At 37.4% G+C, this 115343-nt stretch carries 103 protein-coding genes, 4 pseudogenes and 1 riboswitch (2 of these 108 cut by a window edge); of the genes and pseudogenes, 21 read left to right on the forward strand and 86 right to left on the reverse strand.

Annotated features, from left to right (window positions below; genetic code table 11):
- From STRMA_RS04925 to STRMA_RS04970, 9 genes are all read right to left on the reverse strand, one after another.
- Window positions 1-890, reverse strand: the 5' portion of a protein-coding gene (locus STRMA_RS04925) for a phosphoenolpyruvate carboxykinase (ATP) (protein ID WP_003080531.1). It extends 760 nt beyond the left edge of the window; 890 of the gene's 1650 nt are visible here — the first part of the coding sequence; it begins with the start codon at window positions 888-890; its stop codon lies off the left edge, out of view.
- 500 nt (window positions 891-1390) lie between these two features.
- Window positions 1391-2818 carry an NADP-dependent glyceraldehyde-3-phosphate dehydrogenase gene (locus STRMA_RS04935; protein WP_003081126.1) on the reverse strand — a complete coding sequence of 476 codons (1428 nt, stop codon included), beginning with the start codon at window positions 2816-2818 and terminating at the stop codon, window positions 1391-1393.
- Between the two features lie 128 nt (window positions 2819-2946).
- The gene (locus STRMA_RS04940; RefSeq protein ID WP_003082183.1) at window positions 2947-3462 is read right to left on the reverse strand and encodes an NAD(P)H-dependent oxidoreductase; all 516 of its coding nucleotides are present in this window, start codon (window positions 3460-3462) and stop codon (window positions 2947-2949) included.
- A 228-nt stretch (window positions 3463-3690) separates the two neighbouring features.
- Window positions 3691-3990 carry a YciI family protein gene (locus STRMA_RS04945; RefSeq protein ID WP_003080367.1) on the reverse strand — a complete coding sequence of 100 codons (300 nt, stop codon included), beginning with the start codon at window positions 3988-3990 and terminating at the stop codon, window positions 3691-3693.
- The gene (locus tag STRMA_RS04950) at window positions 3990-4607 is read right to left on the reverse strand and encodes a TetR family transcriptional regulator (protein ID WP_003080351.1); all 618 of its coding nucleotides are present in this window, start codon (window positions 4605-4607) and stop codon (window positions 3990-3992) included. The genes STRMA_RS04945 and STRMA_RS04950 overlap by 1 nt, the downstream gene beginning before the upstream one ends.
- A 165-nt stretch (window positions 4608-4772) precedes the next feature.
- Complete coding sequence (locus STRMA_RS04955; protein WP_003082308.1) at window positions 4773-5633, reverse strand: GRP family sugar transporter; 861 nt, start codon at window positions 5631-5633, stop codon at window positions 4773-4775.
- 15 nt (window positions 5634-5648) lie between these two features.
- The gene (locus STRMA_RS04960; RefSeq protein ID WP_003081068.1) at window positions 5649-5837 is read right to left on the reverse strand and encodes a hypothetical protein; all 189 of its coding nucleotides are present in this window, start codon (window positions 5835-5837) and stop codon (window positions 5649-5651) included.
- 312 nt (window positions 5838-6149) lie between these two features.
- Window positions 6150-7883 carry a phosphoenolpyruvate--protein phosphotransferase gene (ptsP, locus tag STRMA_RS04965; protein ID WP_003081887.1) on the reverse strand — a complete coding sequence of 578 codons (1734 nt, stop codon included), beginning with the start codon at window positions 7881-7883 and terminating at the stop codon, window positions 6150-6152.
- Window positions 7884-7886: 3 nt separating this feature from the next.
- The gene (locus STRMA_RS04970) at window positions 7887-8150 is read right to left on the reverse strand and encodes a phosphocarrier protein HPr (protein ID WP_002262984.1); all 264 of its coding nucleotides are present in this window, start codon (window positions 8148-8150) and stop codon (window positions 7887-7889) included.
- Window positions 8151-8582: 432 nt separating this feature from the next.
- On the opposite strand from STRMA_RS04970, the gene nrdH reads away from it, so the two are divergent.
- The 3 genes from nrdH to nrdF all read left to right on the forward strand — a co-directional run bounded on the left by nrdH (window position 8583) and on the right by nrdF (window position 12266).
- A complete protein-coding gene (gene nrdH / locus STRMA_RS04975; RefSeq protein ID WP_003082258.1) occupies window positions 8583-8807 on the forward strand; it encodes a glutaredoxin-like protein NrdH in 225 nt (74 codons plus the stop codon).
- Between the two features lie 104 nt (window positions 8808-8911).
- Window positions 8912-11071 (forward strand): class 1b ribonucleoside-diphosphate reductase subunit alpha, encoded by a 2160-nt coding sequence (gene nrdE, locus STRMA_RS04980; protein ID WP_003082054.1) that lies wholly within the window; start codon window positions 8912-8914, stop codon window positions 11069-11071.
- A 232-nt stretch (window positions 11072-11303) separates the two neighbouring features.
- A complete protein-coding gene (nrdF, locus tag STRMA_RS04985; protein WP_003078761.1) occupies window positions 11304-12266 on the forward strand; it encodes a class 1b ribonucleoside-diphosphate reductase subunit beta in 963 nt (320 codons plus the stop codon).
- 333 nt (window positions 12267-12599) lie between these two features.
- On the opposite strand, the gene STRMA_RS04990 is transcribed toward nrdF, so the two are convergent.
- The 10 genes from STRMA_RS04990 to STRMA_RS05035 form a co-directional block, all read right to left on the reverse strand.
- Window positions 12600-13727 carry an acetylornithine transaminase gene (locus STRMA_RS04990; protein WP_040841571.1) on the reverse strand — a complete coding sequence of 376 codons (1128 nt, stop codon included), beginning with the start codon at window positions 13725-13727 and terminating at the stop codon, window positions 12600-12602.
- Window positions 13728-13871: 144 nt separating this feature from the next.
- Window positions 13872-14609 carry an acetylglutamate kinase gene (gene argB, locus STRMA_RS04995; protein WP_003079304.1) on the reverse strand — a complete coding sequence of 246 codons (738 nt, stop codon included), beginning with the start codon at window positions 14607-14609 and terminating at the stop codon, window positions 13872-13874.
- Between the two features lie 28 nt (window positions 14610-14637).
- Window positions 14638-15831 carry a bifunctional ornithine acetyltransferase/N-acetylglutamate synthase gene (gene argJ / locus STRMA_RS05000; protein WP_003081851.1) on the reverse strand — a complete coding sequence of 398 codons (1194 nt, stop codon included), beginning with the start codon at window positions 15829-15831 and terminating at the stop codon, window positions 14638-14640.
- 41 nt (window positions 15832-15872) lie between these two features.
- The gene (gene argC, locus STRMA_RS05005; RefSeq protein ID WP_003080130.1) at window positions 15873-16895 is read right to left on the reverse strand and encodes an N-acetyl-gamma-glutamyl-phosphate reductase; all 1023 of its coding nucleotides are present in this window, start codon (window positions 16893-16895) and stop codon (window positions 15873-15875) included.
- A gap of 489 nt (window positions 16896-17384) precedes the next feature.
- Window positions 17385-18767: a sensor histidine kinase gene (locus STRMA_RS05010; RefSeq protein ID WP_003081872.1), complete on the reverse strand. Its 1383-nt coding sequence runs from the start codon at window positions 18765-18767 to the stop codon at window positions 17385-17387.
- Window positions 18758-19417 carry a response regulator transcription factor gene (locus STRMA_RS05015; protein WP_003080439.1) on the reverse strand — a complete coding sequence of 220 codons (660 nt, stop codon included), beginning with the start codon at window positions 19415-19417 and terminating at the stop codon, window positions 18758-18760. The genes STRMA_RS05010 and STRMA_RS05015 overlap by 10 nt, the downstream gene beginning before the upstream one ends.
- A gap of 38 nt (window positions 19418-19455) precedes the next feature.
- On the reverse strand, window positions 19456-20295 hold the full coding sequence (locus STRMA_RS05020; protein ID WP_003081372.1) for a TraX family protein: 840 nt from the start codon (window positions 20293-20295) through the stop codon (window positions 19456-19458).
- A gap of 120 nt (window positions 20296-20415) precedes the next feature.
- On the reverse strand, window positions 20416-21156 hold the full coding sequence (locus tag STRMA_RS05025; RefSeq protein WP_003079009.1) for a lantibiotic immunity ABC transporter MutG family permease subunit: 741 nt from the start codon (window positions 21154-21156) through the stop codon (window positions 20416-20418).
- Entirely contained in the window at window positions 21156-21905 is a 750-nt protein-coding gene (locus STRMA_RS05030; RefSeq protein WP_003082075.1) for a lantibiotic immunity ABC transporter MutE/EpiE family permease subunit, read from the reverse strand. The genes STRMA_RS05025 and STRMA_RS05030 overlap by 1 nt, the downstream gene beginning before the upstream one ends.
- A gap of 2 nt (window positions 21906-21907) precedes the next feature.
- The gene (locus STRMA_RS05035; protein WP_003080271.1) at window positions 21908-22609 is read right to left on the reverse strand and encodes a lantibiotic protection ABC transporter ATP-binding protein; all 702 of its coding nucleotides are present in this window, start codon (window positions 22607-22609) and stop codon (window positions 21908-21910) included.
- Window positions 22610-22981: 372 nt separating this feature from the next.
- Here STRMA_RS05035 and STRMA_RS05040 point away from each other — a divergent pair, with 372 nt between their 5' ends.
- Genes STRMA_RS05040 through STRMA_RS05050 form a run of 3 tightly spaced genes read left to right on the forward strand, consistent with a single transcriptional unit; the run spans window position 22982 to window position 25758 of the window.
- The gene (locus tag STRMA_RS05040; protein ID WP_115277048.1) at window positions 22982-23968 is read left to right on the forward strand and encodes an ABC transporter permease; all 987 of its coding nucleotides are present in this window, start codon (window positions 22982-22984) and stop codon (window positions 23966-23968) included.
- Window positions 23962-24711 (forward strand): ABC transporter ATP-binding protein, encoded by a 750-nt coding sequence (locus STRMA_RS05045; RefSeq protein WP_003080649.1) that lies wholly within the window; start codon window positions 23962-23964, stop codon window positions 24709-24711. The genes STRMA_RS05040 and STRMA_RS05045 overlap by 7 nt, the downstream gene beginning before the upstream one ends.
- A gap of 18 nt (window positions 24712-24729) precedes the next feature.
- Window positions 24730-25758, forward strand: coding sequence for an ABC transporter substrate-binding protein (locus STRMA_RS05050; protein ID WP_003080048.1), 1029 nt, complete (start codon window positions 24730-24732; stop codon window positions 25756-25758).
- 142 nt (window positions 25759-25900) lie between these two features.
- Here STRMA_RS05050 and alaS read toward each other — a convergent pair whose 3' ends face one another.
- From alaS to STRMA_RS05095, 9 genes are all read right to left on the reverse strand, one after another.
- Window positions 25901-28519: an alanine--tRNA ligase gene (gene alaS, locus STRMA_RS05055; RefSeq protein ID WP_003079518.1), complete on the reverse strand. Its 2619-nt coding sequence runs from the start codon at window positions 28517-28519 to the stop codon at window positions 25901-25903.
- 39 nt (window positions 28520-28558) lie between these two features.
- Entirely contained in the window at window positions 28559-29053 is a 495-nt protein-coding gene (locus STRMA_RS05060; protein WP_003079006.1) for an LURP-one-related/scramblase family protein, read from the reverse strand.
- Window positions 29054-29299: 246 nt separating this feature from the next.
- Window positions 29300-30319, reverse strand: coding sequence for a peptidyl-prolyl cis-trans isomerase (locus tag STRMA_RS05065; RefSeq protein ID WP_003081365.1), 1020 nt, complete (start codon window positions 30317-30319; stop codon window positions 29300-29302).
- A gap of 62 nt (window positions 30320-30381) precedes the next feature.
- Window positions 30382-31089, reverse strand: coding sequence for an O-methyltransferase (locus tag STRMA_RS05070; RefSeq protein WP_040841575.1), 708 nt, complete (start codon window positions 31087-31089; stop codon window positions 30382-30384).
- 61 nt (window positions 31090-31150) lie between these two features.
- A complete protein-coding gene (locus tag STRMA_RS05075; protein WP_003080942.1) occupies window positions 31151-31768 on the reverse strand; it encodes an HAD-IA family hydrolase in 618 nt (205 codons plus the stop codon).
- 19 nt (window positions 31769-31787) lie between these two features.
- Window positions 31788-33590: an oligoendopeptidase F gene (pepF, locus tag STRMA_RS05080; RefSeq protein ID WP_003081223.1), complete on the reverse strand. Its 1803-nt coding sequence runs from the start codon at window positions 33588-33590 to the stop codon at window positions 31788-31790.
- Between the two features lie 10 nt (window positions 33591-33600).
- Complete coding sequence (locus tag STRMA_RS05085; RefSeq protein WP_003079228.1) at window positions 33601-34551, reverse strand: competence protein CoiA; 951 nt, start codon at window positions 34549-34551, stop codon at window positions 33601-33603.
- Window positions 34552-34854: 303 nt separating this feature from the next.
- Window positions 34855-35748 carry an alpha/beta hydrolase gene (locus STRMA_RS05090; protein ID WP_003080591.1) on the reverse strand — a complete coding sequence of 298 codons (894 nt, stop codon included), beginning with the start codon at window positions 35746-35748 and terminating at the stop codon, window positions 34855-34857.
- Between the two features lie 38 nt (window positions 35749-35786).
- Entirely contained in the window at window positions 35787-36137 is a 351-nt protein-coding gene (locus STRMA_RS05095) for a nuclear transport factor 2 family protein (RefSeq protein WP_003078802.1), read from the reverse strand.
- A gap of 110 nt (window positions 36138-36247) precedes the next feature.
- Between STRMA_RS05095 and STRMA_RS05100 the strand changes: the two genes are divergently transcribed.
- Window positions 36248-36550 (forward strand): ArsR/SmtB family transcription factor, encoded by a 303-nt coding sequence (locus STRMA_RS05100; RefSeq protein WP_003080052.1) that lies wholly within the window; start codon window positions 36248-36250, stop codon window positions 36548-36550.
- A gap of 9 nt (window positions 36551-36559) precedes the next feature.
- Here STRMA_RS05100 and STRMA_RS05105 read toward each other — a convergent pair whose 3' ends face one another.
- Entirely contained in the window at window positions 36560-37528 is a 969-nt protein-coding gene (locus STRMA_RS05105; protein ID WP_003081111.1) for an alcohol dehydrogenase catalytic domain-containing protein, read from the reverse strand.
- Window positions 37529-37659: 131 nt separating this feature from the next.
- Between STRMA_RS05105 and STRMA_RS05110 the strand changes: the two genes are divergently transcribed.
- On the forward strand, window positions 37660-39033 hold the full coding sequence (locus STRMA_RS05110; RefSeq protein WP_003079839.1) for an aminotransferase-like domain-containing protein: 1374 nt from the start codon (window positions 37660-37662) through the stop codon (window positions 39031-39033).
- 31 nt (window positions 39034-39064) lie between these two features.
- On the opposite strand, the gene STRMA_RS05115 is transcribed toward STRMA_RS05110, so the two are convergent.
- From STRMA_RS05115 to STRMA_RS05125, 4 genes and pseudogenes are all read right to left on the reverse strand, one after another.
- On the reverse strand, window positions 39065-39496 hold the full coding sequence (locus STRMA_RS05115; RefSeq protein WP_200858147.1) for a nuclear transport factor 2 family protein: 432 nt from the start codon (window positions 39494-39496) through the stop codon (window positions 39065-39067).
- Between the two features lie 3 nt (window positions 39497-39499).
- A complete protein-coding gene (locus tag STRMA_RS05120; protein ID WP_003080392.1) occupies window positions 39500-40030 on the reverse strand; it encodes a GNAT family N-acetyltransferase in 531 nt (176 codons plus the stop codon).
- Window positions 40031-40046: 16 nt separating this feature from the next.
- Window positions 40047-40354 (reverse strand): annotated as a pseudogene (locus STRMA_RS09485) (pseudouridine synthase family protein); the annotation flags it as partial.
- 92 nt (window positions 40355-40446) lie between these two features.
- Entirely contained in the window at window positions 40447-41010 is a 564-nt protein-coding gene (locus STRMA_RS05125; RefSeq protein ID WP_003080822.1) for a TetR/AcrR family transcriptional regulator, read from the reverse strand.
- Window positions 41011-41136: 126 nt separating this feature from the next.
- Here STRMA_RS05125 and STRMA_RS05130 point away from each other — a divergent pair, with 126 nt between their 5' ends.
- Window positions 41137-42243: an alpha/beta fold hydrolase gene (locus STRMA_RS05130; protein WP_003078550.1), complete on the forward strand. Its 1107-nt coding sequence runs from the start codon at window positions 41137-41139 to the stop codon at window positions 42241-42243.
- A gap of 312 nt (window positions 42244-42555) precedes the next feature.
- Here the strand turns inward: STRMA_RS05130 and nagB are convergent, their stop codons facing one another.
- Window positions 42556-43260 (reverse strand): glucosamine-6-phosphate deaminase, encoded by a 705-nt coding sequence (gene nagB / locus STRMA_RS05135; protein ID WP_003081860.1) that lies wholly within the window; start codon window positions 43258-43260, stop codon window positions 42556-42558.
- Window positions 43261-43634: 374 nt separating this feature from the next.
- On the opposite strand from nagB, the gene queA reads away from it, so the two are divergent.
- Window positions 43635-44663 carry a tRNA preQ1(34) S-adenosylmethionine ribosyltransferase-isomerase QueA gene (gene queA / locus STRMA_RS05140; protein ID WP_003079463.1) on the forward strand — a complete coding sequence of 343 codons (1029 nt, stop codon included), beginning with the start codon at window positions 43635-43637 and terminating at the stop codon, window positions 44661-44663.
- Between the two features lie 283 nt (window positions 44664-44946).
- Here queA and STRMA_RS05145 read toward each other — a convergent pair whose 3' ends face one another.
- The 8 genes and pseudogenes from STRMA_RS05145 to STRMA_RS05180 all read right to left on the reverse strand — a co-directional run bounded on the left by STRMA_RS05145 (window position 44947) and on the right by STRMA_RS05180 (window position 54047).
- Entirely contained in the window at window positions 44947-45492 is a 546-nt protein-coding gene (locus tag STRMA_RS05145; protein WP_003082379.1) for a folate family ECF transporter S component, read from the reverse strand.
- 43 nt (window positions 45493-45535) lie between these two features.
- Window positions 45536-45626: riboswitch (THF riboswitch) on the reverse strand.
- Window positions 45627-45844: 218 nt separating this feature from the next.
- The gene (locus STRMA_RS05150; protein ID WP_003078777.1) at window positions 45845-46912 is read right to left on the reverse strand and encodes a serine hydrolase; all 1068 of its coding nucleotides are present in this window, start codon (window positions 46910-46912) and stop codon (window positions 45845-45847) included.
- Window positions 46913-47122: 210 nt separating this feature from the next.
- A complete protein-coding gene (gene sodA, locus STRMA_RS05155; protein WP_003080289.1) occupies window positions 47123-47728 on the reverse strand; it encodes a superoxide dismutase SodA in 606 nt (201 codons plus the stop codon).
- A 70-nt stretch (window positions 47729-47798) separates the two neighbouring features.
- Complete coding sequence (holA, locus tag STRMA_RS05160) at window positions 47799-48836, reverse strand: DNA polymerase III subunit delta (protein WP_003078538.1); 1038 nt, start codon at window positions 48834-48836, stop codon at window positions 47799-47801.
- A gap of 378 nt (window positions 48837-49214) precedes the next feature.
- Window positions 49215-49877, reverse strand: coding sequence for a DUF805 domain-containing protein (locus STRMA_RS05165; protein ID WP_003080124.1), 663 nt, complete (start codon window positions 49875-49877; stop codon window positions 49215-49217).
- 324 nt (window positions 49878-50201) lie between these two features.
- Window positions 50202-52440, reverse strand: a pseudogene (locus tag STRMA_RS05170) (DNA internalization-related competence protein ComEC/Rec2).
- Entirely contained in the window at window positions 52430-53098 is a 669-nt protein-coding gene (locus tag STRMA_RS05175) for a helix-hairpin-helix domain-containing protein (RefSeq protein ID WP_003082087.1), read from the reverse strand. The pseudogene STRMA_RS05170 and the gene STRMA_RS05175 overlap by 11 nt, the downstream one beginning before the upstream one ends.
- A gap of 196 nt (window positions 53099-53294) precedes the next feature.
- Complete coding sequence (locus tag STRMA_RS05180) at window positions 53295-54047, reverse strand: lysophospholipid acyltransferase family protein (protein WP_003080349.1); 753 nt, start codon at window positions 54045-54047, stop codon at window positions 53295-53297.
- A gap of 359 nt (window positions 54048-54406) precedes the next feature.
- Here STRMA_RS05180 and STRMA_RS05185 point away from each other — a divergent pair, with 359 nt between their 5' ends.
- Both STRMA_RS05185 and STRMA_RS05190 read left to right on the forward strand, forming a co-directional pair.
- The gene (locus STRMA_RS05185; RefSeq protein ID WP_003078559.1) at window positions 54407-55330 is read left to right on the forward strand and encodes a polysaccharide deacetylase family protein; all 924 of its coding nucleotides are present in this window, start codon (window positions 54407-54409) and stop codon (window positions 55328-55330) included.
- 37 nt (window positions 55331-55367) lie between these two features.
- Window positions 55368-56390, forward strand: coding sequence for a GIY-YIG nuclease family protein (locus STRMA_RS05190; protein WP_003079697.1), 1023 nt, complete (start codon window positions 55368-55370; stop codon window positions 56388-56390).
- A gap of 220 nt (window positions 56391-56610) precedes the next feature.
- On the opposite strand, the gene STRMA_RS05195 is transcribed toward STRMA_RS05190, so the two are convergent.
- Complete coding sequence (locus STRMA_RS05195; RefSeq protein ID WP_003082004.1) at window positions 56611-57507, reverse strand: LysR family transcriptional regulator; 897 nt, start codon at window positions 57505-57507, stop codon at window positions 56611-56613.
- A 157-nt stretch (window positions 57508-57664) separates the two neighbouring features.
- Between STRMA_RS05195 and STRMA_RS05200 the strand changes: the two genes are divergently transcribed.
- Window positions 57665-59287 (forward strand): malolactic enzyme, encoded by a 1623-nt coding sequence (locus STRMA_RS05200; RefSeq protein WP_003080023.1) that lies wholly within the window; start codon window positions 57665-57667, stop codon window positions 59285-59287.
- Window positions 59288-59307: 20 nt separating this feature from the next.
- Entirely contained in the window at window positions 59308-60579 is a 1272-nt protein-coding gene (locus STRMA_RS05205; RefSeq protein WP_003082387.1) for a 2-hydroxycarboxylate transporter family protein, read from the forward strand.
- Between the two features lie 611 nt (window positions 60580-61190).
- On the opposite strand, the gene STRMA_RS05210 is transcribed toward STRMA_RS05205, so the two are convergent.
- From STRMA_RS05210 to STRMA_RS05285, 16 genes and pseudogenes are all read right to left on the reverse strand, one after another.
- The gene (locus STRMA_RS05210; protein WP_040841579.1) at window positions 61191-61550 is read right to left on the reverse strand and encodes a hypothetical protein; all 360 of its coding nucleotides are present in this window, start codon (window positions 61548-61550) and stop codon (window positions 61191-61193) included.
- Between the two features lie 44 nt (window positions 61551-61594).
- A pseudogene (locus STRMA_RS09645) lies at window positions 61595-61702 on the reverse strand (bacteriocin-type signal sequence); the annotation flags it as partial.
- Between the two features lie 203 nt (window positions 61703-61905).
- Window positions 61906-63462 (reverse strand): DEAD/DEAH box helicase, encoded by a 1557-nt coding sequence (locus STRMA_RS05220; protein ID WP_003081032.1) that lies wholly within the window; start codon window positions 63460-63462, stop codon window positions 61906-61908.
- A gap of 289 nt (window positions 63463-63751) precedes the next feature.
- Complete coding sequence (locus STRMA_RS05225) at window positions 63752-68467, reverse strand: antigen I/II family LPXTG-anchored adhesin (RefSeq protein ID WP_003079727.1); 4716 nt, start codon at window positions 68465-68467, stop codon at window positions 63752-63754.
- Window positions 68468-68712: 245 nt separating this feature from the next.
- Window positions 68713-70494: an SH3 domain-containing protein gene (locus STRMA_RS05230; protein WP_003082415.1), complete on the reverse strand. Its 1782-nt coding sequence runs from the start codon at window positions 70492-70494 to the stop codon at window positions 68713-68715.
- A 607-nt stretch (window positions 70495-71101) separates the two neighbouring features.
- Window positions 71102-72646 carry a peptide chain release factor 3 gene (locus STRMA_RS05235; RefSeq protein ID WP_003081974.1) on the reverse strand — a complete coding sequence of 515 codons (1545 nt, stop codon included), beginning with the start codon at window positions 72644-72646 and terminating at the stop codon, window positions 71102-71104.
- A 185-nt stretch (window positions 72647-72831) separates the two neighbouring features.
- Window positions 72832-73152, reverse strand: a complete 321-nt coding sequence (locus tag STRMA_RS05240; protein ID WP_040841804.1) for a hypothetical protein — start codon at window positions 73150-73152, stop codon at window positions 72832-72834.
- 14 nt (window positions 73153-73166) lie between these two features.
- Window positions 73167-73561: pseudogene (locus STRMA_RS05245) on the reverse strand (helix-turn-helix transcriptional regulator).
- A gap of 141 nt (window positions 73562-73702) precedes the next feature.
- Complete coding sequence (locus STRMA_RS05250; RefSeq protein ID WP_003079716.1) at window positions 73703-74383, reverse strand: YwaF family protein; 681 nt, start codon at window positions 74381-74383, stop codon at window positions 73703-73705.
- Between the two features lie 265 nt (window positions 74384-74648).
- Complete coding sequence (locus STRMA_RS05255) at window positions 74649-75839, reverse strand: hypothetical protein (protein WP_003080352.1); 1191 nt, start codon at window positions 75837-75839, stop codon at window positions 74649-74651.
- A 13-nt stretch (window positions 75840-75852) separates the two neighbouring features.
- A complete protein-coding gene (locus STRMA_RS05260) occupies window positions 75853-77211 on the reverse strand; it encodes a UDP-N-acetylmuramoyl-tripeptide--D-alanyl-D-alanine ligase (protein WP_003082303.1) in 1359 nt (452 codons plus the stop codon).
- A 101-nt stretch (window positions 77212-77312) separates the two neighbouring features.
- On the reverse strand, window positions 77313-78245 hold the full coding sequence (locus STRMA_RS05265; RefSeq protein WP_003078852.1) for a bile acid:sodium symporter family protein: 933 nt from the start codon (window positions 78243-78245) through the stop codon (window positions 77313-77315).
- Between the two features lie 346 nt (window positions 78246-78591).
- Window positions 78592-79644 carry a D-alanine--D-alanine ligase gene (locus tag STRMA_RS05270; protein WP_003078856.1) on the reverse strand — a complete coding sequence of 351 codons (1053 nt, stop codon included), beginning with the start codon at window positions 79642-79644 and terminating at the stop codon, window positions 78592-78594.
- Window positions 79645-79694: 50 nt separating this feature from the next.
- Complete coding sequence (gene recR, locus STRMA_RS05275; protein WP_003079753.1) at window positions 79695-80294, reverse strand: recombination mediator RecR; 600 nt, start codon at window positions 80292-80294, stop codon at window positions 79695-79697.
- 12 nt (window positions 80295-80306) lie between these two features.
- Window positions 80307-82394, reverse strand: coding sequence for a penicillin-binding protein PBP2B (gene pbp2b / locus STRMA_RS05280; RefSeq protein WP_003078537.1), 2088 nt, complete (start codon window positions 82392-82394; stop codon window positions 80307-80309).
- A 323-nt stretch (window positions 82395-82717) separates the two neighbouring features.
- Window positions 82718-83410, reverse strand: coding sequence for a phosphoglycerate mutase (locus STRMA_RS05285; protein ID WP_003080831.1), 693 nt, complete (start codon window positions 83408-83410; stop codon window positions 82718-82720).
- A gap of 203 nt (window positions 83411-83613) precedes the next feature.
- Here STRMA_RS05285 and STRMA_RS05290 point away from each other — a divergent pair, with 203 nt between their 5' ends.
- Window positions 83614-84549 carry a dihydroorotate oxidase gene (locus tag STRMA_RS05290; RefSeq protein WP_003082137.1) on the forward strand — a complete coding sequence of 312 codons (936 nt, stop codon included), beginning with the start codon at window positions 83614-83616 and terminating at the stop codon, window positions 84547-84549.
- 111 nt (window positions 84550-84660) lie between these two features.
- Here STRMA_RS05290 and STRMA_RS09650 read toward each other — a convergent pair whose 3' ends face one another.
- From STRMA_RS09650 to STRMA_RS05365, 16 genes are all read right to left on the reverse strand, one after another.
- Window positions 84661-84813, reverse strand: a complete 153-nt coding sequence (locus tag STRMA_RS09650; protein ID WP_003080327.1) for a hypothetical protein — start codon at window positions 84811-84813, stop codon at window positions 84661-84663.
- A 102-nt stretch (window positions 84814-84915) separates the two neighbouring features.
- The gene (gene perR, locus STRMA_RS05295) at window positions 84916-85392 is read right to left on the reverse strand and encodes a peroxide-responsive transcriptional repressor PerR (protein WP_003081817.1); all 477 of its coding nucleotides are present in this window, start codon (window positions 85390-85392) and stop codon (window positions 84916-84918) included.
- 300 nt (window positions 85393-85692) lie between these two features.
- Window positions 85693-86067, reverse strand: a complete 375-nt coding sequence (gene dhaM / locus STRMA_RS05300; protein WP_003080117.1) for a dihydroxyacetone kinase phosphoryl donor subunit DhaM — start codon at window positions 86065-86067, stop codon at window positions 85693-85695.
- Window positions 86067-86645, reverse strand: coding sequence for a dihydroxyacetone kinase subunit DhaL (gene dhaL / locus STRMA_RS05305; RefSeq protein ID WP_003078563.1), 579 nt, complete (start codon window positions 86643-86645; stop codon window positions 86067-86069). The genes dhaM and dhaL overlap by 1 nt, the downstream gene beginning before the upstream one ends.
- 20 nt (window positions 86646-86665) lie before the next feature.
- On the reverse strand, window positions 86666-87655 hold the full coding sequence (dhaK, locus tag STRMA_RS05310; RefSeq protein ID WP_003082152.1) for a dihydroxyacetone kinase subunit DhaK: 990 nt from the start codon (window positions 87653-87655) through the stop codon (window positions 86666-86668).
- 175 nt (window positions 87656-87830) lie between these two features.
- On the reverse strand, window positions 87831-88106 hold the full coding sequence (locus STRMA_RS05315; protein ID WP_003079072.1) for an HU family DNA-binding protein: 276 nt from the start codon (window positions 88104-88106) through the stop codon (window positions 87831-87833).
- 96 nt (window positions 88107-88202) lie between these two features.
- Window positions 88203-88802, reverse strand: a complete 600-nt coding sequence (locus STRMA_RS05320; RefSeq protein ID WP_003080166.1) for a YpmS family protein — start codon at window positions 88800-88802, stop codon at window positions 88203-88205.
- Window positions 88777-89640 (reverse strand): SGNH/GDSL hydrolase family protein, encoded by an 864-nt coding sequence (locus tag STRMA_RS05325; protein ID WP_003081950.1) that lies wholly within the window; start codon window positions 89638-89640, stop codon window positions 88777-88779. Before STRMA_RS05325 ends, STRMA_RS05320 begins: the two co-directional genes overlap by 26 nt.
- Window positions 89633-90472 (reverse strand): DegV family protein, encoded by an 840-nt coding sequence (locus STRMA_RS05330; protein WP_003081423.1) that lies wholly within the window; start codon window positions 90470-90472, stop codon window positions 89633-89635. Before STRMA_RS05330 ends, STRMA_RS05325 begins: the two co-directional genes overlap by 8 nt.
- 276 nt (window positions 90473-90748) lie before the next feature.
- On the reverse strand, window positions 90749-92407 hold the full coding sequence (recN, locus tag STRMA_RS05335) for a DNA repair protein RecN (RefSeq protein WP_003079025.1): 1659 nt from the start codon (window positions 92405-92407) through the stop codon (window positions 90749-90751).
- Between the two features lie 17 nt (window positions 92408-92424).
- Window positions 92425-92889, reverse strand: coding sequence for an arginine repressor (locus STRMA_RS05340; protein ID WP_003081344.1), 465 nt, complete (start codon window positions 92887-92889; stop codon window positions 92425-92427).
- Window positions 92876-93703, reverse strand: coding sequence for a TlyA family RNA methyltransferase (locus STRMA_RS05345; protein ID WP_003080411.1), 828 nt, complete (start codon window positions 93701-93703; stop codon window positions 92876-92878). The genes STRMA_RS05340 and STRMA_RS05345 overlap by 14 nt, the downstream gene beginning before the upstream one ends.
- Window positions 93696-94565 (reverse strand): polyprenyl synthetase family protein, encoded by an 870-nt coding sequence (locus tag STRMA_RS05350; RefSeq protein ID WP_003082348.1) that lies wholly within the window; start codon window positions 94563-94565, stop codon window positions 93696-93698. Before STRMA_RS05350 ends, STRMA_RS05345 begins: the two co-directional genes overlap by 8 nt.
- Window positions 94562-94783 (reverse strand): exodeoxyribonuclease VII small subunit, encoded by a 222-nt coding sequence (locus STRMA_RS05355; RefSeq protein ID WP_003079329.1) that lies wholly within the window; start codon window positions 94781-94783, stop codon window positions 94562-94564. Before STRMA_RS05355 ends, STRMA_RS05350 begins: the two co-directional genes overlap by 4 nt.
- Window positions 94758-96101, reverse strand: a complete 1344-nt coding sequence (xseA, locus tag STRMA_RS05360) for an exodeoxyribonuclease VII large subunit (RefSeq protein ID WP_040841811.1) — start codon at window positions 96099-96101, stop codon at window positions 94758-94760. The genes STRMA_RS05355 and xseA overlap by 26 nt, the downstream gene beginning before the upstream one ends.
- A 294-nt stretch (window positions 96102-96395) precedes the next feature.
- Complete coding sequence (locus tag STRMA_RS05365; RefSeq protein ID WP_003079748.1) at window positions 96396-96941, reverse strand: TetR/AcrR family transcriptional regulator; 546 nt, start codon at window positions 96939-96941, stop codon at window positions 96396-96398.
- 170 nt (window positions 96942-97111) lie between these two features.
- On the opposite strand from STRMA_RS05365, the gene STRMA_RS05370 reads away from it, so the two are divergent.
- Window positions 97112-97813 carry an ABC transporter ATP-binding protein gene (locus STRMA_RS05370; RefSeq protein ID WP_003082448.1) on the forward strand — a complete coding sequence of 234 codons (702 nt, stop codon included), beginning with the start codon at window positions 97112-97114 and terminating at the stop codon, window positions 97811-97813.
- A 9-nt stretch (window positions 97814-97822) separates the two neighbouring features.
- On the forward strand, window positions 97823-100516 hold the full coding sequence (locus tag STRMA_RS05375; protein WP_003080146.1) for an FtsX-like permease family protein: 2694 nt from the start codon (window positions 97823-97825) through the stop codon (window positions 100514-100516).
- Window positions 100517-100795: 279 nt separating this feature from the next.
- On the opposite strand, the gene gap is transcribed toward STRMA_RS05375, so the two are convergent.
- Entirely contained in the window at window positions 100796-101809 is a 1014-nt protein-coding gene (gap, locus tag STRMA_RS05380; RefSeq protein WP_003078783.1) for a type I glyceraldehyde-3-phosphate dehydrogenase, read from the reverse strand.
- A gap of 317 nt (window positions 101810-102126) precedes the next feature.
- On the opposite strand from gap, the gene STRMA_RS05385 reads away from it, so the two are divergent.
- Entirely contained in the window at window positions 102127-102600 is a 474-nt protein-coding gene (locus STRMA_RS05385) for an RrF2 family transcriptional regulator (protein ID WP_003080895.1), read from the forward strand.
- Between the two features lie 246 nt (window positions 102601-102846).
- Here STRMA_RS05385 and STRMA_RS05390 read toward each other — a convergent pair whose 3' ends face one another.
- From STRMA_RS05390 to argF, 9 genes are all read right to left on the reverse strand, one after another.
- On the reverse strand, window positions 102847-103680 hold the full coding sequence (locus STRMA_RS05390; protein ID WP_003082167.1) for an NAD(P)H-hydrate dehydratase: 834 nt from the start codon (window positions 103678-103680) through the stop codon (window positions 102847-102849).
- Entirely contained in the window at window positions 103677-104531 is an 855-nt protein-coding gene (locus STRMA_RS05395) for a bifunctional methylenetetrahydrofolate dehydrogenase/methenyltetrahydrofolate cyclohydrolase (RefSeq protein ID WP_003079501.1), read from the reverse strand. Before STRMA_RS05395 ends, STRMA_RS05390 begins: the two co-directional genes overlap by 4 nt.
- 115 nt (window positions 104532-104646) lie before the next feature.
- Window positions 104647-104802, reverse strand: coding sequence for a hypothetical protein (locus STRMA_RS09655; protein ID WP_003081890.1), 156 nt, complete (start codon window positions 104800-104802; stop codon window positions 104647-104649).
- 21 nt (window positions 104803-104823) lie between these two features.
- Complete coding sequence (feoB, locus tag STRMA_RS05405; RefSeq protein ID WP_003079085.1) at window positions 104824-106974, reverse strand: ferrous iron transport protein B; 2151 nt, start codon at window positions 106972-106974, stop codon at window positions 104824-104826.
- Window positions 106971-107447 carry a ferrous iron transport protein A gene (locus STRMA_RS05410; RefSeq protein ID WP_003080840.1) on the reverse strand — a complete coding sequence of 159 codons (477 nt, stop codon included), beginning with the start codon at window positions 107445-107447 and terminating at the stop codon, window positions 106971-106973. The genes feoB and STRMA_RS05410 overlap by 4 nt, the downstream gene beginning before the upstream one ends.
- A 290-nt stretch (window positions 107448-107737) precedes the next feature.
- Entirely contained in the window at window positions 107738-108472 is a 735-nt protein-coding gene (locus STRMA_RS05415) for an amino acid ABC transporter ATP-binding protein (protein WP_003078987.1), read from the reverse strand.
- Window positions 108472-109158: an amino acid ABC transporter permease gene (locus STRMA_RS05420; protein WP_003079865.1), complete on the reverse strand. Its 687-nt coding sequence runs from the start codon at window positions 109156-109158 to the stop codon at window positions 108472-108474. Before STRMA_RS05420 ends, STRMA_RS05415 begins: the two co-directional genes overlap by 1 nt.
- Before the next feature lie 117 nt (window positions 109159-109275).
- Complete coding sequence (locus STRMA_RS05425) at window positions 109276-109506, reverse strand: DUF1797 family protein (RefSeq protein ID WP_003078487.1); 231 nt, start codon at window positions 109504-109506, stop codon at window positions 109276-109278.
- Between the two features lie 74 nt (window positions 109507-109580).
- The gene (gene argF, locus STRMA_RS05430; protein WP_003080682.1) at window positions 109581-110561 is read right to left on the reverse strand and encodes an ornithine carbamoyltransferase; all 981 of its coding nucleotides are present in this window, start codon (window positions 110559-110561) and stop codon (window positions 109581-109583) included.
- A gap of 252 nt (window positions 110562-110813) precedes the next feature.
- Here argF and STRMA_RS05435 point away from each other — a divergent pair, with 252 nt between their 5' ends.
- From STRMA_RS05435 to STRMA_RS05445, 3 genes are all read left to right on the forward strand, one after another.
- Window positions 110814-113084 (forward strand): ATP-dependent Clp protease ATP-binding subunit, encoded by a 2271-nt coding sequence (locus STRMA_RS05435; RefSeq protein WP_003079184.1) that lies wholly within the window; start codon window positions 110814-110816, stop codon window positions 113082-113084.
- Between the two features lie 204 nt (window positions 113085-113288).
- Window positions 113289-113741, forward strand: coding sequence for an NUDIX hydrolase (locus STRMA_RS05440; RefSeq protein ID WP_003080692.1), 453 nt, complete (start codon window positions 113289-113291; stop codon window positions 113739-113741).
- A 69-nt stretch (window positions 113742-113810) separates the two neighbouring features.
- The gene (locus tag STRMA_RS05445; protein ID WP_003078727.1) at window positions 113811-114110 is read left to right on the forward strand and encodes a DUF1827 family protein; all 300 of its coding nucleotides are present in this window, start codon (window positions 113811-113813) and stop codon (window positions 114108-114110) included.
- A 112-nt stretch (window positions 114111-114222) separates the two neighbouring features.
- Here STRMA_RS05445 and ileS read toward each other — a convergent pair whose 3' ends face one another.
- Window positions 114223-115343: the 3' portion of an isoleucine--tRNA ligase gene (ileS, locus tag STRMA_RS05450; RefSeq protein WP_003082111.1), read on the reverse strand. Its footprint extends 1672 nt past the window's final position; only the last 1121 of its 2793 coding nucleotides appear in the window; the start codon falls outside the window, past its right edge; its stop codon occupies window positions 114223-114225.

Raw genomic sequence — 115343 nt, forward strand, 5'->3', positions numbered from 1 at the left:
AGCGCTATTGTTGAGCCATCTTTTTCAGAAATAATAAAGGCATCATCATGCAGAACATTAATCTCGTATTTGTTATGATGTTTAGCATGCGTCAAAGTTGATTTCCCTGATCCAGATAAACCAAAGAAGGAGGCTGCATAAGGACTATGGCCTTCTTTCTCAAATACCTTTAAACCGCCATGACAAGCAATATAGTTATTACGGTTGGCTGTTGCCCAAGCTAAGGTTAAGGTAGCTTTTTTTAATTCACCAAAATAATGCAAACCAAGAACAGCTCCGCAATTGCGCTTACTGTCAAAATAAACAAGACCATCTGGATAATCGGGGTGACTCCAATCCGGATCGGAAAAAATATAAATATCGTTCTCTTCATAAGGTTTGGATTTTTTTAAACGCGAACGGTAAGTATCATTAAGTATCTGGAAATTAACTAACCAAGAATAGAGGTTATGAACATCGTCTTGCGGCAGCAGTAAATGCGCACGCAGCATAAAAGCTTCATCCAATCCTACAACAGCTTCTGATCGGTAAAAAGTGCGCTTTCTGGCCTGAAAAACAGCCTCTCGGATAATTTTCAGCAGTTCATCATCCTCTTTGCTGTCTTTTCCAAAAATACGGCGGGCTTGAGCTGTACGTCCAACGACAGCTCCAGAATTTGCCAATAGGATTTTAGCATCTCTAGGAAGCCCTAGCTCCTCAGCATGGGAAACAGGACTGTCCAAAACAATCGTATGGGGGGATTTTGCAGCCAAACGATAAGCTTCTGCCAACCCTTCTATAGGAAGGACATGATTTTCATAAAAAGCTGTTTCAATGATAGCTTTTAAAGCCGAAAAATAAGGATTATTTTGACGCATAGAAGCTGCTTGAAAATATTGACGTGTAACCATTTTTTCCTCCCAAATAAGCTCTTGGTTTTCAGAGCATGGCACGATTATATGCCTGTTATGATTTTAAAATAAAAAGGAATGAACCAAAAATCAGAAATGCAAACATTCGATTTTGTCGGCTCACTCCTGCAAAGCTGCAATAAGTTTTAAGATTCATTGTAGATACAGCGAATGTAGTCGTTACAAACAAAGCTGATGAAAAAATTTCAAAAATCTATCCAGTTCTCTCACCACTCTAAATTTTTGAGACCATGGCTGATGACTTATTATCACTTCTTTTGCTATACAAGTGATAGCCCAAGCAGTCCAAAAGACTAAAGGACAGATAAGTAACTGTTTTAAACAGGTTACTAAAGCTGATTTTTAGAAAAGCTTGGTTTTGACTGCTTATGGGCTTTTTTTCTGCTCTTTGATTAGCAGTCAGCTTGGCAGCCGCTTCATCAGTCCAGCAAGTACAATCAATGAGGTTGGAACACTCTTTGTCCCAACCTCTTAAATTATTATTTAATATCAAAAACGACTGATTTTACTGTTGTCATGGCTTCAATAGAGTATTTAACACCTTGGATTCCAGCACCTGATTTCTTAGCCCCTAAGAATGGGAAATTATCTGTACCGCGCTGTGTTTTATTATTAAGGTGGACTGTACCAACTTCAAGCTGTTCAGCAATACCAAAAGCACGCGGGAAATCATTTGTAAAAATGGAAGCCTGAAGTCCATACTCTGATTGATTAGAGATAGCAATCGCTTCTTCAACAGATTTTACACGAATAATGGGAAGGACAGGTCCAAATGGCTCCTCCCAAGCAAGGCGCATATCAGTTGTTACCTTATCAAAAAGAACAGGGCAGATAAGATTTCCTTCACGCTTAATTTCAGTAAGGTTATCAGCGCCCTTTTCTTTAGCATCATTGATCAAGCCTTCCACAAAATCAGCTGCTTTAGTGTCAATCAATGGTGTAATATCAGCATCGTTTTCTGGATTTCCGATTGTAAGAGCAAGCACCTTTTCACGAATTTTTTCGACAAGCTTATCAGCAACGCCTTCCATAACAAGAACACGCTTAACAGCTGTACAGCGCTGTCCAGAGTAGCCAAAAGCACCGGCAACAATATTTTTAGCTGTTAATTCCAGATCTGCATCTTCAAGAACAATAGCAGAGTCTTTACCACCAAGTTCAAGCATAATCGGACGCATACCAGCCATCCGGCCAATACGTTCGCCAATTGGCGTTGAACCTGTAAAGTTAATAAAATTGACAGCTGGATGTTCTACGATATAATCTCCGATTTCTGACCCACGTCCTGTAATGGTATTGAAAACACCAGCAGGAAGACCAGCCTCTGCAAAAGCTTCCGCTAAAAGAAGACCAGAAATAGAGCCTTGCGTCGGTGGCTTAAAGGCCACAACGTTTCCTGCAATAAGAGCCGGAGCAATCTTAGATCCAGCAAGATTTACAGGATAGTTAAATGGTGAGATCGCAAGCACAAGACCGACTGGCTCACGGCGTACAACAGCAATTTTCTTCTTGCTAGCAGCTTCAAAACTTCCGCCTTCTAGGACTTCACCTTCCATACGAAGGCCCTCTTCAGCAGCATAATTAATTATTTCAGCTGTACGGATCACTTCACTGACTGCTGACTTATAGCCTTTAGCCACTTCTTTGGAAAGAACTGCTCCAATCTTTTCAGCATCACGTTCTAAAATATCCGCTACTTTATGAAGATAAGCTGCACGTTCTACATAAGAAAGCGCACGCCATTCCTTCAAAGCTTTATGAGCTGAAGCATAGACATAGTCTACTTCTTCAGTACTCATGGCAGGAACTAAACCTAGTTCTGCTCCACTTGCTGGTTCATAGATCTTAATATCATTTTTTGAAAGTTTCCATTCCCCATTGACATAATCTTTGTATTGTTTTGTCAAAGCAAAGTCTCCTTTTTTACTATAATAAAACTATTTTATCATTTTTATGATTTTTTTCAAACGTTTGCTACAGCCAAATTCAGAAAATGTTGGCATAGTTTTTATATAAGCCATCTACAAAACAAGCTTTATTTCAGTAGATAATCAACGTAGGCTGCCGCCTGCTTTTCTAATTCTTCATCAGAAAGATTAAGAGTACCAGCTGTCACAAAAGGAGGTAAAAAACGTGTCCCAATATGGTTGCTGCTAGCATGAAAAGGGGCCAGCAGTTCATCAATCGTAAAACCAAAGCGGCCATTTTTACGGTAACTATCTAAACTTGCCCCTGGAGAGACCGCAATCAGAAACTCTTTGCCTTGAAGAGCTGTCCCTGTTGACCCATAAGCCCAGCCATACTCTAAGACTTGATCTTCCCACTGCTTCAAAAGAGCAGGACTTGAATACCAATACATAGGGAACTGAAGCACAATACGATCAGCTGCTTCTAAAATAGCTTGTTCCTTTTTAACATCAATTTTTCCGTCTGGATAAAGCTGATAAAGATAGCGAACCTCTAAACCTGCTTCTTCCGCAGCTTGTGCTAAACGCTTATTGACACGAGATTTTTGAATATTGGGATGAAATACTAAAAGAGTTGTTTTCATTTTTTCACACTTTCTAATAATCATTTTAGTTGGACTGTTAAATGATTATACCGTTGAGTATTTTAAAGCCTAAATCATTTGCTATGGATGAAGCTGAAGTTAGTGTCTTATTCTTATCGATATAAGTGAAAAAAGTAAAATTTTAGAAATAACCAAAATTTTACTCTATTGGATGATATAATAGTAAGCTATTATCTTTCACTCACTAATTTAAGGACTGTAAAAAAGTTACTTTCCCTTAAATTCTGTCAAATTATCAGCAATAAGATTAGCTGTCAGCTCACTAATATCATAAACAGCCATATTAGGATAATAGGCATCCTCAGCAATAATAGCTTCTACTTTTTCTTGACTGTCGGCCTGAGCCAAGACAACCCCTGCCATTCCCTTATTTTTATAAGGCCCAACTAACAGAAAATCGCCCTTTTCAAAATGATGTGTAAACCATGAACGATGCCCTGCCAAGAGTTCATCAGCCTTAGCAGCCGGCACTTTATTTTCTTGAATTGTAATATTAATTAAAAACATCAATAATCCTTTCTTAGTAAAGTTAGAATACAATTTTCAACTATGTCATGAAGCGATAAATAAACATAAGGGACTTTAGCTGCTGCCATAGCTTCTTTTTGTTTATCTGTCACAACAGTATAGGGATAAACTCCAAAAATAAAAGGAAAAAAGGCAAAGAGGAAATGCTGACGATCTGCTTCAGTCATTTCAGTAAAAAATTTCTGCAATAACTTATCCACCATTTGCAAAGAGCTGCCAAAACTCTCTTTAAAATCAATAAGGTTTTCCATTCGGCTTGCGATATCAAGATCTGTAAAATTAGAAGACAGAATTTTTAATAAAGCAGGACGCTTGGCGAGACTTGTGGCTAATTGATCAGCAAAGCTTTCAAGAGTTAGCTGGTCTTGGTCCAGCATTTGCTGTAAATCGACTTGCCACTTTTGATACTCACGCTTTAGCAGCGCTAAAAAAATTTCTTCCTTATTCAGAAAATAATTGTAAATAGAAGTCCGGGTAAAAGACGTTTTTGAACCAATTTCTTTAATCGTAATATCAGTAAAGTTCTTTTCCTGATAAAGCTTTTCACAAACATCAATAACTTCCTCGCGCCTGTTTTCCTTTTTACCCTTTTGCAAAACTATAAACTCCTTTAACTTAATCTCATATGACTATTTTCATTTTATTATAGCATATCATACTTGGTTGGATTAGCTAAAAAGAGCTTTGTTAGCCGTTTTCATTTATTTTTTCATTAATGTAATGAAAAAGCTATGGATGCTTAAATACGTTATATCCATTTTTTAAATTAATCCTGTTAAAATACTTCCTGCAACAATTAAAAGAAGGCCAGCAAAGGTCAAGAACAAAGCCCGTCCTTGCTTTTTCTCCCCTAAAATATACATACCGCTTAAAGTTGAAATAACAACACTTAACTGGCTATAGACAAAAGCTGCAGCCACACCATTGGCATTAACAGAATAAATATAACTCAAAGCACCGATAGAAAAGACGAAACCAGCCAAAACAGCTTGCCAGCTTGCTTTTTGACGAAAGGCCAGAGCATTTTTTGTAAGCAGAGCATAAAGACTAGCCCCCAGCAAAATTCCCAGCATTTGCGGGAAAAAGAGGGACTCTGCCGAACCCGTAACCGTTTTAGGAAAGGCAGAATATACCCAGTAACCAATCGTTGTAGCTAATAAAAAGAGAATATCCTGAGAACGAATGCTAAGTTCTCCTGTATTATCATTACTGCCTGTGATAGCTGTTAAAACAATCCCTATAATAATTAATAAGAGCGCCAAGCTACCCAGCAGCAGATTAGCAGCTCCGGACCATTCACCAAAAATGATAACCCCAATCAGAGAATTCCCGATTAATTGAAAGCCAGTAGAGATAGGCATCGTGTTACTGACCCCAATACGCTTATAAGAAGCAAACTGCCCTGTTTGACCAATCGTCCAAAAAGCACCTGACAGCATAGCTAATAAAAAAGTCAAAGCATTTGTACGCGCACCAGTTATCAAAAAACCAACCAAACCAATCAAGGCAGCTCCAAATCCTGTTCCTAAAATTTGATTTGTCGGCCTTCCTTTAACACGAGAAACCGTAAGCGGAATCATTCCCCAGGCAAGAGCTGGTAATAATGCAATTAAAACTGACATTTTCTTTACACCTCACTAACCTTTTCCATCTTGGAAGGCAGGGTATAAGATCATACCGCCATTCACAAAGAGTGTGAGACCTGTATAGCTAGATTTATCTGATACCAGCCAAGCTGCCATAGCTGCTGCTTCTGCTGGATCACCAATTCCTTTTGAACCACCAGTGATAACAGCAGCTTTACCCCGCAAATCATTGTAAACCATGATGTCTCCTCCCATATTTTTCAGTTTTCTATACTGGCCTTATGTTTATTAGCCAAGTACTGACTTTGAAAATATCTGCTCATTCAATTTAGATCAGCTGATGTTTTCAAATGAAGACTTAGGTCTAAAAAAACTGACACCGAGTCAACTTAGGCAGTATACTGCTTTTATGACACTGTGTCAATTTTTCTGTCTTTAATCTTTAGCAAAAATAAAAAAACTAGGAGCCGTTATAAACTGTAACCCAAAGTTGTTGTTTTGTATCCAACTTAACTTTTTGAGAACAGTAATAACATACTCCTAATTTTAAATTTAATCAAAATGAACGTATTCTTTTTGAAGTTCAAGAACTTCTTCTGCTGTTGCACATTCTGTAATCGCACGATTAGCATACTCTGCCATTTTTTCAGTGTCAAGAGTTTTCATTAAACTGCGTGTCCGAAGAACAGAAGTTGCGCTCATCGAAAACTCATCCAGTCCTAGCCCAACAAGAAGCGGAACTGCTTGTTGATCTCCAGCCATTTCACCGCACATACCTGCCCACTTGCCTTCAGCATGAGCCGCTTTAATAACATTGTTAATCAAGCGCAGGATAGATGGGTTATAAGGCTGATAAAGATATGAGACCTGCTCATTCATACGGTCTGCAGCCATAGTATACTGGATCAGATCGTTAGTCCCAATGGAGAAGAAATCAACTTCTTTAGCAAATTGGTCTGCTAGCATAGCAGCCGCAGGGATTTCAATCATAATACCAACCTGAATATCATCTGCTACTGCAACACCTTCTGCCTTAAGATTTGCTTTTTCTTCCTCGAAAACTGCTTTAGCCTTGCGAAACTCTTTAAGAAGGGCAACCATCGGGAACATAATGCGAAGCTGTCCATGGACCGAAGCGCGAAGAAGAGCTCGTATTTGCGTACGGAACATATGATCTCCTGTTTCTGAGATGGAGATCCTAAGAGCACGGAATCCCAAGAATGGATTCATTTCCTTTGGCAGATCAAAATAAGGAAGTTCCTTATCACCGCCGATATCCATCGTACGGACAACAACTGGTTTACCATTCATTCCCTCAAGAACCGCTTTATAGGCTTTATATTGCTCATCTTCAGTTGGGAAGTCTTGCGAATCCATATATAAGAATTCTGTACGATATAATCCAACAGCTTCTGCGCCATTATCATTAACTCCATCAATATCTTTAGGAGTTCCGATATTGGCAGCCAGCTCAAAGTGTTTGCCATCAGCAGTAACTGTTTGTGCATCTTTAAGAAGAGCCCACTCAGCCTTTTGCTTAGCATAAGCAGCACCTGCTGCTTTAAATTCTGCCACTTGATCATCAGTTGGATTGACGATGACTTCACCAGTAATACCATTAACAGCTACAAGATCGCCATCTTTAACACGTGCTGTAATATCATTTGTCCCAAGGACAGCAGCTATTTCAAGTGTACGTGCCATAATAGCAGAATGGCTGGTCCGTCCGCCAACATTTGTTACAAAAGCTTTTACGAACTGTTTATTTAATTGAGCTGTATCAGAAGGTGTTAAATCATTAGCGATCACAACAGACTCTTCGTTAATAGCTGCTGGATTAGGCAGTTTTACACCAAGAAGATTAGCAATGATACGCTTTGTAACATCACGAATATCCGCGGCACGTTCTTGCATGTATGGGTTATCTTCCATACCTTCAAGCAAAGCAACAAACATATCTGTTACTTCTTTAAGAGCTGCCTCTGCATTGACTTGTTTTTCACGGATAGCATCTTTAACCTGACCAATCATTTCTGGATCAGCAAGAACCATCAAGTGGGCATCAAAAACAGCGGCTGCTTCTTCACCAAGGGATTCTACTGCTTTGTCACGAATAAGAGAAAGCTCGTTTTGAGAAGCTTCCAGAGCTGCCTCCAAACGAGCTTCCTCTGCATTTGTATCTGAAACCGAAACTGTTTCAAATGACAAATCCGGTTCAACAAGTAGATATGCCTTAGCAACTGCAACACCGTCTGACGCTGCGATTCCTTTAAGCATTTCTGTCATAATTTAAGCCAATCCTTCTTTAGTCATAGTTTCATTAATAGCTGCAATTGCATCATCAGCATCTGCACCTTCAGCAGTAATTGTCACATCAGCACCTTGACCAACTCCAAGGCTCATAACACCCATAATTGATTTAAGGTTTACGGCTTTACCTTTATAATCAAGTGTAATATCTGATGCAAACTTACTAGCTGTTTGCACAAGCAAAGTGGCTGGGCGTGCATGAATCCCTGTTTCTGCAACAATGTGAAAATCTTTTGAAGCCATAGTATGGTTCTCCTTTTAATTGTGTTTTTTTGAGCCATCAATGATAACCCTTACAATTTTAGATTATAGCATATTGTTATTTGATTTTCAAGAACTAAAGTTACTTGGTTTTTGGGAACCTTTGAAATTCAAATATAACAAGGAGACAAAGCTTTCAATAGCTTTCAAAAAACAGTGAAAAAACTTCGAAAACTGCTGATCAAAATCCCATTTTGATGAGGAATTTTTTAACCTTTGCTCTAAAAAATTTAATATCTTTAATGGCTAATAAAGGTGAAAACCATTATATAGGAGGCAAACACTACATCTTGTAGCTCTAATAAATTATTAATACTATATTTTGTGTTTTTTTCAGTTAAATCTCTTGATTTTTTTAGGGTTTTTAGATATGCTATTAAAGCAACTTAAATAAAAAAATTTTAGGAGAAAAAAATGGCTAAAATTACTGTTTTTTCAAAAAATAACTGCATGCAATGCAAGATGACTAAAAAATTCTTAGAGCAAAACAAAGCTGACTTTGAAGAAATCAACATTGATGAACATCCTGAAAAGATTGATTATGTAAAAAACCTTGGATTTACAGCAGCGCCTGTTATCGAAGCAGGTGATATTGTTTTTTCAGGCTTTCAGCCAGCTAAATTAAAGGAAATTATCTAAGCTGTTAACCGCTGCATAAACCAAACTATTCCTTATTATTTAGCGATAAGGAAAGTTTTATTTCTTAATAAAAAGATTAATGATAATTTAAAGAGGATATAAAAATGGGTTTAAAAAGTCTCGGCGATGTGTCCTACTTTCGCCTAAATAACGAAATTAACCGTCCTGTTAATGGACAGATTCCTCTCCACAAAGATAAAGAAGCTCTTGAAGCTTTTTTTGCGGAGAATGTTAAACCAAATACAAAAAGATTTTCTTCTATTACAGATAAGATAAAATTTTTAGTAGATAACGATTATATTGAAGCTGAATTTATTGCTAAATATCGTCCTGAATTTATTGAAGAGCTGTCTAAGTCTTTAGTTGATTATGATTTTCGCTTCAAATCCTTTATGGCAGCTTATAAGTTTTACCAACAGTACGCTCTTAAAACAAATGATGGGCAGGAGTATCTTGAAAGCATTGAAGACCGCGTTCTCTTTAACGCTCTTTATTTTGCTGATGGCCAGGAAGATTTAGCCAGAGATTTGGCAATGGAGATGATTGCTCAGCGCTACCAGCCAGCCACTCCATCCTTTCTTAATGCCGGCCGCAGCCGCCGCGGTGAGCTGGTTTCTTGTTTTCTTATTCAGGTAACTGATGATATGAACTCTATCGGACGCTCTATTAATTCTGCTTTGCAGCTGTCTCGTATCGGCGGCGGTGTTGGGATTTCACTCAATAACTTACGTGAAGCTGGAGCACCGATTAAAGGCTTTTCCGGTGCAGCTTCAGGCGTTGTTCCTGTTATGAAGCTTTTTGAAGATAGTTTTTCTTATTCTAACCAGCTTGGTCAGCGACAAGGTGCTGGTGTCGTTTATTTAAACGTTTTCCATCCTGATATTCTTGCTTTTCTTTCAACTAAAAAAGAAAATGCTGATGAAAAGGTCCGTGTAAAAACACTATCTTTAGGTGTTACTGTCCCTGATAAGTTTTACGAACTTGTCCGTAAAAATGAAGAGATGTACCTTTTTAGTCCTTATACAGTGGAGCGCGAATACGGTATCCCATTTAGCTACATTGACATTACTGAAAAGTATGATGAGTTGGTAGCTAATCCTAATATTACTAAAACAAAAATAAGAGCGCGTGATTTAGAAACTGAAATATCTAAACTCCAGCAAGAATCTGGTTATCCTTACATTGTCAACGTAGATACGGCTAACCGCAGCAATCCTATAGATGGTAAAATCATCATGAGTAACCTCTGTTCGGAAATTCTTCAGGTACAAACCCCAAGTGAACTCAATGATGCTCAGGAATATGTTCAAATGGGTACCGATATTTCATGTAACTTGGGTTCTACCAATGTTGTTAATATGATGTCCTCCCCAGACTTTGGACGCTCCATCAAAGCTATGACCCGTGCTCTTACTTTTGTAACGGACTCTTCAAGCATCAATGCTGTTCCTTCTATTAAAAAGGGTAATGCTCAGGCTCATACTTTTGGACTGGGAGCAATGGGGCTTCATTCTTATCTAGCACAAAATCATATTGCATATGGAAGTCCTGAGTCTATTGAATTTACGGATATTTACTTCATGCTCATGAACTACTGGACGCTAGTAGAATCTAATCATATTGCCCGTGAACGTCAAGAAACTTTTGTTGGTTTTGACAAATCAAAATATGCTGATGGGACTTATTTTGACAAATATGTCAGCGGACAATTCCTTCCAAAATCTGATAAAGTTAAAGAGCTGTTCAAAGATCATTTCATTCCGCAAGCCAAAGACTGGGAAGCCCTTCGTCAAGCCATCATGAAAGACGGACTCTATCATCAAAATCGTTTGGCTGTAGCTCCTAATGGTTCTATTTCTTACATCAATGATGTATCTGCTTCAATTCATCCTATCACACGCCGTATTGAAGAACGTCAGGAAAAGAAGATCGGTAAGATCTACTATCCAGCAGCTGGGCTGTCAACCGATACTATTCCCTACTATACTTCAGCATACGATATGGATATGCGCAGAGTTATTGATGTTTATGCCGCTGCTACACAGCATGTTGATCAAGGGTTATCGCTGACGCTCTTTATGCGCAGTGATATTCCGCAAGGTATTTATGAATGGAAAACCGAAAGTAAGCAAACAACTCGTGATCTCTCTATCCTTCGTAACTATGCCTTCAATAAAGGCATCAAATCCATTTATTACGTTCGTACCTTTACTGATGATGGTGATGAAGTCGGTGCTAATGAGTGTGAAAGCTGTGTGATCTGACTCTTTCTTTTTGATACTTTTTAGCTGGTGAGATAATCAAGAATTGACTATGTCCTTCCATGACTAGGTTTAAAGCTTAAAGTCTTTGAACTTCTTTTAATCAACCGCCTTGCCTTGTTCTTTGCACCAGAGCAAAAAAGTATTGGCTTAGGTTCCCACCGCTTCTAATCAACTGTCAAAATAATATAAAAACGACCAAGGCAATAATCTATACTTCTATCAGGAGATAAATATGACAACTTATTATAAAGCTATAAACTGGAATGCTATTGAAGATATCATAGATAAGTCCACTTGGGAAAAACTAACAGAGCAGTTCTGGCTTGATACGCGTATTCCCTTGTCAAATGACTTAGATGACTGGCGCAAGTTAACTGCTGCAGAAAAAGACCTTGTTGGTAAGGTCTTTGGCGGTCTGACACTTCTTGATACGATGCAGTCCCAATCGGGTGTGGAAGCTATCCGCGGCGATGTCCGTACTCCACACGAAGAGGCTGTTCTTAATAATATCCAATTCATGGAGTCTGTCCATGCCAAATCGTACTCTTCTATCTTTTCGACTCTTAATACAAAGTCTGAAATTGATGAGATTTTTGAGTGGACAAACAATAACGACTATTTACAAAAGAAAGCTAAAATCATCAATGAGATCTATGAGAATGGAGCTGCTCTGCAAAAAAAAGTAGCTTCAACCTTTCTTGAAACTTTCCTCTTCTACTCAGGTTTCTTTACACCGCTCTACTACCTTGGCAACAATAAATTAGCCAATGTAGCTGAAATCATTAAACTGATTATTCGTGATGAATCTGTCCACGGCACATACATTGGTTACAAATTCCAGCTTGGTTTTAATGAATTATCAGAAACAGAACAAGAAGAATTCCGTGACTGGATGTATGATCTCTTATATCAGCTTTATGAAAATGAAGAGAAATATACTGAAACACTCTATGATGAACTCGGCTGGACTGAAGAAGTCAAAACTTTCCTTCGCTATAATGCTAATAAAGCATTAATGAATTTAGGACAAGATCCCCTTTTCCCAGATACAGCCAGTGACGTTAATCCAATTGTTATGAATGGTATTTCAACTGGAACTTCCAATCATGACTTCTTTAGCCAGGTTGGAAATGGCTATCTCCTTGGTAATGTCGAGGCTATGCGCGATGAAGACTATCTTATCGGAATGAAATAATTAACTTTGATGATGCGGTAACAAGAAAGGGGCAGAGCTCATCTTAAAGATTCTTAGTTGACAAGTCCACCCCCTAAGGCTAATTGCCTGAAAGGCAAAAAATTCAGTCAGTTACTGCAGCTAACATTTATTTAAGGCTGGGAAAAGGTTTTCCCAGCCTTCTTTTTGCTTCATCAAAATACAATAACTAGCTCATCTTTTCTAGCGAATTGTTTTTTAATTTACAAAAAAAGAATTTCCTATCGCTAGATTTTATCTCTGACTTTTGAGGGGGGCTTACTCTTTCATCATCTTTTTATCTGCTCTTCTATTTTAGTTCTGATCCATCATTTATTATTGGAAAATGTCTTTTAAAACAGCTACTCCTTGATCAATCTCTTTTTTAGTCAGTGTCAAAGGCGGGAGCAATCTGATAACATCTGTTCCTGCGGTAAGGATAAGTAAACCTCTATCTCGTGCAGCCTGAACCAACTGTCCTAAATCTGCCCTTGTTTCAATGCCAATCATATAGCCAAGGCCACGGATTTGAATCACTTTAGGATTATCTTTTAGAGCTTCTTTGAGCTGTTCTTGTAAATAAAGCGCATGTTTTCTGACCTGCTGAAAGAAATCTTCAGTCATAATATCAAGAACAGCCGAGCTGGCTGACATGGCTAATTTATTGCCGCCAAAGGTTGAGCCGTGCGAACCAGGACCAAAAACAGCGCCTAGCTGCTCCTTAGCCAGCATAGCTCCAGCAGGAACACCATTAGCTAAACCTTTTGCCAGAGTAAAAATATCCGGCTCAATGCCATAGTGTTGGAAAGAATAGAGTTTCCCAGTCCGCCCCATCCCTGTTTGCACTTCATCCACAATAAGCAAAAGATCCTTTTTTTGGCAATAGTCAGCAAGTGCCGTCACAAAATCCTGCTTAGCGGGTACAATACCAGATTCACCTTGAACAAGTTCCAGCATAACAGCAGCCGTATTTTCTGTGACTAAATCTTTCACACTGTCCAAATCATTGAAAATAGCATAATGAAAATGCGGTACAAGATCACCAAAACCAGTTTTAATTTTTTCTTGACCAGTTGCTGACATGGAGCCAAACGTTCTGCCATGAAAAGAATTCTGAAAGGTGATAATATCCTGCTTAGCTCTTGCCTTACGGGCAAGTTTAATAGCTGCTTCATTAGCTTCTGCACCGCTATTGCAAAAGAAGGCTAAGTAATCTTTATCACCGATTAATTTAGCAGCAACTGCTTCTTGTAAACTGTTTTGATAAAGATTAGGAGTGTGCCAGATTTGCTCAGCTTGTTTTTGCAAAGCAGCTTGAACCTGCGGATGAAATCCCAGATTCGTCACACCAATACCTGTTGAAAAATCTAAGTATTTTTTCCCCTGTTTATCAAAAAGGTCATTTCCCTCTGCTTTGACAAATTCGATAGCCCCTCTTTGATAATTTTGAAATAATTGACTCATAAACCAATACCAAAAAACGAATAGAAAGCCGGAAAACATTAAGAAAGAAAGTCCTCAAAAAACTGTTATAAGGCCATTTTATGAGCCTACTTTATCTCTTACCTAAATCTCTGGCTTTTTCTGTCCGAATCCAAGTCCTTTCTGTTAATCTTCTGCGATAATCGTACCTGTCTGCAGATTATCCCCTATTAAAACCTGTCTTACCCCTGCTTTTACTGTTTTCACAGCACTTTCAACTTTAGGGATCATTCCGCCTGTTATCACACCGGCCTTCATTTTTTCCTGAATGTGTTTAATTTTTAATAGATCCAGTACAGATCCATTTTCCAAAATACCTTTAACATCGGTCATCAGAATCAATTTATCAGCTGTCAGGGCTGCCGCTGCTGCTGTTGCCAGATAATCAGCATTGATATTAAGCATTTTTCCCTCTTTTGAATAGCCTAAAGAAGCAAGGATAGGAACCAATCCATCATTAAGCAAAGCTTTTAAAACTGTTTCATCTATGCTTGTCACATCTCCGACATAACCATATGTCTTTTTATCCAGAAAATCAGCCCTTACTGTATTTTTTATTTCTGTCCGTAATTGTTTACTGGCCACACCAGCTTGAGTCAATTTATCCTGCAAATGCTTCCCAACAAGATCAAGAAGGGCACGGCTAACCAAAACCATATCTTCTTTGCTTGTGACGCGCAGGCCATTGATTTTTTTGATTGGCAGCTGATTTTCTTTCATCAGTTTATTAATGGCAAAGCCGCCTCCATGCACAATAACAAGATGCTTGCCAGCTTCCTGCCAGTTCTTAATCTGACTAAGAAAATCCGCACCCAGCTGCTGACTAGCAACTCCTCCGATCTTAATAACAATAATATCTTTCATTCCTTTTCCTTTACTAATCGCTTAGCGGCTAAGTCCGATAGAGGGCATTTATTTTGACATAATCATAAGACAAATCACAACCCCAGGCCTTACCAGTACTTTCTCCTGCATGCAAATCTATAACAATTTTAATCGTATCGGCCTGCATGACATCCTGCATATCTTCTTCATCAAATGTGACAGGGCTGGAAGTTAGCATGACTGGAATATCTGCCAAATAAATATCAATATTATCTACGGGAAGATCAATATCGGCATAACCGACAGCTGCTAAAATGCGTCCCCAATTGGGATCCTCGCCAAAAATGGCTGTTTTGACAAGGCTAGAGCCAACAACACTTTTAGCCAACATACGAGCATCTAAACTATTGGGAGCATTAAGCATCTCAACTTCAATCAGTTTAGTCGCTCCTTCGCCGTCTTTAGCAATTTTCTTAGCCAGTTCTTGCATTACAAAATGAAGCATGGCTGAAAATTTCTCAAACTCTGCCGTATTTGGCAGTATTTCCTTATTTAAGCTACAGCCATTAGAGAGGACAAGGACCATATCATTTGTCGAAGTATCACCATCTACTGTAATTTGATTAAAGGTGGTCTCAACATTTTGACTGAGAGCCAGCTGCAGTGTCTTACTTGAAATATTAGCATCACAGGTAATAAAGGCTAACATAGTTGCCATATTGGGATGAATCATTCCAGAACCTTTGGCAACTCCTGCCATGGTCACCTCATCACGTCCAAACTGCTCTGTGACAGCCACTGTTTTAACGGCGGTATCTGTTGTCAAAATGGCTTTGGCAAAATCATCTGAATTGCCATTAACAACCAATTTAGCAAGTCCTTTCTGTAAAACATCCATAGGCAATAGGCTACCTATAACTCCTGTTGAGGCAATGCCAACCAAGTCAGGATCAATCTGTAGCTTATCTGCTGTCCATTTTTGCATGCTAACAGCATCTTCCATTCCCTGACTGCCCGTACAAGAGTTCGCGACACCTGAATTGACAACAACAGCCTGCATTTTTTGAGCTTTTTTCATAGACTCTCTGCTAACAATCAGCGGTGCAGCTATCACCTTGTTAGTAGTGTAAACGCCGGCAACACTGGCTGGCTTTTCGGATACAATCCAGCCAAAGTCTAATTTCCTTTTTTTAAAACCAGCATGTAAACCATCTGCTGAAAAGCCAAGCGGACTGGCAATATTTCCCTTGATTACTTTCATATCTTCTCTTCCTCTTTTTGTCTGTTCTTACAAGCTTTAAATCAGAGATAGCTAGGTGTCATCAGAAAACCTGCTGTCTCATCCCATCCCATCATTAAGTTGAGGTTTTGCACTGCCTGACCGGCTGCTCCCTTAACCAGATTGTCAATAACTGAAATAACCGTTAACACATTGGTTACTGGATTATAGGCAAAGCCAATATCACAAAAATTTGACCCAATGACATTATGCAATTCCGGTAAGTCCTGCTGCAAACGGACAAAGGGTTTATCTGCATAACAGGCATGGTAGATCTTAGCTATTTCATCACTTGATAAAACACTTTTTAATGTGACATAGCAAGTTGCCATGATGCCGCGGTTGACTGGCAAGAGCGAAGTTGAAAACTGGATATGCTGCAGACTGCTGTCAAACAGTTTCAGCTCCTCTACAATTTCTGGAATATGCTGGTGATGATTTAATTTATAGGTTACATAATTATCATGAACATTAACAAAATGACTGGACTCAGATAAAGCCTTACCTGCTCCTGTTAAGCCAGATTTAGCATCTACAATAATAGTATCCAAATCAATAACACCTGCTTTGATTAATGGTATTAAAGCTAATTCTGTCGCTGTGGCATAGCAGCCTGGATTAGCAATGAATTTTTTTCCTTTAATATCTGTCCATTCAGCTACAGAATAGGTAAATTTATTCAGATTGTCCTGACTGGCAGGTTCTTTTTTATACCACTTTGCATAAGTATTCGCAGACAAACGGTGATCGCCAGAAATGTCCAGTACTGGAAAATCAGCTGCAACAAAGTCTTTAGCCAACTCTTTGGCGACACCGCTGGGTGTTGCAAAGATAACCAAATCTGATTGGGCCATAATAGCTTGACTGTCAAAACTTTCAATTGTCAAGTCACAAACCCCCAGTAAATAAGGGTATCGATCTGAAAGCCGCCCACCGACTTCTTTAACAGCATAAATAGAAGCGATATCAACATGTGGATGCTGATGCAAAATTTTGACCAACTCCAGACCGCTATATCCTGTTATACCGACAATTGAAACTTTCATACTTATTCACTTCCTTTATCAAGTTGTTGCTTATTTTATCGTATATTTATTCATAAGTCAAGCAAATAATGAATAAAATACAAAAAAGAAAATGGGACGGCCAAATCAATCATTCAAAGAATGTGATTTGTCAGCAAATTTTAGTTTTTAGTTGCTGACCTAAAACAGTTCACAGGACTGTTTTAACTTTCACCCCCGCACAGCTGAATAGGGCTGTAAGGGGTGATTGATCAGTTAAATAGTGCCTACTTAAATAGCAGTTCATTAGGTTCTTAGCACCAATGAACTGCTGCAGAGGGAAATTCCAGACTGACTAAAGTCAACAGAAATTCTCCCAACTGCTGTGTCTTACAAATAGCTTAGAAAAAATCAAACGAGGCCAAGGACTTTTGTCCCAGGCCTCTTCTGTTATTAAGATAATAACTATTTTTCATTTCAAAACTATAAATGAGACATAAAATACAGTAAATAAATAGTCAGACTATAAACTTATATCTTAGTCAGCGGTAAGATGACCTCAACCCTGCCAGCAGCCGTTTTAAGATCATTGGATAAGTTTAGGCTTCCTTCATGTAAACGAATGATATTATCTGCAATAGTTAGACCAAGACCGCTGTGATTGCGGTTGTGACGGCTAGTGTCATCTTGGAAAAATTGATAGGTCGCTTTTTCTAAAGCCTCTCTTGAAAAACCTTGGCCGCTGTCAAGACAGGTAAAATGAAACAGATCATCTTTCAGATGACAGGTTAATTGCAGCTGACCGCCTTTGGGACTGTGCTCCACTGCATTGGATATAATATTCATCAAGGCACGTTTCAGCAAATCCTTATCCCAATAAGCAGTAAGTTGATTATCAGACAAATCATTGAAAAATTGAACCTTTATATCTTTCCTTGCAGCAAGGGCTTGACTATTTTGGGATAATTCTTCCAAAAAGGCTGCAACCTTTATTTTTTCAGGATGGAAATCTTGTAATTGGCTGTTTTTAGCTAAATAGGACAATTGCTGAAGGTAAGTTTCCACCTGTCCAATGTTCTTCAAACTGTACTGAATGAATTCCTGCTGCTGTCCAGACAAGCTTGTGCTGTTTAGCAATTCAGTATTGCCGCGAATGACAGTTAAGGGGGTCTTAATGTCATGTGTTAGGGCAGCTATTTGGTTCTGCTTTTCCTGCTCCAATTGCCAGCTGTGCATCAAAGAATCCCTCAAGGCCACGCGCATGCTGTCAAGACTTGTCAGCACCTGATTGAACTCTTTGATGTTTGAAGAACCAACAGTAAAGTCCAAGTCCTGATCTGCTATTTGCCCCGTTGCCGTTAAAATCGGGGCCAGCTGCCGCTGCAAACTGCGGGCAAAGTAAAGAGTGACTAGTATAAAAATCAGTAAATTGATCAAGGTAAAAATAATAATAACTATAACTTGAGCACTTGGCAGATAGCGATTCATCCAAGATAAACGATAACGGCTGACCAATTGATAATTCACTAGCAGCAAGCCATCCTGACGCTCAATGGTCATAAAGTAACCATAAGTGTTATGATCAACTTCCTTGCCTTTACTAACACGCAAAGCGGCTGCTTCTAACTTCGAAGACATATTGCTTTTTTTAACCTTACCATCCTTATTCAAAAAGACGTAATGGCTTTCTTTGGGCAATAACCGTGCTTGAAAACTGCTTGTTTGCTCCAACTGCTGCTTTTGTTTCAATAAGCGTTGTTCCGTCTGGTTGGCCGGAATAAGCAATCCGCTGTCAGAAGCTCTGTTGAAAGCTAACAGGACTAGTGCTGAGACAAGCAAGCAGGCTACGATGATAGTTAAAAAGTAAGTCCCAAAAACAACTTTTAGAGAAGGTAAGGATCTTCTTATTGCCATTTATAACCAATCCCCCAGACTGTTTTAATCGGATCTAGATTAACATTTCTAAATTTAGCACGAATATTTTTGATGTGTTCTGCAACAGCAGCAGGTGTCCCGCGTTCTTCATAACCATATAAATCATCATAAAGTTGATCTTTTGAAAAGACCTGACCGCGATGTTTCGCCAGCTGTTCACAAAGTTCATATTCTGACTTTGTTAAATCAAGCTTCTTCTCATTGACAGTAATCTGTTTAGCAGAAAGATCAAAACGGATATTCTCTAAAACCAGACTAGCATGATGCTCACGCCTTTCTCTACGCAGGTGTGCATGAATACGTGCCAGCAGTTCCTCCACACCAAAGGGTTTGCAAATATAATCGTCAGCTCCATAGCTAAGTCCCGTGACAATATCTGCTTCCTGCGACTTGGCGGTCAGAAAAAGAATGGGGCAGTCCACTAAATGGCGAATTTCCTGACAAAAGCTGAGACCATCCACATCCGGCATCATAATATCCAGCAAAATCAAGTCATAGCGTGCTAATTTCGATCGGTCAACCTGCTTGGCCTGCATAAAGGTATCAACCAAATAGTTTTGCAGCTGTAAGGTATTTTTGATTAAAGTTAGAATATCTTCTTCATCATCAATTACTAAAATACGTGTCATCGTTCTTCCTTTTTTTATCTATTACATGTATCATCATATCATCTATAGAGTAATACTGACAAGCCATAAAGCAAATAAATATGAAGCGGATAGAAAACATAAAAGAGATACTTACTGCCTTTACCGCGCTTGCCATTGTACATAAGCATAAGCGGTGCGGCGAAAATCTCTAACCATTCAAAATAAGAAGAAAAGAGACCATGAACTGTTAGGGGAACACCTGCTAGGACGATCTGGCCCAAATCAACTATCAAAGAAGCGATCACAAAAGCCATAACTTCTTTTTTTATATTTTTGCGGCAGAGATACATGGCAATCCCTACAATCAAGGTAGCCGTTCCGCCATCTACAATTGAAAAATGCAAAGGCAAGGCAGTGGAATTCAGCAGATTAAGGCAAAACAGCCCCATTTGATTGCCAGAAGTCAGGAAAATACGATAGAAAGGCATAAAAAGAAAAGGGAGAATAATTGGAAACAAGAAAGTGGTAAGTCCTTTTAAATAGCGCCTTTCTTTAATCCAAGCCAATCCCTGCAAGGCAACCAGTAAAATAGCAAAAGAAGACAGCATCATATTTTGCGGAAAAAAGCCATCTCCTCGCACCAAAGGATGCAGGATATTAGAAAAGCCAAACCGAATCAAGCCCATTAAAACAGCTAAACCGTAAATCTTTAGAAAATACTTCTTGCGATCATGTGTATGAGTAAAGCCTTCAATAATAGCAAATAAGAATAAAGGAGCTGCAATCCTCCCTATTTGTGCAAACCATAAAGGAATTTTACCTGTGTATTCAAAAAAGTAATGGATATGATCCAATAACATCGCACCTAAAGCAATGTATTTAAGCTGAAAACCTGTTAAACCTTTTACTTTTGTCATTATAGATCTCCTTTTGCTATGACATAAATTTTAATTCTAATCATTCAATTAGCAAATTATCACAAAGCGGACACATTAAAAGCCGATAAGAGTTCAAGTCCTACTGATTTTTTCTAAATTTTATTCGCCATCACTTCGCCCCTGCCATCTGTCAAACCAAATCAGACTAAGAAACAGGCCAAGTAAAGTTGCTGAAAAAGCTATCTCTGACCAAAGAAGAATTTGCTGTGCAAAAATAGGATTTTGATCTGGATGCTGCCACATATCAAACAAGGTCACCATTAAGCGTGCTGGCCAAGCACAAGGAAGAAATTGCCAAATACCGTCGCCGAAACCTGTTAGCAGCAGAGCCGAAACCAAAACTTCAAAGATACCTAAACCAATCGTTGCGCCATTGCCAAATAAAAAAGCAACCATTAGATGACATAAATACAGGAAAGCTGTGGAGCTTACCAGAAAAACGCCAGCATAAATGTAAAAGGCAAAATAACCTGTCTTGGCAGGATACAAGAGGGCAAAGACAGCAATAGCTAAGCAAACAGCAATGATTTCCAGCATGATCAGGCTGATAAGTTTGATCAAATAAAGCCTTTTTCGTTGACCATTTGCTAAGACAGTCTGAAAGCGATTAGCTTTCGCCTCTAATTCAGCAGCTTTACCGCAAATAATAGCAATGACTAACGGAAAAGCAATCCCCAGCACTTGGAAGTAACCACTCGTCACACCCTCCCAAGAATAAGCAGGCGTCACCAGACCAAAAACAGCAACTAAGACAGCAATGCCAACCGGTAAAATCAAATGTATCCAAGGCAAAAAGGTACGACGATATTTTAAAAATTCTGCCCAAATGAGTTTAAGCATTAGTTAACCTCCTGTTTTTCAAACCATAAGGCTGTTAACCAAGTCAGTCCCACAAATAAAATAAGAGCCAGTATTAAACTGAGCATAATGCTCCAGTAGCTGGTTGCTAATAGCGGTGCCGCAGCTTCTGAACCAGCTTTCAGCCCATTGGGATATATTGTCATAATGGGGACCATCAATCGTATTCCCCAAGAATAAGGACACAGCAACCAATAAGCAGTTGTCGACAAAGTAACTCCTAAGATAATATGAGCTGTGAAATTGACTAGCAAGGTGACAATGAAGCCCCATTTTTTTGCCAGCCATAAACAAAACGGGAGCTGCCAAAGGACACTGAGCCATAAAACCATAGAAGCAAGAAGCATTTGGCTAATAGGATAAGTTTCTCCAGCGTTAGGAAAAACAAAGTATTTCAACAAGACTAAGATAAAACAATGCAAGAAACTGGTCAGGATCAAATAATAAGCCAAAGCCATAATCTGACACATCCAAAATTTTCTTAAGGAAATTGGCAAAGGAAATACTGCCCGATAACGCAGCTTTTTTTCTTCGTAAGTATTCATTAAAGCAGCAAATAAGGTCAGCAGCCCTGGTAAAATAATGATATACCACCAGTTATAAGCATTTATAATAAAATATTGAGGCACCATAAAACTGCATATAATCACTAATATAGGGGCAAAAACGAGCAGCTTCTTTGCCATCGTCCGCTTCAATTTTAATCGTTCTGCCTGAAACATTCCCATCATTCTTACTCACCTCCTCGATACTTCATAACTACTTCAGTAAAGAGTTTTTCTAAGTCTTCACCTTGGTGAATCCTATCTTGATAACCCAGCACGCCATTGGCAATAATCCCAATGTGATCCGCTGTCATCTGAATCTCAGATAAGATATGGCTGGAAATGATAACTGTAATCCCCTGTTCAGGAAAAGAACGAATGAGCTCACGCAGTTCCTGAATACCAATAGGATCAAGGCCATTAGTTGGTTCATCTAAAATCAAGAGCTTAGGTGAATTTAAAAGTGCAATGGCAATACCCAGACGTTGCTTCATGCCCATAGAAAATTGTCCGGCTCTTTTTTTATCGGTATTGGTTAAGTCCACTATTTTTAAAACCTCATCAATACGACTGTCGGGTAAGCCCAGCATCAGGGTGCCTACCTTTAAATTTTCACGCGCAGTCAGATTTTCATAAAGCGGCGGTGATTCAATCAAGGCCCCGATATTTTCTAAATCTTTGCGGCTCCATTCGTGTCCATCAATAAGAATTTGGCCAGATGTTTTTCTCAGCATCCCTGTAACCATTTTAAGTGTTGTTGACTTACCAGAACCATTAGGTCCTAACAGACCATAAATGGAATGACGCTCCACTTTCAAGTTTAGTTGGTTAACCGCTGTTTGTTTACCAAACTGCTTGGTTAAATTTTTCGTTTCTAGCATATAATCCATTATACTAACCTCCTTATATAAGATACAAAGGGACGGTTCGCTTTAGCGAAAATTTTCGACAGAAAAGCAGAAGGTTATCCGGAAATCCCAATTCCCGAGACAAGCTGTCTTTTTCTCGATGCTTTTAGCCCGTGTTCAGTTGCCCAATGTTAGTGTTGCGAGATAAATCTCCAGGTCACTAAAGGAAAAAGTCTATAGACGTCTTCTACATTGCGCATTAATTCGTATCCCATCGTTTATATTAATTATAAAAAACAAATTTAAGGATTTTATAAGGATCAGTTAAAAAATAACAGTTTGTTTTAGATTCATAACTTATTTTTATAGCTCAGCATAATTTTTTCTAATTATACAAAATACTATTTGGAAACTATAATGAAAGATAAGAAAGGAGTTGGTCATTTGAAAACATTAAAGGATTATTATCGCCTTTTCTTTGCCAGCAATGCTATTTTACTGACGATTTTAGCACAGATCCTCATTCCTAAGTCTGCTCTTAGTTTTACTAAAACGCAGTCTTGGTATTTGTATTTTCTTTGGATTTCTTTTGCTCTTTCGCTTGCAGCAGCTCTTTTTAGCATGGCTGTTCGAAAGAAAGGGCGGTTCTTTCATAAGAGTTATTTTATCGGTGCCAGCTATTTAGCACTGGCTGTTTATAATCTTGCTACTGAAAAACTCAGCCTGCTGCCTGAAATTTTCTTTCCTAGCCCCAATAGAATTCTAGAGGTTTTTGTCAAAAATGGCCCTTTCATCTTAAAGTGTGATCTCTTTTCTTTACGACTGCTGGCTATTTCATGGGCTATCGGAATTGCCCTGGGCTTACTAACAGGTATTCTAGTTGGCTGGTTTACCTCCTTTAATTACTGGTTAGATCCTATTGTTAAAATTTTAGGACCCATTCCGTCTACAGCTTTTGTTCCTCTGGCTTTAACAGCCTTTCCTACAAGTTTTGCGGCTAGTATTTTTTTGATCAGTCTTTCGGTCTGGTTCCCGGTGACCATTCTAACTAACTCTGGTGTTCAAAATGTTAAAAAAACCTACTTTGAAGTTGCTGATACCTTAGGAGCATCAACCTTTCAAAAGATCATTCATGTTGCCTTTCCAGCCAGTCTGCCTAATATTTTCGTTGGTATTTTTAATGGTGCTTGTACAAGTTTCATCACCCTAATGACAGCAGAAATGTTAGGAGTGAAATACGGTATCGGCTGGTATATTAACTGGCAGAGAGAAGTTTTAGGCTATGCCAATGTCTATGCTGGTCTGATTACTATTGCCATTACTTTTAGCTTGATTATCACACTTCTTTTCAAGATTCGTGACAAATTACTCTCATGGCAGAAAGGATTCATAAAATGGTAGGATATCTCAAACTTCATCAGATTCAAAAAATATTCAAAGCAACAGATGCCAGACATCAAGACATTGAAGCTTTACACCAGATTAATGCAGAAATTCAGCCTGGGGAATTTATTTCACTTGTCGGCCCTTCAGGCAGCGGAAAAACAACCCTGCTGCGTATTATTTCGGGCTTGGAGGAAGCTAGCCAAGGTGAAGCGAGTTTGGATGGACAGACGATTACCAAACCCTCGCGAAAACTCGGTTTTGTCTTTCAGGAAGCAACCCTTTTCCCTTGGCTGACTGTTTATGATAACATCGCTTTGGGCTTAAAGCTGAATAAAGAAAAAGAAAAACTGACAGAAGTCGAAGAATATATTGATTTAGTTGGACTAAAGGGATTTGAAAAAGCTTATCCTCATAATTTATCCGGCGGCATGCAGCAGCGCGTTAACATCGCTAGGGCACTGATTAACCGACCTGATATCCTCTTGCTTGATGAACCTTTTGGTGCCTTAGATGCCTTCACCAGAAGCAAAATGCAGACTGAACTAATTGATATTTGGCAAAAACGCCAAATCACCATGATTATGGTTACTCATGATGTCGAAGAAGCTGTCTTTCTCTCTGATCGCGTGTTTGCCATGACACCAAGACCAGCTGTTATCAAAAAAATTATTTCGGTTGATCTGGAAAAGCCTAGAGAAAGAGATTCACAAAACTTTATTGCTGTAAAAGAAAAAATATTACATACTTTAAACTTTTAAAGAAAAGAGGAAACCTTTATGAAAAAATACTTAACCCCAAAATTTTTCGGACTTGGACTGATGCTGCTTACCCTATCTGTAGGCTTGGCAGCCTGCTCAAATTCCTCTTCTTCGACATCCAAAAACTATGATGCTTCAGAAAAAGATCCTTACGTCCTAAAAATCTCTGAAAATTCCGATCTTTGCGGTGCCCCACAGCAAATAGCTGTTGAAAAAGGCTTCTTTAGGGAGGTTGGTTTAAAATATAAGGTCGTTAAAATTGGGCAGGATACTTCTAACCTGGATGCTCTCAATGCTGGCAAAATTGATGCCTCCAATTCCTTGATGGCAAGTATTATCCAGCCTTTAGCCAACGGTGCTAAATTAAAAATCACAACTGGCCTTCATACCGGCTGTCTGCAGCTATTAACGAAAGATGGTAAAATCAAATCTGCTGCTGATCTAAAGGGTAAGAAAATCGGAGTGACTGCTGTTGCAGGCAGTCCTGCCATTTTTGCCAAGCGTGTTTTGGCGAAGTCCGGCTTAAAAGTCTCTGACGATAAAGGTGATGTTAGCTTTGTTACTTACCAAAGCGATCAGTTAGGTCAGGTTTTAGATAAAGGCGAAGTTGATGCTATTGCCCTGGGCGATCCAGACACCGAAGTTTTGAAAAAACAGTATCACTTTAAAACACTTGCCAATTCATCAACTGACAAGGGATTCAAAGATGAATACTGCTGTGTTGCCTATGTGTCAAACGATATAGCCAAAAAACACCCCGCCGTCACTGCTAAATATACTCTTGCTATGCAAAAAGCGACCAACTGGATTCAAAAACATAAAGAGCAAACTGCTGCTATTCAATTAGATAAAAACTATGTTGCTGGAAATAAAGACAGCAACCTTACCAGTTTAAACAGTTATACTTTTAAACCCAGCTATTCTGGTGCTTATGATAGTTTCGATACTGTAGCTAGTGATTTACGGAAAATTGGTATTCTATCTGATGATGTTGATCTCAAAGCCTTAAGGACAAACTCCTTCTTAAAAGTTAAAGATGTGAAATAGTATAGTCACAAAAACCTATCCAGCCATTTAGAAACCATCACCTTTACAGAAATAATACTCAATGAACTCAAATCACATAACAAAAACGCATGAAATGGTTATCATCATTTCATGCGTTTTCTAATATTTACTATTATAATAATTACAAATGTTCACCTACTGCTGCGAGTAAGTCAGCAATCTTATTTGCATCTGAACCACCTGCCATGGCCATATCTGCCTTACCGCCGCCTCGGCCTGAGACGATTGGAGCCAAAGTCTTGATGAGATTGCCAGCGTGAACGTCTTTAGACTTGCTAGCCACAAGAACATTCACTTTTTCACCAATGCTGGCAACTAAAACAAGAACATCAGAGTAATCTTTTTGCTTCCACTTATCAGCAAAAGTACGCAGCGCTCCTGCATCAGCAGCTTCTACTTGACTGGCAATATAGCGTAGTCCGGCTGCTTCCTTAACATCTTTAAAGATATCATCAGCTGCAGCTGCGGCTGCTTTTTCTTTGAGCTCTGTATTTTCCTTCTGCAGTTTATGCAACTGCTCTTGCAGCGAAACCACTTTACTAGCAACTTGGCTCATTTGAGGTGCCTTGATAGTTGCAGCAATTTCTTTGAGCGCATCTTCTTCCTGACGGTAGGCTTTAAAGGCTTCCTTACTCGTCACTGCTAGGATTCGGCGAGTTCCTGAGCCAATACCCTCTTCTTTGACAATCTTAAAAAGTCCAATTTCAGACGTATTCTTAAGATGAGTACCGCCGCAAAGTTCAACGGAATAGTCTCCAATAGACACCACACGGACATTTTTTCCATACTTTTCACCAAAGAGAGCCATAGCCCCCATCCGTTTAGCGGTATCAAGGTCTGTCTCAATGGTTGTTACAGGAATAGCCTTCCAGATTTGTTCATTAACTTCCTCTTCAATACGACGGAGTTCTTCTGGCCCTACAGCTTCAAAATGGGTAAAGTCAAAGCGTAAAAATTCCGTTTCATTGAGAGACCCTGCTTGAGTAGCATGCTTGCCAATAACATTGTGAAGAGCAGCATGGAGCAAATGAGTAGCAGTGTGATTCTTCATGACCCGATTGCGGCGCTCATGATCAATTTCCAGGTGATAAACCCTTCCTACTGATAAGCTGGCCAAGACATCAACTGTATGAAGAGCTTGACCGTTTGGTGCTTTTTGCACATCTGTTACACGGGCAACGATATCCCCTTTGTCGTTCTTGATGACACCGCGGTCAGCTACCTGTCCCCCCATTTCAGCATAAAAAGGAGTTTCTGCAAAAACAAGTAAGGCCTGGCCTTCTGAAACAGCTTCTGTACGTTCATTGTCTGCAATGATGACTGACAGATTGCTGTCAAGTGCTTCTTTTTCATAGCTAAAGACGGATTTTTCTGTGATACTTGATAGGGTTTCATTTTGCATACCCATTGAACCACCTTTAACAACGCTGGCACGGGCACGCTCTTGCTGTTCTTTCATAGCAGCTTGAAAACCTGCATGGTCAATCTTAAAGCCTTGGTCTTCAGCTAATTCTTCAGTCAATTCAACTGGGAAACCATAGGTATCGTAGAGTTTAAAGATGGCTTGCCCATCAAGCCTATCTTTACCAGCAGATTTTAAATCAGTCAAAAGCTGATCTAACATGCTTGAGCCCGCATCAATGGTTCGCGCAAAGGTTTCTTCCTCACGTTTGATGATTTTTTCAATAAAATCTTGCTTTTCAAGCACTTCTGGATAATAAGACTCCATAATCTTGCCCACAGTTGGTACCAACTGATATAAGAAGGGCTTATTGATACCCAGACGGCGGCCATGCATAACGGCACGGCGAAGCAGGCGGCGAAGGACGTAGCCTCGGCCTTCATTACCAGGCAGAGCACCATCGCCAACAGCAAATGAAAGAGAGCGGATATGGTCTGCAATGACCTTAAAGCTCATATTGTCGCCATCTGGATCATAAGTCTTACCAGATAATTTTTCAATCTCACGAATAATGGGCATAAAGAGATCGGTTTCAAAGTTTGTTTTTGCCCCTTGCATAACCGCAACCAAGCGCTCCAAACCAGCACCCGTATCAATATTTTTATGAGGCAGTTCCTTGTATTTAGAACGCGGCACAGCTGGATCAGCATTAAATTGCGAAAGCACGATATTCCAAATTTCAATGTAACGATCGTTTTCAATATCTTCTTCCAAGAGACGCACACCAATATGATCAGGATCGAAGTCTTCCCCGCGGTCAAAGAAAATTTCTGTATCTGGTCCTGAAGGCCCGGCACCAATTTCCCAGAAGTTGTCCTCAATAGGGATCAGATGGCTTGGATCAACACCGCATTCAAGCCAACGATTGTAAGAATCCTTATCATCTGGGTAATAGGTCATATACAGTTTATCTTTTGGTAAATCAAACCACTCAGGACTTGTTAGAAGTTCAAAGCCCCATTTGATAGCATCATCACGGAAATAATCTCCCACTGAAAAATTCCCCAGCATCTCAAACATAGTATGGTGGCGAGCAGTCTTGCCGACATTTTCAATATCATTGGTACGAATAGCTTTTTGTGCATTAGTCAGCCGTGGATTTTCAGGAATAACGGATCCATCAAAATATTTTTTCAGCGTTGCAACGCCTGAGTTGATCCATAAAAGTGTCGGATCATTGACAGGAACTAAGTTAGCTGATGGTTCAACAGCATGGCCTTTTGATTTCCAAAAATCCAACCACATTTGACGAACTTGTGCACTGGTTAATTGTTTCATTTATTTGTTAGTCCTTTTCCATTGTTTTATTCTAATTAGTTATCGGCCGCTGCTATTGGCACTGTGTTCTATTTCTTTGACATAATCAATAGCAATGACCAATGAGATGACGAGATCAGCATACTGGTCATCATAGACTTCAATATTATAGGTAGAAGTCATCCGAAGCCATTCTTGAGAAATCTTGGCAACTGTCTGACCATTTTGACTAAGGGTAAAATTCATATTCCAGAAATCACCTTGAATTTTCATGCCCAGACCTTCAATAGTGTAATGAGGCTTAAAAAATGACAGGTCTTTTTTTAAGGAAAATGAAGAGCCGTTATTTAGACTGACATAAAATTTAGGGAGAAGAGACCAAGTCTTCTTTTGAATGTGACTGATCTGACTGCCTTGCATGTCGTAAATGGTAAATGTTTTAGGAATTTGCATAAAACTCCCCGCTACTTCATAAGAGGGTATACCCGCCTCATCTGTAATCGTAAATTTACCACCGAGTGACCACATTTTTTGTTTGATCCGAAAATTCTTCATCGTCTTTCTTTCTCCTCAAAAAAAGAAGTCCACTGTAAGAAGGGCGAAAAACCGCGGTACCACCTTCATTCAATGAACTTGTCATTCTTATTATCTTATTCTATTGACTAATCAAGCAGCAAGATTTTTTGATTTGCATAGCTCACATCAACCGCTATTTTTCTGAAGCAAATAGTCTTTAAAAATCTATTCTTGATAGAAATCATTATACTGTCTTTTCTTATATCCGTCAATTGTTTAAAGCAATCATTCTGCCGCTGTTGTCTGGGAATCAGTGCTTGCTTCAGTAGTCTTATCAGAGTTTGCAGTTGTTGCCTCACTCTTAGTCGTTGTTGTACTAGCAGATGTATCTGCCGCTTTAGCATATCTGGTGATAATATCATTCATCGTTTTATCTTTCACCTTAACATTGGCTTTTTTGAAAGCTTTACCAATGACGGCATTTCGGAAAGTCGCATTATTGATTTTTTGATTGAGGATAATCTCTTTGAGACGACTCTTATAGGCCTTCCAATTAGCATTTTTATCAGCTTTGGAGGTTACCTTGATGATATAGTAGAGTGATTTTTGCTGACCTTGCTGTAAACTTTGATAATCAGCTGTTGTAATCAGATCCGAAACCTCTCCTTTTTTCAGACTGAAAGCTGCCTTAGAAACGGCATCTGGAATATTGGTAGAACCAGAATCAAAAGTATATTCCGTCTTCTTTGTTTTACTGTTATCTTTTGCCAGCTTTTCAAAATCAGCACCGTCAGCTTTAGCTTGATCTAAAACAGATTTTGCCTTAGATTCATCATCCATTTGAATAAGCTGAACCGTAACTTCTGGATTATAGTCCTTATAGGCAGACTTATAATTTGCTGTTGTTAATTCTTTTTGTGCTTCTTGTTTGGAAGCATATTCTACTAATTTTTCAGCACGGATATATTGCTTATAAGTCTCTTTTGTGTAATTTTGCTGAGAAATAGCTGATAAAAAGTTCTTCTCACCGCCATAAGACTTAACAGTATTATTATAGGCTTCTTCAACTTGCTTATCGCTTACTTTGCCTTTATACTGTTTTTCAAAAACACGCGAGATTAGAATATTTAAAGTCGTCTGCTGAGCAGTAGGCGTTCCCTTTAGCTGATCATAGATGTCACCTACTGTCACAGTGTCACCTTTCATCGTAACAATCTTACTGCTTTCTGATGTCTTTGAACAAGCTGCCAGGGTCACAACCGATAGTAAAGTCAGCAACCCTGCAGCAATCGTACGTTTTTTCATGTAATAATAAACTCCTTTTTGTCATTAACTCTTTCATTATAACATAATATCTTAAAAATGACTTAATCAGTCAAAGTGATTTCAGAATTGTTTTTACGGATAACTAACAGCCCATCTCCAAGAGGAAGCAAACTAGCTGTCAAGCCAGGATTTTTAAGAGTAGCATCAAGCAAACGATGAAGACCGCGGTAAATGGCTCTTTGATTTCTATGTACCTTTTCAATAGTTTTGACAAGATCACCGCCTTGAAAAATATCATCTATAAAAATAACTCCGCCAACTTCTAAGTGTTTCAAAACCTGCGGAAGAAACACAATGTATTTTGCTTTAGCAGAATCCATAAAAACAAAATCATAAGTCTCATCCAGTTGATTCAGTAAGTCTGCAGCATCTCCTTCGAGCAGGGTAATTTGTCTTCTTTGATCATATTCTCTAAAATTTTTTTGAGCTAAGGCAATCATTTCAGGATTACGATCAATCGTTGTGATCTTAGAGCAAGGAGCACTCTCAGCCATTAAAAGAGCTGAAAAGCCAATAGCTGTTCCTATTTCCAAAATCTTTTTTGGCTGCATTGTTTGGAGAAAAAAGCGAAAATAAGAAACTGTTTCAGAAGGAATGATAGGAATATTTTCTTCATCAGCAAACTTTTCCAGCTCTTTAAGAAAGCCCTCATTTTCCTTTTGCTCATGGCGCAGGTAGTAAAGGATATCTTCATTAATAATAGGGCGTCGCATATTGTGATTCGCATTTTTACTATAAGATTTAACCATAATGCCATTATAACAAAAATTCCTCAACCCGGGTTAAGAGTTTAAGGAATAATAGTGACTTTTAAAAATCAAATAACTTGGTCAAGGATTGTAAATCCTCAATTTTCTGATTAAGATCCGAATTGGGCTGGACTAAGTTAATAGATTGAATGCCCGCATTTTCAGCAGTTTCAGCATCAAGACGTCTATCACCAATATAATAAGTCTTATCCTTGTCTAAATGATATTTCTCCAGCAAATAAAAGATTCCCTGCGGATCTGGTTTACGTTTAAAACCTGATGCACTTGTTACTACCTCAGTAAAATAAGAGTCAATCCCTAATTCTGTCAGCACAGCTTGGGCAGATGCTCCTTTATGGGTATATACAAATTGCTCAATAGCCCTATCTTTTGCCCATTGCAAGGTTTCTTTAGCAAAGGGCATCAGCTTAATTTTATCATCACGTTTAACTTGTTCTTGCATAAAGAAAGTTTTTAATTCTTTGGCAGAAAAGCTGTGCTGTTTTGCCAGTATATCCAAGAGTTTTCCAACCGATTCTTTGATAATAAAAGTCCGAATAGGTTTCGCTTGAAAATCGAAACCAAAGTGATCATAAGTAACAGCCAGTGCTTCCATAATGGCCTCATAAGAATCAATTAAAGTGCCATCTAAATCCCAAATAAAAACTGTTTGCGACATTATTTCTCCATTTCATTTTTCATTGAACAATCCCTTTTTCGACTAATTTTTCCAGCTCTATTAACCGTTCTTCAAAAACTTTAAAGGCTTGATCCAGATAGACTGAATCCGTCATATCAAGACCTGCTTTAGCAATTACATTGAGAGGATAATCTGAATTACCTGCCTTGAGATAGTCAAGGTACTTATCCTTATCTTCTTGAGCGCCGTGCACTATTTTTTGAGCTAAGAAATTAGCTGCAGCAAAGCCTGTAGCATACTGGTAAACATAAAAATTGTAATAAAAATGCGGGATTCTAGCCCATTCATATTGAATTTTGGGATTATCTTCCTTGCTTAAACCATAGTATTTTTCATTGAGATCTGCATAAAGATTATTGAGATAGTCACTAGTGAGAACTTGGCCTGCTTGATCAGCCTTATAAATGCGGTCTTCAAATTCAGCAAATTGAGTTTGGCGAAAAACCGTTCCTTTGAAATCATCAAGATAATGATTAAGAATAGCAAAACGCTGCCTATCATCTGTTACTTCTTTAAGCAAGGTCTCTGTTAAAATATTTTCATTGGTTGTTGAGGCAATCTCGGCTAGAAAAATAGAATAATCACCATAAACATAAGGCTGATTTTCACGTGTAAAGGTAGAATGCAAAGAGTGCCCTGTTTCATGAACAAGAGTAAAGAGATTATCCAAGGTATCCTGCCAATTAAGCAGCATAAAGGCATTCGTGTCATAAGAGCCGCCCGAATAAGCACCCGAACGCTTACCCTTATTAACCTGCACATCAATCCAACGTTCTCTAAAAGCACGGTGCACACGCTCAGCATAAGCTGTACCAAAAACAGCTAATACTTCTTCAGCTTTTTTCAAAGCAGCTTCATAGGTAAAGCTCATATCTGCTTCGGATAGCGGTGTATAAAGATCGTACATCTTAAGCTCATCGAGTCCTAAAATCTTTTGCCGCAGTTTGACATAACGCTGCAGCAAGGGCAAGTGTTTATTAACCGCTTCGATTAAGAGATCATAGACAGCTTCTGGAATGAAATTGGCTGCCAGGGCTGCTTCACGGGCACTGCCATAATTCCTGATTTTTGCCTGAAAATTATTGGCCTTAACATTGGTTTGCAGTGTTTTAGCATAAGTATGCTGATACTGCTCATAAATGCTGTACATAGCCTCATAAGCTTCTTTCCGAACATCACGGTTCTTAGACTCCATCAAGCTGATAAAGTTACCATGAGACAATTCAACTTTTTCTCCCATCTCATCGCTGACCCAAGGAAAAACAATATCAGCATTATCAAGAATTTCAAAGGTTTCACTGGCAGCTCCAAAAATTTCACTGGCTTCTGCCAAAAGCGCTTCTTCCTTTTGAGAAAGGACATGCTCCTTTTGTTTGAATAATTTTTCAAAGAAATGCTGATAAGGCAGCAAGTCTGGGCATTCTGTCAAAAAATCCTGATAGTTTTCTTTAGATAAAAGCATAAATTCAGGTTCATAAAAAGCAAAAGCTTGATTAAATTTAGCTGCCAAAGCTGTTGCTCTTGCTTGCAATTCCTGATAGTAACTGACCGTTGTGTCTTGGTCATTCCTCATAGAAGCATAAACATAAAGCTTTTCCAAACGACGGCTAAGAGCCAAATAAAGTTCTGTAATCTCTAACAAACTTTGACTGGAATCCAATAAATGTCCTGACTTGCCCTTGGCTGCTTCTAAGTCATCAATAAGACTTTTTTCTTCCTTTTCCCAGGCTTTATCGCTAGGAAAAACGGTGGTTAAATCCCACTGGTATTTTTCTTCAATATGACTGCGGTTATCAGACATGAACTGCTCCTTAATGATTTGTTTCTTTCATTTTATCATAAAAGGCTGGCGGATACAGTTCTTGAGTGGCTCTATTTCCTTGTTTTTGATAATATTGGAAAAAAGCAGTGCGAAAATAAATCAAATCCTGATTGATCTGACAAAATCCCCTTGAACATTGCGGCGGTCTTACCTGCGGGAAAAAATCAGCGTCTGATTGTGCTATCAGATTGCGCCCTTGTAAATAAGCGGCTTCCTGCTGACGCAGCCAATAAGGGTTCCTTGCCATAAGTTGTTTTTGAATTGCTAAACCAACTTGCCTGCGCTGCTTCACATGATAAGACATAACCGCCTGCTGGACATAGGGCAGGCGCAAAAAACTCATCATATGATGATTAAAAGAACAGGACTGGGTCTTATAATAGACCCTTCCAAATAAATCCTCATAAATCAAATACTTTAACCGCAATTCATGCTTGTGAATGTCTAATTCCCAAAGATGAAAGCCCATATTTTTCGAAAAATAAAGGAACTGCTTTTGCAAGCTGGATAAGCTCCTGCCCAGCCAAAGCTTTTCACCCAGCAGCCAAAGCACCTGATAACCATGTTTTTGATAAGCTTGCGTGCGCTCCCGCAAACGGTCTTCAGACAAGCGGGAGCACTGAACCTCCAAGGCTAACTTGTGATTAATCAGTAAATCTGCGATTTGTCCAATTCCTGCTATAATTTTTTCGATTTCAACTCTTTCTGTTTGGGACAATGACCAATAAAGTTTTGCTTTCAGGTTTAAATGTTCGGCAGATTCGTTTTCACTGTAAAATTGACAGCCTTGCAAAGAGATATGAGCAAAATGCGGACGCATAATCTTACCCTTTTTTAGCCTTACAGGCGATTGACAAACGGGACAGTAAAAATCTCCCTTTACAGGAATTTCAGTCAAAAGATTAACCAGCTTCCCATTTTTATTTCTTGCAGACAGCATCGCAAATCCCCTTCCAAGCAGATATTTAAAAAGCCTGCTCAAAGGCAGACTTTAAAAGCTAGTTCTTCCATAGTGTCAAATAAAAAATAATACAGAATCCTTTCAAAGAATATTGAACTGGCCTTTACTTACACTATTCGTAAATCCCAGTAAAAAATGATTTTTTTCAAAGTTTTTTAATTTTTAGTGTCATTACTCAAAATTAGTCTGCACTTGAAACAGTGTAATGAATGACAATAAGTCAGACTCTCGAAAATTTCTAAGTAAATATAGATTCTAAAGTATTATTATTTTTACCTAACCTTACTTTAAATGCAAAACTTGATTAATAAATTGCATGCACAATTTTTTCCAAATGCCAAGCTCCTCATAATCCAAAAATTCCGCTTGTGTATTGCTATTAATCATGGATAAGCCGTGCTCTCCTGTCGCAAACATATGAAGTTCATAAAAGACGCCATTATCTTTCAGCCGCTTGGCATACTCTAAAAGAGCCTTGTTATAGATACAATCGTCATCTTGCATGCCCCAAATAAAAGTTGGAACAGTATCTGGAGAAATGTGCTCTATGGGACTATATGCCTTCAAATTGGCTGTCGTCAATTCCTTGCCTACGACTGTTTTCAAGGCACCCATCAAAAAATCTATTTTTGGCATTGGCGACAGTTTTGTGGGTGTCTGATTATCAGGGTCGGACATCACTTGTTCATATTGGTAATTAAAATCCAATAAAGGATAGGAGAGAACTATTAAGCTTGGTTTCAAAGCTTCCCCTGGATAATCAAAATATTCTTGTAAAAAAGGCTCCTTCCAACTATTTGCCAAAGAAGCACTATGAGTAGCTCCTGCTGAGAAACCAATAAAAATAACTTTTTCAGCATCAATATTCCATTGTTGAGCATTTTCTCTAACGACTAAAAGCATTTTAGCTAAATCGTAAAGAGGCTTAGGATAGCCACTGTCTTTTCCGACCGTATAATCAAGCGTGATAGCTTGAAAGCCTTTATTAAGGAAATAAAGTGCAACGGGCTCCTTTTCCCTATCGGTTACTTTGAAGAAGCCACCGCCACCACAAATAATGACAGCTGGGCGAGGATTTTTATTTTTAATATCTGGTGTTTTTTCGATTAAGTAAGCTGTATAGGTCACTTCTGATTTTGCTTTATCTTCCCAAAGCATAGAGGTATTTATTTTCATTTTTAACAACTCCTTTCACAGATAGGATGTTCTAGGTATTAAGAATCACTTCTCACTTTAAGATAAATGATCTTATCGCCTTTTATCCTCGCTAAATCACTACCTGTCAAGGCAAGGTATGCCCCAGTTTTTCGGCGGCAAACAACCGCCCAATTTGCTCGTTGTAAGCCATCAGCCATTTCTTCAATATCCCATAAATGCTTTGATTCTGAATTTTTGTTGAAGAACTTTTCAAAAAATGGATTAATTTCTTCTCTGCCGGAATAAGTTTTACCATCATTAGCTTCTATGATAGCATTCTCTGAAAATAAATGGCAAAGTTCTGTCAATTTTCCCTTATCCTTTCCTGCTAAATCAGATAAAACAAAGTAGCGATCAAGTATGTTCATAGACATCATCCTCCGAGTATAAAATAATTGTTCGATATATATTGAACAATTGAATTATAACACTAATCATGTTACAATGCCAATGAAAATAACAAAAGGAATCTTAACAAATGAAATCACTACTGCATCCCTCTTTAGATACTATCACTGTTGAACAGGTTTTGTATGCCTTAAGCGAACCAACAAGATTAGCCATATTCAAACAATTATACGCTTGCCAGCAGGAAAGGAACTGCAGCTTTTTTTCTGACTTAGGGCAAAAAAACAACTTATCCCATCACTTTAAAATCTTAAGGGAAAGCGGAATTATTCATGTTAGAATAGAAGGCAGACAACGTTTTATCTCACTTAGACAAGCAGAGTTGGATAAAAAATTTTCAGGCTTGCTGATCGCCATTTATAAAAACAGTTAATCGTTTGCTTTAAGGAACTAAAATGATTTTTCTATTTTCTTTTTTAGTTTCCATCAAATCATGCATTTCTGCGGCTTCGTCAAATTTTTTGATGGTCATGTCTTCCTCCAGTAACTGTCCTTTTTTAAAAGCATCATTTAAAATCTGCCCTGCTTTTTGTATTTGCGCTAAACTGGCATGACTAATCACAAAACCTTTGATTTGCCAACAATTCATGTAAAACTGTCTGCTATCAAAATAACTGTCTTTGGGTGCAGTAATCAGACTAATGGCACCTTTTGAGGCTAGTAAATCGCAATTAAACTGTAAGGGAATTTCCCCAGAAGTGTCAATAACGTGGTCGAAACCATCAGGGTAAGCGCTTTTTAGTTTCTGAAAGAGTGATTTATCACGATAATCAAAACAGATAGCAGCGCTCAATTGTTTTAACCTCGAAAAATCTTGTAAACTAGAAGTTGTCACCACCTCTCCCCCCATTTCATTGGCAAGATAAACTAACTTACTGCCGACATGACCAGCTGCTCCTTCAATGAGGAGTTTTTGTTTTGGCTTCAACATCATCGTATCTTGTAAGACAATAGCTGCTGTAGCCGCAGAATGAACAGCAGCAATCAACTTTAAAGAGTCAGCATTCTTGGGGGCAAGAAAAAGTCGCTCTTCTGGAATCAGTGCATATTCACTAGTGATACCTTGCCTTCCATCATAGCCCATACTATTTGTCCAAACCTGATCACCCACTTTAAACTGAGTGACATCTTTTCCAATCTCAACAACTTGACCGATAGCATCCCGTCCCAAAATATAGGGATGAGGCAGTTCAGTCTGATAAATGCCTGAACGAATAAAGAGATCAACATAATTAATGGAAACAGCTATAACTTTTATTAAAACAGATTTTGGTCTAACTTTGGGAATAGGCAGCTCACCAACAATAATCGTTGCGGGATCTCCTGTTTTTTGAATATAAACTGCCTTCATATTCTGCCTCCCCTCCTTTTTCTAAAACATGTTACAATGGATACCAACAATCCAGACAATTTTATTATAAAAGAAAAACTTTACTTTGTATTTCTAAAATTGTAGGCAAGACAATTTTAAGGAGAAACATAATGCCTGTTAATTCATTTGACAATTATCCTATGACTTGGAAACCAGATAAACAGCTATTAACCCCCTTTCTGTATGCTAGCCTAGCCGAACTTTTAGAGAAAGATATTATCGAAGGACGTTTGATAGCTGAAACAAAACTGCCCCCTCAACGTGAATTAGCTGACTTCTTAGATATCAATTTAAGCACGGTGACAAGAGCATTTAAATTATGTGAGCAAAAAGGACTTATTTATGCTATTATCGGCAAAGGAACTTTTGTTTCACCAAATAGGGTAAAACCTTTAGCTGCTTTACAAAAAAATGAACCCCTTATTCCTCTTGGCAATCTGCGTCCTTATTACCAACTCAATTATATTGTATCTGATATTTCTAGACGAATCTTACAGAGTCAATCTGTTGATAAACTTTTTGAATTTGATAGAAAAAATGATCTGAATGAGCATAAGGCTGTTGCTCAACAATGGTTAAAAAAGTTTCAGGTCGATACTTCTAAAGAGAATATTTTTCTGACTGAGGGGACACAGAACGCTTTGGTTTTACTGTTTTTGACCGTATTTAAAGCGGGTGACAAAATAGCAACCGATATGTTTACCTATACTAACTTTATTGCCTTAGCCCAGCAGTTTAAAATTGAACTCATCCCAATACTATCTGACCATAATGGAATCATTCCAGAGGACTTGGAAAAGAAATGCCGTCAGCAAATGATCAAAGGCATTTACTTGGTTCCGACTTCTAATAATCCAACCGGAGCAACAATGCTATTAGAAAGGAGACAGCAGCTAAGCTCCTTGATAAACAAAAATCACCTTCTACTAATAGAAGATGATACCTATGCCTTTACAAATTATGAAAAATTACCTGCATTGGTAACTATGATTCCTAAACAAACGATTTATATTCATGGTTTATCAAAAGCCTTGTTTGCTGGTTTACGAGTGGCTTATATGGTGGTGCCTGATTATCTTATTCATGAGATTAATCTTACTGCTGATGTTATCAATACCCATCCACTTCTATTAAATACTAAGATTACGAGCCATCTCATTTCAAGCGGTCAAGCAAACAGTACAATAACTCAAAAAAATCAGTTATCTCAGCAACGAAATGCTCTCTACAACCACTATTTCCCAGAAACCACTTCTACTAATTCCTATAGTTTGTTTCAATGGTTGCCATTACCTAAAAATAGAAGCGGCTATCAATTTGAATCCTTGGCCAAAGAAAAGGGTGTTGAAGTTTTATGCGCGGAACGCTTTCTTGTTGGCGGACTAACAGAGCAGTCTGCTTTGCGCATTGCAACTTGCTCACCAAATACATTAGACGAGTTAGACAGAGGCCTTAAAATTTTGAAATCCTTAGTGGAGAAGTAGACAAGGCTAACCAGTTTTCAGCATATCTTTATTATTTAGCTGACTTATCAAGAGCCGATTTAATCAGCATCTGTGTCCCGAACCAGCCCCAGTAAATACGGTGGCGCTGGATTTTGCCGTTTCGCAGTTCCATCAGCTCCAAAATATCTACCTGCTCACCATCTGGCATTTGACGCGGATACTCCCAGACCAGCATGCTGTCATTGACCAAATAAGAGCCATCCCGATACCAGCGAACCAATTCATTCGGTCTGCGCTGGGTACCTTCTTCTAGAAAGGCACGGATTTGAGTATGCCCTGTCAGCACCCCGCTTTTTTGGTTCATGATAATAGGGACCAATGGAGACTCGAACTCGGCATCCTCCGCATAGAGGCTGATGAGCCCGTCCGTATCACGTTCTTTGGCAAAATGATGCCAGTTTTCATAGATTTTTTCTGCTGCTGTCATTTGAAATCCCTCCAAAACTTACTTTCTATTTATACTACTCCTTTTTATCTTATTTGTCTCATTTTCAATAGCTTTTGACAACTCACAAACCATGATAAAATCTGTTTCATTTTCAATTATTGTCTGAAAACCAGCCTTTCGATACATGTTACAGGCATAATTTTCCTTTTGAACAGATAAAGAAACCTTGTGATAACCTTTCACCTTGAGAAATTTTAAAAAAGCCTTAAGTAATTCGGTGCCAATTCCTTGTCCGCGATAGGCAGGCAATAGAGACATAGACAAAGAAAGTGTCTCATCATCAATATGGCCATAATCATCTATAATACGAACCCAGACAGCACCAACAACCTGTCCATCAACGTCAGCCACCATGGCTTGATCATGAGGATATCGCCCGAAATCTTTGACATAAAGCTGCAGCTTTGGCAGCTGGATAATACTCCTATCAGGTGCTGGCACTCCTTTTGGTAGGAAAATGGCTTGGTAGCAGAATTCCTCCAAAAGGGGGTATTCTTCTGCTGTCATTTGACGAATAGTGGTAGTCATAGGGAGCCTCCTTTGCTTAATTCAAATCATTTCTAAGGCTGTTTTTCTCTTCCTCCAACAGCTCCCGATACTCTCCAAGCGGCAAATCCCTTAACTCAAAAAATCCAAAAGAAATTCGTTTGAGATAGGTGACTTTTACTCCGTAAGCTAAAAACATTTTTTAACTTGATGAAATTTACCTTCCGAAATAGTGACATAAGCACTGCTGATTTCTGGACTAGAACTGATAATCCGTAACTTAGCTGGTTTGCAGATTGTACTGTCTACATTTTCAAAGAAAGCAGGAGCGTTAGCACTAAGATCGGCGTTGACTGCTACAGAAAAATAGCTCAGCGGCTTGCCACAAAACCATTAATCCTACAGGCATCGTTCCAGTCGGACCAGAATTGGACTGGATATTGTAATGGAAAATCAAGTTAGCTCTTTCTAACTTGATTTTTTTCTTGCTCCTGTAAGGATTGAAAAAGGATATTTTTCAGAGCCCCAATGGCCTCCTGATCTTCTTTGGTTGAGCGATTTTCTATGATGGATTTAATATTGCATAAAACACAGGCTGCATATATCTCTGCAAGGATAGCCTTACCCTTGATATGGCTGAAACGCTGCAAAAATTGCTCCTCAAACAAGATCAACAAGTGAGCTTCTAAACCAAAATCGCGAAATTCAGGATCCATCAAGAACTTAATGACATCCTTGCGCGGTTGATAAATCTGGTTCGTCAGGCTTGTGATAATACTTAAAAATGCTTTTGGCTCATCAAAAGTCTGTTTCATATAAGGTCGAATTTGCTCAATGATTTCCTTAGAAATAGCATCAATGACCTCTTCTTTATTATCGTAATGGGCATAAAACGTTGAGCGGCTGCACTGGGCTTCCTTGCAAATAGCTTCAATCGTAATCTCTGAAAAATAATGGCTAGCTAAACACACCAGCATAGCTTGCTTAATACTTGCCTTTGTCTTAATAATTCTGCGATCCATAGTAATAGTTCTCGTACATTTAATGTGTTTTTGTTTGATAAACAACATATCTCATAAATTGTGCTGTCAGTTAATGATACTATTCATTATACTTATTTTACACAAAAAATGAAAGCAGGTAGTTAGATGGTATTTACAGGTAATAAACAATTTGATTTTCAAATTGAGCGTTTCACCTCTCCTTTTACAGCAGATAAAGAAGTTTTAGAAGATCGAAAAACTATAGGCCGTCATATTAAGGACTTTGAATCTTGGCATCAATGGTGGCAGAGCAGAGCGCATCACTATGAAAAAGCCGGAAAACTTAAAATCGCTTCTAGTTATTATAAAGCCGCCATGTTTTATCTCACTCTGGAAGATTCAGAAAGAGAGGATTTATATCAAAGTTTTCTGAGAACTTTTTACGCCAGTTTTACTGATTTCGATTATGAGAAAGATCAGGTTCCTTATGAAAGTGGCTTTCTGCCAACACTTTTATTAAAAAATGCACAAGCCCAGCGAACACTTTTAGTTATGGGAGGTTTTGATGGATTTCTAGAAGAAATTGCTAGTTTCTTTACTATTATGAAAAATACAAATTACAATATTTTGATTTTTGACGGTCCGGGACAAGGAAATACTATCAGCCAAGGACTGCATTTTACACCTGACTTTCATAAGCCTGTGTCAGCCATTTTGGATTACTTCCATCTAAATAGTGTTGATGCAATTGGCTTGTCTTGGGGAGGCTTTCTTGTCATGGAAGCAGCAGCCTTTGAAAAGAGAATCCGTAAGGTCATCGCTATGGATATCTTTTACAGCTCCATGGATATCTTCAAAATGAATCTTGGAAAGGGATCTTTCTATGGTCTCTCTGCCCTACTTCATCTAAAAGCTAAACCCATTGTCAACCATCTTATCAACAAGAGAGCTAAAAAGGCAATTGATTTGAGATGGGAACTCAACAACGGCTACATGCTAACGGGTGAAACAAACCCATACGACCTTTTGCTGAATTTAAAGCGGCATAATAGCCGTCAATACCTGCCAAAAATCACTCAGGATTGTCTGCTCTTAGTTGGAAAAGAAGACCATTATGTTCCCTACACACGCATTGCTGATATCCTATTAGGACTGACATCTGCACGGAGCATCCAAGCCAATCTCTTTACCAAAGAAAGCGGCGGTGAACAGCACTGTCAATTTGGACATATGGACCTTGCCTTTAATGAAATAAAACATTTTCTCAATTAAAAATTTTAATGATAAGCTCTTTTATTTAGAATTGAACTTAAATAATAAAAAAGCTAGGATAATATTAAGCAATTTCCCGATTGTCAGTTAAGACATAAGGGCTGACTGCTGCTTTTATCCCTAGCTTTAAATTTTAACAACGAGCAAAATGCGATAAGCTTTTGGTAACAGTTGATTGGCTTGTTTAATCTTCAAAGCCCTTTGGATAAGTTACACTGCTTGCCTTATCGCTTCTTTTGAAATGACCAGTTCCATTTTCTTTGTTAATTTAAAGTCAATTGATAGTCTTTCTGAATCAAAGGCGTGAATGTTTCACAACAATTTTGCTCCTGCCTCTTCATCAACAATGAGGATTACATTAGGATGCCTCTGTAAAACACTGGCAGGTAAGCTTTCTCTTATTGGTCCCTGAACTGCCGCAGCAACAGCATCCGCTTTCTCCTTACCATAAGCCATAAGAATAATGATTTTAGACTTCATAATAGAGGCAATTCCCATAGAAATAGCTTGCTTTGGAACATCTTCTGCCTTTTCAAAAAAGCGGCTGTTGGCTTGAATGGTACTTTCAGTCAAATCCACTACATGTGTCGGTATATCAAAAGGAGTACCCGGCTCATTAAATCCAATATGCCCATTACGTCCAATACCTAAAATCTGTAAATCAATGGGGTGCTCTGCTATCAAATCTTCATAACGCTGTGCTTCTGCCTGCAAATCTGCCGCAAGTCCATTGGGAAGAAAACTGGTTTTGAAAGGTTTAGCAGTAAAAAGATGCTGTTTCATGAAATAAGCGTAACTGTTAGGATCATCAGCAGATAAGCCAACATATTCATCTAGATTAACAGAAACCATATCTGAAAAATCTAAGGCAGATTCTCTCATTTCTTTGTAAAGCCCTAACGGAGTACTGCCAGTCGCTAAACCTAAAGTCTTAGCACCAGATGCCATTTCTTCTTGTAAAATCCTAAAGGCCGACTTGCCGCCCTCTGCCGTATTTTTTACTTTAATAACTTTCATGCTAACCTCCTTATAAATTGGTCTATACAAATAGTATAAGGTATAGACCAATTTTTGTCAAGTTCAAAAATTAAAAAAACAGTTAAGACAGCCAGGCAATCTGTATCGCTTAGATTCCTATTTTAAACGTATAAACCTCAAAATGCACCTCCCCAATAAGTGATTATAAGGTTAGCAGCAAGTGAAGTCTCTATATCTGATCCAGCCGATGCCTCATCAAGACTACTATTATAGTCCATAATCCGCAATGAGAAGGATGGCAAGAATAATAACCATCACTTCATCAGAAATAGCAATAGCGTTAAAATTTCTTAGCCTTATGATTTATCTCATGTTATAATAGATAAGCTACATATCTGATAAAGGAGAATGTCTTGAATACAAGTGACTTTGATTTTGATCTGCCTGAAGAATTAATTGCCCAAACACCTCTTAAACAGCGTGATAGTTCCAAGCTTTTAGTCATTGATCATCATCACAAAACAATGAAAGATACTCATTTTGACCATATCATTGATGAACTCAATCCAGGTGATGCTCTGGTCATGAATGATACACGTGTCCTGCCTGCCCGCCTTCATGGAGAAAAGATCGCAACCCACGGTCATGTGGAATTCCTGCTATTGAAAAATACTCAGGGAGACCAATGGGAAGTTCTAGCCAAACCGGCTAAACGACTAAAGATCGGCAGTCAAATTTCTTTTGGAGACGGCCGTTTGAAGGCGACAGTCAAAGAGGAGTTGGAGCACGGCGGGCGCATTGTAGAATTTTCTTATGACGGTATTTTTCTAGAAGTCTTGGAAAGCCTTGGAGAAATGCCTTTACCGCCTTACATTCATGAAAAATTAAAAGACCGCGATCGTTATCAGACCGTTTATGCTAAAGAAAATGGCTCTGCTGCTGCTCCAACTGCTGGTCTTCACTTTACAGAAGATCTCTTAAGCAAAATTGAAGCTAAAGGTGTTAACTTAGTTTATCTGACCTTGCATGTCGGCTTAGGAACGTTTCGCCCAGTATCAGTTGATAATGTAGACGAACATCAAATGCATTCTGAATTTTACAGTCTATCACAAGAAGCGGCTCAGACCCTAAAAAATGTTAAAGCAAGTGGCGGGCGCATTGTAGCTGTTGGAACAACCTCTATTCGTACCTTGGAGACTATTGGTAATAAATTTGCTGGTCACATTGAAGCAGACTCTGGCTGGACCAATATTTTTATCAAGCCAGGCTACCAATTTAAGATCGTTGATGCCTTCTCAACTAATTTTCATCTACCAAAGTCAACTCTGGTCATGCTAGTTTCTGCTTTTGCAGGCCGTGATTTTGTTCTTGAGGCTTACAAACATGCTGTTGATAGTCATTACCGTTTTTTCAGCTTTGGCGATGCTATGTTTGTCAAATAAAAAGCAAATATAAAAAAGCTGCCTCTTTTTATATAGCATAGAAAGCAGCACTTTTAAGTAAAAAGAGTAGGATTCCATCATGATTTCATAGAAATTGATTTGTCGTCCTACTCTCGCATAGTTGAATCGGAGTCAGCTTTGTTGGTCATCTCAAACAGTCCAGGGTACTGTTAAAGGTGTAGCCTCAAAAAACAAAAGGCAAGAATGACAATTAGTCACTGCATCAAGCTGTTATGTCTCTTTTATCTAAGCAGGTTAGTACTTCTATCCTGGACTCACAGTACTATTTAATCCCCATTAATTTACGCAATTCTGGAATTCTTTGCAGCTGTGGCATAATGAGCATTGTTACTATAATCCTAATAGGAAGTTCCAAAATTTTGACAGCACGGGCAGCATATAGAGCTATAAAAGGAATTTTATAATACCAATGAAGAGCCAAAGGGGTCAAAAAGAAGGTAGACACAGCCAAATTAATCAAGCTAGCTAGACTGACATAGACCCAGTCTCTCCATTGGTTGACCTTAATTTCCTTACCATAGAAGAAATAGCCGTACATGAAACCCTGCAAAGCTTCAATTAAAGTGAACCATATAATAAAATCTCCCTTTCCTGATAGTAAAAAGGAAATAATATCCCAAAGTCCTAAAGTAAAAAAAGAAATGACCGGCCCGGCAATACTTCCTATAATGGTATTGTCAATAAAATTAGGGCTGATCTGCAGAAGCTTATTGCCAAAACTAAATTTGCCTAAAATAAAATTTAAAGCCAAAAGGACAGCAATAGCCGTCATTAAGTGAACGGTTAACTTGGGTGTTTTTATTTTCATATGTTGCTCCTTTATCTTAATCGGAGCTGCCAAAAAGAATTTCGACAGCGGATGCAATGATTTACCGCGCTTTAAGCTTCGTTATGTGGCAACATCCCATCCACATACACTTAACGCAAACCATCTACTCTGTGCAAATCACTTTGCTTTACTAGTTTATCACATTCCTTGGCATAACACCATAGCCTAAATGCTAACTAAACCAAGCTTTAAAAAAAAAGAGCCTGTTCAGCTCTCCAAGTATCTATATAAGACAGGAATTAATAAATACTTCTTGATGAGATCAAGCTCAGTACAGCATTTTAGCACAGACAAGTTCCTTCTCCTGCTTATCCTATAATTATAAAACTCTTTAGGGGTTTTGATTCACACGATGCCATTCATTGATGACATAGGTCAGCTGGCAGAGTTGATTATAACCAAGATCATTAACTTCTGAGCTTTCTGAAGTTGATCCTCCAAGTCCAGCAGTATATAAAGCAATAAGATAAGGCGTTTGTTCATTTACCACAGCATCAATATTAAGGGCTTCCCTAACATAGCCTGGCTTTTGGAAAATTTGAATATCGGGCAGATAAGTTTTATAGTAAAGCCCTGAAAAAGACTGACCTAAAAATTTTAAAATATCCGTATACTTATCTCTTTGATTCCACAAATGGTCAAGAACTTGAATATAATAGTCTGTCGTCGTTTTATTGCCGCTGTTTAAGTCAATCGTTTTAAGATCTGCTTTAGATTTTCCATAACGATCAAACATAGAGTAGGCTTTTTCAAACCCACCTAACAAAGAGACCATAGCATGTGCCGGTGTATTTTCAGAATAAACTAATGAATACTCTTGCATCTCTGAGATAGTCATATCATCTCCAAACTGTTTGCGATAAGCATTATATTCCCCTTCATATTCATAGTCTATTTTAGTAATATCATAGGCCTTATCCATTGATAGCTTACCTTCAGCAACCTGATCCACAATCAACATATTAAGCGGTAACTTATAGGTAGAACCAGCCGTCATAGGCTGAGTCTCATTCATTGAAATGATCTCACCCGTAGCCGTATTTTTATAAGAAAAAGCGACAGCCGAAGGGTCAATCCCCATTTCATTCATATAAGTCTGAACCACTTGCGGCAGGGTCATATTAGCATAATCATAATGAAGATTAAGAGCATCCATTCTCTCCATATCAGCATTCATAACAGCCTGTTTTTCTTCCATCGTTTTTTCCGCTACTTTAGGTTTAGGATTTTGCTTTGTGCTTCTCTTTTTCGTATCCTTATCAGACCCTTTTTGTTTTTCAATTTTCATCGAATTTCCGGTTATATAGCGTTTAATCTGCTTCGAATGTCCCGCCAAAGCAAATACAAGAACAGCTATAGCAAGCAGCACTCCAGAAATAATGAACTTCTTTTTATCCACTGTCTTCTCCTAACTTTCCTATTATTATAAAAGACTATTAAAAGAATGACAAGGCTATTAAAGAAAAAGATGAAAATTTTTAATTTCATACAAAAAAACATCCCAAAAGGAGAAATGTTAACTCACTTTGAGATGTTTTTTGTATCTAACATGCAAATATAATTTTTCATTCTGCAGAATCAATTAAAGCCACAAACTTGATAAACGAGTCTATTTAGCTGCAGCGTATAGTTCAGCAACTTTATTCCAATTAATAATTTCAAAGAATGCTTTAATATAATTTGGACGAACATTACGGTATTTAAGATAATAGGCATGTTCCCAAACATCAAGCGCTAGGATTGGCTTTAGCCCTTGTGAAATTGGCGTATCTTGATTAGCCGTTGAAATCACTTCAAGCTTCCCTTGGCGGTTGACAACCAGCCAAGCCCAGCCAGAACCAAAGCGAGTCGTCGCAGCAGTTGTAAATGCTTCTTTAAAAGCGTCAAAAGAGCCAAAAGAATCATTAATAGCTGCAGCCACTTCTTCAGTGATTTCTGTTTTTTCTGGGGAAAGCAATTCCCAAAAAAGAGAGTGGTTAAGATGACCGCCGCCATTATTAATCAAAGCCTGACGAATATCCTCAGGAATCTTCTCAACATCTGCCAGTAAGCCTTCTAAATCTTCACCTATTTCTGGGTGTTTTTCCAATGCAGCATTAGCATTAGCAACATAAGTGGCATGATGTTTATCATGGTGAAGCGTCATTGTTTCTTTATCAAAATACGGTTCAAGCGCATCATATGTATATGGTAGGTCTGGCAAAATAATAGCCATATTAATTTCCTCTTTTCATTTAATATGAGCCCATCATATCAAAAATTAATAGAGCTTACAAATTTTTAGCTTACTTTTTTGCGCCCGCCATTTTTAAAATAACAAGATCAAATAAATAATCCTTGTCATAGACACCCGTCTTTATTTGATAATCCGTTTCAATAAGATAAATCAAACACTGTTTTAAATAAGATAAAGATAAAGTCCTTGAATCTCTCAGTGCATATTTAACCTGATAAGGGTTAACTTTACGCCCAAGATAATGGGACAGATCTGTAACTATCTGTTGCTCAGGTTTGTTCTGATTAGCTAATATTTTAATTTGTGCAAACAGCCGAAACTGTCCCAGCATGATAGCAATTAGCTTTATTTCATCTTCTCCTTGCAAACGTAAATCTCTCACCAAATCATAAGCAGCCTCAATTTTACCTGATAGAACCAGCTGAGTCAGATCAAAAATATTATCTTGCAAGGTTTTAGGAATAGCTTCCTTAATATCTTGGCTTGTAATTTGTCCATTCTTTTTATAAGACTTCAAAAAAATCAGATTTTTATCCATTTCACTAAAATCTAAATTTGATTTTAGCATAAGTTCATTGAAGGCACCTGATGCAAAACTAAGTCCATCCTGATGCGCTCGTTTTTGGAAATAAGTTTTCAGCTCCGCTTCTTTTAAAGGATTCGCCTGCAATATCTGAGCATCACGCTTTAGCCGTTTAACCAAGCGCCTCTTTCCATCTAACTTACCAGCAGCACAGATGACCAACTTTGTACTGTCTAATGGATTTCCTAAATAATCTTCAAAGCGTTTTAAACTCTGCTCATTAAGATAAGATCTTTTATCCGTTGTCAGATCAAAAAAATGATCAAAAATAACTATTTTCTGATCTGCAAAAAAAGGAAGACTCTCCAAATCTATTGCAGCATCTTGATAATCCGTTTCAGACATATCAAAATAGGAATAAGCTAAATCACTGGGATCAAATGCAATTTTGTCTAAAAAAGCCTGCTTTAGCTGAACATATTGACCAAGATCTTCCCCCGTTAAAACCGTTACCGGAGCTAGGTTCTCCTTCTGCAAAGTTTCTAGCATTTCTATAGCAATCATATTTTTATTATAACAAATTTTGATTTAGCCTGTACGTCATAAACTTTGGCATCTTTTATATTTTGAATTATTATATACGATACCATTGCTTATAAAAAGGATGCGAAGCCTAAAAATCAAAAGATGAGAAGGACAATCAATAGCAGCTGTGGTGTTAAAGCACCTAATGGATTTGTGAAAAGGCAAGGCAAAGGCTTGGCCTAAGCTCTTCCTCATTTTTTATTTTTAGGTTAGCTTATTATTTTTCTTCCACATCATTGGCTAATTATTTTTGCTTGGTCTTGTTTTTTATAGTAAAAAAGAAAGCAAGCAGTTGCTGATTCAAAGTTTTTACAAAAAAATAGGGTAGGACACATTTTGTCCCAACCTATTTATATATTATTGATTGCTTGGGTTTTGTTGGTCTGCAGCTGACTGTGAAGGTTCTGCTGCTTGTGGCTGTGACGCAGCTGGCTGCATAGGTGCCTGCGGTTGTTGTGGCGTAACTGGCTGTACAGGTGCTTGATAAGGCTTAGTTGGTTGGCAAAGCAAAAGAGTGTAAAAAATACCAGCAAACATTACTAAAAGCATAATAATTGCACGCAAGAAAGGTATAAGTATTAAGAATGAACAGATACTTGCTCCTACTGGAATAAAGATCAATGACCAGTGGAAGCCTGCGTCACGTAAACGACGTACTTGCATAGCAATACTTGGCAAAAATATAGCCAGTCCAAAAAGTAAGATAAGAACAAAAAGAATAATCACATCAATTGAGAAAATAGATGAGAAGGCATCTTTTTGATTTGTAATTGTATTTAAACCATTGCTATAGTAGTCAGATGAATTACCAAATTTATCTGAAAAACTATTGCTTATACTTGATGACATCGCAAGCGGCCAATACTTTAAAAAATTTGACAAATAAATAGACCATGCCGTATAGACAAATGGCAAAAGAATCAAGCCATTAGCTAAATTAGCAAACCAAAAATCGGAACGATTAGTCCTACCTGTGAAATTAACATAATTGATCCAGAATTTCTTAAATGCGCTAAACATAAAATAGACACCTCTTTAATTTTTTACTTAACAAGAATATCATATTTCTTATCGGAAAACAAGACTGTTCTCATATGAAGCATAGAAAGTTTAAAACTCTCTGCAGCTTAAATTGATCAGTTTTTAAAAAGGGAAAATTCTATTTATGTCATAATTTTAAAAAAAATAATATATAAAGAATTTAATATTTAGATAAATTTCATAACCCTCTTTTCAAATACGCAACTGTTCCAATTATATGTTGATAAGATACAGCATCTCAATTATGGTATCTTTTAATAAAAAAACAAGCAGTGATAAATAAGATGAAAGAAGATAAAGCTGCTATCTAACCGTCTCAATTTTCCATTTTTTGATCCCTCTAAAGCGAATTGCTCCTTCTTGATCTGTTCGATACACAATCATATGCTGCCTTTTGAAGCGTTCTAAAGTTTCAAGATGAGGATGTTTATAGCGATTATTTTTTCCTGCAGATATTAAAGCTAGCTTTGCTGATATAAAAGATAAAAATTTAAGACTGGAGCTTCCTTTGCTCCCATGATGCCCTGCTTTTAAAACATCAGCAGGCAATGAAACATAGCTTCTCATTAATGCCTCTTCCCCTTCTTTTTCCAAATCTCCTGTAAATAAAAATGTTAAGTTAAGAAGCTGACCATAGAGAACAAGAGAATCATTATTTCCGCCGTCTCCTTTTTCAAAAGGATAGAGAATCTGCAGGCTAGTTCCCATAATAGGCAGCTTGTCTCCTGCTCTTACAACTTTAATCTTCTCCTTCATTTTTTTCAGACGCTTGACAAAATTAGGTTTTGTCAAGCTGCCGGAGCTCACAAGTATTTCTCTAATTTTAAATGACTTTGCCACAGTTTCCATATCTCCCATATGATCTGTATCCGTATGAGTCAAAACAAGCTGATCAATCGTATCTACACCTTGTGTTTTTAAATAAGGAATTAAAGTTTTTTCAGCATTAGCTGTCTGCAGGGCTCTCTGCCAACTAGCTTTTTTAGCAAATGCCACTTTGCCGCCAACATCAATTAAGATCGTCTTCCCTCTCATATCTCTTATAAAAATGCTGTCTCCTTGGCCAACATCAATCACTGTCACCTCATTATTTAATGGATATTTACTATAAAAAAAAAAGCAAAAAACAAAGGACAATGCTTACCGTTATCAATACTTTCTTTTGTTTTCGGTAATCATAAAGAACAGCTAAGAGAAATAAGCTTAATAAGAGTATGCTCAATGATGGACTTCCCAAAACCAAAGGCCTGCTAAAATGACTATGAATAAAGATAATAACTTTTTCCAGAACAATAAAAGCAGGATTTAAACAATCTAATGTAAGAAAGGGAGATAGAAAGAAAGCTATAAGCAAAACAGGCAGCATTAAACAATCAAAAAGAAAAGAAAAGATAACCGTTAACAGCATGGACAGAGGCTGAAAGCTGCTAAAATACCACATTAATAACGGTAAAATTCCCGCAGACAAACTTAAAGTTTGTAAAACGAAACGTTTTATTTTTGAACATTTTTCAAAATCTAAAATAAGCAGGATAAACGCAAATGCCAGGCTCAAAACACCTCCTGCCGTCAATAAGAAAGAAGGCATTAAAATCGCTAAAAGCAAAATGGTTAAAGCAAAACTATCTTGCTTTTTACAGCCTAGCTTGGATAGATAATTCTGAAGCAAGCTGCGAACAACAGATACTGAAAAGCCTGTTAAACCAGCATAAAGAACAGAAAAAAGTATTTGCAAATAATTCAAATGTTCCTGCTCTGCCCCTAAACGTAAACTCCAATAACGCCACTTACCAATAAAAAAACTGACCTGCATTCCTGAAAGTGCAAAAAGATGAATAATCCCTAAATTGGAATAGATATTGCTCATTTCATCAAAAGATTTATCAAGATATCCCAAAAGTAAACCCGTCATATAATGCTTCATTGGACTTGGAAATTTTTGCTGAATAGCCACAATAGCTTTGCGGCGCCATTCAGACAGCCAATCTTTTAAGGCCCAACTGGATTTAATCCTCATAGCATTGATCCTTTTAATAGATACTAACCTATAAATTTTTTGTGTTTTTAAATAGTCTTGATAATCAAAGCCCTTAAAATTTCTCTTCCCTTCTGCTTCTGTTATATCAGCAGAAACATTGATAACAGTAAGTTTCCATAACTTTTCAAAATAAGCTTTTTCTTTTTTTGATTTCAAAGTATAAAAAGCCTGGTACAGCCTGTTCCCAGATTTTGCTTTAAACTGCAGCTGATCTCCATTAATGGTAATAGTATCTGGAATAAGCAATAGTTGCTTAATCTCAGTTGGAGATGTTCGATAAGACGCCTCCATTTCTTGATGGTGATATAGAAAATAAAGACCAAAAGGGAGCAAAAAAAGTAATACTTTTAAACCCATTTTTTGCTTATATTGTAAAAAAAGAAAAAATAAAAGGCCTAAAAATAGAAAACAGACTATCAAAGAAAAACGATAAATCAGAAAATAAAGCAGAACTACTAGAAAAGCTAGATAAATCGGTTTAATAGGAAAGCATTTAATCAACACTTACCATATCCTTTAATTTTTCAAATGTTTTATCGCCAATACCTGATATATTTTTTAAGTCCTCAACAGACTTAAAACCACCATTAGTTTCACGATAATCAATAATATCCTGTGCCCGTTTTTCTCCAATTCCTGAAATGGTCTGCAGCTCTGTTAACGTTGCTGTATTGAGATTAATCTTTTTTTGATCAGCATCTTGATTTTTCTCTGCTGCAGCAGAATGATTGTGGATGGAATCATCAGAAACATTGATCTTTTCATCTTTTGTTGCTACATAAACGACAGATTCATCCTTTAGTTTTTGGGCCAAATTAACAGATTTACGATCCGCTTCAGCTGTTAAGCCTCCTGCAATCCTAATAATATCATTAACACGACTGTCTGCTGGTAAAGTATAAACACCTTGATGGCGAACAGCACCTTTGATATCAACTGTTATAGTTGTACTCGAATGTGCAGAAGGCTTTTTTTCTTCTTTCTTTTCTGCAGTTTTTGAAATAATTTGACTGGACTGACTTTTTAAACTTGAAAGTTTATCGTCAGATTTATCATATGAAAAAAATAAAAAACAGCCAAGCAGACACAATATTAAAATGACACCCAAAATAGAATAAAGAACTCTTTTTTCTTTTAATCTGTCAATCAATTCTTCCAGCATTTTTAACTTTTATCCTCCTAACTATTCATTCGTAAAAAGAAAACAAGTTAAAATAAAAAGACCCTAGCTTTTCTATAATGAATTAAATCACTAAAGAAATCATAGAGTCTAATTGATTTATTAAAGATGATCTTATCTGACTGATACTACATTTCAAATGCTGCTAAAGAACAGCCATTAACTGTACAGCAACATTTTATTTTAATTTTTTATCGCGATGCTTTTCTGGCTGCCAGACAAAGCTAGCAAACCAGGAGAAGATATAGGTCAATACCAACACAATAACAACAATGACCATTGCTGGAATACGATAGATTAAACTCCACCAGCTTGGTCGTTGGTTATCTTTAAAATGAGCCACTTCAGCATCTATCTGAGCAAATTCCTTTTCAATACGCTGGGCAACTTCTTCAACTCCTTCGTCATTCATGCGCTTAATATCCGAAATATCAATAGGATTCCCAAAAGTCACATCAATACGGTCATGTTTAAGCAGACCCTTAATAGAATTGGGACCAGCATAAGCAGCAGGCATAATTTTAACCTTAGCGGTCTTAGCAATAACAGCAACGCCCCCCTTAAGATTAGAAGAATGACGGCTCCCACTTGGAAACATAACCAAAGAACGATCCCCATTTTTAAGCATTTTGACAGGATAACGAATAGCATCCGTTCCAGGATTATTACGATCAATTGGAAAAGCACCGCACATCCGAATCCACCAACCAAAAGCTCGGTTTTTGAAAAGTTCTTTTTTAGCCATAAAAATAAATTGCTTAGGCCGTGCAGCAAAGGCCAGAAAGATAGGATCCCAAAGCGTACGATGGGGCGCCACTAAAATATAGTTATCGTTTTTAGACAACAATTTATCTCGATGATGGTAATGAATGTTGCCGTTTGCAGCCCAGATTAAAAAAACAAGTAAAGATCGTAGATAAGTATAGAACACTATAAATCTCCTTTTCACTTACAATATCATCACTTTATTATACTAAAAAATACCATAAAACACCAACTAACTATATAAACACAGATATGGCAAAACAAAGAGCTCATTCTTTATATAACATAACTTAAAAAGAGATTCCAAGTCGGCTTGGCATGGTGATTATTTATAAAAGCAGTACACCATAGAGGAGAAGTATAAAGCTTACTTTATTTGTATTTTCTATTAAGCAAGATGTGAGAGGATGGTAAAATAGAGGATTCTAAATAGTTTATCACAACAAATCTTATCTGAAAATATAGTTTAAAGGCACTAATTGATGTATAATAAAAGAGATACAGGGATACCATTTAGGAGATAACATGAAATATCAACAGTATTGGAAAAAAATCAAGACTATTTTTTCATCAAAAGATAAACAAACACAGTTACTTTTCATCATAGGCGTTACTGGACTTATTTTAGGAATAGGTTTAGCTCAAATGCGATCAATCGAAAAATCTCAGCAGATACATCCTTTAGCGCAAGCTGTTAGACAAAAGCACCTGCCTCCTAAGCCAACAGCTCTTATGCCAGATCACAATCATAATAACAAAGCTAAAAACTATGCTTACCCGACACAATCTATCCGAAACATGATGGAGAATCAGAAGAAATTAAAGAAAGGTAAACTTGTTTTTTTAACTTTTGATGATGGAGTTGATCCTAAAATGACACCACGCATTTTAGATGTCCTGTCCAAATACCGTGTGCCTGCTACTTTTTTTGTTTTAGGCTGCAACATTAATCAATGGTCCGCTCCTATTTTAAAAAGACAGATTGCTGAAGGGCATGCTATTGGTATTCACAGTTTCTCACACAATTACTCCCTCTTATATCCTAATCGGATAGGCAACACTAAACAAATTCTGGCTGAGGCTGATAAAACTCAGGATCTTCTGAAAAAACAACTAGGCAAGCGATTTAAAGCTAGAGTTTTTCGTTATCCTGGAGGCCATCTTTCATGGTCAGGACTAGAAGCTGCTGATAAACAGCTTTCAGCCAAAGGGATCCAATGGATGGACTGGAATGCAATGGTTGGTGATGCAGAACCTGAGGCTGTTAGGCCAAAGTCTGTCGCAAAGATGCTAGCTTATCTTGACGGAACTGTTAAAGCCTCAGATAATCCTAATATTCAAGTGGTCTTAATGCATGATATCTCTAGTAAAGACATCACTTTAGCTAGTCTTCCTAACATTATTCAATATTATAAAAACCGCGGCTACACTTTTGGAGTCTTGGAATAGAAGGAAACTTTCTGCCTTTTTTGTTATAATAAGAGCTATGACCAAATCAAAACTAAAGAAAAAAGAGCGTATTGATCAGCTTTTTTCAACTGACGTCAAAATTATCCAAAATAAAGAAGTCTTTTCTTATTCTGTTGACAGTGTTTTGCTCTCTCGCTTTCCTAAATTTCCTTCAAAAGGACTGATTGTTGATCTTTGTTCTGGAAATGGAGCTGTTGGCCTTTTTGCATCAACACAGACAAAGGCTAAAATTATTGAAATAGAGCTTCAAAAGCGTTTAGCGAATATGGCTCAGCGTTCTATTGAACTCAATCAGCTTCAAAATCAAGTTTCTATGATCAACGATGATTTAAAAAACCTGATGCAGTATGTCCCTCGCTCAGGTGTTGATCTTATCATATGCAACCCTCCCTATTTCAAAGCAACAAAAACATCTAAGAAGAACCTATCAGAACATTATTTGCTTGCTCGCCACGAAATAGCAACTAATCTCAAAGAAATCTGTAAAGTTAGCCAACAAGCTTTAAAAACAAACGGCCGCTTAGCTATTGTTCACCGTCCTGATCGCTTCTTAGAAATTATAGCTACCCTTCAAAAATATAAATTGGCGCCTAAGCGTATCCAGTTTGTTTATCCAAAATTAGGAAAAGAGGCCAATATGCTTCTCATTGAAGCCATTAAAGATGGATCTGCAGATGGCTTAAAAATACTGCCGCCTCTTATTGTACATAAAGATAATGGCGATTACACAGATGATGTTTTTGAAATCTATTTTGGTAAAAAGCAAGCAGGAAAAAAAGGATACATGTATGTTCTTAAGTGCAGCGATAACACACTTTATACAGGCTATACAACAGATATTAAAAAAAGAGTATCTACACATAATAGCGGCAAAGGAGCCAAATATACTAAAGCCCGTCTGCCTGTAGAATTAATATATTGGGAAGAATTTCCAACTAAAGAAGCTGCTATGAGGGCAGAAAGTATTTTTAAACAAAAAACACGCGCACAAAAACTAAATTATATTGAAGAGCAAAAGCAAAAGAATTCACTTTTATGAAACTAGTCATTTCAGATTGAAGACAGAGCCTTCTTTTGAGACTTTCCTTGGGTGATACAGACGGCAGCAGCTTTCTTTGGAGCTCGCTTTGCTCGCCTAAATAAGAGAAATCACAATTAAAATTGACAGAAGCTAAAATATTTTGACGTTGAAAATAGGCTGTCTACATTCTAAAACTACTCATTTTATGAGTAGTTTTTTATGATACTTTGCCTTATTTTTATAATCCGTTTTCACCATTTAACTTTTCCAACCTATTTATTAAATCCTTTATAACTGTAGATAAAACGGCACGCTTAGGATAAGCATAGCTTACATGAAAACTCAGTTTTTCTTCATTTACAAGAGGAATTTTGACAAGTCCTTCAAAATCTGAAAAAAGAACAAAATCAGTCAGAAAAGTAATTCCCAAATTTTCTTTAACTAACTGACCAATTACAGAAAGCTCACTTAATTTAAATAAAATAGCAGCTTCATCATGATATTTTTCATTTAAATAATTAAAAGCATCTAAATGGATGTGTCCCTCATCTAGTAAAATAAAATTTTCTTGCAAAACATCTTTAAAAGACAGTTCTTTTCGCTTGGCAAAAGGATGCTTTTCTGAAACCACAATGTAAAACTGTCTTTGATAAAGTTCTTTGGTTACAAGTTTTGGATGTTCTAAAGAATGAAGACTGCCAATCAAACTAAAATCAAGGTCACCTGCAAGCAACTGCTGCAATAAATCATTGGAACCATCACCAAATATACTGATTGAAGACATAAAAGAGAGGTCATTCCCTTGTTCAATCATTTGTGATAAAATACGTGCTCTAATAATTGGAGGAAAACCAACTTTAACCTTCTTTTGAGAAACGCGTTTTATTTCCTTTTCAGAGATACTTAATTCAAGCAATATTGTTTCAGCATGCTGAGCAAGTATTTGACCTTGCTGCGTTAATATCACTGAACGATGAGAGGGATCCTTAATAAACAGATCGCAAGAAAACTGCTTTTCCAAACGTTTAACAGCATAGGTAACTGACGGCTGACTAACTTTAAAAGACTGAGCTACAGCAGTAAAAGAATGCAGCTGCGATAATTGGTAAAAATATTCTAAGTCTCTAACATTCATTTTTTACTCCTCCTTTCTCATTTTACCATAGAAAAAATTTTTTTATTATAAGCAGCATTTATAATAAATGGGCTAATTGACTATAAGTAAACTACACGTCTATAATGAATTTTGTAAGAATGATCTTATTAAAAAATAGTTATAGGAGACTAATAGAATGAAAGCACACAATGTTTTAAATGATCCTTTTTTAAATAAGGGGACAGCCTTTACAATGCAAGAACGACAAGAACTAAACCTGATGGGACTTTTACCTCCTCATATTCAAACGATCGAAGAACAAGCTCAACAAAGCTATAAACAATATCTTCAAAAAACATCTGATCTTGAAAAACGTTTGTTTTTGATGGAAATTTTTAATACAAATCGTACCCTTTTCTATTATCTTTTCAATCAGCATATCGTAGAGTTTAATCCAATTGTTTATGACCCAACTATTGCTGAAACGATAGAAAAGTACAGCGAATTGTTTATCGACCCTCAGTACGCTGCCTACCTTGATATTAATCATCCAGAAAATATTGAAACTATTTTAAAGAATGCTGCTGGCAATCGTGATATTCGCCTTATTGTTGTCACTGATGGTGAAGGTATCCTTGGCATTGGGGATTGGGGTGTTCAAGGTGTTGATATTTCTGTTGGCAAACTGATGATTTACACAGCAGCTGCTGGTATTGATCCCTCCTCAGTTATGCCTCTGGTTATTGATGCCGGCACTAACCGCAAAGAACTTTTAGAAAACCCTATGTATATTGGTAACCGGCATGAGCGTATCCGCGGCCATCAGTACTATGACTTTATTGATCAATTTGTTCAAACAGCTGAAAAGCTTTTCCCTAAACTTTATCTCCACTGGGAGGACTTCGGCCGAGCAAATGCTGCTACTATTTTGAACAAATATAAAGATAAAATTCCAACCTTTAATGATGATATTCAAGGAACAGGTATTGTTGTCCTAGGAGGAATTTTCGGTGCTCTTGATATAACTGGTGAAAAATTAACGGATCAAATATACCTTTGCTATGGCGGTGGTTCAGCTGGTGCTGGTATCGCTTCTCGTGTCCACGCTGAAATGGTTAGCGAAGGGCTGTCAGCAAAGGAAGCCTACAAACATTTTTATATGATTGATAAACAAGGCCTTCTTTTTGATGACATGGATGACCTGACACCAGAACAAAAACCATTTGCTAAAAAACGTTCTGATTTCGCTCATGCTTCTGACATGACAAATTTGCTTGATGTCATTAAAGCAGTAAAACCAACGATTTTAGTTGGTACTTCAACTGATGCTGGCTCATTCACACAAGAAGTTGTTGAAGCAATGTGTCATAATACTGAACGTCCTATTATTTTTCCTATTTCTAACCCAACTAAAAAGTTAGAAGCTACTGCTGAGCAGGTCATCCAATGGTCAGACGGAAAAGCTTTCGTTGCTACTGGTGTTCCTTCAGGAACTGTTCCTTACAAAGGAGTTGATTATCAAATTGGCCAAGCCAATAACGCTTTGATCTATCCAGGACTTGGACTTGGTATGCTAGCTTCAGAAGCCAAACTCCTAACAGATGAAATGATTGGCGCTGCCGCTCACTCGCTCAGCGGTCTAGTAGATCCAGGTCAAGCAGGCGCACCAGTTCTTCCTCCATTCCAATACGTCGCTGAAGTCTCTATCAAAGTCGCTGAAGCTGTTGCCAAAAAAGCTCAGGAACAAGGATTAGCACAAGCTGAAGAAAAAGATATGGCAAAAGCTGTTCGTGATCTGAAATGGTATCCTAAATACTGAGAAAGGACTGACCTTACAAAATGAAAAAACGAAACGATATTAAAATTTCAGGAGTCAGTTTACCTTTATATACTGCATTTGTTATCGTGTTAGCTATCACAGTCTGGATAGGTAAACTGCCTCTGAACATGGTAGGAATTACCTTTCTTCTTGTGATTCTTGGCCACCTTTTCTACTTTATCGGGGAAAAACTTCCTATTTTTAATTCCTATCTTGGGGGAGGCTCTGTCTTTTGTCTCTTGGCCGCAGCAATCCTTGCTTCCACTGGAATAATTCCCAAAGAAATTGTTGCTGCAACAGCTACATTCATGAATAAATGGGGCTTTCTTGATTTTTATATCGCAGCTCTTATTTGCGGATCTATTCTCGGTATGAATCGCAATCTTTTAGTAAAAGCTTCCGCTCGCTTTATTCCTGTAGCTTTAATATCAATGATCATTGGTTTCTTTGCAGTTGGCGGTATGGGAGCTATTTTAGGCCAAGGCTTCGGACACTCTGTTATGTATATTTCTATGGCACAAATGGCCGGAGGTATGGGAGCCGGTATTGTCCCGCTTTCAACAATTTATGCCAATGGTTTGCATAGCAGCCAGCAGCATATCCTTTCTCAATTAGCTCCTGCCACTACTCTTGGAAATATATTTGCTATTATAGGTGCCATTTTTATAGCTAAAGCCTTTGCAAAAACAAAATACAATGGACATGGCGTCTTAATTCCAGTCAGCAAAGATGAACTTAAAAAACCTAAGATTGAATTGGATGCTGCCAAAATTGGTCTTGGTTTAATGTTTGCTTTTATGCTCTTTCTGATTGGTGTTATCTTCAACTCCTTTATCCCCAAAGTACATAGTTATGCTTTTATGATTATTATTGTCTTTATCTTAAAAGCAACAAATACTGTCCCAAAAGCGCTTGAAGAAGCCGTTATTATGTTTAACCAAGTTATTATGATCAACCTAACCCATGCTGTCTTAGCAGGAATTGGTTTATCCATGATTGACTTATCTTCACTTGCTCATGCCATGACCTGGCAGTTTGTCCTTCTTAGTTTAACATCTGTTGTTTCCATGGGACTTGCAAGTGCTGTTTTAGGAAAATTATTAGGACTGTATCCTCTTGAAACAGCTATTTGTGCCGGTATGATCAATAACTCAATGGGCGGTACCGGCAACATTGCTGTTTTATCTGCCGCCAATCGCATGGAAATGATTGCTTTTGCGCAAATGGCTAACCGCCTTGGCGGTGCTATAGTCCTTATTTGCGGCGGCATTCTTATTCAATTTCTCCATTAATTCTAAGTGATTAAACACAGTTTAGCTATACCTTAAAAATAATATTTTCAAAAAGCTCTATAGACAAACAAGGTACAAGAAACAATGAAGAGCTGAGCTAGTGTGGTTTCATTTTAAAAATCCCTTGGCTTTACAGAAATGAACTAAAAGTCCAATTTAGCACTGTCACTAGTTTAAGTTTACACTTTCTTATGACACATCTTAAGAGCAAAAATTTCAAAAGAAAAACACCCCAAAAGTTAGACAAAAATCTAACGATTGGGGTGTTTTTTGCTGAAATAAACTTATGAAGATAAACTAACTATATATGATATGATCTAAAAAATAGGACATCTTGGCCTCAGATTAGTCAGATGTATGGTGTGAATAATTCAAGCCTTACCTATACGTTACGGTTCATGGATAGATATGGAGTTGAGATAGTTAAGAAAGAAAAAGAAGATATAACAGACTGAAGACAAGCTATTTTTTCAACGTCAAAATGTTTTAACTCTGTCAATTTAATTTCTCTTATTTACGCAAGCAAAGCAAGTTCCAAAGGAGGCTACTGCCGTCCGTATCACCCAAGGAAAGCCTCAAAAGAAGACTCTGTCTTCAATCTGAGATATAAATCAATGATTTTTATCCATCTTTATCCATCTGACAATACCAGCCACCAGCAATACTGTTATTAAACCAAAAGCTATGAGTGCTGCTGTACTAGCAAATGTTCCAGATATAGCATCAACCCTATATAGTAACTGCATAATTGAAACTACTGTCAGTATGATCAATAACGAGGATTCAATCCTAATCAGAGAAGTCATTTGATTGTCAACTGTTCGTAAAAACCCAGGAAGTAGCATTAAGGTAACAATAATCAAAAATAGATTAGAAAATATTCCCTCCCCATTATTGAAGGGCCAAATCATCAATAAATTAGTGATAACATTTAGAGATGAACAAAAAATAAACGAGCTTTTTTTTGTCATTATCAATACCTCAAACAATTGAAAATATTATAATTCAAATCATTTTAATCTAATGTTGCTGCACCGTAACCTATCATCCCTCCTGCAGCAGCAGATGTAAGTAGATAAGCAGCACCAAGTCCCCAACCAATTGGACCAGTCACTGCACAAATTCTCAAATAAAATGTCAAAAAACGTTGCAGGTTCTGCGTCCTATTCTCTATTTGTCTTTATCCGCGGATACTCTTTGTATCTTGAGCCTAGATATGGAAAATTTCAAAATCTGAAATAGCTTATAAAGCTATTTCAGATCGTCTCCATGTGGAAAGCCTCAAAAAGCTCTTTTGAAATACATCTTTCAAGAGAGCTTGACTGGTTATCTATCCCCTTTATTACGAATGGTAAAGCCATTTTTCTTTTCGCTTGATGTGCGGTGAGGGCGTTTATTGCCTTTATTTTCAAAATCTTTGCGGTTTTTATTGGATATTCGTTTAAATTCTCGGTTATTGTCACGTTTATTGCGGCGGCTATCTCGTCCGCCCTTGCGATTAGCACGGCGGCGGTTATTTCCTTTATTGTTTTTACCCCCAAAGAATTTAAAAGGCAGCGGTTTTTCCCTAGCAATTTCCACTTTTGGCAACATTTCTGGATCTTGGACAGTTAGGCTTAAGATATATTGTGCCAATTCTTCTGGTGAAAATTCAGCAGCTAATTTTTGAGCATCCGCAGTGAATTTGTTAAAGTTAGCCCGAACTTTTTCATCTTCAAAGTCACGTTCAATTTTTTTAAGGGCAACTTTTTTAGTCGCTTGAAAAGCTTCTTGTGCCGTCGCAGGCTTCAATCCCTTCATGCGCTTTTTGGTCAAATTCTCAATAATTTGCAGATAGCCCATTTCATTAGGCGCTACAAAAGTAATGGATTGTCCATGCTTACCAGCACGGCCCGTACGGCCAATACGGTGAACATAACTTTCAGGATCTTGAGGAATATCATAGTTATAAACCTGAGTAACTCCTGAGATATCCAGTCCGCGTGCCGCTACGTCTGTAGCAACCAAAATATCAAGGTTGTCATTCTTAAAATCACGCAAAACACGCAGACGTTTCCCTTGATCAAGATCGCCATGAATACCTTCTGCACGGTAACCGCGTAATTTTAAACCACGCGTTAATTCATCAACACGACGTTTAGTACGGCCAAAAACAATAGAAAGTTCAGGCTGCTCCACATCTATTAAGCGAGTCATCGTATCAAATTTTTCATTTTCTTTAACACGGACATAGTATTGATCTACCAAATCAGTCGTCAATTCTTTGGCTGCAATCTTAACATGTTCAGGATCTTTCATAAATTTGACACCAATACGCTTGATGGCATCTGGCATAGTAGCAGAAAAAAGCAAGGTCTGACGAGATTCAGGGACATGTGAAATAATAGCTTCAATATCCTCTAAAAAGCCCATATTAAGCATCTCATCGGCTTCATCTAAAATAAGCGTTTCAACATGATTTAGTTTCAGCGCCTTGCGTTTAATCAGATCCAGCAGGCGCCCTGGTGTTCCAACAACGATATGCGCACCAGATTTCAGTGCTTTAATTTGTTTTTCAATACTTGATCCGCCATAAACAGAGCGAACTTTAATCTTTTTTCCGCGTCCGAACCGAAAGAGTTCTTCTTGACTTTGAACGGCTAATTCTCGTGTAGGTGCAATGACAAGGGCTTGAACCTTGTCATTTGTAACGTCAATCTTATTTAAGGTTGGCAGGCCAAAAGCTGCTGTTTTCCCCGTTCCAGTTTGTGCCTGGCCAATTACATCTCTTCCTTCAAGTGCAAGAGGAATTGTTAATTCTTGAATAGGTGAGGGCTCTACAAAGCCTGCTTTTTCAACGGCCGAAAGAATATCTTCTGCTAAATTTAATTCTGTAAATTTCAATGGTTTCTCTTTCTAAAAGGCAGTACGAAGCTGCCTTATCAAATGTAAGTAATGTGTAACTAAATTATTATATCATTTTATTATTAAGAAAGATAGTTAAAAATTCAGTTAAATTCTTTAACGGCATCCTCATAACAGCACAAAATCAGGCTTATTTAAATTCTTTTCAAGTATTTATCTGAGCTAGAAGAGAAAAATTTTAAATACAGCAAAATTAAAAATTCCTACAATGGCTATAGTTTATGTAAAAAGCCTGAGGCACTAATAACCTCAGACTGTAATTGTATCTTTAATTCTTTTTACCTTTTAAACCTAGTAAGCTAAATCCGGCAACCAAGCTAACCAAACCTAGTAAAGGCATATAAGCATTATCTGTTACACCTGTATTTGGCAGTGTTTTTTGAACAGAACTAGGTTGATAAGCAGTTAAATGAGGCTTATAGCTGACAACAGTTGAAGCCCGTGGTGTGAATGGATCTTGCGGATCTGTAGGATCAGGATCTTGAGGATCCTCTGGTTTTTGAGGCTCAGGTGTTGTCGTTTTCACTGTGTTAGAGCTATAGGCAACACCGTTGACAGTATTAATATAGGTATTTTCAAAAGTACCGACTGCAATCCGTTTCATTTGGATATAGCTTTCAGCTTGGAAAGCTGAATCAACTGAAACAGAGCGCAGGAAGTCTTCTTTGAATTTAATAGTGATCATACCTCTAGCACTATCAACTTCAGCTTGTGTATACTGAGTCAGATCAGTACCAGACTGGATGGTCCTTCCATTTTTAAGCGTGATATTCACCTTGGCAAAAACCTTATATTGTCCAGTGTATTGATCTCCAGTTTGATCATAATTATCATAGAAGTTGTATTCAAAAAGTTCTTCTGAATGAGCTGCTGGAATAACACCGCCAATCAAACGGTAATTAAAGACTGTATTTAGCGGGATACTTTGACCATCAACATTGTTTGTATCAGCAGGATCAAGTGTTAAAGTAACATCCTTTTTAGGATCAATCTTAGGAACATTATTGGTGACAATATCTGTGGCATAACCATTACCAAAGTCAATTTGATAAGCTCGGTTTTTATAACTGCCGCCTGTTTGACCCATTTGTGCTTTAACAACCATTGGAGAGACAATCTTTATACTAATCCCATTTCTGACATAGGTATCGTAGAAAACCCGTGGTTCATCTGCAGAAAAGATTTGGAAAGCACCTTTAGGTTTAATCCCTGCTTTAGAAAGAACTTCTCTAATTTTTTGAGGAGCAGCTTCAAGACTAGTATAATGAGCTACACTAATACCAGTAACCTCATTGCCGCTGGCATCCGTTATTTTAACTAAATCCTGACGCAAATCAAGTGCTTCTTCTGGATAATCATCAACATAGTAAAATCCTTTTTGGATAGTATCGGCTGAGGAACGATCATTCTTATATTGATCCAAATCCCAAGTCAGCTCATAATAATTAGTTGATCCTGCAAGAACAGTCTTACCATCAATAACCACGCCGTTTTTGTTCTTGTTTACTTTGCTTGGTTTGATGTAGTTGTTATTTGGATTATCCGGATCATTTGGTTTACCAGGAGTTGTCACCCGAACAATATTGGACTTAATACCGTAAGCATCATTGACTGTCAGCGTGAAGTTATTCTTATAAGTTGCACCATCATTAAGGACTTGTCCTACTATGGTCGGATAAACCGTTGCCACTGACTTGGTCAGATCAGCATTAAAAGCAGCTAAAGTTTGTGCATTTGCTTTGAAGGTAACTGTATTTGTCGCTGAATCATAGCTAACATCAAAGCCAGGACTTGCCTCTTTTGTTTTTTCAAGATTAAATTGATAACCAGATGGTAATGGATCTACCAAAACAAAGGAAGTCGTCTCATCACGTCCAGCTGGTAGATCAGCCGTCTTCAACTGAAACTTAACGATAGACTGTTTAGCTACCAGCGTTTTATCAATATTCGCATCATTATTATTTTTGATTTCTTTATTTACTTGTGGCTGTACGGCTAACTTAAAGTAATGGAAGTGAACAGTTGGTACAGCTGGAGCCGGAGGCGTCTTCTTATAGACAGGATCTGCTGGCGGCGTTGGTAACACCTCATAAGTTGGTTCAACAGGCTTGTCTGGTTCTGGTTGATCTGGTGTTGGTGTAGGCGGTGTTGGCTCTGCTTCATAGCTTGGCGCAACAGGAGCCGGCTCTAATGGTTTTTCGCTCTCATAAGTCGGCTCTGTCGGCTTATTGGGCTCTTCCTGATTCGGTGTTCTGGTCGGAGGTGTCGGCTCTGCCTCATAGCTTGGCGCAACAGGAGCCGGCTCTAATGGTTTTTCGCTCTCATAAGTCGGCTCTGTCGGCTTATTGGGCTCTTCCTGATTCGGTGTTCTGGTCGGAGGTGTCGGCTCTGCCTCATAGCTTGGCGCAACAGGAGCCGGCTCTAATGGTTTTTCGCTCTCATAAGTTGGTTGAGTTGGAGCTGTTGGTTCCACCGGTGGTGTTGGTTTTTCTTTTGTCACCTTAGGAACATTAACCGCACGAATCTTACCATTGAGGGAATACCAAATATTTGGTTTTTTACCTGCCGTATTATCTTTTCCAGGAACAACTGGCATTTCAGAAATAGGCATTACATTTGTTGCGGAGGTTGCTCCTATTGTAATACTATTATTAGGGCCAGACATCTTAATAGCACCTGCACCATACCAAGAGTTAGGCGCATCTGAAGTATCCCAGCCAGAACCCGGTTGACTATTCTTATACATAGTCCAACGGGAACCACCTTCACCCTGTTTAAAGTTTAGGGTATCCGTTGCATAAATCATGCCATTTTTCTCACCAATGGATGACCCTGAAATTTTAACAAATTTACCCGTATAATCTTTGGCCATCTCAATAGAATTGTTTTCACGATTAAGAGAAGCCACTGATAGCAAGGCATTATCAAAGTTGATCGGATTTCCCTCTTCATCATAAAAAGTGAACTCATTTTTAATAAAGATAGAGGTATCTTTTTCATCTTGGCCTGTATAAGCAGATGCGAAGACCCCGAGAGTTGGATCAGTAAAAATACCTAACCAAACCTTTTTACCCTTAAATTTTGATTCAGGATCTACTGTATACTTGTAAACAATTTTAGAAATCTTTTTACCATTATAGTAGGAATTTTGAAGATTGGTATAGGTTGCCGTAGCACTTTGACCGCGTTCTAATAGTACAGAACCCCATTTTACTTCTGTTTTATTGCCTACATTTGTTGTCCAATCTGATTTATCACCTATATTCCCATATAACTCCATAGATGATGTAGTCGCATTTGCATTTTCTAGGTATTTAACATTAAGGTTATCTAATTGGAGGTTCTTTTTACTATATTGAGCTGTATCTTGCTTAAAAGCATCATCCACAGCAGAAGCTTTAAGAAATTTACCATTTGTTGTCAAAGATAAATTCGCATTTGGTTCAAGATCGTAGACCAAGCTTTGAGCAGAAGGTTCAGTTAAGTTCCCATCTTCATTTTTATGTTTTTCTAGTTCAGCTAGCGCTGCCTTAATAGCTGCCTGCTCATCTTCATAGGCTTTGAGCTTGCTTGGATATTCGGCTACATCTTTTTGATACTTGGCAAGATCAGTTTGATATTTAGCAAGTTTAGCTTCATAATCTGCTTTTGCTGCCGCATTGCGCTGTTTGATGGCTTCATTTTCAGCTGTAATCGCGGCATTGGCCGCTGTATTTTCTGCTACTGCTTTTTCATAGGCAGCTTTTGCTTGTGCATTAGCTTTTTGAACACGTTCTAATTCTGCTTGATAGGCGGCTAATTTGGTTTGATAATCTGCTTCATTATCTGCATTGGCTTTTTTCACTGCAGCTAAATCTGTTTCATATTGCTTAAGCGCAGCTTCATAGTTCGCTTTTGCTGCCGCATTGCGCTGTTTGATGGCTTCATTTTCAGCTGTAATCGCTGCATTAGTCGCTGTATTTTCTGCTACTGCTTTTTCATAGGCAGCTTTTGCTTGTGCATTATCTTTTTGAACACGTTCTAATTCTGCTTGATAGGCGGCTAATTTGGTTTGATAATCTGCTTCATTATCTGCATTGGCTTTTTTCACTGCAGCCAAATCTGCTTCATATTGAGCCATTTTAGCTTCATATTCAGCCTTAGCAGCGGCATTGCGTTTTCTAATTTCTTCATTAGCAGCAGCTAATTCTGCATTTTTAGCGTTATTAGCAGCTACAGCAGCATCGTAGGCAGCTTTTGCTTGTGCATTAGCCTTTTGAACACGTTCTAATTCTGCTTGATAGGCTGCAAGTGCTGCTTTGTAGGCTGCTTGATTATCGGAATTCGTTTTTTGCACAGCTCCTAAATCTTTTTGATATTGTGCTAGCTTAGCTTCATAATCCGTTTTTGCCGCAGCATTAGCAGCATTAATACGATCTACTTCCGCTTTATGAGCTGCCATATCTTTATCATATTGTTCTTTAGTAGCTTGATTTTCAGCATTAATCTTAGAAACTTCTGCTTCATGAGCAGCTACATCTGACTTATATTGCTCTGTTGTCTTTTTAATGTCTTCAGCTTGCTTATTATAATTTTCTTTAATTTCAGTTTCTTTTTGGTCAGCCTCTTGAGCTGTTTGTACCGTACCTTTGTCAACAGTTTCATCTTGAACAACATTGACACCAGCAGCTTGAGCATCTGATACTGCTTGATTAATATCAGTTTTAGGTACATCTACTGATATTGAACCATTTGACTCTCCAGCTTGTTTTTGACTCTGTTCTGCTTCATTACTTGCATTTCCTTGAGCTTCTGGCAGATTGGTTGCTGGATTTCCGGTTTGGCTTCCAACCACTTTAGTATCAACATCACTAGTCGTAGTCGTTTCATCAGCAAAAACATTTTGTCCTGCCATAGAAACTGCTGCTACTGTCCCTAGAACAGCACCGCAAAGTGTTTTACTAACCTTACTTTTACGAAAACCGTAAGTTTTTTTGACTTTCATGAATCCTCCAAATCAAAATGATATTCAATCTTCAATTATTTTTTTGTAACAATAATTAATCAAATTGTAAACTTATTTATTTGAATTGTCAAATTTATTGCTTGAAAAATAAAAAGATCAGTTTTTAGACCAAAAATTAGAACGAATGATAAAATAAATCATTCGTTCTAATCAGACTGCCTATTTAGACAAGAGATTAGCGGCTACTTTTATCTGCTTATCTCAAACAGAGCATTCCTCTTTTTTTAAGCAATTATGATATAACGCCGGATGCCGCTATAAGAGATATAGCTAATCCATTGGTGACCATCTGTTTTTAGCACTTTATCATAATAGACACTGTCTCCTTTATTAAAGGAGAATAGATCTGGACTGCCTGCTTTTGCTTCATTTTTAACACCGACACGTTTTGTAAAACGATAGGTTCCTTGTAAAGGCAAGTTAATAGTTGGTGATAATGATTGACTTTGTTTTCTTGGTTTAGGGGCAGAAGCAGAAAGCAGCGGTATATAACGGCGTATACCGCTATAGGAAATATAACTAATCCATTGGTAGCCATCATTCTCAAGAACCTTATCATAATTGATTCTTTCGCCAGATTTGAATGTAAACTGAGTTGCACTTGACATTTTAGGTTCATTTTTAACACTAACTTCTTTAGTAAAGGTATAACTTCCTCGTGCAGGAAGGTTTAGTCTAGCTCTATTATCCTTTTTAGGTGCTTCCACTGTAGTTGACCTAGCTCCAACGCCTACTTGCTGACCATTGCCAAGCAAATAATAGAGATGAATATTATACTGGCCAGTACTATTCTTATGATCTTTTATCTTAACTGTTACCTTATAATGATTGTCTTTTTGCTTATTAGCACGGTACCAAATGAGATCATCTTGACCATTTTCTTCTGACCAAACTGGAACTAGAACAGTCCTTAAACCCTGATTGCTGGAAACTTCAGAAATCACAACATCAAATTGTTGACTGCTCTTATTTTGAATAGTGATCTTTCCGCTGACTTTAATAGCAGAAGGTTTTGCCGGTGCAGCCGATTCTCCAATTAAAACATAACGGCGAATACCGCTGTATGAAATGTAACTAAGCCATTGATGATTGTCTGCATTTAAAACCTTATCATAATAAACTTGATCTCCTTTATAAAAAGAGAACTGTGTTGGACTAGATACTTTGGGTTCATTTTTAACATCTGTCTGTTTCGTAAAGTGATAAGTCCCTTGTGAAGATAGGCTATTTTTAATCTCTTTATTTGCAGCTGCTGAAGTTGTTTTTGTAGCAAAAATTGGAGCATAGCGGCGAACTCCGCTATAGGAAATATAACTAAGCCATTGGTAGCCATCATTCTCAAGAAGCTTATCATAATAAACTTTTTGTCCTGCATCAAAGAAAAATTGATTAGGACTAGATTCTTTTGGCTCATTCTTAACAGCTGTCCGTTTTTTGAAAACATAATTTCCCCGAGGTGCTAACGAAGGCTGTGCCGGACTTTTTTGAACAGTTTGTTTCTTCAGCTGAACTTGGGCCTTCTTGGCTTGCAGCTGGACATTTTGAGCTGTTTTAACCGTTTTATCTTTAGCAGTATTTGAAGCCTCCTTCACATCAGCCAAAGCCAAATTTGTTTTTTCTTTTGTAGGATTTTTAGCAACATTATGGCTGGTCTTAGCTTCAGCATACTCTGCTGCTGTTTTAGCAGTTAAAGTTTCTGAAGAAGCAGGCTTTAATGCATTATTGCTCATATTTTCTTCTTTAACAACAGCAGACTGAGCAGCAGAATCAATTGTAACAGCTGACCCTTCCTTTGTTTTCTGATCAGTCGGGCTTTCTGCATTCTTCTGTTCGGTTGGTTGAACAGAAATATTTCCTTCTGAAGATACTTGTGCTAACTGATCATCAGCTGCTGCATTTTGAACACCTAAAAATAGAACACAGCCGATAAGAACTGAGGCCGCTCCAAATGTGTACTTACGAATGGAAAACCGTTGTTCTTGATGGTTATAAAAATTCTTTTTCATGCTATAAGCCTCTTTCTAATTAAATTGTAAGCCTTTTCAAAAATTATTATGACATTTTTTAAAATGATAAAGCAGTTATAGCCATAACAGATCTAATAGCTCTGACTAAACCAATGGTTTTCTTTAAAAATTTTAAGTCATAATAGTTGTTGATATAGAGTAATGACAATAAGTCAGTATTGTTTTTTATTTCATATTTGCTAGACTTATCACACTTTTATTGTAACACTATAGAAATATAAATCAATACAAAAAGTAATTTTTCTGATTATTTTTATTAAAATTTCTGCAAAATTCTCTATGCTCATGTGATAAGCTGGTTTAACTTTGATGCTTATAGATATTGCTAAAGGTTTGACAATAAAGATGAAGCTGGTCAAAAGACCAGCCTCATTTAAAATTAGAAGTATCCGTTCAAATATTAAGATTGCAGTAATTAGGAAAAATGGACTTTCTAGCCAAACCCTGAAAAGAGAAAATGAGGAAAAACCGTTTTTTAGGTAGTCACGGTTTCCCCCATTTCTATTTATGAAATTTATTGTAAAAAAGAAAAATTCTAAAGCTTTATGGTAAGTTTGCGCTAGCTTAACAATTAAACAAGCATTTTTTACATTTTTTCTTCTAATGCTATATCAGGGTATTTATCTACAAACCAGCGAAGGGCAAAATCATTTTCAAAAAGGAAAACGGGGTTATTAAAACGATCTTTAGCCAAAATATTTCTGCTGGAAGACATGCGCTCATCCAGCTCATCTTCTTTAATCCAGCGAACTGTTTTTTTACCCATAGGTGTCATGACAACCTCTGCATTATACTCGCCTTCCATACGATATTTAAAGACTTCAAACTGGAGCTGCCCAACAGCACCCAGCATGTATTCGCCCGTTTGATAATTGGTATAGAGCTGGATAGCACCTTCTTGTACAAGCTGTTCAATTCCTTTATGAAAGGACTTTTGTTTCATAACATTTTTAGCAGAAACCTTCATAAAAAGTTCTGGGGTAAAGGTTGGCAAAGGTTCAAATTCAAATTTGTTTTTGCCAACCGTTAAAGTATCTCCGACTTGATAAGTTCCTGTATCGTAAACACCGATAATATCCCCTGCCACAGCATTAGCAACATTTTCACGGCTTTCAGCCATAAACTGGGTCACATTGGATAATTTTGCTTTCTTGCCAGTCCTAGTCAGATTAACCGACATCCCCTTTTCGAATTCTCCTGATACAATACGTACAAAGGCAATCCGATCACGGTGACGTGGATCCATATTAGCTTGAATTTTAAAAACAAAACCTGAAAAATCCTTATTGAGAGGCTCAACAATTTCGCCATCTGTTCTCTTATGCCCGTGAGGTTCAGGCGCAAATTGTAAAAATAAATCGAGAAAAGTTTGAACGCCAAAGTTTGTTAAAGCAGAACCAAAAAAGACAGGAGTCAATTCTCCCTTTAAAACAGCTGTTTCTGAAAATTCATTGCCTGCTTCCTGCAGTAATTCCACATCTTCTAATGCTTGCTTATAAAAAGGATTATTTGAAAAAAGCTCGGATCCATTTTCAAGAGAAGCAAAACGTTCCTCACCTTTATAAAGCTCAAGCCGCTTGTTGTACAAATCATAGAGACCTTCAAAAGATCTCCCCATCCCAATAGGCCAATTCATCGGATAGCTTGCAATTCCAAGTACTTCTTCCAGCTCTTCTAGAAGGTCAAGCGGTTCGCGGCCATCACGGTCTAATTTATTAATAAAAGTGAAAACTGGAATGCCGCGATGTTTGACAACTTCAAAAAGTTTTTTAGTCTGGGCTTCAATCCCTTTAGCAGAGTCCACCACCATAACTGCAGCATCTACTGCCATAAGCGTACGGTAGGTATCTTCAGAAAAGTCCTCATGGCCTGGCGTATCTAAGATATTAATACGCTTACCCAAATAGTCAAACTGCATAACCGATGAAGTTACTGAGATACCCCGCTGTTTCTCAATATCCATCCAGTCAGATTTAGCAAACTGGCCTGTTTTCTTTCCTTTTACTGTACCAGCTTCGCGGATTTCACCTCCAAAATAAAGCAACTGCTCTGTAATCGTTGTCTTACCGGCATCCGGGTGAGAAATAATGGCAAAAGTTCGGCGTTTTTTTATTTCATCTTGAATTGTCATCAGGTCCTCTTTTTCTTTTTTGCTTATACTTTCTATTTCTGTGAAAACTCTGATTATATCGGAATTTCCTCTACTCTTTCAACCTACCTATTATAGCGGATTTAACTCATTTTTTCAATAATCTAAAAAAGATAAGAATCACTCCTAAGGGCGATTCTTATCTTTTAATTTCAGTGATTTAGTCTTTAAAAATTGACAATAAAAGTACTGATCAGGAAGATTCCTAAAATAAACGTTAAAACTAACAAATACAAAACTCGTCTTTTCCTAATTTGGAAAACTTCTTTTTCTTCTGCAGTCATGGAGACAATAGCTTTATTTCGCATTAACAGATAGGTCGGCAAACCCTCTCCATGTTGTCCTCCAGCTGTAAAGAAAGCCCAGAACCTAGGATGTTTCATCCCACGAGCTGCAGCATCTAGTTCAACCAATTTGAACAATTGATACAGCATCAACCCTTCTGTCACAACGAGCAAAAAAATCAAAGTAAGCATATACCAAGTCATCATGATGAAACCTCCTATATTTTACGAATAATTTGCACCAATATATAACCTGTGGTGCTCATAACCAAAGCTATCGCTAATAGAGTTAAGAGATAACTTTTGGAAATTGGAGTGATAGGGACAAAAGACAGATATTACATAAAAAGGCAAGTAAAATTTTCCGATTGCTCTTAACGATATTTGTCGAATCTTCTAAGTGTTGAATCATGTTCTTATCTCCTTTCAGCAACTCATCTAAACTAACCTGATACAAATCGCTTAATTGCAAAATGTATAAAATATCAGGATAAAACTTCTCATTTTCCCAATTAGAGATTGTCTGTCTAGATACATTTAATTTTTCTGCAACATTTTCTTGTGTTAATCCGCATGCATGGCGTGCTCCTTTTAACTTTTTTCCAATCTCCATTATCTCTTTCCTATCTTTCTATCTTCATTTTATCTTTTTCTTTTAAAAAATCTAGCAAAATTTTTTGACATTGCGAAAAAATAATAAAAAATCCTGTCAAATTAACTTGACAGGGAGAATTCTGCTTGAGAAGAATAATTTTTATATCAAGTCTGCTTTCTTATTCCAATACTTTTTAAAATACTCATCCAAAGCCAGGAGTGCTGCAGAAAGAATCGTTGATACAGCTAAATAGTTAAAAAAGATGTTCTCACCCTTAATAAAAGGCGGATGCGTCATCAAGCCGTAATTTCCACCAGTTAGCTGATTAACTCCCACTAACAATAAATCTAAACTAAAAGTGAGCAGAATAATCCTATATTTCTCAAGCAGCTGCTTATCATAGTAGTTCATAAGATAAACTAGAGAATTGACCAAGAGACAGTAATGTCCCAGAAGAAATGAGAAGCCAGTAATATGTGGAAAATCATAAGGGTCAAAAACCGGGTAGCCTAATGCAAAGAGTGCTCCGCTTGCTCCCATTAAAGCAAAATACTGTTTAAATCGGCTTTTATCCGGTAAAAATAGTAAGGCAAACATAGCTAAGCGGCAATGATAGAGCGGTAAACTATTGGAAAGGGGAATAGCAGACAGCAGGTACCAACTATAAAGAAAAAACAGCTGAATCCCCTGAATAATCTTAAAAGTCTTGCTATAAAGAGGATAACGATAATATTTTAGTGAAGTATAAATGAAAAAAAGCAGAAAAAACAACATCAAAACATACAGGTAAAAAGGGATAGCAGGCGGCTGTGTTTGATAGGTCGTAAAAAATGCTTTCATGTTCATCTCTTTCATCAATTTTTATCTTAGTCACATCAGATACAGTCCTCTTCATTATAAATGTTCTTGACTTAGCCGTCAATGTCAATAAAACTAAGAAAAGAGAACTTGATACTCTGCGAAAATCCCTTCAAACTACATCAAGGGCACCTTGCCGTACCTTAGCACTGCCTGTAGCTAGCTTCTTCGTTTGCTTTTTGATTTTCATTGAGTATGATACAGTGTTTTGAGAGCATTTTAAAATGTCATCTGCAGCTACAAGACCTTATATTCTTGCACCAATACTCCTTGGTTTTCTAGAAATAGAGAAATAATCAAATAGCATGATAGAACTGATACAGAAACTAACGCCATAATCCTCCATCATAGCTGTCATAAAAGTGGCCAATATCAAAATAAAATGATAGAGCGTAATATTCTTCTTCATCAGCTGAAAACCAATCATAATCGGAAAGAGCAGATAAACGAATAAGCCCTGACGCATTAAAGAGTCAACATAAAAATTTTCATTAAAAATTCTGCTGCCATCTGCATAGTGCAAATCCGGAATTTTTCTAGGTGTTAAAGAAAATGAATACTTTAACAAATACCTATGAGCATTGCTTAATCGTCCAGTAAAGGCTTTATTTAGTACAGAAGACAAGGGGGAGCCCGCCTTATAAAAATAAGATAGGGCTGTCCCAACAATAAAGATAATGATAATATCTACAAATAAAACATCTCCAGATAATTCAACTTTTAAAAGCTGAGTTTTAAATACAGAACAGAAAATAACCAAAATAAAGGCCATCAAACCTGTTCTTGAATCTGTTATGGAATAAATGAGTAAACTAAATAAAATCATCGATAATGTTTCAAGCAAGTTCGTTGATTTTTCTTTCATCAAGGAAAAGTCATAAAGAAGACTGGCTGCAAACATACTCAAAGAATTAGGATGCATAAAGCCATAGGAATGACGTACTAAATGAAGAGACGCTCTATAAGAAGTAACGTCTGGCAGCTGCCCTCTGACATAAAAGAACAAGACCCCAATCGCTAAGAAAAATTTAGCATAAAAAAGAAAACGTATTAAATCAGTTTGCTTAGGATCAATCGATACTGAGAGTAAAAAGAAGCTTAATATAGAAAAATCTGAAGAATGATCCAAAAGATAAAAGGAAGAAGGCATTAATATTATAAAAACCAGACTGGCAAAAATAGCATAAGCTTTTTTTAAAGTCAGTTTCGTTAGATAAGTATGCCAAATAAAAGCCAGCAGACTAAGGCATAATGAAAAAATGGTATAAAGCTGATAAGAATCTCCTGGAATATAGCGTTTAAAAAAATAAGTATAGATAGCTACAATAACAGCTAAAGTATAAAAATAACGATAATAGTTTACAGGTTTATTTCCAAGAAACGGCCAACTTTCTATTAATCTATTTATGCTATGTTTCCTTGAATGTCTATCTATCATCAATCCTCACCTTTTAAGAATATTTTTCTAAACTTTCTACTACTTTGTTTAAATGCATAGAGTGGCTTCCTTTAAGTAAAATCTGATCATTTTTTCCAAGCTCCTCTTTGATACATTCTGTCATAATATCAAGTTGGTCTAATGTCTCAAAATACTGCCATTTACCTTGTGGATAGCGTTTAGCTACTTCAGCCGCTAAAGCTTTCATTAAGGGGCCAAAAAGAATAACACGGTCTATTTGATCAGGATCCAAACTATCAACTATAGCTCCATGCCATTCTAACTCTTTTTCACCTAATTCTTTCATATCTGCTAAAACAGCAATTTTTTGACCGCTTTTATTTCTAGGAATAGTTGAAAAAGTCTTCAATATGAGCCGCATAGCTGTTGGATTAGCATTATAAACATCTGAAAGAATATCTGCTCCGTTAGCGGCCTTCTTCCATTCTGTACGATTGCCTGTTAAATCAAGATGAGCTAAAGCCTCTTTGATATGCTTTTCTGAAACAGCGGATAATTTTCCCACATAGCTGGCAATCATTGCATTGGTCGCATTGTATCTGCCTGGAAGCGGCAAATGAATCTCTGTATTTAGAAAATTCGTCTTAAAATGCAAGGAGTCTTTTGTCTCTGTCAGCTCTGTCATAAATATTTCTTCATTGGGACCAAAACGGATAACCTTTTGATTATCAGGTAAGTAAGCATTGATAATTTTATCGGCAGGTGCAATTAAAATACCATCTGAGTCCATACCTTCAGTTATCTGCATTTTCCCTTCAGCAATTTTTTCACGGCTGCCAAAGAATTCTAAGTGGGCTTCTCCGATAAGGGTTACGATTGCTATGTGCGGATGAGCCAAACGGGACAAAAGAGCGATATCTCCTAAATGATCCTGTCCCATTTCCAAAACAATTTTTTCAGAATCATCAGGCATATGAAGAACTGTATAAGGGAGCCCAATCTCATTATTATAATTACCTTGTGTTTTATAGGTCTTATAAGTTGTCGCCAAAACCGAAGCAATCATATCCTTTGTCGTCGTTTTGCCGTTTGATCCTGTTACAGCAATAACATCAACCCGCATTTTTGTTAAATAATATTGTGCTAATTTTTGGAAAGCAAGGAGGCAGTCATCAACAAGAAGATGGGGAAGATCAATTGTTTTTTCAGAAAATGTAGCTACCGCTCCATTTTCAAAAGCCATTGGAATAAAATCATGACCATCACGTTCACCCTTCAAGGGTAAAAACAAATCACCTGTTTCAATCTTCCTACTATCAAATTCAATAGCATGAACAGCAGCATCTTTATAAATGCCTATATCATTTTTTGCTCCCACTGCTTGGGCAATTTCATGTAATGTTAATTTCATTTTTTATTACTCCAGTACAAATAAAAAGGACTTCTGTCAGTCCTTTCATTATAACATAAAATAAGGTAATAAAATAACAGCTTTTTAAAGTCATTATCTCACTACGATTTTGAATGGCTTTTCCACCATGATGAAAGAATGGAACCTGAAATATTATGCCAAATGCTAAAAATTGTAGACGGAATAGCCGCTTGCGGGACAAAATATTTCATTGCCAAAGTTGCTCCTAAACTGGAATCCTGCATACCAACTTCAAAAGTAATAGCTTTCTGCTGAGCTTCTTGCAGGCCTAATAATTTAGAAAATCCAAAACCAAGCCCATAACCACAAAGATTATGAAGCATGACCACTGGAATAACTAAGGCTGTTGCCGTCGTAAAAATATTAGCATGATTGGCTGATACAACCGCACCAATAATCAGTAAAATAGCTATTTGAGAAATGAGAGGCATCAATTTAATGACAGCATTGATTCGCTTGCCCAAAAGTGTATGTATCAAGACTCCTAAAACAATAGGAACAACCACAATGCGCAAAGTTGACAGAAAAAGACTCACTGCTGGTACAGCAATGTATTGGCCTGCCAGTAAAGATAAAAGCAAGGGCAGCATAAGCGGAGCTAAAAGAGTTGATAAAACCTCAATAGAAACATCTAAAGCCACATCTCCGCCCGATAAAAAGGCCATCACACTAGATGATGTTCCGCTGGGACAAGAACCAACCAGAATAACGCCTGCTGCTGTAGCTCCTTTTAAATGGAAAATAAGACAAAGCAGCCAAGCTAAGCCAGGCATAATAACATAGTGAGCCACTGTCCCTAAAATAACCGGAATTGGCCGTTTGGAAATTCTGACAAAATCTTCTGTCTTCAAAGTTAAGCCCATTCCAAAAAGAATAAGACCTAATAAATAAGAAGTATTAGGTATAACCCAAGTACTTGTTTGAGGAAAAAAGAAATTAAAAACGGCCCAGAGAATGACGACTAAGGTAAACCAATGACTAAGTTTTTTATTAAAATTTTCAACTTTTTCCATAATAAGCTCTCCTTAAAGATAACATAAAAGAAGTATTGGCTCCCCAAAATCCTAACACAGACACAGGAAATATTAGGCAATCAAACTTATCTCTTATCTATTGCCCTTATTATACACCTAATTTTGAAATTTTCAAATAATTCTCAAAATTATTTTCTAAGTTTTCATACCGCTCCTTTTAATCTAAATAATAAAAAGAGTGATCAACACAGCTGCTGCCTTAAATGCACAGTTTGTTGCCACTCTTATAACATTTATCAATACTTAAAATAAAGTTTTTTCTAGTTTACGGCTATACTTCTATTAAAAAATTGCAGTGAAGCCAACAGCTTGTTGTTTAACTATTTTAAAGGAGATGATTTTCACGTTCGTCAAATTTTTCTTTAGCTAACATGACTAATCTTTCAATTAAGTCTGAGTAGCTTAAGCCCATATTTTCCCATAATAAGGGATACATAGACCACTGTGTAAAGCCAGGCATTGTATTGAGTTCATTCAAATAGATATGGCCATCTTCTGTCAGGAAGAAGTCACACCGTGATAAACCACAGCCTCCAAGCATCTGAAAAGCTAATTTTGCATATTGGCGCATTTTGGCTGAAATCTCTTCGCTTACTTCTGCAGGAATAGCCATTTTGATCTGATTGTCAATATACTTAGCTTCATAATCATAAAAAGCAACATTTTTGACAACTTCGCCCGGTAGAGTTGTTTTTATCTCTGTATTTCCTAAAATACCGACTTCAATTTCACGAGCCTTAACTCCCTCTTCAATGAGAATACGGCTATCATATTTTAAAGCAAGAGCAATTGCTGTTTTTAATTCTGTTTGATTCCTAGCTTTAGAAATACCAACACTTGAACCCATATTCGCTGGTTTCACAAATACAGGATAAGTCAGTTTATTTTCGGCTTCAAAAACTGTCTGACTCAAATCTTCACCTTCAAAGTAAGTTATATAGGGCACTTGCGGAATCTGGTTCTGACTGCTCTCTAGAACTTGTTTGGTTGCAATCTTATCCATAGCAAGAGCTGAAGATAAGATATTGGTGCCGACATACGGCATTTTTAAAATTTCTAAAAAACCTTGAACGGAACCATCTTCTCCCATTGGCCCATGGAGAATGGGAAAAACAACAGCACCCTTTTCATAAATGTCACTTGGTTTTATTTTTTGACTGGCAATGACTGTATCATTTGTCATCAATTTTTCTGTCTTTAAGGGCAGCTGGCTAAACTCCTGCGTCTTGATAAAATGGCCTGTCTGAGTAATAAAATAGGTTTTTACCAAAAATTTGTCATAATTGACTGCCTGTATTATACTTTCAGCTGAGAGAACCGAAACTTCTCTCTCGGCTGAACGTCCGCCATAAAGTAAAATAAGGGTTTCTTTTTTCATTATTTTTCCTTTTATAGTTCTTATATAAGAATAGAAAAAATCACATTAACTTATAATTCTGTTCGATTCTCTATTGCTCTTAGTAAGGTTACTTCATCTGCATACTCAATATCAGAACCAACTGCCAGTCCCCGAGCAAGCCGAGTGACTTTGATACCAGCGGGTTTTAGAACTCTTGAAATATACATTGACGTCGCCTCTCCATCTGCTGTTGTATTGGTTGCAATAATAACTTCGTTAATATCGCTTTCTTCCTGCAGACGGGTTAATAATTTTTTAAGGTTTATATCGTCTGGACCCACACCATTCATTGGTGAAATAAGCCCATGTAAAACATGATACAGTCCGTGATATTCCTGAATTTTTTCCATAGCTGAGACATCTTTGCTGTCTTCAACCACTAAAATGATTGACTGATCTCGGCTGTCATCGCTGCAAATGTTACAAGGATCAACATCTGTCAGATTGCCGCAAATAGAACAGTAGGTCAATTCTCGCTTAGCCGCCAGAAGATTTTTGGCAAAATCATTGACCTCTTCATCCTTCATTCCAATCGTATAAAAAGCCAATCGTGTTGCTGTTTTTATGCCAATTCCTGGCAATTTTGCAAAACTTTCAATCAATTTGGCAATAGGTGTTGGGTAAAGCATTCATCCTCCTCCTCACTCATTTGCATTCATAGGATGCATTTGCTGGTAAAGATTGATGATATCTCTTGTTATAGCATGGCTCGTTGTTCCATGTAAATCCGTTTCGTGAGGCAGCACAACAGCTACTGCAATCTGTGGATTATTGCTTGGTGCATAGGCAACAACATTTAAATTTGAAGCATCAATAGATTTGCCATCACTGCCTTTTACATAAGTTTCAGCTGTCCCTGTTTTAGCTGAAATAGGGACGCTTGCGCCATTAGCCAAGGTCTTACCTGTCGAATAAGCCCCTTTACCGTTAACAACATTATAAAAACCATCTTTGATAATAGAGAGATTCTCATTGGATATAGAAACATTGTTTAAGACTTTTGTGTCAATTGTTTTCACACGATTGCCCAATCCCCCTGTTTTATCATTGTCATAAATACCTTCTACTATGTGAGGAGCAACACGCTTTCCTCCATTAGCAACTGCAGCAACATACTGAGCCAGCTGCATTGTTGTATAGTTATCAAATTGTCCAAATGATTCTGTTAAAACATTTGCAGGATCATATTTCTCTGAAACATAACCCTTTGATTCACCTGGAAGGTCAATACCTGTTGAAACACCTAAGCCATACTGCGCATAAGTCGCTCTTAACTTTTTCATCGCATCCTTGTAACCTTCGGTTGATAAAGCCATTCCAGAATGATAATCCTGTCCCATCAATTTCAAAGCTAACTGTACCATATAAGTATTTGAAGAATACTCAAGAGATTGGCTAGCTGTAATAGGGAGAGAGCCATTTGTAAACCAAGAGTTGATAGGATTTGAGCCTGCAAACTGGATTGGCTGATCATTTAATATCTGATTGCCAAATAAAACATTATTAGCCCAGCCAGCTGTCAAAGTTGCTCCTTTCACAACAGAGCCTGGTGTGAAAACTTCTGTAACGGTACCAAGAGCATTTGAAGAAGTATCTCCTGTCTTAAGATCATGATCTAAACCAGCCATGGACAGGATGGCTCCTGTATTTGGATTTAAAGCAACAGCATATACACCTTCTGAATACTTTGTATTTCCCTTGCCTAATTCAGATTTGAAATAGCGGTTGAGAATATCTTCAACTCCCTTTTGAAATTTCAAATCCAGTGTTAATTTTAGGTTTTTGCCTTTAGTTCCTTTAGCAGTTATTTTATCACTGATGATCTTACCTTCTTTATTCACCTTAATAGACTGAATGGTTCGGCTGCCCTGAAGGTCATTTTCATATTCTTTTTCCAGATAAGAAGTCCCTACACGGTCATTTAGGGAATAGCCCTTCTTCACATAATTCTTTGCTTCCTCAGCAGGCAAACCTGTCTTTTGGCTGGAAACTTTACCAATAACAGATGTGATTGAATTCTTGACGGATTTTCGTTCCCAATCTGTCTTTACAGAAATACCTTTTAAATTTGATTTACTGGTTGCTAAAACAGCAATCTGCTCAGAAGTCAAATCACCCGTTGTCAAGGAGGCTGTATTAAAAACAGAAGTCGCATTCATCTGACTAAAAATATAAATTATCTTTTTTTCATCTTCAGAATAATCAATAACACTGTCAGGAACTGCCTTAACAGCATTGGCATAAATATCCGATTCTTTTAGATTATTTCCAAATTGGTCATATTTTTTTCGATGAGGTAATTTTTTGACAACCTTTTGATAATTCTTAGGATCAGCAAGGTAGTAATCCTTCTTTTGACGCTTAGTTACCTTGCTTTCTGTCAAAGTTACGATATTAGCCAATTTCTTAGCGTTTTCTTTAATGTCTTTGGCATCCATATGATTACTTCTTGTAAAAGCAACAACTTCTTTAACCTCATTTTCAACTAAAGGTACTCCTTGAGAGTCGTAAATTTGACCCCGAGGACTGGACGTTTTGATCGTATAAGTTGTTGATTCCGTCAGCTTCTTTTTATAAAATTTTTCATCATAGATCTGCATTTGTACTAATCGTAACAGTAATATCGTAAATAAAGTAACAATAAGAAAAAATAGGAGATTGATTCTGTTAGAAATCAAGATAAATTTTTCAGATTGTTTCTTTTTACTGCTCTTCTTTTTTCGAAACATTTTTCCTCCTATTTTTTATAAAACTATGCTTTATATTTTAACATAATTTGAAAAAACATATGACATTTTCACCAAAAATTTCTAGTCCTTTAAGCTAGCTGTTCAGCAAAAAAGAGAACCTTCGGATTCTCTTAAATTTTTTAGCTTTCTAAGAGTAAAAGAAAAGACAGCCCCACTTCTGTGATATACTCCTCTTACAGTAGGCAGCGAAAAAACAAAAATTCACTGTAAATACGAAGAGATTGGAACTTTTCAGCCCAATCTCCTACACATTTTTAAACTTTTTATGTTTCAGTTTCTTTCTAAAAAATCAGAAAAGAACTTTACTCACCAAGATAGTATTCATTTGTAACATTCAAGTCTTTGTCAAATTCAAAAACAAGCGGTGGGAAGTTAGGAATTTCCACATCCATGATTTCATCATCTGACAATTGTTTAATATGTTTTACCAAGGCACGGATAGAGTTACCATGAGCACCCACAAAGACATTTTTACCATCTTTAAGAGCAGGCGCAATTTTATCTTCCCAAAACGGAAGAGCACGTTCTAAAGTTACTTTTAAGTTTTCAGCATCTGGAATAACTGAATCATCAAGGTTAGCATAACGACGGTCAGTGTGTGCTGAATATTGATCATCTTTAGCCATAGCTGGTGGCAGCACATCATATGAACGACGCCAGATATGAACTTGTTCGTCACCCCATTTTTCAGCAGCTTCTGCTTTATTTTGACCAGTTAAACCACCATAGTGACGTTCATTTAAGCGCCAAGATTTTTCAACGGGAACCCAAAGTTGTCCTGCTGCTTCAAGAGCAAGATTTGTGGTTTTAATAGCACGTGTCAAAACAGATGTGTAAGCTTGGTCAAACTCAATGCCTGCATCCTTAATTAATTTACCAGCATCAATAGCTTGCTGTGTTCCTTTTTCTGAAAGATCAACGTCAGCCCAGCCAGTAAAAAGATTGGCTTTGTTCCATTCTGACTCACCGTGGCGAGCAAAAACTAATTTTACCATTACTATTCTCCTTTTATTTTTGACGAAATGTCAAATGTTTTACTGTTTTATTTTACAAAAATATCAGAAAAAAATCTACTACATTTATCAAAAATTAAAAAGAGCAATGTTTTCTTTCATCCAAAGCTAAAGCATACAAAACAAACTTGCAGCACATTTTATCTAGTGTTACAATAAATAAAATGTATTATTTTGGAGGTCATATGGTTTCAACTCGTACAACAATTGGTTCTTTTCAGTTTGATAATTGTCTTATGAATGCTGCAGGTGTTTATTGCATGACACGCGAAGAATTAGCGGCTATTGATCAGTCTGCTGCGGGATCCTTTGTGACAAAAACAGGAACGCTTAAAGAACGCCCAGGCAATCCAGAGCCGCGTTATGCTGATACAGCTCTTGGCAGCATTAACTCTATGGGACTGCCTAACCTAGGCTATCATTATTACTTAGACTATGTTATGGAATTACAGGATAGACCAAAAAGCAAAAATCATTTTCTCTCACTTGTTGGTATGTCTCCAGAAGAAACACATACTATTCTTAAGTCTGTTGAAGCCAGTGACTATAAAGGTTTAGTAGAACTCAATCTTTCTTGCCCCAATGTTCCTGGAAAACCGCAGATTGCCTATGATTTTGAAACGACAGACCAAATCCTTTCTGAAGTTTTCTCCTACTTCACCAAACCACTTGGCATTAAGCTGCCGCCTTATTTTGATATTGTACATTTTGATCAAGCAGCTGCTATTTTCAATAAATATCCCTTAGCCTTTGTCAATTGTGTTAATTCTATCGGAAATGGTTTAGTTGTTGAAGATGAAACAGTCCTTATTAAGCCTAAAAATGGTTTTGGGGGTATCGGAGGTGACTATATCAAACCAACAGCTTTAGCTAATGTTCATGCTTTTTATAAACGCCTCAATCCTTCTATCCAGATTATAGGAACTGGCGGTGTTAAAACAGGCCGTGATGCTTTTGAACATATACTCTGCGGAGCCAGCATGGTACAGATTGGAACAGCCCTGCATCAAGAAGGGCCTCAAATCTTCGAGCGCATCACTAAAGAATTAGAAGAAATCATGACAGAAAAAGGTTATGAAAGCTTGGAAGACTTCCGCGGCAAGCTCAATTATAAGGCTTAAATCATTTTAAAGCTAAGAAGCATTTGATAGCAATTTAAGATGAAATAGAAAAAGCCTGACTGAAATTTTGGATCTCAGTCAGGCTTTTTCTGATGACTTTAAAAAATAAAGTTACTCTTTTTGTACCTTCTTTTGTTCAGGAATTTTTGCCTGTTTTGATTTTTCAGAATTTGCTGCTTCTGGCTTAAATGCTTTGCTGACAAAAAAAATACCGATTACTTTAACGATAGAAAAGATCATTAAAATGATAATGATAAATTTCATTTTAGCTATCTACTTTCTTGCTTTTTCACACATTATAACTTTTTCTTCTGCAATGAGCAAGTAAAGAGTAAAACATATATACAGCAGATAGGATTAATACGACTAACCAATCTTTTGCCTATTTTTTTCCTGACACTTTGGACAAATACCATAAATTAACAGCTGTGCTCTGGTAATCTTATATCCTGTTTGTTCATGCGCTTCTTCTTTAATACGAGAAACATCAACATCTACAAAATCTGTAATCTTACCACAAGACTCACAAACAACATGCAAGTGCTGATGCCCCATAAAATCAAAATAAGCTGTATTGTCATTGCTTACTTTTAATTCAACAACAAATCCTTCATCAATCAAAACTTTTAAATTATTATAGACCGTAGCCAGGCTCATACTTGGATGCTGAGGAAGAAGATCATTATATATTTGTTCTGCACTTGGATGATGGTGAGCATTGATAATATAAAAAATAATAGCCTTTCGTGTTTCCGTAAGGCGGATATGTTTTTCTTTCAAATGTTCCAAGACATCATTATAAACATTTTGATTAATTTCTGTGTTATGAGAATACTGCTCCATCCTTAGCTCCCTTCCCTGCTTCTTTTCTTTTATTATACACTATTTTATCTAAAAGAAGAATGAATAGGTCTTATATAAATTAAAAGAGAGTGGGACAGAACATCAATAATTCGAAGAATTTGATTTCGCCGTCCCACCTCCTAACAGTTGGTTAGGATAGCTGCTATCACTTATACAGCAAGGGATAAGGATATCCAGCCACTGCGTCTTGCAAGTAAAACGACAAAACAGCATGGGGCTGGGAGCTTTTGGCTCAGCTTCCTTACCATAATAGATAAAATAAGGCAGTCAGCTTGCTGCTTACTTATTGATTTTTAACATTTCTAATTGTGATAGAATTTCCTCCAAAGAAACACCTGCTTGTATCAAAGCTGCAGCAGAATAGGCACCTTCAACAATTGGAACATTCATCATCACAATATCTTTGTCTGATAAATCAGCCGCTATCTCTAAATTCATTCTTGCTGAGCCTAAATCAAAAAACGTCAACAAGACCGTTTGAGCGTTTTGTTCGATAGCTTCCTCAATCTGCTCAAAACTTGTTCCTATCTCACCATCTTTTGTGCCGCCAATATAAGTCACGGAGACATCTTTAGCGACTTCTTCAATTAAATCATATAGGCCCTGTGCGAGATTTTTAGAATGCGACACAATCACAATTCCAATTCCTGACATTATAAATCCTCCGCTTCAATTAAAGCTTCAAATAGTAAACCAGATGAATAAGAACCTGGATCAATATGACCTGCCGAACGTTCACCAACATAAGAAGCACGGCCCTTAGTAGCTTTCATCTCTTTGGTTTCTTCGACCATTTTTTTGATAGCAGGAGCCGTTAAAGTATTTGTTTCTAAATCAGCAAGTGCACAAGCCCATACATCTACCATTGTTTTTTCATTAATGTTGGCCTTCCCGCGTTTTTTGATCATGTCTAATCCTGCTTTAATGTCATCTATAATATCGCCTCCTGCCTGTTCAGAATCCATCATCCCCATAAATGCTGAGGCATACAGCGGCCCGGATGCTCCGCCGACCGTGCGCAATAGCTGCATAGCTGTCGCTTTAAAGACATCAGCTGCTGTTGTTAATTCTTGTGTTGACATAGCTTCCATAACAGCAGTCATGCCGCGTGCCATATTGCTGCCATGGTCTCCATCTCCTATAGGAGTATCTAATTCTGAAAGGTAGTCTTTATTAGCTTGAATTTTGTCATTAAATAAAGACATCCACCGTTTTGCTACTGTAACTTCCATCTCAATTTCCTTTCTTACTCTTACCAAGCAGCTGTTGTAACAGGACTGTTCAAAGCTTCTATCCACGCTTTATCTTTGAATTTAATTAAAGTCAGTGAAATACCTGCCATATCAATAGAAGTCATTATATTGCCTAATTTTTTATAAACAATAGCGATATTTTGTTTCTCTAGGAGCTTTCTAGTATCATTAGCAAAGACATATTGCTCCATCAAAGGAGTGGCCCCCATTCCATTGATCAAGATGCCAAATGAGTCTGTTTCCTTAATATCAAAAGATTGTATTAATTTTTCTACTAATTCCTGTGATAGTTTTTGTGACTCCTGCATTTTTTCACGACGGTAACCTGGTTCACCGTGAATACCAATGCCAAACTCAATTTCATCACTGGCTAAAACAAAGCCAGCTTTTCCTAGTTCAGGAACAGTTGCACCGCTTAGAGCTAAGCCTATCGTATGAATATTAGGTACCAGTTCATCTGCTATCCTTTTAATTTCTTTTAAAGATTTCCCCAAACGTGCTGCGTCTCCTAAGATTTTATGAACAAGGACTGTCCCGGCTACTCCGCGTCTTCCTTGTGTGTAAAGACTATCCTCAACCGCAATATCATCATCAACGACAACACTAGCAACTTCAATGCCTTCCATTTCTGCCAAATCCTGAGCCATTTCAAAATTCATTACATCACCTGAATAATTTTTAATAACCATAAAAACTCCCGCACCTTCATCGGCTTCCTTAATGGCTTTTAATACTTGATCGGGAGTAGGTGAAGTAAACACGGCACCGCAGACTGCAGCTGACAGCATACCCTCTCCAACAAAGCCAGCATGCGATGGTTCATGCCCGCTGCCTCCACCGGAGATAATAGCAACCTTCCCAGTCTTCTTGGCCCTTCGAGCTATAATGTCATATCCTTCAAGGCGGTAAATGATATCTGAATGAATATACGAAAAACCGTCAAGCATTTCATCAACTACTTGAGCTGGCTGATTTATTATTTTTTTCATAAAAGACACTCCTTTGCTCTTTTGTTTTTTATTTTATACCTTGTTTTATCGCGGCTAAATCGGGCAATATAGCACTCAGAGATTATATAGAAAAAAGCCATAGAAATTCTATAGCTTTTTTATTGAAACATTTGTATATCCTAAAATTACGTTCTAGATATACATCGCTGAAATCTTATTTTACAGCGTCTTTAAGAGCTTTACCAGCTTTGAATGCTGGAACTTTAGAAGCTTTGATTTTGATTTCTTCACCTGTTTGAGGGTTGCGACCTTTGCGTGCTGCACGTTCGCGAACTTCGAAGTTACCAAAACCAATAAGTTGTACTTTTTCACCTTTTGCAAGGTAACCTGATACTGCAGCGAAGACAGCATCTACTGCTGCAGCTGAATCTTTCTTAGTCAATTCAGTAGCTTCTGCTACTTTTGCAATCAAATCTTGTTTGTTAGCCATTTAACAAATCCTCCAATAAATTTATAAGCTCAATGAGCTTTAACAAACACTATCATACCTGAAAAACTTTATCAGGTCAAGTGTTTAGTGTTTATTTTAACGATTTTTCTTTAAAATGTCAAAGCTTATCTCGTCATTTACTAAATTAAGGGCTGTTGATTTTAGATAGATCCCATACTGATTGTCTATCTTTTGTAAATTAATGTTAACAACAGATTTTTGCGGAAGTATCTCGACAAAATTCGGAAGTTTATAACTAGATCTTAGATAGCTAAGTATCTCTGATTCTGGTAAAGAAAGCGACCCTACTGAAAAAGACGTCACTTTAAGCTGAATAGCTCCATTAGCCAAATTGTAAGGCTCAAAATAAATATGAAGCGGAATATTGTAGCCTAATAATTTGTAAGTACTCTGAAATTCAATATCTGTATCATTGAGGCGAACACTGTACTGCATTTTCTTTGATTGATAGTCATTCAGATAACTTGTTAGTACTTGATTAAGCTGCTCCTTGTTTGTGGTAATGCTACCAACTTTAATAGGATTTTTATCAGCTTGTATTTTTTCTATTTTAGGATGAGAGCCACTCACTATTTTAACAGCAATAACGCTCCAAAAAGCAACATTAATAGCTAATAGCAGTAGGAAGGCCCATTTCCACCAATTCTTGTTATTTCCAATTCTTTTTTGTTTCACTGATTTTCTCCATTACTGCTTTTGACATAATTTGATAGCCGATATTATTTGGGTGGAAATGATCGCCATCATAAAGGGCATTATTTTCTACGGTACCTGAACTGTTTGCACTGCTTGGTGCTTCTACCGCTTTTCCTTGACCATCAACACCTTTATAAAGTAAATCATTGATAGGAACAAAATAAACATTGTCATACTTTTCAGCAATTTCCTGACTTCCTTTATTCCAGTTATCAATAACATCCTGCATCTGTGTTAAATCAGGAAAATTCAGATAATAAGGGTTATAAATCCCTAAAATGTAAATAGGTAAATTTTTATTCTGACTTCTAGCTGATGAAATAATTTCTTCCAGATTTTTTTGATAAGTTCTTGCAGGTTTTTTAAAAGAAGATACCTTTAAATTTGACAGCTTTTTTCGGATAACCGTCATGACATCGTTCCCACCGACTGTTAAAGTCATCATATCTGCTTTTTTTAAGCTCTTTTGAATATCTTTCTTTTTATCTATACGCGTTAAAATCTGCTGGCTTGTATTACCTGAAACACCATAATTACTGCTTTTGACAGTATACCGATAGTTGGTTTTCAGCCCTTGGGCTACCAAGGGAACAAAGCCGCCTTGTCCTGTAGTATCACCGATTCCTTCTGTCAAAGAGTCGCCAATAGCAATATAGTTAAAGGCCTTCTCTTTTTTGACAGTCGAAGTTCTCAGCTCTTCTGAGCGCCTCAAACGAGAATGAGATCCTCTTGTCGGAAATAAAATATAAAATAGGACTGCAAAAATGAGAAGACTTGCGATAAAAAAAGTCAGTTCTTTAGGAATTTTTTTATTCATAATGTACCATTACTGCAAAAGCACCCTCTCCCGTATGTGTCTGAATCGTTGAGCCCGTCTCTAAAACAGAGATCTCTTTTTCAACATAAGTTTGTAATTTTTCTTTCAAAACATTAGCAAAATTAGCTGTCCCTGCATAAGAAATAGCAATTTCAGCTATTTGGCGATTCTTTAAGTCAGCTGTAAGTGAATCCAGCCACTTATAAAATGTCTTGGCCCCGCGTCCTTTAGCAATAGGATACAGCTCATGATTTTTTAGCTCCATGACAACTTTAATATTTAACAGAGAACTTAGAAGACCCGTTACACGGCCAATCCGTCCTCCCTTAACTAGATTTTCTAAAGTTGAAACACCAATAAACAGCTTGGTTTTTTCTTTGACTTCTTCAATTGTTGAGAGTACATCTTGAAGACTGCCGCCATTTTTAGCAACTCTAGCTGCTGCCACAACCTGAAACTTCATTCCTTGATCCGTGAAAGAAGAATCTACGACAGTAACATCTGCTCCAGCAATATTAGCCCCCTGCCTGGAAGCTTCAACTGTTCCTGATAAGGTGTGCGTAATATGGATGGCAACGATCTTCTCAGCGCCTTCTTTTACCAGCTTTTCATAGGTATCGGCAAAAAGTCCCACAGGGGGCTGACTGGTTTTGGGAAGTTCTTTTGAATTCCTCATAAGAGAAAGAAATTTTCCTTCTGTTTTTAGGTTATCATCAGAATAAATAACACCGTCAACCATTACGGTTAAAGGAATAACTGTAATATCCAGTTCCTTCACTAATTCAGGTTCAATGGTAATAGAAGAATCGGTTACAATTTTAATTTTAGTCATTTTCTATCCCGCTCATTTAATTTTTCGATTATCATTGCTATTATAACAAATAATTAGCTTTTAGGGGAGTTTTACAAGCAAAAAAAGCAAGACCCTTGTCAAATAAGGTCAAATAATCTTCCCCACTTTTTAAAATCGAAAGCAGCTGTAAAAGAATCTTTGCTTTCATTATCAACTCAATTAAATTTTCATTAATAATGGTATCAGTTACAAAATATAATGCCGCTAATGCTTTTATAACAACTATATCTCATTAATCCTGCTTTTCAAATTCGCTCACTGCCTCAGTAATTCTCTGGCTTGCTGGCGAGCTGCAGGTGTAACATCATCACCAGCCAGCATTTTAGCAATTTCTTCAACCCTTTCTTCTGGCTTTAATAGACGGACAGTTGAAACTGTTGAATCTTTATGACTTTGCTTTTCAATGAAATATTGGTAATCACTGACGGCAATAACCTGAGGTAAATGTGAAATGGCTAGAACCTGCCCATTGCTGCCAATTTTATGAATTTTTTGAGCAATAGCTTGTGCCACCCGGCCAGATACCCCTGTATCCACTTCGTCAAAGACAATACTGGTCTTATCATCACGCCGTGACAGAGCTGCTTTAATAGCCAGCATCAGTCGCGACAGTTCCCCGCCTGATGCTACTTTAACAAGAGGCTTAAAGTCCTCACCTGGATTGGCTGCTATATAAAATTCTACAGCTTCATTGCCTTCACGATTGAATTTCCCCTTTGAAAAAACAACCTTAAAAGCAGCCTTATCCATATAAAGATCTTTTAATTCCTGCTTAATCTCCTTGGTTAGAAGATCAGCAAGCTTGTGACGCTCTTGACTTAATTCAGAAGCTGTCTCTAACAGCTCTCTTTCTAAGGATTTAAGATCCTGCTCCATATCATCAAAAGACAAGTCATTTCCTGTCAAAAGATTGTATTCTTTCGTAATATTGGCTAAATAAGCCAAGACATCATCAACAGAACCGCCGTATTTGCGGGTTATAGAATTAACTAAATCAAGCCGTGTATCTAGATTGACCAAAGCATTAGCATCGAAATCTAAGTTTTCCAATAAATCCCCCAAACGTTTGGTGACATCTTCTAAGATATAGTAAGATTCGCTGAGATCAGAAGACAAAGTTTTATAATCAGCATCATAGTCTTCCAAAGACTGCAAATCATTCATGGCTGAACGTACATTAGCTAAACTTGAATAGTCTTCATTATCCAAGACCGTATAAGCATTTGTTAAAGTATCAACAATAAGTTTATGATTCAATAATTTATGGCGTTTTTTTAAGAGTTTTTGATCTTCACCTGATTTAAGGTCTGCCGCTTCAATTTCGGCTATCTGATACTCCAGCATTTCGATACGGGCCTGATGTTCTTGCTCATTTTTCTTCTTATCAAGGACTCGTTTGCGGAGCTTTTTATAATGGTCAAATACGCTTTGATAGTTTGTCTTTACCTCTTGAAAATGGCCGTCTCCAAAGCCATCCAATAAGTGAATATGATTTTGAGAACGCATTAGCTCTTCTTGATCATGCTGGCCGTGAATATCAACTAAATGCTGGCCAATAGAGCGCAGAACAGCTAAATTAACCATTTGCCCATTAAGACGACTGACACTGCGGCCGTTTTGAAAAATCTCGCGGCGAATAATCAATTCATCCGAAAATTCAATACCATTTTCTTTTAAGATCTGTTTTAAAGGCGAGTTTGCATCCAGAGAAAAAAATCCTTCGATCTCTGCTTTAGAAGAGCCGTGGCGAATGACATCTGTATTAGCTCTGCTTCCTAACATCATATTCATAGCATCAATAATAATTGATTTTCCAGCCCCTGTTTCACCTGTTAAGACAGTCATACCATTTTCAAAGTTTAATGATATTTCTTTAATAATAGCAAAATTTTTTATAGCAATTTCTAAAAGCATAGTCACCTTTTACTCCTTCAATCTGCTAGCAAGGATTTTATTTCTTGGCGGATTTGCTCACTGTCTTTTGGATCTTTTAGAATTAAAAGAAGGCTGTCATCATCTGCTATGAGACTGAAGATAAGCTGTCCAAACCTTTCTAATAAGAAACGCTTTATCAAATAACTATTTCCCGGTATAACATCAATATGGAGCAAATGTTCTAATCCAGCAGTATTTTCAGAAACGGACTTAACAGCATTCTCTGCCCGTCTAAAACTGTCTTGTTCTTGTGTTGCCTTTTCTTTGGACAGTCCATAAATATAACGGCCATCTGAAGCCGGCACTTTAACAATACCGATTTCATTAATATCACGGGAAATAGTCGCCTGAGTGGCTTTCAAACCTTCATTTTCTAAAAGCTTTACTAAATCATTTTGCGTCTCAATCGCATTTTCTAAAACAATTGTTTTAATTAATTCTAAGCGTTCACGTTTTTTCATTCTTTTTAAATTCCTCATGTGCTGATTTAACAACAGTTTTAATGTCTTTCAAAATCTGATTTTCTGGTGAATTGGATTTTTGCAGATAAGCTAAAAATTCAATATTGCCGTGACCACCTTGAATAGGAGAAAAATCAAGCTGCTTCACCGTAAAACCAAAATCTGCTGCAAAGTTTGTAACGGTCTCTAAAACCTTTTCATGGGTGGATGCATCTTTAATAATGCCATTTTTTCCTATTTGTTCGCGCCCTGCTTCAAATTGTGGCTTGATTAAAGCAAGGACCTGACCGGAATCAGCTAAAATTTTGTTCAATGCCGGTAAAATTAAGGCAAGTGAGATAAAACTGACATCAATCGAGGCAAAAACAGGCTGACCCTCTGTAAAATCTTTGAGTTCTGCATAACGAAAGTTATATTGCTCCATAGAACAGACACGTTTATCCTGGCGCAGTTTCCAGACTAATTGATTGGTTCCGACATCCACTGCATAAACTAGCTTCGCACCATTTTGCAGCAGAACATCTGTAAAGCCACCTGTTGAAGCCCCAATATCAAGCGTTATCAAGCCATTCACAGAAATGTCAAAAACTTGCAGTGCCTTCTCCAATTTTAAGCCGCCGCGGCTGACATACTTTAGTTTTTCACCCTTTAATTTTAATTCAGTCGCCTCATCAACTTTCTCACCAGGCTTATCATAACGTTCTCCATTGATAACATTAACAACTAAGCCTGCCATAACACCCCGCTTAGCCTGCTCCCTTGTTTCAAAAAGCCCCTGTTTATAAGCCAGAACATCTACTCTTTCCTTAGGCATGAAGACGCAACCTCTCTAGCATTTTATCAATTTTAGTTTTATCAAATTCTTCTTCTGTAGATAATTTTTGAAAAATAGACTGGGCTTGATCCAGAGAATCCTCCAAGACAGCATAAGATTCATTCAAACCCAGAAGACTAGGATAGGTTGATTTAAAGGTCTTCTGATCTTTTTGAGGAGTCTTGCCAAGTTCAGCAAAACTAGCTGTCACATCCAAAATATCATCACGCACTTGGAAAGCTAAACCAACCAGTGCACCTGCTTGACGAAGCTTAGCAAGGGAAAGGTCTGAAAGTTCAGCTATGATCCCAGCAGCCACAAATGGAAAAGTTAATAGTCTGCCTGTTTTATTAGCGTGAATCTTAGCAATATCTGTTAAACTTAACAAACTTTTTTCCCCTTTAATATCTAGCATTTGCCCAGCAACCATGCCATAGCTTCCTGAAGCAGCTGATAATTCTGCTATTAATCTTACCTTTATATCAGCCGCTAAATCAGCATTAGCTAATAAAGTAAAGGGGTCTAAAAAAAGGCTGTCTCCAGCTAAAATAGCTGTTGCTTCATCAAACTTTTTATGATTGGTCAGCTGACCCCGTCTATAGTCATCATCATCCATAGCAGGCAGATCATCATGAATAAGACTGCCAGTATGAATCATCTCTAAACCAGCTGCCACTTGATAGTGAGCTTCTGTAAGCATCAAGCCAAATCCCTGCAGCATTTCCAGCAGTAAGAGGGGGCGAATCCGTTTGCCGCCGGCATCAACAGAATACAAAATTGCCTCAACTAGATCCTTAGATACCTTATTTTGTGCATAATAATGCTTGATGGCCTGATTAATATGTTCAATCTTATTTTTCACAACGCATCCATTTCGGCTTCACTGCCGTCATCCTGCATGACTTTGACCAAAGTCTTTTCAGCTGATTCCAACGTTTTTTGTAAGTCTTTAGAAAGTACCATTCCCTTTTGAAATTGGGCAATAGCCTCTTCAAGAGGAACCTCGCCATTTTCCAATTGACTCACAATTCCTTCTAAATCCTGTAAATTTTCTTCAAATGTTTTTTTCTTGTTTGACATTTTCTACCTCCACTTGAACATAGCCATCTTTCAATTCAAGATTCAAGTGATCTCCCTTTTTGATTTGCTGGCTTGATTGAATAATGTGATTATCCTTTTGAATAATAGCATAGCCACGCGCAACAATCCGATTTGTATCTAATGACAGCAGCGCATCCTGTGCTTTTTCAAAACGCGCTAGCTTAGTGTCATACTGACTCGTCATATTGCTTAAAAGCAGGCGCTGATTCTGCTTTAATCGTTCTTGATATCGCTGAATGCGCTCGGACAAATTAACGGACATTAGTCTTTGCCTTACGATATTTGCCTTGCGATCATAAACATCATAAGTCTGCCTTGTTTTAGCCACTAAACGCATCTTTAAGTGATCCAGCTTTTGAACATAAGCATCATAGAGCCTTTCAGGCTGTCTAAAAATAACTGAATTTTGCAGTTTGTTAACTTGTTCCTCTTTTTGCCTGATCAGGCGCATAACAGCCTGATAAGAGCGCATTTGTTTTTCTTGGAGAAAGGCCAATACATCAGCCTTAGTCACAGGCGTTGCCAATTCAGCTGCTGCTGTTGGAGTTGCTGCCCTGCGATCTGCCGCAAAATCAGCTAAGGTTGTATCTGTCTCATGTCCGACACTGGAAATAAGAGGCAGGTGCGATTCAAAAATAGCCTGCACTACAACTTCCTCATTAAAAGCCCAAAGGTCCTCAATAGATCCTCCGCCGCGACCAACAATGAGAAGGTCTAAATCATCGCGTTCATTAGCTAAACGAATATTAGCAGCCACTTCTTGCGCTGCTCCCTCACCTTGAACCTTAGTCGGAAACAGTAAAAGATGGACGCCTGGAAACCGGCGTGAGACTGTGGTAATAATATCTCTGATAACCGCACCGCTAGGACTGGTGACAACACCAATCTTTTTAACAAACTGCGGCAGTTTTTGCTTGTGCTTATCGTCAAAATAACCGGCCTCAGCTAACTTTTTCTTGACTTGTTCAAATTGAATAGCTAGGGCACCGATACCGTCTGGCTCTGCTTTTTCAATGATAATGGAATAAGAGCCGCTGGGCTCATACAGCTGTACGCGCCCAATAACATTAATTTTCATGCCTTCTTCAAGTTCAAAACCCAGTTTCTTATAAATACCGCCCCACATGGTGGCCTGAATAACAGCCTTGTCATCTTTAAGTGAAAAATACTGATGATGAGGACGCCGTCTAAAATTAGAGACCTGACCAGTCAAATAAACCCGTTCCAAATAAGGATCACGATCAAATTTTAGTTTTAAATATTTGGTCAAAATAGACACCGATAAATAATCTGGCATAAATTTGATATGAGAACCACGCAAAAAACAGTCCAATCAATTAAAAAAACTGATTTAAAGACGCACTTAGAACAAGCGGCTTATTCTAAATGACTCATTTGCAGAAGTCGGCTCCTTTCATTGTGTATAGATATAGCCATTATATCAAAAAATGAAAATTTATACTGTCTTTAAAATGAAAAAACAAAAAAACCTGCTAATATTTTAATGGATTTTAAATTTTTGATAGAAACTATAATTACTGATCTCAAAAGCTGATTTACTTGTAGCTGCTTATCGGAAATCGGACAGCCTTTATTCGGTTCTTTTAGGAATAATCTTTACAATGATGTCTGTAATTTCCTGTGGACTTTCGTGCATATCCTCGCTGATCCAATTAGAAATAATAGCTTCTAAAGAGGAAATATAAATAAGACGCGCATATTTTTCCGGAATACCATACACTTGACCTAAAATAGAATTGACATTAGGAATCAGATCAATAACAGCAGAAACGAAATGTCGAATAGACTGGGGCAGATTAACATAAGTAGAATCAGCAAGAACCATAAAAAACTCATGATCGCTATAAATATAATCCAAAGATGCTTTAATAAGCTCTGGAGAGAGCTCTGTCATATCCTCAGTAATAATATTAAAAAGTTCAGATATGGTCTCATTCTTAAGCTTATCCATCATATCATATTTATCCAAATAATGAAGATAGAAAGTTCCTCTATTAATACCTGCTTCTCTGCAGATAGCTGTTACCGAAATCTCCTCAAAAGTCTTTCTTTTTAATAGATGGATAAGTGCTCGCTTAATGTAATTCTTTGTTTCTGTTTGCCGTGTATTTGCCATGATAAATAGGTAGTCCTTAAATCAACACTTTGTTAATTTTTGATTATTGCCTTTCGCTCAATTCTGTGTATACTAGAATACATACAAAATCAACATGTTGTTGATTTAATTTAATTTTATTATACTGCTTTGCCTATAAATGTCAACAGCTTATGAAAGGAAGGAAATCTATGTCTTATATCCAAGTCAAAAATTCAACAAAACGTTATCAAGTTGGCGAATCAGAAATCATTGCCAATAAAGATGTTAATTTTAAAATCGAAAAAGGGGAATTAGTGATTATTCTTGGTTCATCAGGAGCAGGAAAATCAACACTGCTGAATATCCTAGGCGGTATGGATACAAATGATGAGGGGCAGGTTATTATTGATGGAGTTGACATCGCTCAATTTAATTCACACCAAAGAACCAATTACCGCCGAGATGACGTTGGCTTTGTCTTTCAGTTTTACAATTTAGTGGCCAATTTGACTGCTAAGGAAAATGTCGAGCTAGCTTCTGAAATTGTCAAAGATGCTATGGATCCTGCTGAGATTTTAACTAAAGTCGGTCTTGAAAAGCGTATCGATAATTTTCCAGCTCAGCTTTCAGGCGGTGAACAGCAGCGTGTTTCCATTGCGCGTGCTGTAGCCAAAAAACCAAAAATACTGCTTTGTGACGAACCAACAGGAGCCTTGGATTACAATACCGGAAAACAAGTGCTCCAAATTCTTCAGGACATGTCCCGCAATGAAGGGGCAACTGTTATTATCGTTACACACAATTCCGCTTTAGCTCCTATTGCAGACCGGGTCATCCATATGCGTGATGCCACTGTCAAATCCATTAAGATAAATGAACAACCGCAAGATATTGCAACCTTAGAATATTAGGAGGTACTTATGTCCAAGAAAATATATTGGAAAGATATCAGGCAGTCTTTTTCTTCTTCTAAGGGGCGTTTCTTTTCTATTTTCAGCCTAATGGCTATTGGGGCTCTAGCCTTAATTGGTTTGAAAGTGACTCCTCCCAATATGCAAAATACTGCTCAAGATTTTATTGATAAATATCATACGATGGACTTGGCTGTCCTATCAGATTATGGTTTTAGTAAAGACGACAAAAAAGAACTCAGCAGTATCAAAAATGCCAGAATTGAATATGGACGTTTGAGTGATGTCACTATTGGCAAAGGAAAAAAGGCTGTTCGTATTTTTTCAGCCCCTAACAAAATTTCCAACTATAAATTAGTCTCAGGCAAAATGCCTAAATCAGACAAGGAAATTGCTCTTGCTTCAAGTATGAAGAAGAATTATAAGATCGGTGATTATATCACATTTACACAGTCATCTGAGCAAAAACTGCTTAAGACTAACCGCTATAAAATTGTTGGCTTTGTTGATTCTTCAGAGATCTGGGACAAAGATACAATAGGAAGTTCCTCAGTAGGATATGGGGAGCTGACAGGCTATGCTGTTGTCAGGCCAAAAGCTTTTAAGTCAAAAAATGACATGATTGCCCGTATCCGCTATAATGATACGAAGAATCTGCATTATGATACAAACAGTTATAAGAAAAAAGTTGCTCAGCATCAAGAGAAATTAGAAAAGCTCGTATCTGATAATGGAAAAAAACGTCTGCAAACCATTAAATCCCAAGCTCAAGAAAAAATCAATAAAGCTAAAACTAGGGTAGCAGCTTCCGAAAAAGAATTAGAAGATGCCCAAGCTAAAATTGATCAACAAACTGCTCAGCTTCAGGCAGCAGGACTGCCAGCTACTAGTCCTCAAGGTCAGGCTATTGCTCAAGCACAAGCTCTTTTGAATCAGCAAAAAGCACAGGCTCTCCCCAAGCTGGCTCAAACCAAAGCAGATCTTAGTCGATCACAAAGAAACTTAGATCACTTAGAAAGTCCATCTTACACAGTATACAGCCGTTCAACTTTCCCTGGCGGAGAAGGCTATCAAAATTATCTAAACTCAACACACAGTATATCTGCTATCGGAAATATTTTCCCTGTTGTCCTTTATCTGGTAGCTGCCATGGTCACCTTGACAACAATGACACGTTTTGTTGATGAAGAACGCACTAATGCAGGTATTTTTAAAGCATTAGGCTATACAGATAAACAAATCGTTGCTAAATTTGTTATTTATGGTTTAGTAGCCGGAGTGTCTGGTACTGTCATCGGTATCTTATTAGGAAATTTCGTTCTTTCTCCTCGTATCGGCAATATCACAACCGGAACAAGTGTCATTGGCAAGTCTACTATTTATTTCCATCCTTACTATACAGTCCTAGCTCTTGTCTTGGTCTTAGTATTTGCTGTCCTTCCAGCTTATCTTGTTGCTAAAAGAGAATTGGTCGAAAAACCTGCGCAGCTTTTATTGCCAAAACCACCTGTTTCTGGCTCTAAAATTTTCTTAGAGCGCCTGACTTTTATTTGGAACCGTTTAACCTTCACCCATAAAGTAACAGCTCGCAATATCTTCCGCTACAAACAGCGTATGTTGATGACTATTTTTGGTGTAGCAGGTTCTGTAGCTTTACTTTTTGCAGGGCTTGGTATTCAATCCTCAATCAACGGTATAGCCACTAAACAGTTTGGTAATATACTGCGGTATGATATGATTGTTGCTGACAACAATCAAGCAAGTGCTAAACAAAAAGCAGAGGTGAACTCTCTGCTTAAGAATACTAAAATTAATGATTTTAGCAGTGTGGAATATGAATCTAACCAACAAAAGATCAAAGGCCGGGCAGAAAGAGAAGAGGTAACCACCTTGATATCGGATCCGAAAAAACTTTCCCGATTCGTCCATCTTCAAGAGCGCAGCTCTGGAAAAAGACTAAAATTAAATCAGTCAGGTGTTATCATCACAGAAAAGTTAGCTAAACTTTACAAGGTTAAGCCGGGGGGCTATATCTCTATTCGTTTGGATGAAAAAAATTATAAAGTAAAAGTTTCAGCTATTTCTGAATTGTATGCCGGTCATTTCGTTTTTATGTCTACTGATTATTATCATACATTGACGCATCAAAGCTATCAGGCTAACGCTCATTTTGTTAGCTTGAAAACAAATTCTACTTCAAATATCCAAGATATGTCTGCTCAGTTTATGAAATTAGACGGTGTCAAAGGTGTCGTTCAAAATAATAGCCTCATTGGCCGAATTAATACTGTTTCACGTTCGCTGCAGTCTGTCATGCTGATTTTAATTATCTTATCTGTTTTATTAGCAGTTGTTATCCTTTATAATTTAACTAACATCAATGTTGCCGAGCGTATTCGTGAATTATCAACAATTAAAGTTCTTGGCTTCCACAATAAAGAAGTCACCTTATATATATATCGAGAAACAATTATCCTCTCTCTGATTGGTATTATAACAGGACTTATTGGAGGCTTTGCCCTTCATCGCCTTATCCTTAGCCTTATGGGAGGTAACTCTATTATGTTTAATCCCAGTGTCCAAATATATGTTTATTGGGTACCCGTCATAGCTATTATCCTTATTTTAGCTGTACTTGGCTGGGTTGTTAACCACCGTTTACGTCAAGTAGATATGCTGGAGGCCTTGAAATCAGTCGAATAAAAAATAGAAAGCACCTCAAGAATGAGATTCTCAGATCACTAATCTCATTCCCAAGGTGTTTTTTTATTTCATCTCTATCTATAAGGGCCTATAGGAAAAAGCAAAAAATATTATTAGAAAGAAGAAAAACTCTATTAAGACTAATTTTGTCTTTTCTGCAATCAAACTCATATTGAGATACAGGCTAAGCTGAATTACCAGATATCTGCCTACTTTATTTGCTAACGTCCATTATCATGTAAAAGTTTTCCCATAATAATAAACTAGAATTTTCAGTATCTATTGAGCGATCTTAGCAAAATATTCCAATGTACGAATAAGTTGAGCTGTAAAACTCATTTCATTATCATACCATGCTACTGTCTTAACAAGATAAACATCACCATCAGTTGTTACTTCAGTCTGCGTTGCATCAAAAACAGAACCATGTGTATCACCAATAATATCTGTCGAAACAATTTGATCTTCATTATAAGCAAAGCTTTCAGTTGCAGCAGCTTTCATTGCAGCATTGACCTCTTCAACAGTCACGGGCTGTTTGACCACACTGACCAACTCTGTCAGGGAGCCTGTTGGAGTAGCTACGCGTTGAGCATGGCCTTTTAAAAGACCATCAAGCTCTGGAATAACCAATCCAATTGCTTTTGCAGCACCAGAAGAAGTTGGAACAGTGTTAACGGCGGCTGCACGCGCACGGCGAAGATCCCCTTTGCGATGAGGACCATCCAAAATCATTTGATCACCAGTATAACTGTGGATTGTTGTCATTGTACCAACAGCGATACCAAAAGCCTTATTCAAAGCATCCGCCATTGGTGCTAAACAATTTGTCGTACAAGAACCTGGAGAAATAACTGTCTCTTCACCTGTTAATGTTTCATGATTCACATTATAAACAACAGTTTTCACATCGTTGCCGCCTGGTGCTGTAATAATCACTTTTTTAGCTCCGCCATTTACATGCAAATGTTTTTCAGCTTTTTTTCTAGTAGCAAAGAATCCTGTAGCCTCCAATACAATGTCAACACCTGATGAAGCCCAATCAATCTTTTCTGGGTCAGACTCTTGTGTTACTTTAACAAATTTTCCATTAACAAGAAAACCATCTTCTTTAACTTCCACTGATCCATCAAACTTCCCTTGTGTACTATCATATTTCAATAAATGAGCCAGCATTTCAGGATCTGTCAAATCATTTACATGAGTAATTTCAACTCCCTCAACATTTTGAGCTCGGCGCAAGGCCAAACGTCCAATACGACCAAAACCATTAATACCAATTTTTACAACCATTTTACGAACCTCCTACACAAAATATTAAAATTAAACAATTTGACGACTGAATCGTTCTGAACAAATCTTCTCTTGCAATAACTTATCTTGTTCATTCTTTTGCAGTGAATAATCTCAATAATGATCACACTCCCTTTCAGCTACTTCAGAAACATCTTTCTAAGTAAATGATCTTCAAGCCAGTTTATTTTATCATAGCTCTTCTTAATTACTTTACAAAGCAACCAAAAAAAGTTATAATAATACGACAAAAAATATAATAGAGATATTTTTTGTCCCTATTAGGAATTATAAAACTTTTTTTGGAGAATGTCAATATGAAATTATCATCCGGTTGGGAACAATCTGTTTATGTTTTGCTAATACTATCACAACTTCCTAAAAATAAGACAATGAATTCACAATCTTTAAGTGAGCGTTTAGGTACTTCTCACTCTTATCTAAAGAAAATCATTAAATTGCTGGTTAATGAGGGGTTAATCCTATCAACACCAGGAAAATATGGAGGTTTTTCATTAGCTAGATCTTTAGAAGATATTACTTTTTATGACATATTTACTGCTATTGAGGGAAGAGGAAAAATTTTTGCCAGCCAGCGGCTACTTAAAAAATTTCTAGGTGATAAGGAAGGCAAAAAAGCTAAACAATGCGCCGTTACAGACTCATTAGATATCATTGAAAAGACTCTAGTTTCTACACTATCAGCAATTACATTGTCAGATGTACTTACTCAAATAAAATCTAATTATAGTTTAGAAGAACTTAATAAATGGGTAGAAAAAAACGTATAACTATAAGTTATTAATCAAGACAGATGAATACTTGTTTACTTATAATTAATATACACAGTATGATCGAAGAATAAAAAGTTCATAAGCTTGCCTTTTGTAAGATAACTCTTTCAATTTTTTTACTGGAAAGCTTATGAACTATTATTATAATGCTATTATAGAAAAATAAAGTTAGTCTTACTGTTTGCCATACAAATAGACTGTCTGTCGTCCTAATGATATTGTTAGTGTCCTTTATGGCTCTCTTTAATCACTCATTTCCTTCATCACTCTTGCGATTTCTGTGCTGATCCTTGTTGGCAAAACGACATAGGCTTGCTTACTTAGTTGTTCTGCAATATAGGAATGGAGAAAAACAGCAGCGGCGGTAACATCAAAGCGATCGAGATGGAATTGGGCAACAAAACCTGCAATCATACCTGCCAAGGTATCTCCCATACCGCCTGTTGCTTGATAGGGACCGCCAACGCAGATCTTTCCGACCTTGCTGTTCTGATACAGCTTAGTCTGATGAGATTTTGCGACCAGCACTGTCCCCTTTGGAAATGCGGCTAACGCCGTTTGTGTGGCTTCTTCTGTCTGCTTGGAAATCGCCAGTCCAGACAGTCTTTCCCATTCTTTTTGATGAGGAGTGAGAATGATCTGCTCACTTGGCCAGCCAGCTGATTTTCTTTTAGCTAACAAATTAAGAGCAGAACCATCTATTACTAAAATCTGCTGTGCTGTGATAGACTGCCAAAGCAAGTCAAAGGTTTGTCGAGCCAAATCATCTTCAGCCAAACCCGGTCCTATAAGAATCACATCTGCTGCGGCTATTTGTTCTGTTAAGCGATCTTTTTCTGCCATATCAAAGGCCATAGACTCAGGTAAACGGCTGTGGAGAGCCGTGATATTGTCTTTATGGGTAGCGACTGTCACCAAACCCGCTCCGCTATTAACACAAGCCGAAGCCGCCATGATGATAGCACCGCCGTAAGGATAGTTGCCGCCAATCAAAAGGACACGGCCAAAAGTCCCCTTGTGACTGTCAAGAGGACGCGGCTGAATAATCTTTTTTACTAAGACTTTATCAATAATCATTTGGTCACACTTCTTAAGGCTGCTTGATAGGTTTGTTCTAAAAGCATGGTGATAGTCATAGGACCAACCCCTCCTGGAACAGGAGTAATCAAGCTGGCTGCCTCAGCAACTTCATCAAACTTAACATCTCCAATCAATTTGCCATTTTTATCACGGTTCATGCCGACATCAATAACTACAGCTCCATCTTTAACTAATTCTTTAGTTACAAAATTTCCCTGACCAATAGCAACAATAAGCACATCAGCACTCTTTGTTATTTCTGATAGATTTTTTGTGCGAGAATGCGTCAAGGTAACTGTGGCATTTTTATCCAAAAGCAGTTGCGCCATAGGTTTTCCCACAATATTTGAGCGGCCGATAATGACAGCATGCTTTCCTTCAAGATCCACCTGATAAGCCCTAAGTATTTCCATAATACCAGCTGGTGTACAAGGCACCATTTGCGGGCGGCCATTCCATAGATGCCCCGTATTTACTGGATGAAAGCCATCTACATCCTTTTTAGGATCAATAGCTAAAAGGATACGCTTGTCATTAATATGGCTAGGCAATGGCAGCTGAACCAAAATACCATGTATAGACGAATCCTGATTGTATTTTTCAATAATGGCAATCAGCTCTTCTTCACTAGTAGCATCTGATAGACGAACCGTTTCACTTTTAAATCCTGCCTTGCTAGCTGAACGCTCTTTATTGCGCACATAAACCTGGCTGGCAGGATTATCGCCTACTAAAATCACCACAAGACCTGGAACAATACCATATCTTTCTTTCATCTGCTTAACTTTATCTGCTAAATTAGTTTGTATTTTCTGAGCTAAAGCTTTACCATCAATAATTTCTGTCATTCTAATCTCCTGAAAAAACTGCTGTTTTTATTATATCAAAAAAGGAGCTAAGACAGAAGCCTAAGTAAACTATTTACCGATTATATAAAATAGAAAATGGGGAAGGCAGTAAAGATTACTTCCCATGTTTCATTTGTGAAGATTTATGCATTTCATCCTTTACAGGACAGGCACAATCACAGTCACCACAAGAACCTTTTTGTTTGATGTAATGGTGAATGCCTAAAAAACCTAAAAAGATAATGACAGCTGCAATAATAATTGTGGACATATGATCTCCTTTCTTGCCTATCTAGTGATGAGCTAATCCCAAATTATCAAGTGTAAAGATTTTTTCTTTTGGTTTGCGAGGTTTTCTTACAATGAAGTAAATCATAACAAAGAATATTAAGCCTGCTATTAGAGTCCAAACCGTTATAGGTTTACCATAGATAAAGACTAAGCCCAGCTGATAAATCATCAAGCTCACAAAATAAGCGAGACCTGTTTGATAACTAATTGCGATTAGAGTCCATTTTAAATTACCCATCTCACGTTTAATAGCACCAATTGAAGCAAAACAAGGAGCACAAAGGAGATTAAAGGTCAAGAAAGAATAGGCAGATAAGGCTGTATAATCTCCTTGAAGACTGGCCCATAGCGAATGCGTTGTCTCTGTCGCGTTAGGATTATTATAAAGAATACCAAAAGTAGCAACCACCGTTTCTTTAGCAGCAAGACCCGTAATGGCTGCAACAGTTGCCTTCCAATTCCCAAAACCAAGCGGCGTAAAAATCCAGGATAAAAGACGGCCAAGACCAGCTAAGATACTATTTTCAGTCTCCACGGACTGAAGAGTGAAATTATAAGAACTCATAAACCAAATGAGAATCGTTAAACTAAAAATAATCGTTCCTGCCCGTTTAACAAAACTCATTGCTTTTCCAAATGCGTAACGAAGAACAGCACTGAATTTAGGGAGATGATAATTAGGCAATTCCATAATAAAGGGACTCGTGTAACCGCCTAAGAAAGCTGTTTTTTTCAAGGCTATTCCAGATAAAATAATTGCAATAAAACCTAAGAAATAAGCACTGGGAGCAATCCATGGATTATGCGGAAAAAAAGCACCAGCAATAAGAGCAATAATAGACAGTTTGGCCGAACAAGGCATAAAAGTCGCTGTCATAATGGTAATCCTGCGATCCCGTTCATTTTTGATGGTACGGCTGGCCATAATACCAGGAACCCCACATCCTGTCGAGATTAACATGGGAATAAAGGATTTACCTGAAAGTCCAAAGCGCCTGAAAATGCGATCCATAACAAAAGCAATACGGCTCATATAGCCAACATCTTCTAATATCCCCAGACAAATAAAAAGTACAAAGATTTGAGGCAGAAAACCAAGAACCGTCCCAACACCTGCAATAATCCCATCAATGATCAAAGACTGCAGCCAGGGCTGAACTTTTAAAGTTTCAAGAATCCCTTTTACAAAATCTGGAACATATTTTCCAAAAAGAACATCATTAACCCAATCAGTTCCCATAGTCCCAACAGTTTGTATGGAGAGATAGTAAACCAAAAACATAACAGCAGCAAATATAGGCAAGGCCAAAAGACGGTTCGTTACAACTTTATCAATTTTATCTGACACAGTCATCTTGAAACTATCTGCCTGATTTTGAGCCATTTGACTGACACGCTCAATAAAGGCATAGCGCTGATTAACGACAATAGACTCTGAATCTTCTGTAAAAATTTCTTCTGTAATCTGGATAATATTAGCAATCTCTTTTTGTTGAAAGGAAGAAAGATTCAATTCCTCTTCAACCAAAGGATCGCGCTCAAACAGTTTTATAGCATAAAAACGACTGGAAGCTTCTGGAACTGTTTGTCCTAAAACCTCAATAATTTGGGCAATAGCAGCTTCAAATTTTGCATCATAAGTTGGATACTGAATGCTATCAACACTTGCTTTTGTCGTTTGACTCGCTTTTTGGATTGCTTTGTTAACACCTGTATTTTTTAAAGCACTGGTGGCAACAACTGGCGTTCCCATTAAATAGGCCAATTTCTCACTGTCAATAGTTTTGCCCTGGCTCTTTAGAACATCACTCATATTTAAAGCAATGGTTACTGGAATACCAATTTCAATCAGCTGAGTAGTCAGATACAGATTTCTCTCTAAATTGGAAGCATCTACAACATTTAAGACAGCATCTGCATGATTGCTTAACAAATAGTCTCTAGCAACCTTTTCTTCTGGACTGTAAGGAGACATTGAGTAAATACCAGGTAAATCCTGAACATTGAGATTCTTAATTTTTTTAATACTGCCACTCTTGCGTTCAACCGTAACTCCAGGCCAATTCCCAACATGCTGGCGCGTTCCTGTTAAAAGATTGAATAAACTCGTTTTACCGCTGTTAGGATTTCCAATCAAGGCAACTTCTGTCATTTTTTCTCCTCTTCCTGTATTTTCACAACACTGATCATCTGTGCTTCAGATTTCCTCAAAGTCAGCTCATAACCTCGCAGGCTGATTTCAATAGGATCTCCCAAGGGAGCAACTTTCCTCAGATAAATCTTCGTATGGCGTGTTAATCCCATATCCATCAAACGACGTTTCGCTTCATTGAGAGCAAAGATATTGTCAATATAAGCAAATCGTCCGACTTCAAGCTCAGATAAAGGAAGTGTTTCAACAGTTTCCTGACTTTCACTGACATCAATTTTTGTAAGAATAGAGTCATCAAAAGCTAAGCGGCTGGATTTCAGCATCAAAATAGCACTAGCTTTCGTTTTAGAAATCAACTCAATACGACTGCCAACCTTTAATCCAAGATTAGATAAGTGTCTGATACTATCTTCTGGCAAGTTAATACTGACTATTGTATAAGGGACATTGACTTTGGCATCTTGTAAAATCAAATAACTTGACCTCCTCACCAATTTTTGGTATGGCTGTATTTATGTTTAGTATAACATATTCATCAAACCTTTAAAATGCTTTTTTAGTTAAGCTACAGAAAAAAAGCTCTGCACTATCTATCAGGGTAAAACCATTTTGGATATTAAAAAAGACAAACCTTGAAAAAGAAGTTTGTCTTCAGTCTGAGATCAACACTGTTGACCTCACTTTTCAGTAACTCTGTAGAAGTGGGATGGCAAAATCGTCTTCTGCTAAATCACGATTGAATCCCTCTCTTTTTTTGAAATAACTATAAAACCTTACTTAAGAAATCTTTAGTTCTTTCTTCCTTGGTATTTTCAAAAATATCTGTAGGTGTTCCCTGCTCCACAATAACCCCTTCATCCATAAAAATGACTTGATCTGCTACTTCTCGCGCAAATCCCATTTCATGTGTAACTATGGCCATTGTCATACCTGATTTGGCAAGATCCTGTATAACAGCTAAAACTTCACCAACCATTTCTGGATCAAGGGCTGAAGTTGGCTCATCAAACAAAAGGACATCCGGATCCATAGCTAAGCCGCGTGCAATTGCAATACGCTGCTGCTGTCCTCCAGATAAACTTGAAGGATAAGCATCTGCTTTATCACGCAGTCCCACTTTATCTAATAATTGATATGCTTTCTCTTCAGCCTCCTGTTTACTCATACCCTTGGTTTTAATCGGAGAAAGTGTAATGTTATCTAAGACCGTCATATTTGGAAAGAGGTTAAATTGTTGAAAGACCATCCCCATTTTTTCACGCATCTTAAAAATATCATTAGACTTATCCGTAATATCAACATCCTCAAAAGTAACAGTCCCCTTTGTCGGAGTCTCAAGAAGATTCATTGTCCTTAGAAAAGTAGATTTTCCAGATCCTGATGGACCGATAATAACGAGAACTTCACCATGTTTGATCTCTAGATCAATTCCTTTTAAAACTTCATTTTTCCCAAAATATTTATGTAAATTTTTAATACTGATAACTGTTTCTGACATTAATTAGTGTCTCCTTTACCAAAGCGGTTTTCAAGTGTTTTAACCAGAGCTGACATTACTGTCGTCACCATCAAGTAATAAAAAGCTGCAAATAATAAAGGTTCCAAAGGAATATAGGTTGCTGTTACGACAGACTGTGCTCCATTCCATAATTCCATGACACCAATTGTTTGTAAAAGAGAGCTGTCTTTAATAATGGTAATAAATTCATTTCCCAAAGCCGGCAGAATATTTTTAAAAGCTTGAGGTAAAATAACATAGCGCATAGCATTAACTGGCCTAATTCCTAAAGAGAAAGCAGCTTCCAGCTGCCCTTTAGGCACAGCTTCAATTCCAGCGCGGACAATTTCAGAAATATATGCTCCACTGTTTAATGACAGTACAATGATCCCTGGTAAAAGTCTTGAAAAGTCTAAATCCAGGACACCAAATTTAAGGATAGGCATATTGGTAAACCGCAAAATAACAAATGAAATCATAATCTGCACAACCATAGGAGTGCCGCGAAAGATCCAAACATAAAAAGAAACAAGCCAGTTTAAAATCTTAATATTAGTGCGTTTAACAAGAGCTACAAGTACGCCGATGATTGTCCCGAAAAAGACGACACAAGCAGATATCATAATGGTTACAAGTACACCATAATTAAAATAAGCCCAATATTTAGGCAAAAACGAAAAATCCATAATTACTCCTCTAAGCTAATATGACATAGTCACATTATAGTATAATTTGTATAAAAATACAAGTTTCTATTTTATAAAAAAAGACCAGAACCTTCATGAACCAGCCTTTTTATCTCATTAATAAAGTAAATCGTAGATTTCCATGGCAATTAAATCAATGCTATCAAAGGTATAAGTTTCTCGTGCAATAACATCGCGCAATGTGAATACAGGACCATTCTCTGGGTCATTATTAAATGAAACCTCTGCAACAACAGCACCGTCACGTTCAAAATGACGTTTCAAATTACTACTATCTGCCGTCATCTGCTCTAAGCGGTTAATAATTCTCACTAAATGTGATTCCATGATATTCTCCTATCCGTTTTTAACTCTCCTTATTCTATCATAAATAAACTAAAAAAACAGTAAAATAGTCCATTTTAAAGATTTTTTAGAGAATGATACATAATGGCCTTGATAGAATGCAAGCGATTCTCCGCTTCCTGAAAGATACTGCTGCTGTGCTGCTGAAAGACTTCATCTGTAATTTCCAATTCTTTATAGCCATATTGATCGTAAATTTGCTTACCAATTTCAGTATTTGTATCATGAAAGGCAGGTAAACAGTGAAGAACCACAGCATTAGGATTCGTTACCTGGGCAAGCAAGTTAGAATTGATTTGATAGGGCAAAAGCAGATCAATTCTATCTTTAAAATCAACTTTCTCACCCATTGACACCCAGACGTCAGTATAGAGGATATCCGCATTTTTTACGGCTGATACATCATCTGTAATATAAATACTCCCCCCAGTCTGATGTTCTTTTGCGATGCGGACAATTGATCTTGCAGGCTGCAGTTCTTCAGGAGCAATTATCATAACATTAATTCCCAAAATTGCTGAAGTCACTAATAAAGAACTAGCTACATTATTGCGCCCATCACCAAGGTAAACAAGAGTCAATCCTTCAAGCCTGCCAAAAAGTTCTTTGATTGTCATAAAATCAGCAATCATCTGCGTTGGATGCCAATCATCTGTTAAACCATTCCATACAGGGACACCAGAATAAGCGGCTAAAAATTCTGCACTCTCCTGCTTAAAGCCTCGGTATTCGATACCATCAAACATAGAGCCTAATACTTTTGCCGTATCAATCACAGACTCTTTCTTTCCTAATTGAATATCATCGCTAGCCAGATAAGTAACATTCATTCCTAAGTCCTGTCCAGCAACAGTAAATGCACTTCTTGTCCTAGTAGACGTTTTTTCAAAAATTAAGGCAATATTCAACCCTTCTAAATAGTTATGTTTGGTTCTTTCTTTTTTTAATTTTTTAAACCAAAGAGCTTGTTCGATCAATTCTAATAAGTCGTCTTTGCTATGGTCAATTTCTTTTAAAAAAGATTTATTTCTTGTCATTGCTAACCTTCCTGAATTTTTATACTTTATTTTTACATTTTTATTCATCTATGTCAAGAAGTTTTCGAAAAATCGTGCAGAAAGTATCTCAATTGGGTTTTAAAATCCTTTGCTGCAAATTGATTACTTCCAATCTTTTTACTTGATTTCTAAACAAATGATGTTATAATATAGCATATAAAGTTTGACCTTTATTGACCAAATAATTAAAGGTTAATTCTTGTATTTTATGACGAAAGGGGATTTATTGATATGCTCTGTCAAAATTGTAATTTGAACGAATCAACCATACACCTTTATACTAACGTTAATGGAAAACAAAAGCAAATTGATCTTTGTCAAAACTGCTACCAAATCATGAAAACAGATCCTGAAAACGGATTTTTAAACCATCTATCACAGCAAAATAATAATAGTCCTATTAATCCTTTCTTTGATGATTTCTTCGGAGATCTTAATAACTTCCGAGCTTTCAATCAAGATTTACCTAATTCTCCTAAGACACAATCCGGCGGGAATATTGGGAATGGCGGTAACAACAACGGCCACCCGGGAGGACCTGGAGGCCCTCGACAAAATCCACAGCAGCCCAACGGACTTTTGGAAGAATTTGGTATTAATCTAACGGATATTGCTCGTAAAGGCGAAATTGATCCTGTTATTGGACGCGATGATGAAATCAAGCGGGTCATCGAAATTTTAAACCGGCGAACCAAAAACAATCCTGTGTTAATCGGAGAACCTGGGGTTGGTAAAACCGCTGTTGTTGAAGGCTTAGCTCAAAAAATTGTTGACGGTGACGTTCCCCAAAAGCTGCAGGGACGAAATGTGATTCGCCTTGATGTTGTCAGTCTTGTTCAAGGTACCGGTATCCGCGGACAGTTTGAAGAACGTATGCAAAAGCTAATGGAAGAAATTCGTCAGCGTCAAGACGTTATTCTTTTCATTGATGAAATCCATGAAATTGTCGGAGCTGGCTCTGCTGGCGATGGCAATATGGATGCTGGAAATATTTTAAAACCAGCTCTGGCTCGTGGTGAGCTTCAGTTAGTCGGCGCAACAACGCTGAATGAATATCGTACCATTGAAAAAGATGCTGCTTTAGAGCGCCGCATGCAACCGGTTCAAGTTGATGAACCTAGCGTAGAAGAAACGATTACTATTCTAAAAGGAATTCAGCCAAAATACGAAGATTACCATCATGTAAAATATACAGATGAAGCTATTACCGCTGCCGCAAATCTTTCTAACCGTTATATTCAAGATCGCTTTTTACCAGACAAAGCTATTGATCTTCTAGACGAATCTGGTTCTAAGATGAATTTAACTCTCAATTTTATTGATCCTAAAGAAATTGATCATCGTTTAGTGGAGGCTGAAAATCTTAAAGCTCAGGCAACACGCGATGAAGACTTTGAAAAAGCAGCCTATTTCCGTGATCAAATAGCTAAATATAAAGAAATGCAAGCTGCAAAGCTTGATGCGGAAAACACTCCTGTTATTACTGAAAAAAATATTGAAGCGATTGTTGAAGAAAAGACTAATATTCCAGTAGGTGAACTGAAAGAAAAAGAACAGTCTCAGCTCATTAATCTCGCCGATGATTTAAAAGCTCATGTTATCGGTCAGGATGATGCGGTTAATAAGATTGCTAAAGCTATCCGACGCAACCGTGTCGGCCTTGGAACTCCAAACCGTCCAATTGGCAGTTTTCTCTTCGTTGGACCTACTGGAGTTGGTAAAACGGAACTTTCAAAGCAGTTAGCTATCGAATTATTCGGTTCAGCCGACAGTATGATTCGCTTTGATATGAGTGAATATATGGAAAAACATGCCGTTGCTAAATTGGTCGGAGCTCCTCCAGGCTACGTTGGTTACGAAGAAGCTGGACAATTGACAGAAAAAGTCCGTCGCAATCCATACTCACTTATCCTACTTGATGAAATTGAAAAAGCACATCCTGATGTGATGCATATGTTCTTACAAGTTTTAGATGATGGACGTTTGACTGATGGTCAAGGACGAACAGTTAGCTTTAAAGATACTATTATCATCATGACCTCAAATGCTGGTACCGGAAATACTGAAGCTAATGTAGGATTTGGAGCTAGCCGAGAAGGACGGACAAACTCTGTTCTTGGAGAGCTTCATCATTTCTTTAGTCCTGAATTTATGAACCGATTTGATGGCATTATTGAATTTCAGTCTCTTAATAAGGACAATCTGCTTCAAATTATTGATTTAATGCTTCAAGATGTTAATGATCGTTTGGCCTATAATGGCATTCACTTAGAAGTTACAAATAAAGTGAAAGAAAAATTGGTAGATCTTGGTTATGATCCAAAGATGGGAGCTCGGCCACTTCGCCGAACTATTCAGGACCATATTGAAGATGCTATTACAGATTTCTATCTTGAACATCCTGATCAAAAAGAACTAAAAGCCGTTATGTCAGGCAATGGTAAAATTAATATCAAATCAGCTAAAAAATCTGAACCCGTGACAAAAACAGCAGAAAAATGATTTCTAAATTAAGAGAAGATTGAAATCATAAAAAATCTACTAATGAAAACAGGCTGACTTCTTTAAAACTTAGAAGTCAGCCTGTTCTTTTTATAGTAAGAATTAACAACTTTTATTATGGCATTTTTTCATTTAAGTGCAGATGAATTTATCTTAGCCTGCTCATTTAAAGAAATTTTAGTATAATAGAACAAAGGAGAAAATATGTCAGTAAAAATTTTCGGTGAAAAGAAACCAAATATCGATTATGTCAGCCGTTATGGGGTCTATGCAGTTATACCTGATAAAAGACATCAAAAAATTATTTTAGTTCAAGCACCAAATGGAGCATGGTTTTTGCCAGGAGGAGAGATTGAAAAGAAAGAGAATCATCTTCAGGCCTTAGAACGTGAGCTCATTGAAGAATTGGGCTTTACTGTGACGATTGGAAAATATTACGGACAGGCAGATGAATACTTCTACTCAAGCCATCGCCATACCTATTTTCATAATCCAGCTCATATTTATCAGGCAACAGCATTTCAAAAAGTTGGAAAACCACTAGAAGACTTTAATCATTTAAAATGGTTTCCTATCACAGAAGCAAAAGAGAAATTAAAACGAGGAAGTCATAAATGGGGTGTTGAATGTTGGCAAAAAGACCAACAGAAAAAATAAATAAAAGCAACATTTTAGCCTAATTCATGCTATAATGTTACTATAAGAAGCAATGGCAGGAGGAAAACCATGAGACTAATTAATACAACAAGCAGCAACCAACGATTAGTTAAAAGCCAGTTGCAAAACACTGATGCTGTTTTAGTTGAAACCTATTCAGCTGGTAATACAGATGTTGTCTTTACACAAGCACCGAAACACTATGAAATTTTAATTTCCAATAAACATCGTGCCATTAAAGACAGCGAAATTGAAGCCATTCGTGAATTTTTTCTCAAACGAAAAATTGATCCCAAAATTATTCTATCAGATCAATTAAAAACACTCCATACTGCAAATTTAATTGAAATTTCAATTCCTATAGTTTAAAAACGCAATTACTACCTTGCGTTTTTATTTTTTGCCAAGATAAAAAAGACTTGGTTTATCACATCAAACGTAAGGTAAACATGTAATAACCAAAGTCTCTTTTCTCTTTTCTTTATTTATCTTCAAATCCTTCTGCAGTCGCTACTGAGAAATTATTTTCCAGTATCTTTGCACAATGATCACATACCCTAGCATTATAAGGGCGTTCTTTCACTGTTGGATCAACACGGCGACAGCGTTCACAGACCTCTCCATCAGCGCGTTCGACCATAAAAGCAACATCCTCAAAAGCAAGAGCATTTTCAGGTGCTTTTTCTTCTGTCACTGTCAATTGCGAAACAATAAGAAGCTGAGCAATGTCACTGTCCAGTGTTGCCAACAACGTTTTAATTTCCTCACCAGCATAAATCGTCAGATGGGCTTCCAAAGATCTACCAATAATTTTTTCATTACGTGCTTCTTCCAAAGCCTTTTGTGCTTGTGTTCGAAGCGCCATAAAGGCCTCCCATTCCTCAAGAATGGCCTCTTGATCAGCAAATTCTTTCGCTTCTGGCATTTCAGAAAGCTGTACAAAATCTTCGGATTCAAATTCAAGATAAGACCAAATTTCTTCGGACGTATGAGGAATAATCGGTGTTAATAATTTTGTGATATTAAGCAGGATATTATAAAAAACTGTCTGCATTTGGCGGCGAGCAAGACTATCTTCTGCTTCAATATAAACCACATCTTTAGCAAAATCTAAGTAAAAAGCAGATAAATCAACGGTAATGAAATGAACAACAGACTTATAGATACTAAGAAAATCATAATTTTCATAAGAATTGCGGATACTTGCTACCAATTGATTAAATTTGATTGTCATATATTTATCAACAGGCCGCAAATCTTCATAAGGAAGCTTATGGACATGAGGATTGAAATCTGCTGTATTGGCTACTAAGAAACGTAGAGTATTGCGAATTTTACGATAAGTTTCTGAAACTTGTGCTAAAATTTCCATAGAAACACGAACATCACTATTAGTATCAACAGAAGCTACCCAAAGACGCAATATTTCAGCACCATATTGTTTCGCAACATCATTTGGTGAAATAATATTGCCTTTGGATTTAGACATCTTCTCACCTTTACCATCAAGTACAAATCCTTGTGACAAGACGGTTTTATATGGAGCATGTCCATTTACAGCAACAGAAGTAATTAATGAAGAATTAAACCAGCCGCGGTATT

This window comes from Streptococcus macacae NCTC 11558, from assembly GCF_000187995.2.
Taxonomy (GTDB): domain Bacteria; phylum Bacillota; class Bacilli; order Lactobacillales; family Streptococcaceae; genus Streptococcus; species Streptococcus macacae.

What these genes read in the sequence shown, in the direction of transcription:
- recR (WP_003079753.1), bottom strand. Translation starts at nt 80,294, where the DNA reads ATGCTTTACCCAACACCTATTGCCAAATTGATTGAAAGTTTTGCAAAA.
- STRMA_RS05425 (WP_003078487.1), bottom strand. Translation starts at nt 109,506, where the DNA reads ATGGAATCACATTTAGTGAGAATTATTAACCGCTTAGAGCAGATGACG.
- STRMA_RS05085 (WP_003079228.1), bottom strand. Translation starts at nt 34,551, where the DNA reads ATGCTGTCTGCAAGAAATAAAAATGGGAAGCTGGTTAATCTTTTGACT.
- STRMA_RS05265 (WP_003078852.1), bottom strand. Translation starts at nt 78,245, where the DNA reads ATGGAAAAAGTTGAAAATTTTAATAAAAAACTTAGTCATTGGTTTACC.
- STRMA_RS05255 (WP_003080352.1), bottom strand. Translation starts at nt 75,839, where the DNA reads ATGATAGATAGACATTCAAGGAAACATAGCATAAATAGATTAATAGAA.
- STRMA_RS04960 (WP_003081068.1), bottom strand. Translation starts at nt 5,837, where the DNA reads ATGGTTTACAATGATTTGCGGGGTAAAGCTGCTGTTATCACTGGTGGT.
- argC (WP_003080130.1), bottom strand. Translation starts at nt 16,895, where the DNA reads ATGAAAGTTTCAATTGTCGGTATAACAGGATATAGCGGTCTGGAGTTG.
- STRMA_RS05060 (WP_003079006.1), bottom strand. Translation starts at nt 29,053, where the DNA reads ATGAAGAATTTTCGGATCAAACAAAAAATGTGGTCACTCGGTGGTAAA.
- argB (WP_003079304.1), bottom strand. Translation starts at nt 14,609, where the DNA reads ATGAAAGATATTATTGTTATTAAGATCGGAGGAGTTGCTAGTCAGCAG.
- STRMA_RS05045 (WP_003080649.1), top strand. Translation starts at nt 23,962, where the DNA reads ATGGTAGGATATCTCAAACTTCATCAGATTCAAAAAATATTCAAAGCA.
- STRMA_RS05370 (WP_003082448.1), top strand. Translation starts at nt 97,112, where the DNA reads ATGTCTTATATCCAAGTCAAAAATTCAACAAAACGTTATCAAGTTGGC.
- STRMA_RS05385 (WP_003080895.1), top strand. Translation starts at nt 102,127, where the DNA reads ATGAAATTATCATCCGGTTGGGAACAATCTGTTTATGTTTTGCTAATA.
- gap (WP_003078783.1), bottom strand. Translation starts at nt 101,809, where the DNA reads ATGGTTGTAAAAATTGGTATTAATGGTTTTGGTCGTATTGGACGTTTG.
- feoB (WP_003079085.1), bottom strand. Translation starts at nt 106,974, where the DNA reads ATGACAGAAGTTGCCTTGATTGGAAATCCTAACAGCGGTAAAACGAGT.
- STRMA_RS05190 (WP_003079697.1), top strand. Translation starts at nt 55,368, where the DNA reads ATGACCAAATCAAAACTAAAGAAAAAAGAGCGTATTGATCAGCTTTTT.
- dhaM (WP_003080117.1), bottom strand. Translation starts at nt 86,067, where the DNA reads ATGTCAGGAATTGGAATTGTGATTGTGTCGCATTCTAAAAATCTCGCA.
- STRMA_RS05065 (WP_003081365.1), bottom strand. Translation starts at nt 30,319, where the DNA reads ATGAAAAAACGTACGATTGCTGCAGGGTTGCTGACTTTACTATCGGTT.
- STRMA_RS05200 (WP_003080023.1), top strand. Translation starts at nt 57,665, where the DNA reads ATGAAAGCACACAATGTTTTAAATGATCCTTTTTTAAATAAGGGGACA.
- STRMA_RS04955 (WP_003082308.1), bottom strand. Translation starts at nt 5,633, where the DNA reads ATGTCAGTTTTAATTGCATTATTACCAGCTCTTGCCTGGGGAATGATT.
- STRMA_RS05225 (WP_003079727.1), bottom strand. Translation starts at nt 68,467, where the DNA reads ATGAAAGTCAAAAAAACTTACGGTTTTCGTAAAAGTAAGGTTAGTAAA.
- STRMA_RS05125 (WP_003080822.1), bottom strand. Translation starts at nt 41,010, where the DNA reads ATGGATCGCAGAATTATTAAGACAAAGGCAAGTATTAAGCAAGCTATG.
- STRMA_RS04970 (WP_002262984.1), bottom strand. Translation starts at nt 8,150, where the DNA reads ATGGCTTCAAAAGATTTTCACATTGTTGCAGAAACAGGGATTCATGCA.
- STRMA_RS05130 (WP_003078550.1), top strand. Translation starts at nt 41,137, where the DNA reads ATGGTATTTACAGGTAATAAACAATTTGATTTTCAAATTGAGCGTTTC.
- STRMA_RS04945 (WP_003080367.1), bottom strand. Translation starts at nt 3,990, where the DNA reads ATGTTTTTAATTAATATTACAATTCAAGAAAATAAAGTGCCGGCTGCT.
- STRMA_RS05105 (WP_003081111.1), bottom strand. Translation starts at nt 37,528, where the DNA reads ATGAAGGCAGTTTATATTCAAAAAACAGGAGATCCCGCAACGATTATT.
- STRMA_RS05075 (WP_003080942.1), bottom strand. Translation starts at nt 31,768, where the DNA reads ATGTCGCAAACAGTTTTTATTTGGGATTTAGATGGCACTTTAATTGAT.
- STRMA_RS05260 (WP_003082303.1), bottom strand. Translation starts at nt 77,211, where the DNA reads ATGAAATTAACATTACATGAAATTGCCCAAGCAGTGGGAGCAAAAAAT.
- STRMA_RS05315 (WP_003079072.1), bottom strand. Translation starts at nt 88,106, where the DNA reads ATGGCTAACAAACAAGATTTGATTGCAAAAGTAGCAGAAGCTACTGAA.
- STRMA_RS05290 (WP_003082137.1), top strand. Translation starts at nt 83,614, where the DNA reads ATGGTTTCAACTCGTACAACAATTGGTTCTTTTCAGTTTGATAATTGT.
- STRMA_RS05440 (WP_003080692.1), top strand. Translation starts at nt 113,289, where the DNA reads ATGTCAGTAAAAATTTTCGGTGAAAAGAAACCAAATATCGATTATGTC.
- STRMA_RS05095 (WP_003078802.1), bottom strand. Translation starts at nt 36,137, where the DNA reads ATGAACATACTTGATCGCTACTTTGTTTTATCTGATTTAGCAGGAAAG.
- STRMA_RS05365 (WP_003079748.1), bottom strand. Translation starts at nt 96,941, where the DNA reads ATGGCAAATACACGGCAAACAGAAACAAAGAATTACATTAAGCGAGCA.
- STRMA_RS05010 (WP_003081872.1), bottom strand. Translation starts at nt 18,767, where the DNA reads ATGGCAATAAGAAGATCCTTACCTTCTCTAAAAGTTGTTTTTGGGACT.
- STRMA_RS05145 (WP_003082379.1), bottom strand. Translation starts at nt 45,492, where the DNA reads ATGAAAATAAAAACACCCAAGTTAACCGTTCACTTAATGACGGCTATT.
- STRMA_RS05165 (WP_003080124.1), bottom strand. Translation starts at nt 49,877, where the DNA reads ATGTTTAGCGCATTTAAGAAATTCTGGATCAATTATGTTAATTTCACA.
- alaS (WP_003079518.1), bottom strand. Translation starts at nt 28,519, where the DNA reads ATGAAACAATTAACCAGTGCACAAGTTCGTCAAATGTGGTTGGATTTT.
- STRMA_RS05015 (WP_003080439.1), bottom strand. Translation starts at nt 19,417, where the DNA reads ATGACACGTATTTTAGTAATTGATGATGAAGAAGATATTCTAACTTTA.
- STRMA_RS04940 (WP_003082183.1), bottom strand. Translation starts at nt 3,462, where the DNA reads ATGAAAACAACTCTTTTAGTATTTCATCCCAATATTCAAAAATCTCGT.
- holA (WP_003078538.1), bottom strand. Translation starts at nt 48,836, where the DNA reads ATGATTGCTATAGAAATGCTAGAAACTTTGCAGAAGGAGAACCTAGCT.
- STRMA_RS05090 (WP_003080591.1), bottom strand. Translation starts at nt 35,748, where the DNA reads ATGAAAATAAATACCTCTATGCTTTGGGAAGATAAAGCAAAATCAGAA.
- STRMA_RS05285 (WP_003080831.1), bottom strand. Translation starts at nt 83,410, where the DNA reads ATGGTAAAATTAGTTTTTGCTCGCCACGGTGAGTCAGAATGGAACAAA.
- STRMA_RS05435 (WP_003079184.1), top strand. Translation starts at nt 110,814, where the DNA reads ATGCTCTGTCAAAATTGTAATTTGAACGAATCAACCATACACCTTTAT.
- STRMA_RS05250 (WP_003079716.1), bottom strand. Translation starts at nt 74,383, where the DNA reads ATGAAAGCATTTTTTACGACCTATCAAACACAGCCGCCTGCTATCCCT.
- STRMA_RS05210 (WP_040841579.1), bottom strand. Translation starts at nt 61,550, where the DNA reads ATGACAAAAAAAAGCTCGTTTATTTTTTGTTCATCTCTAAATGTTATC.
- STRMA_RS05270 (WP_003078856.1), bottom strand. Translation starts at nt 79,644, where the DNA reads ATGAAAAAAGAAACCCTTATTTTACTTTATGGCGGACGTTCAGCCGAG.
- STRMA_RS05030 (WP_003082075.1), bottom strand. Translation starts at nt 21,905, where the DNA reads ATGATGGGAATGTTTCAGGCAGAACGATTAAAATTGAAGCGGACGATG.
- STRMA_RS05230 (WP_003082415.1), bottom strand. Translation starts at nt 70,494, where the DNA reads ATGAAAAAGAATTTTTATAACCATCAAGAACAACGGTTTTCCATTCGT.
- STRMA_RS05420 (WP_003079865.1), bottom strand. Translation starts at nt 109,158, where the DNA reads ATGGATTTTTCGTTTTTGCCTAAATATTGGGCTTATTTTAATTATGGT.
- STRMA_RS09655 (WP_003081890.1), bottom strand. Translation starts at nt 104,802, where the DNA reads ATGTCCACAATTATTATTGCAGCTGTCATTATCTTTTTAGGTTTTTTA.
- pbp2b (WP_003078537.1), bottom strand. Translation starts at nt 82,394, where the DNA reads ATGTTTCGAAAAAAGAAGAGCAGTAAAAAGAAACAATCTGAAAAATTT.
- perR (WP_003081817.1), bottom strand. Translation starts at nt 85,392, where the DNA reads ATGGAGCAGTATTCTCATAACACAGAAATTAATCAAAATGTTTATAAT.
- argF (WP_003080682.1), bottom strand. Translation starts at nt 110,561, where the DNA reads ATGACAAGAAATAAATCTTTTTTAAAAGAAATTGACCATAGCAAAGAC.
- STRMA_RS05240 (WP_040841804.1), bottom strand. Translation starts at nt 73,152, where the DNA reads ATGACTTGGTATATGCTTACTTTGATTTTTTTGCTCGTTGTGACAGAA.
- nagB (WP_003081860.1), bottom strand. Translation starts at nt 43,260, where the DNA reads ATGAAAGTTATTAAAGTAAAAAATACGGCAGAGGGCGGCAAGTCGGCC.
- STRMA_RS04990 (WP_040841571.1), bottom strand. Translation starts at nt 13,727, where the DNA reads ATGAGTCAATTATTTCAAAATTATCAAAGAGGGGCTATCGAATTTGTC.
- STRMA_RS05050 (WP_003080048.1), top strand. Translation starts at nt 24,730, where the DNA reads ATGAAAAAATACTTAACCCCAAAATTTTTCGGACTTGGACTGATGCTG.
- dhaK (WP_003082152.1), bottom strand. Translation starts at nt 87,655, where the DNA reads ATGAAAAAAATAATAAATCAGCCAGCTCAAGTAGTTGATGAAATGCTT.
- recN (WP_003079025.1), bottom strand. Translation starts at nt 92,407, where the DNA reads ATGCTTTTAGAAATTGCTATAAAAAATTTTGCTATTATTAAAGAAATA.
- ptsP (WP_003081887.1), bottom strand. Translation starts at nt 7,883, where the DNA reads ATGACAGAAATGCTTAAAGGAATCGCAGCGTCAGACGGTGTTGCAGTT.
- nrdF (WP_003078761.1), top strand. Translation starts at nt 11,304, where the DNA reads ATGACAACTTATTATAAAGCTATAAACTGGAATGCTATTGAAGATATC.
- sodA (WP_003080289.1), bottom strand. Translation starts at nt 47,728, where the DNA reads ATGGCTATTATTTTGCCAGACCTACCATATACATATGATGCGCTTGAA.
- STRMA_RS05070 (WP_040841575.1), bottom strand. Translation starts at nt 31,089, where the DNA reads ATGGTTAAATCTTATAGTAAAAATGCGAATCACAATATGCGACGCCCT.
- xseA (WP_040841811.1), bottom strand. Translation starts at nt 96,101, where the DNA reads ATGCCAGATTATTTATCGGTGTCTATTTTGACCAAATATTTAAAACTA.
- pepF (WP_003081223.1), bottom strand. Translation starts at nt 33,590, where the DNA reads ATGTCTGATAACCGCAGTCATATTGAAGAAAAATACCAGTGGGATTTA.
- STRMA_RS05110 (WP_003079839.1), top strand. Translation starts at nt 37,660, where the DNA reads ATGCCTGTTAATTCATTTGACAATTATCCTATGACTTGGAAACCAGAT.
- STRMA_RS05035 (WP_003080271.1), bottom strand. Translation starts at nt 22,609, where the DNA reads ATGGATTATATGCTAGAAACGAAAAATTTAACCAAGCAGTTTGGTAAA.
- nrdE (WP_003082054.1), top strand. Translation starts at nt 8,912, where the DNA reads ATGGGTTTAAAAAGTCTCGGCGATGTGTCCTACTTTCGCCTAAATAAC.
- STRMA_RS05445 (WP_003078727.1), top strand. Translation starts at nt 113,811, where the DNA reads ATGAGACTAATTAATACAACAAGCAGCAACCAACGATTAGTTAAAAGC.
- STRMA_RS05100 (WP_003080052.1), top strand. Translation starts at nt 36,248, where the DNA reads ATGAAATCACTACTGCATCCCTCTTTAGATACTATCACTGTTGAACAG.
- STRMA_RS05025 (WP_003079009.1), bottom strand. Translation starts at nt 21,156, where the DNA reads ATGCTTAAACTCATTTGGGCAGAATTTTTAAAATATCGTCGTACCTTT.
- STRMA_RS09650 (WP_003080327.1), bottom strand. Translation starts at nt 84,813, where the DNA reads ATGAAATTTATCATTATCATTTTAATGATCTTTTCTATCGTTAAAGTA.
- STRMA_RS05195 (WP_003082004.1), bottom strand. Translation starts at nt 57,507, where the DNA reads ATGAATGTTAGAGACTTAGAATATTTTTACCAATTATCGCAGCTGCAT.
- STRMA_RS05340 (WP_003081344.1), bottom strand. Translation starts at nt 92,889, where the DNA reads ATGAAAAAACGTGAACGCTTAGAATTAATTAAAACAATTGTTTTAGAA.
- STRMA_RS05330 (WP_003081423.1), bottom strand. Translation starts at nt 90,472, where the DNA reads ATGACTAAAATTAAAATTGTAACCGATTCTTCTATTACCATTGAACCT.
- STRMA_RS05235 (WP_003081974.1), bottom strand. Translation starts at nt 72,646, where the DNA reads ATGACAATTCAAGATGAAATAAAAAAACGCCGAACTTTTGCCATTATT.
- STRMA_RS05020 (WP_003081372.1), bottom strand. Translation starts at nt 20,295, where the DNA reads ATGACAAAAGTAAAAGGTTTAACAGGTTTTCAGCTTAAATACATTGCT.
- STRMA_RS05325 (WP_003081950.1), bottom strand. Translation starts at nt 89,640, where the DNA reads ATGAATAAAAAAATTCCTAAAGAACTGACTTTTTTTATCGCAAGTCTT.
- dhaL (WP_003078563.1), bottom strand. Translation starts at nt 86,645, where the DNA reads ATGGAAGTTACAGTAGCAAAACGGTGGATGTCTTTATTTAATGACAAA.
- STRMA_RS05415 (WP_003078987.1), bottom strand. Translation starts at nt 108,472, where the DNA reads ATGTCAGAAACAGTTATCAGTATTAAAAATTTACATAAATATTTTGGG.
- STRMA_RS05395 (WP_003079501.1), bottom strand. Translation starts at nt 104,531, where the DNA reads ATGACAGAAATTATTGATGGTAAAGCTTTAGCTCAGAAAATACAAACT.
- STRMA_RS05345 (WP_003080411.1), bottom strand. Translation starts at nt 93,703, where the DNA reads ATGCCTAAGGAAAGAGTAGATGTTCTGGCTTATAAACAGGGGCTTTTT.
- STRMA_RS05185 (WP_003078559.1), top strand. Translation starts at nt 54,407, where the DNA reads ATGAAATATCAACAGTATTGGAAAAAAATCAAGACTATTTTTTCATCA.
- STRMA_RS05175 (WP_003082087.1), bottom strand. Translation starts at nt 53,098, where the DNA reads ATGCTGGAAGAATTGATTGACAGATTAAAAGAAAAAAGAGTTCTTTAT.
- STRMA_RS05120 (WP_003080392.1), bottom strand. Translation starts at nt 40,030, where the DNA reads ATGACTACCACTATTCGTCAAATGACAGCAGAAGAATACCCCCTTTTG.
- STRMA_RS05375 (WP_003080146.1), top strand. Translation starts at nt 97,823, where the DNA reads ATGTCCAAGAAAATATATTGGAAAGATATCAGGCAGTCTTTTTCTTCT.
- nrdH (WP_003082258.1), top strand. Translation starts at nt 8,583, where the DNA reads ATGGCTAAAATTACTGTTTTTTCAAAAAATAACTGCATGCAATGCAAG.
- STRMA_RS05205 (WP_003082387.1), top strand. Translation starts at nt 59,308, where the DNA reads ATGAAAAAACGAAACGATATTAAAATTTCAGGAGTCAGTTTACCTTTA.
- argJ (WP_003081851.1), bottom strand. Translation starts at nt 15,831, where the DNA reads ATGAAAGTAATCAAGGGAAATATTGCCAGTCCGCTTGGCTTTTCAGCA.
- STRMA_RS05390 (WP_003082167.1), bottom strand. Translation starts at nt 103,680, where the DNA reads ATGATTATTGATAAAGTCTTAGTAAAAAAGATTATTCAGCCGCGTCCT.
- STRMA_RS05355 (WP_003079329.1), bottom strand. Translation starts at nt 94,783, where the DNA reads ATGTCAAACAAGAAAAAAACATTTGAAGAAAATTTACAGGATTTAGAA.